Here is a 113451-nt window from a genome sequence, read left to right as displayed (position 1 = left end):
GACAGCGCCCTGGCCGCCCGTCCGGCGGCGAAGGCGTAGCCGCTGTCGGACACGGCGGCGCAGATCATGGCGGTGACGCCCATGATCGCGATCTGCGCCGCATGGTTGCCGGACGGGTCGATGAACTGCGGCAGGAAGGCGCCGAAGAAGATCAGCATCTTGGGGTTGCTGAGCGCTACCAGCAGGCCCTGGAGGAAGAAGCCGCCATGCGGCGCCCTCGCGGTGCCGTCGGCGCTCAGCCGGCCCTTCTGGCGAAATAGCTGAACCCCGATCCAGATCAGATAGGCGGCGCCGAGCAGCCGCACCCATTCGAACCAGTGGCCCATGCCTTCGATCAGCGATGTCAGGCCGACGCCGACGATGGCGATGGCGATGCCAAGCCCCACCTGCGTGCCGGCGACATTGGCAAGCCCGGCCCGCGTGCCGTGGCGGATGGAATTGGCCACGATCAGTGTCACCGTGGGGCCGGGGACGAGGATGATGACGATGCAGGCGACGAGGAAGGCGCTGTAGACCGAAAGCGACATGTTCAACCTTTCAGGCAAGCCGATGCCCCGAGAGAGTGCATGGCCGGGGCGCGTGTGCAAGCCCCGGCACGGAGACACCGGCGCCTATTTCAGGGCCGCGGCCACCTCGGTTGCCAGCGGGATGGCCGGCTGCGCGCCCGGCTTGAGGCAGGCCAGCGAGGCGGCGGCGGCGGCGCGCTCCAGTGCCTCGCGCAGCGGCAGGCCGGCGCCGAGGCCGGCGGCGAAATAGCCGCAGAAGGTGTCGCCGGCGCCGACCGTGTCGACGGGCACGATCTTCAGCGCCGGCACGGACAGCATCTCGTCGGGCGTGGCGGCAAGCACGCCGTCGCCGCCCAGCGTGACCACGATGGCGCGGCCGGTCTTGCGCGCATAGGCGCGCATGCGCGCCGCGCGGTCGTCTCCGGCAAGCGCCAGCGCCTCGCAATAGAGGTCGAACTCGGTCTCGTTGGCGACGGCGAAGTCGGCCTTGCCGAGATGGCCCGCCGTCTCGGCGAAGAAGGGAGCGGTGTTGAGCACGGTCATGGCGCCGGCGGCGGCCGCCGCGTCGAGCGCGGCTTGCACGGTGGCGAGCGGGATCTCCTGCTGGAGCAGCACGACGTCGCCTTTTTTCGGCGCGGCCCGGGAAAGATCGCCCGGCAGCACCGAATCATTGGCGCCCGGGGCCAGCGCGATCATGTTCTCGCCGGCCTCGTCCACCAGGATGGCGGCCGTGCCGGTGGCGCTTTGCGCCTCGCGCACGCCGGACAGGTTGACACCGCCCTGGCGCAGCAGCGCCAGCGCCTCGGCGGCAAAGCTGTCCTTGCCGACGGCCCCGATCATGCGCACCGCCGCACCTGCCCGGGCGGCGGCAAGCGCCTGGTTGGCGCCCTTGCCGCCGGGCGCGGTGGCAAAACCGGTGCCGCGCACGGTCTCGCCGGGCCCCGGCAGGCGGCCCACTGTGGTGATCATGTCGAGATTGATCGAACCGACAACGACAATCATGAACGAAAAAGCCTCCTGGAGAACTCCGGAAGGCTTAGACCATTTCGATGCCGGTTGGGAATATGCCCGGCTTTGCGTCCAGTAACCTTACCCGGACACCTGGCCGGCTTCCCAGCCGAGAATGGCGCGCTTGCGCGTCAACCCCCAGTGATAGCCCGTCAGCGCGCCGGTGGAGCCGATGGCGCGGTGGCACGGCACCACGAAGGACACCGGGTTGGCGCCCACCGCCGCGCCCACCGCGCGGGCGGCCTTGGGCGCGCCGATGCTGGTTGCGATCGAGGAATAGGTGCAGGCGCGGCCCATGGGGATGCGCAGCAGCGCTTCCCACACCCTGACCTGGAAGTCGGTGCCGATGAGCACCACGCGCAGCGGCTGGTCCGCCCTCCAGCGGGCGGGATCGAAGATGCGTGCCGCATAGGACGCCGTGGCGGCCATGTCCTCGACATAGGTCGCGTTCGGCCAGCGGCCGGACATGTCGGCGAAGGCCTCGCGCTCGCTGCCGGCGTCGTTGAAGGACAGGCCGGCCAGCCCCCGGTCGGTGACCATGACCAGCGCCACGCCGAAGGGCGAGATGTGGAAGCCGTAGCGGATGGTGAGCCCCGCGCCGCGGTTCTTGTAGTCGCCCGGCGACATCGCCTCGTGGGTGATGAAGAGATCGTGCAGCCGGCCGGGGCCGGACATTCCCACTTCCAGCGAGGCTTCCAGCAGCGGCATGCCGGAATCCAGCAGCCGGCGCGCGTGGTCCAGCGTCACCGCCTGCAGGAAGGCCTTGGGCGACAGGCCGGCCCAGCGGGTGAACAGCTTCTGGAGGCCGGTCGGGGTCTCGCCGACAGCCTGCGCCAGTTCCTCAAGCGAGGGCTGGTCGCGGTAGTCGAGGCTGATCTTCTCGATGGCGCGGCGCACGATCTCGTAGTCGCCTCCGTCGGGCGTGATGTCTTTCTCGAGGGTGGCGGTCGGTTTCAGCGGCATGGGCGCATTGATAGGCATGAGAGCGTTCATGGCAATGTCTCCTTGGCGCCGAATATCGGCTGTCCACGGCGGCATAACCACCCGAAACCTGCCTTGATGCGGAGAGACGGCCCCCGGCCCGTGAATTCAGCGCGCCCTTGCCCGCGCCAGGGCGCGCGTGAAGGCGGAAGCGAAGCTTTCGCGGTCGTCTGGGTTCAAAAAGGAGCCGATCGGCACCGTCTCGCCCTGGGCTTCCACGGCCATGCGGGTGATGCCGATCTCGGCATGGCGCGCCACCGAAAACCGCGCCCAGAACGGGTTGAAGTGATGGCTTTCTGACTTGCCCGATGGCGCGACCTTCAAGATGTCGAGCGCGGTGCGCGACACCGAAACCTCCTCATGGGCGCGGGCTGCGCGGTAGTTGAGGCGGAAGGCGACATAGAGCCCGATCACGTCCAGCCCGAAGAAGCCGAACACCGGCCAGGCCCCGCGCGAGAGCATGACCACGCCGGTGACGGCCCAGCCGAACAGCAGCGCGCCCATCAGGATGGCAAAGCCGGTGCGGCCGAGCGAGCGGTGCGGGGTCAGCAACGCCCGGAAGAACGGCTCGTCTGCGGCAAAGGTGACGTTTGTATCGCTCATGGAAGGCCATTATAGGACGGATATGGCCGCGCCCAAGACCAAAGATCGACCGTCACCCGAAAATGATCGCCCTGCCGCCCGCAGCAAGACGGCCAGCACTGCGGCACGCGGGCGTGCCCGTGCGCCGAAATCCGCCTACAGCGCCGCCGAAGTGGCGGAAATCTTCCGGCGCTTCTCGGTGCAGCGGCCGGAGCCGAAAGGCGAACTGGAACATGTCAACGCTTTCACGCTGCTGGTTGCGGTGGTGTTGTCGGCACAGGCGACCGACGCGGGCGTGAACAAGGCGACGCGGCCTCTGTTCAAGGTCGCGGACACGCCGCAACGGATGCTGGCGCTGGGCGAGGCGAGGCTGGGCGAATACATCCGCACCATCGGCCTGTGGCGCAACAAGGCCAAGAATGTGATCGCGCTCTGCGAGGCGCTGATCCGCGACCACGCGGGCGAGGTCCCCGACAGCCGCGAGGAACTGATCAAATTGCCGGGCGTGGGCAGGAAGACCGCCAATGTCGTGCTCAACATGGCCTTCGGCCAGCACACAATGGCCGTGGACACCCACATATTCCGCATCGCCAACCGCATCGGGCTGGCGCCCGGCAAGACGCCGGAGGCGGTGGAGCGCGCCCTGGTGCGCATCATCCCGGACGAATATATGCGCCATGCGCATCACTGGCTGATCCTGCACGGGCGCTATGTCTGCAAGGCGCGCAAGCCAGATTGCCCGGCCTGCGTCATCGCCGACATCTGCAAGTGGCCGGACAAGACGACGGACGTTCCCGCGCCGCTCCGGGAAATCGCGCCCCTGGGGCCGGTCGAACAACCCGCCTGAGCGCTTCCTCCTACAATCCATAGCCGCGGGCCATCGCCGCAGCGAAGGTCGGGATGAGGAAAAAGAGCGCAGCCTGGGCCCTGACATAGGCGCGGACCGTCGCCAGCTCGCCCTGCGGCACCTGGAAGGCGGGGTCGGCGGCGGCACTGCGGCGCCAGGCCAGGAAGCGCATCGTCGGCACGATCGAAAGCAGCCCGACCGCCGCGAAGGCCGCCATCTTGGCCCAGAACACCCAGTTGTAGACGTAGAACTCCCAGCCCTTCAGGCCGTAGACGACGCGGGCCGCGCCGACGATGATGACGAGCAGGGCGATGAGGCCGTAGTGGCGGTCGATGCCGGCCAGGCGCCGGAGCGTCCGGGCCGACATGCCCTCGCGCACCAGCACGAATTCGGCGGCGATGATGCCGGCCAGCGAGAACGCCAGAAGATGGTGAAGGATGGCGAGCACAAGGTCCGTCGTTTCCATTTTTCCCTCCCGGTCGATTTCGGCTTGGCGCCGGCCGGCTTGCCGGTGCCGAGATTAACATTGCGGAAGGAAAATCCCAGCCCGTGTTCCATTGGGCGGCGATCGGTGCGAATTTGCGGCCGCCGGGGAACGGCATTGAGCGCCGGCGACTGGAAAACGCAGGATGATTTGCCATGGCAGAACGGGTTCACGCCGCGCCGATCCTGGAAACCGCGCGCGCCATATTGCGGCCGCACCGGCTTGAGGATTTCGATGCCTATGCCGCCATGTGGACGGAACCTGGCGTCTTCCGCTTCGTCGGCGGCATGGCGCGCTCGCGGGAAGAAAGCTGGCAGCGGCTGCTGCGCCATTTCGGTCTCTGGTCGATGCTGGGCTTCGGTTTCTGGGCAATCCAGGACAGGGAAAGCGGCCGCTTCATCGGCGAGGCCGGCTTCCACGAACTGAAGCGCGAGATCGTTCCCTCCATCGAAGGAACGCCGGAGGCGGGCTGGTCGCTGGTACCGGAATTCCAGGGCCGCGGGCTCGGCACGGAAGTCGTCAGCCGCGTGCTGGCCTGGGCAGACGCGACATTCGAAGGCACGCGGACAGTCTGCCTCATCGATCCCGACAATGCCGGCTCGCTCGGCGTGGCGCGAAAAGTCGGCTATCGCGAGATCGTGCGCACCGAATATCGCGGCAGCCCGATACTAATGCTGGAGCGGCACGCGATCTCAGGGTGAGGCCCGGTTCGGATCGCTTCGGTCGCGGCGGCCGTCAGCCCGCCTTGCGCCGCAACTGGTGCGCGATCGCGTCCCACCCCGCGTCAGGCACAGCCTCGGCGCAGGCGGATACGGGGGTGGCGGCGTCGAAGGGCTGCGGCCTGCCCACGGCGTAGCCCTGGGCATGGTCGATGCCGATCGCCGCCAGCGCCGTCATGATCTCCTCGCTTTCCACGAACTCGGCGATGGTGCGCTTGCCCGTCACCTTGCCGATATGGTGGATCATCTCGACCATAGCGCGGTCGATACGGTCCTCCAGCATGTCCTTGACGAAGCCGCCGTCGATCTTGAGGTAGTCCACCGGCAACTGCTTGAGATAGGCGAAGGACGACATGCCGGACCCGAAGTCGTCGAGGGCGAAGCGGCAGCCCAGCCGTTTCAGCGTGGTGATGAAGCCGATCGCCTTGGCCAGGTCGGCGATGGCGCTGGTCTCGGTGACCTCGAAGCAGATCATGGAAGGCGGCACACCGTGCTCCTCGAACTGCTCGCAAAGGAATTCCAGGAAGGTGTCGTCGCCGAAGGTGGCGCCCGAGAGGTTGATGGCGCAGGTGGCGATCGGCGTCGCTTCCGGATCCGCCAGCCGCCTTGCGAGAATGGCGAAGACCGTGCGGATCACCCACCGGTCGATCGTCGGCATCAACCCGTAGCGCTCTGCCGCCGGAATGAAGCTGCCGGGCGCGACGAGGCCGGCGGCCTCGTCCATCAGGCGCAGCAGGATCTCGATATGCGCGCCGGCTTCGGCCGCCTCGGCGGTCAGCGGGCGGATCTCCTGGGCATGCAGGCGGAAGCGGTTCTGCTCCAGGGCGGCATGGATGCGCTGCACCCAGGCCATCTCGCCGAAGCGCTCGCGCACGGCCTGGTCGCTCTCGCAGTGGAACTGGACCCGGTTGCGGCCCTTGTCCTTGGCCATGTAGCAGGCGACGTCGGCTGAACGCAGCGTTTCCTGCAGCGTCATGCCGGGCTGGTTGACGAGAACCATGCCGATGCTGACGCTGATGTTGAAGGGCTGGCCGAGCCAGGTGAAGTGCAGGCCGAGCACCGTCTGGCGCAGCCGCTCGGCGATTTCGGCGGCCTGTACCGCATCGCAATCCGGCAGCAGCACGCCGAATTCGTCGCCGCCGAGCCGCGCCAGCAGATCGCCGGGCCGCAACTCCCTCTGCAGCAGGACGGACATCTGCCGCAGCAACTGGTCGCCGGCCGCGTGACCCCAGGTGTCGTTGACCAGCTTGAACTGGTCGAGGTCGAGATACATCAGCGCATGGCCGGCCTTGCTTGAAGCCAGTTGGGCGATCGCCTTCTCCAGCCGGTGCTCGAACTCGCGGCGGTTGGCCAGGCCCGTCAGCGCGTCATGCGAGGCCTGCCAGGACAGCCGGTCGATATAATCCTGCTCGCGGGTCATGTCGTGCAGCGCCAGAACCATGCCGGCGATCCGCTCCGAGACCAGCAGCGGCGCGAGCGTCAGCGCGACGGGGATGGCTTTTCCGTCGGCGCGGATCAGCAGCCTGGGGCGGGGCGGGGAAGGATGGATATCGCCGGCCACAAGGCGCTCCATCGCAAGCTTCTCCTGCGTGCCCGTCTCCTTGTCCATCAGGTGCAGAAGTTCGGATGCCTTCATGGTCCGCGCGACCGCCAGCGAGGTGTCGAGCAGGCGCTCGGCGGCGGCGTTCATGTAGTCTATCCGGCCGTCCGGACCGGTGCTGACGACGGCCTGGCCGATGGAGGCCAGGGTGACCTGCGCCCGCTTGCGCTCGGCGTTGAGCGCGTTCTGGAAGGCCTGGCGCTGGCGCAGGAGCTTGCGGGTGCGCAACACGGCAACCAGGATCAGCAGGGCCGCGACTAGGAGGTTGGCGACCATGAGCGCGCTGGTGATGGCGCGGGAACCTTCGCCGAGGCTTTCGGAAAAGGCCCTGGAGAGCGGGGCGATCTCCCGGTCCAGGCGGTGGATCTCGGCCTTCCACGCCCGGCGCTGGAGCGGCGAGGCGGGTCCCTCCCGAAAGCGGGCCTCCATCGTCCTTCCCCGCTCTTCCAACTGGAGCAATATGCGGTCGGCCGCAGCCCAGTGGCCGATGGCGTCCTTCAGGTAGCTGACATGCCCGAAACGCCGGAACAGCCAGATCAGGCCGGCCACGTCGTCGGGGTGGTTCGCGCCCTGGATCAGGCCGGAACGCGCGGCCTCGGCGTCAAATTGCGGCTTTTCCAGCGCCAGCCGCGCCTTGCGGTCGCCGAGCGGCGTGGCCAGCGCGTGCCGGTATCTGGCAAGCGAGGTGGGGTCGCCGGTGTCGGCATAGAGGGTGAGGAAATTGACGGCGTTCTTCTGGCCTTTCGACCATTGGCTCTCGCCGGCGACGTAGGCGCGCACCGAAGAAAGGGTGTAGAGGCTCATGGAGGCGATGAGCGCCTGGACGAGCACGACGGCGACGAAAGGCCATACCAGGCGCGGAAGCCCCGGCCCGTTGCCTGCCGCCAGGCGGTTCATCTCGCTTGCGTCGAAGCCGGCAACTTCGCGCCCCCTGCCTGTGCGCGCGCCCGCCATTGCCTGGCCAGCCGCGCCGCCCCTCTTTGCCGCCCGTTTTCAGGCGACATCAAGCCGGATAACATCTTTCCCTTAACGGCAGCTAAACCGCTTGCGGGAAGTTAAATCTTTCCGCTGTTCCCGGGGGGAAATGATCTTCGGGTCAAACTGTAAATTCCCGGCGGGCAAGCTTCCATTCTACTTGCCGGTTGCTTGGGCTCCATCCGGGTCAGCTTGCCGTTTCGGCTCCTGTTCACCTGCGGGCGCCTTGAGCGACTTCACCAGCGTCGCCAGTTCCGGCTCGTCGATGAGCAGGGCCGCATCGGCGGCGGACAGCCAGGCGCGCCGGCGGCGCCTCTTCTCCTGCCAGTTGGCCAGTTCCTCGGTGACGGCAAGCAGATAGACCGTCACGTCGACGCGCACGAAATGGCTTTGCAGCCGCTTCCAGTACGAATAGCTGCCGGCCGGGGGCTTCAGGGCAGTGCCGACCACGCCGGCTTCCTCCAGCGCCTCGACGGTCGCCGCCTTGCGGCCGCTCTTTCCCTTCATCGGCCAGCCCTTGGGCACGATGAAGCGCTGCGTCTGGCGCGAGGTGACGAGCATCACCTCCACCGCGCCGCCCTCGGCCACGCGGAACGGAACGGCCGCCACCTGGCGGATCCGCTCGCCCTTCTTCGCCTTGCGGATGGCTTTCTTCTTCTCTGCGGCCATATCCTTGTTCCGTCTGCTGCCGCCATGCGCCACACATTCGACGCCGGCGGCGGAATCACCCGCATAGAAGATAGGCGGCTAAGTAAACGGAAGAAAGGCCGCTGTCAGCGGCAGGCGGTTCCGCCGTAGCTGTTGCCGAAGACCTGCACCTGGCAGTTCGGCTTCATGACCGGAACCTGCTCGCGCAACGGACGCGAGGGCGTCGCCTGCCGGTCGAGTTCGCGGATGATCTGCTGGTTCTGCTGATATTGCTGGCGCTGGATCCGGTCCTGCAGCATCTGCATCTCGTTCTGCTGCATGACCGCGCCCGGCACCATGACGGTTCCCGCCGCGCCGGCCGGTCCCGCCAATGCAGGCAGGACGGCAAGCGACGCGCACACGCCGATGATCAATCTTGACTGCCGTGCCATCGCCTCGGGCCTCCAAACCCTTGTCTAAATATAGGGTGCGCGGCCGCAATGTTCCACCGGGAACGACGGCTTCGGCGGTCTCACCGAAACGAAAAGGGCCGCCCGAAGGCGGCCCGATCATTGCCAGTCTGGCTTCGCTATCAGTCTGGAGCCTTGCCGGTTTCGACCGCCGTGGCGATGGCGTTGAACTTGTTGTTCAGCGCATTGCCGAGCGCGCCGGCTCCGACCATGATGGCGAGCGCGATCAGCGCCGCGATCAGGCCGTACTCGATAGCGGTTGCGCCCGACTCGTCTTTGTAGAAGCGAGAAATAAGCTTGCTCATCGTGATGTTCCTTGTGGCCCAGTTGTGATTTCGACGACGGTTTCTTGCCGAACCGTGGCTCATCTTGCGAGAGGCGCATTTCGGTTGCGTTAAGCTGGATGGTAAACGAAGCGTAGCCGCGCCGTTTGCTTAACAAATGCCGAATGTCACTTGCCGGAACACTTTGGGAGGGCGGGCGACGGAAGCCGCCGTCCGTGGCGCGCCCTCAGTCGAGGGCGCGGTCGAGGTGGACGTAGCCGCCATCCACGAACAGCCATTGGCCGGTGGTGTGGCCGGCGCGCGCCGACAGCAGGAAGACCACCGTGTCGGCGATTTCCTCTGCCTTCGTCATGCGCTTGCCGAGCGGGATGGCGTCGGTGATCTCGGCCAGCCGCGCCTCGGGGTCGTCGAAGGTCTGCAGCCACTTGCGGTAGAGCGGCGTCATCACCTCGGCCGGGATGACGGCGTTGACGCGGATGCCGTCCTCGCGCAGGGCGGCCGCCCATTCGCGGGTCAGCGAGAGCTGCGCGCCCTTGGCGGCGCAGTAGCCGCTGGTGTGGCCCTGGCCGGTCAGCGCCGTCTTGGAGGAGATGTTGACGATCGATCCCCTGGAAGACCTCAGCCACGGCAGGCAATGATGGGCCATGGTGTAGTAGTGGATGAGGTTGCGCTCGAGCGAACCGCGGAACGCGTCGGGGCCGGCCTCCAGCCCGATGCTGTCGTTGATGCCGGCATTGTTGACCAGCCCGTCGATCCGGCCGAAAGCGGCGGCCGTTTCCGCCACCGCGCGGGCGCAAGCCGCGTCGTCGGACAGTTCGACCTGCATGAAGCGGGCCGTGGGCGCCAGGCCGAGAAGCTGCTTTTCGAACTCCGCATCCAGCGAACTGCGGCCGAAGACGACCGGGATGGCGCCTTCGGCGGCAAGCGCCAGCGAGATGGCGCCGCCGATGCCGGCGCCGCCGCCGGTCACGATGACGACCTTGTCCTTCAGTCCGAGATCCAAGCGCGTTTCCTCCTCAGGCGCCGAAGCGATAGGCTTCGAAAGTTGCAGGCTTCATCTCGATGGAGAAGCCGGGAGCCGTGGGCGGCATGTAGGCCGCATTGCGGATCACGCAGGGCTCCCTGAAATGCTCGTGCAGGTGGTCGACATATTCCACCACCCTGCCTTCGCGGGTGCCGGCAACGCAGACATAGTCGATCATCGCCAGGTGCTGCACATATTCGCACAGGCCGACGCCGCCCGCATGCGGACACACGGGCAGGTCGTATTTTGCCGCCATCAAGAGCACGGCCAGGATCTCGTTGACGCCGCCGAGACGGCAGGCGTCGATCTGAACCACGTCGATGGCGCCGCGCATGATGAACTGCTTGAACAGGATGCGGTTCTGGCACATCTCGCCGGTCGCGACCTTCACGGGCGCCACGCCCTCGCGGATCTTGCGGTGGCCCTCGACGTCGTCGGGCGAGGTCGGCTCCTCGATGAACCACGGCCTGGCAAAGGCAAGCGCCCCCACCCAGTCGATGGCCTGGTCCACCTCCCATACCTGGTTGGCGTCGATCATCAGCTTGCGGTCGGGCCCCAGCACCTCGCGCGCGATGCGCAGCCGGCGGATGTCGTCGGCGCGATCGTGCCCGACCTTCATCTTGACGTGGCTGAAGCCGGCCTCGACCGCCTCGCGGCACAGCCGTCTCAATTTCTCGTCGTCGTAGCCCAGCCAGCCGGCCGAGGTGGTGTAGCAGGGGTAGCCCTCGCGCTCCAGCGTGGCGATGCGTTCGGCCTTGCCGGGCGCCTTGGCGCGCAGCATGGCAAGCGCCTCGTCGGGCGTGATGCAGTCGGTGATGTAGCGGAAGTCGACGCAGCGCACGAATTCCTCCGGCGTCATGTCGGCCACCAGCCGCCACACCGGCTTGCCCTCCAGCTTCGCCCGAAGGTCCCAGACCGCGTTGACCACCGCACCGGTGGCGAGATGGATGGCGCCCTTGTCGGGGCCGATCCAGCGCAACTGGCTGTCGGAGGTCACATGCCGCCAGAACGCGCCCATGTCGGCGGCCACGGCAGCCATGTCCAGCCCCACCACCAGATGGCGCATGGCCTCGATCGCCGCACAGCATATCTCGTTGCCGCGGCCGATGGTGAAGGTCAGGCCATGGCCTTCCATGCCGGGCGCATCCGTCTCCAGGATGACATAGGCGGCCGAATAGTCGGGGTCCGGGTTCATCGCGTCCGAGCCGTCGAGATGGCGCGAGGTCGGGAAGCGCAGGTCGAGCACCCGCATGCCGGTGATGCTGGTCATGGTCGGAAGGTCCGGTTTGGGCATGGTCGTGGTTCGCCGAAAACCGGAGGCGAGGGCTCGCCTCCGGCTTCCGCGCCGGTTCGGCGGTCAGTCGTAGAGGACGGCCGCGATTTCCGGGTCGTCGATGTTCGACTTGTCGTAGTAGTAGAAGCCGGTGTCGATGTTCTTCTCCACCTGCTCGCCCTTGGCCGCCTTCACGGCGGCCTCGACGGTCTTGTAGCCGATGCCGACCGGGTTCTGGGTGATGGCGCCGGCCATCAGTCCGTCGCGGATCGCCTGCTTCTGCTGCGCGCCGGAATCGTAGCCGACCACGACCACTTTCCGGTCCATCTCCTTGACGCCGTTGACCACGCCGATGGCCGAGCCCTCGTTGGAGCCGAAGATGCCCTTCAGGTCCGGATTGGCCTGCAGGATGGCCTTGGTGATCTCGGTCGACTTCAGATGGTCACCGTCGCCATATTCGATCGCCACGATCTCGATCTTCGGATGCTTCTCCTTGATCTCGTTGACGAAGCCGTCGCGGCGGTCGACGCCGGTGCGGCTGGTCTGGTCGTGCACGACGAGGGCGATCTTGCCTTCGTCGCCGATCAGTTCCGCCATCTTGTCGGCGGCCAGGGCGGCGGCGGCGAGGTTGTTGGTGGACGCCGTGGCGACCGGAATGTCGCTGTCGACGCCGGAGTCGAAGGCCACCACCGGAATGTTGGCGTCCTTGGCCTGCTGCAGCAGCGGGATCGCCGCCTGGCTGTCGAGCGCGGCGAAGCCGATCGCCGCCGGCTTCTTGGCAAGGGCGGCGGCCAGCATGTCGATCTGGCGGTCCACCTGGGTCTCCGAATCCGGTCCCTCGAAGGTGACGGTAACGCCAAGGTCGGCGGCGGCCTTGTCGGCGCCGGCCTTCACGGCCTGCCAGAACTGGTGCTGGAAGCCCTTCGAGATCAGCGGGATGTACATCTTGTCCTGGGCCATGGCCAGGCTGCTGGAGCCGAGCAGGGCGGCGGCGCCGAGAGCGCCCAGAACCATGCGTCGCGTAAACATCTCAATCCTCCACAATGTTGGGTCGTACTGTTCGTTGGTTGTGTCGCGGGGCGCGGAGCCGCCCTCTTCGTGTTGGCGCGGCACGGGCGCCGCGCAGGCAGGTCCTCAAAGCCGTCGCCGCCGCAAGATGTCGGTGTAGACGGCCAGGATGATGATGGAGCCGGTCACCACGGTCTGCCATTCCTGCGCCACCGAAAGGATGCGCAGGCCGTTGGCCAGCACGCTCATGATGAGCGCGCCGATCAGCGTGCCGATGATGGTGCCGCGGCCGCCGCTGAGCGACGTGCCGCCGATCACCACCGCCGCGATGGCGTCGAGTTCGTAACCCTGGCCCAGTGCCGGTTGCGCCGAGTTCAGCCGCGAGGCGATGAGCAGCCCGGCGATGCCGCAGATGCCGCCGGCCAGCGCGTAGACGCCGATCTTCCAGCGGTCGGTGTTGACGCCCGAAAGCCTGACCGCCTCCTCGTTGGAGCCGAGGGCGAAGGTGAAGCGGCCGAGGATGGTGCGTTCCAGGATGAAGGAGGCGGCCAGCGCCACCAGGAACAGGATCAGCACCCCGTTGGGGATAGGCAGCGCCGGGATCACCGCGCCGATGAGCGAGCCCTGCGATATCTGGGTGAAGCCCGGGGTGGCGTTGAAATAGATCGGCTTGGTGCCGGAAATCACCAGCGACAGGCCCTTCAGGATCAGCATCATGCCCAGCGTGGCGATGAAGGGCGGGATCTTGAGCTTGGCCACGAAGGTGCCGGACAGCGTGCCGCTGGCCGCGCCCGCCAGGATGGCCGCCGCGACGCCGAAGGGCAGCGGCAGGCCCAGATAGGTCAGCACAACGCCGGTGCAGACGGCGCAGAAGGTCATCAGCGTGCCTACCGAAAGGTCGATGCCGCCGGTGATGATGACGAGGGTGGAGGCGACCGCCAGCACGCCGTTGACCGAGGTGGCCTGCAGGATGCTGATGATGTTGCTGGTCTGGAGGAAATTGGGCGAGGCCAGGCTGAAGACGACGATCAGCACGATCAGGCTGGCGAAGGCCAGCAGCCGATGATGCGCGCCGGAAAGGCGCCCTGCCGGCGCGGTCGGATTGGCCGTGGTGACGGTGCTCATGCGGTCGCTCCCCCTGCTTGCGGCTGTGGGCCGCCGCCGATCGGCGCCGGGCCTCTTTGCGTGGCCAGTTGCATGATCTCCTCCTGCGAGGCGCCGGCGGGCAGGATGCCGGTGAGCCGGCCCTCGCACATGACCGCGATGCGGTGGCTCAGCCGCAATATCTCCGGCAGTTCGGAGGAGATGACGATGACGGCGCGGCCCTGCGCGGCCAGCGCGTTGAGAAGGTTGTAGATCTCGCTCTTGGCGCCGACGTCGATGCCGCGCGTCGGCTCGTCGAAGATCAGCACTTCGCAGTCGCGCAGCAGCCATTTGGCGATGACCACCTTCTGCTGGTTGCCGCCGGAAAGCAGGCGCACCTCCTGCTGGTCGGACGGCGTCTTGATGGCGAGCTGGCGGATATAGCCGGCGGCCGCCTCGTGCATTGCGCTTTCCCGCAGCAGCCCGCCGGGACCGGTGAAGCGCGAGAGGCTGGCCAGCACGACATTGTTGCGCACGTCCATGCCGGTGGCGAGGCCGAAATGCTTGCGGTCCTCCGACAGGTAGCCGATGCCGGCGCGCACGGCGTCCTCCGGCTTGCGGATGACGACCTTGCGGCCGTGGACGAAAATCTCGCCCGCGTCGAGCCGGTCGGCGCCGAATATGGCGCGCGCCACCTCGGTGCGGCCTGCGCCCATCAGGCCGGCGAAGCCGAGGATCTCGCCCTTGCGCAGGTCGAAGCCGACGTCGCGGATCTCGTTGCCGCGCCGCAGGCCGGAGACCTTCAGAACCACTTCCGATGCGGAATGGTCGGGCACGGCGGAGCGCTCGTCCGAGACCGTGCGCCCCACCATCATGGAGATGATTTTCTCCACCGGCGTGGAGGCGGCCGGAACCGTGCCGACATACTCGCCGTCGCGCATCACCGTCACCCGGTCGGCGATGCGCTTCAGCTCGTCCATCTTGTGGGAGATGTAGACGATGCCGACGCCCTCTGCCTTGAGGTCGCGGATGATCGTGAACAGCTCGTTGATCTCGGCGTCGTTCAGGGCGGCCGTCGGCTCGTCCATGATGAGCACGCGAGACCGGTGCGAGAGCGCCTTGGCGATCTCCACCATCTGCTGGCGCGCCACGGTGAGCCTCGACACCTCGGTGCGCGGGTCGAGCTTCAGGTTCATGGTGGCGAAGATGTCGGCGGCCTGGGCGTTCAGCTTCGCCTCGTCGAGCACGCCGAAGCCCTTGCGCGGCTCGCGCCCGATGAAGATGTTCTGCGCCGCCGTCAGGTGCGGCATCAGGTTCAGTTCCTGGTGGATGATGCCGATGCCCAGTTCCTGCGCCCGCCGGGGCGAGGAAATCTCGACCGGCTTGCCGTCGAGCAGGATCTCACCCTCGTCGCGCTCGTAGATGCCGGAGAGGATCTTCATCAGCGTCGACTTGCCGGCGCCGTTCTCGCCCATCAGGGCATGCACTTCGCCGGCCTGCAATTCGAAACGCGCATCGTTCAGCGCCCGAACGCCGGGGAACGACTTGCCGATGCCGGTCATGGACACGAGCGCCGGCATGGCCGCTAGCCCTCGCCGCGGCAGGGGCCATGCCATGGCCCGTGCGCCATGGCGGGGGCGGTCATATGGTCACCCCGCCATCCACCAGTTGCACCTGGCCGGTGACGAAGCGCGACTCATCCGACAGGAGATAGATCACCAGCGGCGTGATGTCGTCGACGGTCGCCAGCCGGCCGGCCGGCTGGCGGGCGATGAAGTCCTTCTCGGCCTGCACCGGGTCGGCGGCGGCGGCGATGCGGCCGCGCAGCGAGGGCGTGTCCACGGTGCCGGGGCAGAGCGCGTTGCAGCGCAGGCCGCGCCGCACATAGTCGGCCGCGACGCCCTTGGTCAGGCCGATGACGGCCGCCTTGGTGGCGCCGTAGGCCAACCGGTTGGGGAAGCCTTTGATCGACGAGGCCATCGAGGCCATGTTGAGGATGGACGCGGTGCCGGTTGCGTCCGCCCGCTCCAGCATGCCGGGCAGGAAGGCGCGGATGGTCCGGTACATGCTCTTGACGTTGAGGTCGAAGCTGAAATCCCAATCGGCTTCGGAGCAGTCCATGATGGTGCCGTTGTGCACGAAACCGGCGCAGTTGAAGAGCCCGTCGAGCGGGGCTTGCCTGCCGGCGAAACCGGCGACGGCAGCGCTGTCGCGCACGTCGAGCGCATGCACCTCGATGCGCGGGTTCTGGGCAGCCAGGGACGCCAGCGCCTCGGCGTTGATGTCGGTGGCGATCACATGAGCGCCTTCGGCGGCACAGGCCAGCGCGCTGGCGCGCCCGATGCCCTGGCCGGCGGCGGAAATGAAGATGCGCTTGGCGTTCAGTCGCATGGTGCCTCCTCCAAGCACATGGCTCATGCTCACTCGTGTCCATATACAAACATTTTGTTCATGTGTAAACTGATCGTGTCGAAGGCTCCAGGATTTCGGCAGGGGGACGGGAAGCAATGGCTGGCCGGAAAGCGAAGCTTGCATCCGAGGCGGACGGAACCGGCACGGACAGGGCCGGAACGGAGCGGGACGACCGCTACCGCGCCCCGGCGCTCGACAAGGGGCTGGACATAATCGAGCTGCTCTCCGCCCAGCCGGGCGGCCTGACCCGAGCCGAGATCGCCAAGGCCATGGAGCGCAGGCCGAGCGAGGTCTACCGCATGCTGGAGCGCCTGGTGGCGCGCGACTACGTCACCCGCTCGCGCGAGGGCGACCGCTATGCGCTTTCCATGAAGCTGTTCGTGCTGGCGCACCGCCATCCGCCGGTGCGGCGCCTGGTGCAGCGCGCTCTGCCGTTGATGGACGCCTTTGCCCAGCAGGCCGGACAATCCTGCCATCTCGTGGTTCCCGACCGGGACGCCGCCACCGTGGTCGCGCATGCCAGTTCGCCCGGCAACTGGGAATTCGGCATCCGGGTCGGCGCGCATATCGATCTTCTGACCACGGGCTCCGGCCAGACGCTACTTGCCTTCCAGGGCGAGAACGCCAGGGCCGACACGCTGGCCCGCTGGACGGGCAGCGGCGAATCGAAGGCCTACGAGCGGCTGGGGCCGGTGCTGGAAGGCTACCGCGCGGCGGGCCACCGAATCGGCCCGAGCCAGCAGATCCGTGGCGTCGACGACATCACGGTGCCCATCCTGTCGCCGGACGGGCATGCCGTCGCGGTGCTGACCTGCGCCTATATAGAGCGGCTGGACGACGAGCAGATCGACATCCAGCAGGCGCTGGCGCTGCTTCAGGGCATTGCGGGCAAGCTGTCGCTGTCGTAGGGGCGCCTGCTTCGGCGGCGCCTCGTTCCCGTAGCTCTATTTGGTGCCGTACATGCGGTCGCCGGCATCGCCGAGGCCGGGCAGGATATAGCCCTTCTCGTTCAATTGCCGGTCGATGGACGCGGTGTAGACGGGCACGTCCGGATGGGCCGCGGTGAAGCGCTCTATTCCCTCGGGCGCGGCCAGCAGGCACAGGAAGCGGATGTTGGTGGCGCCGCGCGCCTTCAGCTTGTCGATCGCGGCGATGGCCGAGTTGGCGGTGGCCAGCATCGGGTCGACCACGATGACGAGCCGGTCGGCGAGGTCGCTCGGCGCCTTGAAGAAATATTCGATCGCTTCCAGCGTGTCGTGGTCGCGGTAGAGGCCGATATGGGCGACGCGCGCTGCCGGCACCAGATCCAGCAGGCCTTCCAGCAGGCCGTTGCCGGCGCGCAGCACCGAAGCGAAGACCAGTTTCTTGCCCTCCAGGATCGGCGCGTCCATGTTTTCCATGGGCGTCTCGATCCGGGTCGTGGTCAGTTCGAGGTTGCGGGTCACCTCATAGCCCAGCAACAGCGAAATCTCCCGCAGCAGCCGCCGGAAGCCGGCCGTGGACGTGTCCTTGTTGCGCATGATGGTCAGCTTGTGCTGGACAAGCGGGTGGTCGACGACGGTCACGCCCTGCATTGTGCTCTCCCGCAAGGAAAAGGGTGAATGGTGAATAGTGAATAGCGAATGGTTTGGCGAGTCATTGTCCAAGGCGCGCCGCACAGTCCACAGTTGACGGGCCGCTGCGCGGTCCGGCCACCCGCCATTCGAATTTTGCGTTCACCGGCCCTTGGCATCCAGCCGCGCCAGCAGCGCTGCCTTGGTTCGGCGGTCCACGAAGGCGGCCTCGATCGCGGTGCGGGTGACGGCGGCGAGCGCCTTTTCGCTCAGGCCGAAATGCTGTGCGGCCATGTCGTATTCATGCTTCAGCGACGTGCCGAAATAGGGCGGATCGTCGGAGTTCAGCGTAACCTTGCAGCCTGCCGCCTTCAGCGCCGCGAACGGATGGCCGGCGAAGTCGGGAAAGAGGCCGAGCGCGATGTTGGAGCCGGGGCAGCATTCCAGCACCACGCCGCGGTCGGCGATTCGGCGCACGAGGTCGGGGTTCTCGATGGCGCGCACGCCGTGTCCTATGCGGGCTGGGCGGATGTGGTCGAGCGCGGCCGCCACGCTTTCCCAGCCGGCCAATTCGCCGGCATGCACGGTGATGCCCAGCCCGGCCTCGCGCGCGATCTCGAAGGCGCGCACATAGTCTTCGATGTCGCCGAAGCGTTCCTCACCGGCCATGCCGAAGCCGCTGACCAGCGGGTGGCCGCATCTGGCCGCGAAGCGCGCGGCCTGCTCGACCGCCCCGACGCCCAGATGGCGCACGCCGGTGACGATCATGCGGCCTTCGATGCCGGTCTTGGCCATGGCCCGCGAGATGCCGTGGCCCAGCGCCTCCGCATAGGCCTGGGGCGACAGGCCCGCCTTGGCGGCGTGATCGGGCGAGACGAAGATCTCGGAATAGATGGCGCCGTCGCGGGCCAGGCTGGTGAGATAGTGCTCCGCCAGCAGCGCATAGTCGTCTTCCGAGCGGAACAGGCCGGCCGCGAAGTCGTAGGCGGCGAGGAAGGAGGTGAAATCGTGCCAGAGGAAGGCGCCGCCGCGGATGAAGGGGGAGGGGTCTTCGCCGTATTTGCGCGCCTGGCGCTCGACAAGCTCGGGCGAAGCCGCCCCTTCGATGTGGCAGTGCAGTTCCGCTTTCGATGGCATCAGTTTTCCCGTCCGCGCGGCCGAACACCGCGCCTTAAACAATAGCGTCCGTCCCCTCGATCGGCTATGGTCGCGCCGATTTTGTGACGGATTGCGATTATGCCGATCGGAAGAACCACTGCCGCGGGCGGCATGGAAACCTCCTATGGATTCAGGCAGGTGGATGCGGGCGACAAGCAGCCGCTGGTCAACGAGGTGTTCCACAAGGTCGCCAACCGCTACGACCTCATGAACGACCTGATGTCGGCCGGCATGCACCGCGTCTGGAAGGATGCCATGGTGGCCTGGCTGAACCCGCCGAAGCGGCCGGGCTGGCGCTCGCTGGACGTGGCCGGCGGCACCGGCGACGTCGCCTTCCGCATCGTGGCGGCCAGCCACGGCAACGCCCATGTCACCGTGCTCGACATCAACGGCTCGATGCTGGCGGTGGGGCGCGAGCGGGCGGAAAAGCAGAAGCTTGCCGACAATGTCGATTTCGTCGAGGCCAATGCGGAGGAACTGCCCCTCGCCGACGCCAGCTTCGATGCCTATACGGTCGCCTTCGGCATCCGCAACGTGCCGCGCATCGACGTGGCCTTGTCGGAGGCATACCGCGTGCTGCGGCCCGGCGGCCGCTTCCTGTGCCTGGAATTTTCCGAGGTGGACCTGCCGTTCCTCGACAAGGCCTACGAGGCCTGGTCGTTCAATGCCATTCCCAGGATCGGCAGGGCGGTGACCGGCGACGGCGAGCCCTATTCCTATCTGGTCGAATCCATCCGCAAGTTCCCCAACCAGCGCAACTTTGCCGCCATGATCGCGCGCGCCGGCTTCGAGCGGGTCTCGTTCCGCAACTATTCGGGTGGCATTGCCGCGGCCCATTCGGGCTGGAAGCTTTGAGGCGAGCGCGTTCATGAGCACGGCGGGGGCGGCGTTCCGGCTCGTCAGGGCCGGCTGGGTGCTGGTGCGCGAAGGCGTGGTGGCGGCCTTTCCGGGCGACCAGCTTTCGGGCATGCCCAAGTTCGGCTGGCGCATGGCCCGGCTTCTGGCGCGCCGGCGTGCATTGCGGCACGGGCGCAGCGACCGGCTGGCGCACGCGGTGGCACGGCTGGGTCCTTCCTATGTGAAGCTCGGCCAGTTCCTGGCGACGCGGCCCGACGTGGTGGGCAACGACATCGCCGTCGACCTGGCCATGCTGCAGGACAAGATGCAGACCTTCCCGAAGGTCGAGGCGGTGGCGGCGATCGAAGCCTCGCTCGGCCGGCCGGTGGGCGAGCTCTATGCCGAGTTCGGCGAGGCGGTGGCGGCTGCCTCCATCGCGCAGGTGCATCCCGCCGAGGTGGAACAAGCCGACGGCCCGCGCAAGGTGGCGGTCAAGGTCATCCGCCCCGGCGTGCGGCGTCGTTTCCAGCACGACCTCGAAAGCTATTTTCTCGCCGCGCGGCTGCAGGAAAAATATGTCCCGTCCGCGCGCCGCCTGCGCCCGGTGGAGGTGACCGAGACCCTGGCGCAGACCACGAAGATCGAGATGGACCTGCGCCTGGAAGGCGCGGCCCTTTCCGAACTCGGCGAGAACACCAGGGAGGACCCCGGCTTCCGCGTCCCGGCCGTCGACTGGGAACGAACCGGCCGCGACGTGCTCACCATGGAGTGGGTCGACGGCATCAAGATGAACGACATCGCGGCGCTGGAGGCGGCCGGCCAGGACCTCAAGACGATCGCCGTCAACCTGATCCAGTCGTTCCTGCGGCATACGCTGCGCGACGGCTTCTTCCACGCCGACATGCATCCCGGCAATTTGTTCGTGGAAGCCGACGGCACCATCGTGGCCGTCGATCTCGGCATTGCCGGGCGGCTCGGCCGCAAGGAACGCCGCTTCCTGGCCGAGATCCTTTACGGTTTCATCACGCGCGACTATCTGCGCGTGGCCGAAGTGCATTTCGAAGCCGGCTACGTGCCGCGCAAGCACGACGTCGCCGCCTTCGCACAGGCGATCCGCGCCATCGGCGAGCCGATCCACGGCCAGCCGGCCGAAACCATTTCCATGGCCCGCCTGCTCACGCTCCTGTTCGAGGTGACGGAGCTGTTCGACATGCAGACCCGGCCCGAGCTGATCCTGCTGCAGAAGACCATGGTGGTGGTGGAAGGGGTGGCGCGCACGCTCGACCCCGGCTTCAACATGTGGAAGACCTCCGAGCCGGTGGTGGGCGACTGGATCCGTGCCAATCTCGGCCCGCGCGGCATGCTGGCCGACATGCGCGACGGCATGGGGGCGCTCGCCTCCTTCGCCCGCCAGCTTCCCGACCTTGCGCTGCGCGCCGAGCATCTGGCGCGCGAGATTGACCTGATGGTGGAAAACGGACTGCGTTTCGAGCAGGATACCGCCGAGGCGATCGGCAAGGCCGAGGCGCACTATTCCCGCCTGGGGCGCTGGGCGCTGGCCGTCATCGCGGTGGCGCTGGTCTATATCGCCTGGAAGCTGGTGTAGCCGCGGAAATTGACTGCATTGCAGTCAATGCATACATTGCAGTCATTGCTCATGGGAGCTTGTCATGGCTACGCTTACGATCCGCAATGTCGAAGACGAAGTGAGGCAGCAGCTTAAGATCAATGCTGCCCGAAACGGCGTATCGTTGGAAGAGGAATTGCGCGCCATCGTCAGGCGTGCGGCAAGGCAGCCGCGGAAACAGCCGCAATACGATAATCTCTATGATGCCATCCGCGATCTGGTCGAGCCTTACGGGGGATTTGAACTCGACATTCCGCCGCGAGGCCTTCCTAGCCGCGATCCGCCGTTCAGGGATTGGGAATGATCGTCGTCGACACCAATGTGGTGTCGGAGGCGATCAAGCCCGTTGTCGATATTCACGTGGCGGCTTGGTTGCGGCGACAACCTATCGATCAACTCTACATCACGGCAATCACGAAAGCCGAACTTTTGTATGGTCTTGCCCTCATGCCGGACGGTTCGCGCAAGGAATCCCTGGCGCGAGCGGTTCAGGTTTTCCTGGCGGAACGGGTCGTTAATCCGATCCTGGGCTTCATGGACGAGGACGCGCTGTCCTATGCAAGAATATCGGCGCGTTGACGCAAAATCGGAAGGCCCATAAAGGAACTCGACGGCCAGATCGCTGCAATCGCCGTTTCGCACGGCTTTGCCGTGGCCACGCGCAACGTCGCCGATTTCGAGCATTGCGGGATCGAGATCGTCAATCCCTGGGCAGGTGCGGCATGACCCTTTCCAACAAACGCATCCTGCTCATCATCGGCGGCGGTATCGCCGCCTACAAGTCGCTCGACCTGATCCGCCGGCTGCGCGAGCGCGGGGCGGCGGTGCGCTGCATCATGACGGAAGCGGCCCAGCATTTCGTCACGCCGCTTGCAGTGGGCGCGCTCAGCGCGGACCATGTCTTCACCGAGCTGTTCGACCGGCAGGACGAGCAGGATGTCGGCCATATCCGGCTGGCGCGCGGGGCCGACCTGATCGTGGTGGCGCCCGCCACCGCCGACCTGATGGCCAAGCTTGCCAACGGCCTTGCCGGCGACCTCGCCTCGGCGGTGCTGCTCGCCACCGACAGGCAGGTGCTGATGGCGCCGGCGATGAACCCCAGAATGTGGGCGCATCCGGCCACGCGCCGCAATCACGCCATGCTGAAGAAGGACGCGGTTCGTTTCGTCGGTCCGATGCGAGGCGAAATGGCCGAAAGCGGCGAGGCGGGCGAAGGCCGCATGGCCGAGCCGCTGGAGATCGTCGCCGCGGCAGAGGCGCTGCTGGACGACCGGCCGAAGCCGCTTTCGGGCAGGAAGATCATCGTCACCTCCGGTCCCACGCACGAGCCGATCGACCCGGTGCGCTATATCGCCAACCGCTCTTCAGGCAAGCAGGGCCATGCGATCGCCGCCGCGCTGGCGCGGCTTGGCGCCGACGTGCGGCTGGTGTCGGGACCGGTTTCGATCGCCGATCCGGCGGGGGTGACCGCCACGCATGTCGAAAGCGCCAGGCAGATGCGCGATGCCGTGGAGGCTCTGCTGCCGGCGGATGCGGCGGTGTTCGTGGCCGCCGTCGCCGACTGGCGCACGGCCGATGCGGCCGGCGAGAAGATCAAGAAGGTGGCGGGCGAGGGGCCTCCAGCGCTGCAGATGGTGGAAAACCCGGACATTCTGGCCGGCGTCGGCCATCATGCCGGGCGGCCGCTTCTGGTGATCGGCTTCGCCGCCGAGACGCAGGATCTTTTGAAGAACGCCAGGGCCAAGCTGGAGAAGAAGGGCGCCGACCTCATCGTGGCCAACGACGTGTCGCATGGCAGCGGCATCGGCGGAGCGGCCGGCGTGATGGGCGGCGACCGCAACCGGGTGCGCCTCGTCTCGCGCGCGGGCGTCGAGGAATGGCCGGAGATGACCAAGGACGAGGTGGCGGAGCGGCTGGCCGCGCTGGTCGCCGACCGGTTGAGGACGATCGGCGCCTGACGGCGTTCGCGGGCGACCGGCGGAGCAGGCCCGCCGGCGCCGCAGAGGCCTTATTTCAGCGCGTGCATCAGTTCGAGCGACTGCACCGCGACCGCGATGTTCAGGCCGGTCTGGCCCTGAACGCTCAGCGGCTGCAACGCATAGGAGCGGTCGAAGCCGCCCAGCATCAGGTTGGCGCCGCCGCCGGTGGCGATGCTCGCCTCCGCGTTCACCCCGTAATATTTGCCGGCAAGCCGGCCGGGCTCGTAGTCGCGGGAGGCGGCCAGCACTGCCCAGACGAGCTGGCCTTGGTTGGTCGTGCCCAGGTCGACGCCCAGCTTGGAGATCACGCCGGTGTAAAGCTCGGGATGCGCGCCGTTGGAGGGGCGGTAGACGCAGCTCACGCCCTTGTTGGAGGTGACCACATAGGCCTGCCCGCCGTCGATGGTGCAGTCGAGCACGCCCAGTTCGAGCCGTGCCGCGTGTGCGGGCAGGGCGAGGGTCACGGTGGCGAGGGCAGTGGCAGCGGCGAGGTTCTTGAACATGGGAACGATCCTTTGCATTTTCTGGCCGTTCAACGGCGCAGCTAGCCCAAGCGTTCCCAAAAATCGTGGCGCGACAGGGGCGGAAAGGCGGCAAACGCAACCTTTGCGGGTCCCGGTCAGCCGAATGGCTTAAGCCACGGCGCGAAGGCCGTTTCCGGCCGGACGCAGCCACATGCTCCGCGAGACTATGGCGGCGGCAGACGACGGAGCGGCGTGGAAACCGGGCTTTCCCGTCGGGCGAGCGGGCTGCCGTCAGCCCACGCGGGCAAGGCCGTCCTTTGCCGGCTGATAGCTCGGGTTGAGGCGCACGGCCTCGCGGTAGGATTTCGCGGCCTTAGCCTTGTCGCCGCGCCGCTCGTAGATCAGCGCCTGGTTGGCCCACGCCTCGGCATTCTTGGGGTCGAGCTTGATGGCCATGTTGAAGTCGGCGAAGGCATTGTCCTCCTGGTTCAGCGCCAGGTAGGAGAGGCCGCGGCCGCTATAGGGTTCCGAAGCGTCGGGGGCCAGCGAGATGGCGGTCGAGAAATCCTCGATGGCGAATTTGTGCTGGCCCTGGCTCTGATAGATCAGGCCGCGATTGTGATAGGCGCGGGCATCGGTGGTGTCGAGCTGGATGGCCTTCTGGAAGTCGTTGAAGGCTTCCTGGACCCGGCCGGCCTTGCGGTAGAGATTGCCGCGGCCGATATAGGCGGCGTCATAGCTCTGATTGAGCTGGATGGCGCGGTTGTAGTCGGCAAGCGCCTTGGCCTGGTCGCCGAGGAAGCGGTAGATGAGCGCGCGGTTGGAATAGGCCTGGTAGAAATCCGGCTTGAGCTGGATGGCGGTGTCGAAGTCCTTCAGCGCCTGCTGGTATTTGCCGCCGCGGCCGTAGGCCGAGCCGCGCACATTGTAGGCTTCCGGATCGCGCGGGTTGCGATCGACGACCGACGAAAGCGAGGAAATGTTCTCGCTGGAGCCTTGCGCCGGATCGATGGCGGTCAGTTCGCCGCTGGGGCCGGTCTGGCAGCCGGCGAGGGCAAGCGCTGTCATGAAGGCCGGCATCAGGAGGAAGGTCCGCAAAACGGTTCTGCGCTCGCCGGTCAAGACATCCATCTTCGTACTCGTCCTCGCTTTGCCCGCGACGCCGGATCCCTCAAACCGGCTCGCATCCCTCTCACGCCGCCGGCCTCGGCCGAGCAGCCGGCATCAAAATAAAAAGGTGGCGGCGATTCCACATCGCGCCACCTCGGATATCCTTCGAAAAGGACAGAAAATTGGCAATATCAGCGCGGTGCGCGTGCGGCGCCGGCGGCAGCCGGCCGCGGAGAGCCGGGGATCAGGCCCTCGCGCTGGGCGCGCTTGCGGGCAAGCTTGCGGGCGCGGCGCACGGCCTCGGCCTTCTCGCGAGCCTTCTTCTCGGAAGGCTTCTCGTAGTGACCACGCATCTTCATTTCACGGAAGATGCCTTCGCGCTGCATCTTCTTCTTGAGCGCGCGAAGCGCCTGATCAACATTGTTGTCGCGGACGAGTACCTGCACGGGCAATCCTGTCTTACGGTTGAAGTCACCAGGCGTGTGGCCACAGCCACAACCTTCCGCGACGTGCTCCCATCGCGAATTTCGGCGGCTGATAGCAGAATCAGGCAGGCTTGTCGAGCGGAATCGGCGGACTGTTCCGCGATTTGCCGGGCAGCTTGCGGAGCCGGAAAACGCCGCGCCGCGGCGCGCGCCGGCTGCGGCGCAGGGGCGCTATTCGGCGGCGTCGCGGGCCTCGCCCGCATCGTCGGGGGCTTCGGGGTCGCCCGGCGCGGTCTCGCAGCCGAGGTCGGGGAAGGCCAGGATGCGCTGGCCGTGGAAGTCGGTGCGCACCACCAGCAGCCCCTGCTCCTCGAAATAGCTCAGCAGCCGGCGCGCGCGGCGGGACGAATGGCTGCCATAGGTGCGGGCGAGCGTGGCGTCGGAAGGGCAGGGGGCGCCGGCGATCGCCGCCTGCGCAACCACCAGGAACACGCCTTGCACGTCGTCGGGCAGCTTTTCCGACAGGGAAAGCGCCTGCGGCCATGCTTCGCCCTTGGCGACCGTTGGATCGACGCCGGCGCGCGCCACCGCCAGCTTGCGGCGGAAGGCGGGGAGCGCCAGCGGCTCGCCCGGCACCCGGCGTATGCGGCAGCGCACCAGGAAATCCTGGTAGAGCACGGCATCGGTGCGGAAGGCGGCATCGGCATCTTCCAGTATGTCGCGCATCACCGTTTCGATGCCGGCCTCGCGCTCGGCCTCGTCGATGATGGCGAAGGAAGGCTGCTCAGGCGATTCCGGCGCCGGCTGCGGCCGCGAAAGCTGCGCGATCAGGTCGGCGGTGGGAATGGGCTGCGGCGGCGCCCGGCGCACGGGTGCCCTGGCTTCCTCGGGGCCGGGCGTGAAGATGAGGTCGCGGGCGTCCTCTGTGGCCTCGGGCAGCGGCATCAGCTTCGGGCTGACCGATCGCGCCGACGTCTCGACCGGGCCGATGGCTACCGGCAGCGGCCGGCGCGACATGGCGGGGCCCAGCGCCACGAAACGGCCGCGCGCCAGATCGCGGAACATCTCGGCCTGGCGCCGGTCCATGCCGAGCAGGTCGGCGGCGCGCGCCATGTCGATGTCGAGGAAGGTGCGGCCCATGAGGAAGTTCGAGGCCTCGGCCGCCACGTTCTTGGCCAGCTTTGCCAGCCGTTGCGTGGCGATGACGCCGGCGAGCCCGCGCTTGCGGCCGCGGCACATCAGGTTGGTCATGGCGCCGAGCGAAAGCTTGCGCGCCTCGTCCGAGACCTCGCCGGCCGCCGCGGGGGCAAAGAGCTGGGCTTCGTCCACAACCACCAGCACCGGATACCAATAGTCGCGCTCGGCGTCGAACATGCCGCCGAGGAAGGCGGCCGCGGCCCGCATCTGCTGGTCGACGTCGAGGCCTTCCAGGTTGAGCACGACGGAGACGCGGTGCTGGCGGATGCGGCCGGCGATGCGCGTCAGTTCCGCCTCGGTGCGCTGGGCATCGACCACGACATGGCCGAACTTGTCGGCCAGTGTGACGAAATCGCCTTCCGGGTCGATCACGCATTGCTGCACCCATGGCGCGCTCTGCTCCAGCAGGCGGCGCAAAAGGTGCGACTTTCCCGAGCCCGAATTGCCCTGTACGAGCAATCGGGTCGCCAGCAATTCCTCCAGATCGAGCATGGCCGGCTTCCCCGCGGAAACCGTGCCCATGTCAATGTCCACCTTCATCGCATTCCCTCGCGGAGCCCTCTCCTATCACCGCGCCGCCGGGATTCGAACCGCGTCAAGCCGATACCCACAGGCCGGATGCCGCAAGCAGGCCTGTCCACAGCGGCGCTCGCCGTCGCAAACAGCGCATGGGTGACAGGGCGCTTTCGGTAGTGATACATCTCGCCGGTCGGGTGGAGAGGCCCGGGGGTCAATCCGGAGAATTCGGGCGCGAGGCCAGAACGTGAAGAGATATTCGGTATTCGCCATAGCCCGCGAGGCCATGCGCGGCCACAAGGGCTGGGAGGAGCAATGGTCTTCGCCCGAGCCGAAGAAGGACTATGACGTCATCATCGTCGGCGCCGGCGGGCACGGGCTGGCCACGGCCTACTACCTGGCCAAGGAGCACGGCATCACCAATGTCGCGGTGATCGAGAAGGGCTGGCTCGGCGGCGGCAACACCGGCCGCAACACCACCATCATCCGCTCCAACTACCTCTACGACGAGTCGGCCGGCATCTATGACCACGCCGTGAAGCTGTGGGAGGGGCTTTCGCAGGAACTCAACTACAACGTCATGTATTCGGCCCGCGGCGTCATGATGCTGGCGCACAACGTGCACGACGTGCAGGGCTTCAAGCGCCATATCCATGCCAACCGGCTGAACGGCGTCGACAACGAATGGCTGACGCCGGAGCAGGCCAAGGAATTCTGCCCGCTGCTCAACATCTCCAAGGATGCGCGCTACCCGATAATGGGCGCGGCGCTGCAGCGCCGCGGCGGCACGGCCCGGCACGACGCGGTCGCCTGGGGCTATGCGCGGGGCGCTGCCGCCCGCGGCGTCCACATCATCCAGAACTGCGAGGTCACCGGCATCCGGCGCGCCGCGAACGGCACGGTGGCGGGCGTGGAGACCTCGAAGGGCTTCATCGGCGCCAGGAAGGTGGGCGTGGTCGCGGCGGGGCACACGTCGGTGCTGATGGACATGGCGGGCATACGCATGCCGCTGGAGAGCTATCCCCTGCAGGCGCTGGTGTCGGAGCCGGTCAAGCCGGTGTTCCCGTGCGTGGTCATGTCGAACACGGTGCATGCCTATATCTCCCAGTCCGACAAGGGCGAACTGGTCATCGGTGCCGGCACCGACCAGTACACCTCCTACTCGCAGACGGGCGGGCTCCATATCCTCAACCATACGCTCGACGCGATCTGCGAGATGTTCCCCATGTTTACGCGCATGAAGATGCTGCGCTCCTGGGGCGGCATCGTCGACGTCACGCCCGACCGCTCGCCGATCCTGGCCAAGACGCCGGTTCAGGGGCTCTACGTCAATTGCGGCTGGGGCACCGGCGGCTTCAAGGCCACGCCCGGCTCCGGCCACGTCTTTGCCCATACCATCGCGCGCGACGAGCCGCATGCCATCAATGCGCCCTTCACGCTGGAGCGCTTCCGCACCGGGCGGCTGATCGACGAGGCGGCCGCCGCCGCCGTGGCGCACTGAGAAAGGCGAGGGGGACGAAATGCTATTGATCCGCTGCCCCTATTGCGAGGAAGAGCGCCCGGAACTGGAATTCCGCAACGCCGGCGAGGCGCATGTCGTGCGCCCGGCCGATATCGCCTCGATCAGCGACGAGGAGTTCGAGGCCTTCTTCTTCATCCGCTCGAATCCCAAGGGCATCGCCTATGAGCGCTGGCGGCACGTGCATGGCTGCGCACGCTTCTTCAACGCGGTGCGCGACACCGTCAGCGACAAGTTCGTCATGACCTACAAGGCCGGCGAGAAAAAGCCGTCGAAACTGCCGGGAGCTGCGAAATGAGCGCCAGTTTCCGCGTATCCAAGGCAGGCCGGCTGAAGGACGCCAAGGCGGCCCGCTTCACCTTCGACGGGGTTTCCTATGCGGGCGTGGAGGGCGACACGCTGGCATCGGCGCTGCTGGCCAACGGCGTGCATCTGGTCGGCCGTTCCTTCAAGTACCACCGCCCGCGCGGCATCCTGTCGGCCGGGGCGGAGGAGCCGAACGCCCTGGTCCAGGTCGAGCGCGACGCGGCGCGCAAGACGCCCAATGTGCGCGCCACCGTGCAGGAACTCTATGACGGGCTGAAGGCCAGCTCGCAGAACCGCTGGCCCTCGCTGTCCTTCGACGTGGGCGCGGTCAACGATCTTTTCTCGTCCTTCTTTTCGGCCGGCTTCTACTACAAGACCTTCATGTGGCCGAAATCGGCCTGGAAAAGCCTCTACGAGCCGAATATCCGCGCCGCGGCCGGCCTCGGCGTGGCGCCGGACCTGCCCGACCCCGACCGCTACGCTTCGCGCTTTGCCCATTGCGAGGTGCTGGTGGTGGGCGCGGGCGCTGCCGGCCTTGCCGCGGCCCTTGCCGCTGCCGAGACCGGGGTGCGCGTCATCCTGGCCGACGAGCAGGCGCAGGCGGGCGGTGCCTTGCGCTTCGAGAACGGGGCGCGCATCGAGGGCCAGGACGGCTGGAGCTGGGCAGAGGCCGCCATCGCGCGGCTCAAGGCCATGGACAATGTGCGCGTGCTGACCCGCACCACCGCCTTCGGCTATTATGCGCAGAACTTCGTCGGACTGGTGGAGCGCGTCAGCGAGCATCTGGCCGCTCCCGGCGCGGACCTTCCGCGCGAGCGGCTGTGGCAGGTGCGGGCCAGGCGCGTGGTGCTGGCCACCGGCGCCATCGAGCGGCACATGGTGTTTGCCGACAACGACCGGCCGGGGGTGATGCTGGCCTCGGCGGCGCGCACCTACCTCAACCACTACGGCGTGGCGGTGGGCCGGCAGGTCGGCGTCTACACGGCCAATGATTCGGCCTATGCCGCCGCCATCGACCTGAAGAAGGCCGGCGTCGACATCGCCGCCATCGTCGACCTGCGCGACAACCCGGCCGGCGAACTGATCGACCAGGCGCGCGCCGCGGGCATCGAGATCCACGACGGGCGCGCGGTCGTGCGCGTCGGCGGCAAGCTCAGGGTGTCGTCGATGACGGTGCAGCCGAAGAACGGCGGCAGCGAGCGCACCATCCCCGTCGACGCGCTGCTGATGTCGGCCGGCTGGACGCCGTCGGTGCATCTGTTCTCGCAGTCGCGCGGCAAGGTCGCCTTCAACCCCGACACGCGCCGTTTCGTGCCGGGCGCCTATGCGCAGGAGTGCGTCTCGGTCGGCGCCTGCAACGGCACCGACGGGCTGGCAGCCAGCCTGGAGGAGGCCTTTGCAGCCGGCGCCAAGGCTGCGAAGGAAGCCGGCGGCAAGAGCGCCAGAACGCCCAAGCCCAAGGTGGAGGCGAGCGAGAACTGGTCGCGCGGCATGCTGGGCGCAGCCCCCGGCGCCGGGCCGGACGCCAAGGTCAAGGCCTTCGTGGACTTCCAGAACGACGTCACCGCCAAGGACATCCGCCAGGCGGTGCGCGAGGGCATGCGCTCCATCGAGCATGTCAAGCGCTTCACCACCAACGGCATGGCCACCGACCAGGGCAAGACCTCCAACCTGCACGGGCTTGCGATCGCGGCCGAGACGTTGGGCAAGCCGATGCCGGAGGTTGGGCTCACCACCTTTCGCCCCCCCTACACGCCGGTGACTTTCGGCGCCATCGTCAACCTGTCGCGCGGGGCGCTGTTCGACCCGACCCGGCGCACCGCCACCCATGGCTGGGCCGAGCGGCACGGCGCCGTGTTCGAGGACGTCGGCCAGTGGAAGCGCGCCTGGTATTTCCCGCGCGGCGGGGAAGACATGCACGCCGCCGTCAACCGCGAATGCGTGACGGTGCGCGAAAGCGCGGGCCTGTTCGACGCCTCCACGCTGGGCAAGATCGAGGTGGTGGGGCCGGATGCGGCCAAGTTCATGGAACTGCTCTACACCAACCCGTGGGAGAAGCTGGAGGTCGGCCGCTGCCGCTACGGCATCATGCTGCGCGAGGACGGTTTCATCTACGACGACGGCGTGGTGGGCCGCCTTGCGGCCGACCGCTTCCACGTCACCACCACCACGGGCGGCGCGCCGCGCGTGCTCAATCACATGGAGGACTATCTCCAGACCGAGTTCCCGCATCTGCAGGTGTGGCTCACCTCCATCTCCGAGCAATGGGCGGTGATCGCCGTGCAGGGGCCGAATTCGCGCAAGATCATCGAGCCGCTGGTGGAAGGCATCGACATGTCGGATGCGGCCATGCCGCATATGTCGGTGCGCGAAGGCAGGATCTGCGGCGTGCCGGCCAGGCTGTTCCGCATGTCGTTCTCGGGCGAGCGCGGCTTCGAGGTCAACGTGCCGGCCGACTATGGCGAGGCGGTGTGGGAGGCGCTGTGGGCCGAAGGCCAGAAGCAGGGCGCCTGCGCCTACGGCACCGAGGCCATGCACGTGCTGCGCGCCGAGAAGGGTTACATCATCGTCGGCCAGGACACGGACGGCACGGTGACGCCGAACGATGCCGGGCTGGACTGGGCGGTCGGCAAGAAGAAGGCCGACTTCGTCGGCATCCGCGGCCTGAAGCGGCCGGACCTCGTGGCCAAGGGGCGCAAGCAGCTCGTCGGCCTGAAGACCAGGGACCCGAAGGTGGTGCTGGAGGAGGGCGCGCATCTTGTCGAGCATCCGGACCAGCCGATCCCGATGAAGATGATCGGGCACGTCACCTCGTCCTACTGGTCGCAGAATTGCGGCCGCTCGATCGCGCTCGCCTTGGTCAAGAACGGGCGCGAGCGTCTGGGCCAGACGCTCTACGTGCCCATGCCGGACGGGACGGTCGAGGTCGAGGTGACGGGAACCGTGTTCTTCGACGAGAAGGGGGAGCGTCTCAATGGCTGAGGCTGCAGCAAGTGTGTCCGCCGAGCGCCGGCCGGCGCTGGCCGGGCGCGAGGTTTCGGCCGCCGCCGCGCAGGTGGCGGTGCTGCCGCCGGCCGAGCGCGTGGTGCTGCGCGCGCCGGAAGCGTCGATGAATTCGCTGTCGCGGGCCCTCGGCCTGACCTTGCCCAAGGCACCCAAGACCTCGGCGGCCAAGGGCGGCCGCACGGCGCTGTGGCTCGGCCCGGACGAATGGCTGGTCATCGACGAGGCCGGCGGCGATCCGCTTGCCGACTGCGGCAAGGCCAGGGCCTTGCATTCGGCCGTCGGCGTGTCGCACCGCAACATCGCCATCGCGGTTTCCGGCCCGGCGGCCGAGGCCGTGCTCAATGCCGGCTGCCCTCAGGACCTTTCGCCGGCCGCCTTCCCGGCCGGGGCCTGCTCGCGCACGGTCCTGGGTAAGGCAGAGATCGTGCTCCTGCGCACGGCCGACGACGCCTTCCGGGTGGAGTGCTGGCGTTCGTTCTCGGACTATGTCCTTGCTTTGCTGTTGGAGGCGGCGCGCGACGCGGCGGTCTGACGCGGGAACCTTCTTGCGGCAGCGCCGTTGCGCTGCGAAGACCGAGGGAGACGTCTCATGGCCAGTCCGTCGAAACCCGCAGCCGGCGCGAAGCCGAAGAAATCCGCCGCCGTGCGCTCGCTGGAGCAGGAGCGCCGCGCCGAGGACATGCAGCAGGAACTGGAGGAGGGGCTGGAGGACACCTTTCCGGCCAGCGATCCCGTCTCCATCACCGGCACGAGCATTTCCGGCGCGCCGGGCAATCCCGGCCGGGCCAAAACCGTGGCCGGCCGGAAAAAAGGCCGGTAACGGCGGCCGCTCCGACTGCGGCGGAGCCATCACTGTGGCTGTGCTCAGAACGTGTTCGGCATGATCCAGGGATCGATGTCGATGCCGAGGCGCGGCTTTTTGCCGGTCGTGCCCGTTTCCTGAGCTGGACCTGCCTTGGCGGTCGAGCCTGTCGCCGCGCAGTCGAGCTTCACTGATTTATGCGTGCATGACGACGGCGCGGCCGGCGCATGGCCGTCCTTTGCCGCTTCCTTGGCCAGGGCGCCGCCCGAAAGAACGATCAGCACGGCAAGGGCAAGAACTGTCTTCTTCATGGTCGCCTCCATCGGCGTCGTGGATTTTTCCGTACGTGTACGGAATGTCGTCTATGTACGTTCGCGTGCCGCATGTCGCAAGCCCAAAAATCGTACATGTACAATTTCACAAAGGTCCGGTCGGCGACTTTGGTCCGTATCGCATCGGGAAAGTCGAACTGCCCGCACCTTGGGCTGCCGGCCGCATGGCGCCTGGCAGCGAGAGGCGCACTGCAGGCTTCAACAATGAATAAATTTTGACGCATCCGCCAGTTGCGCAGCCAACTGCGCGGGCTCATCCAAAAGGATGGGGAGGGTATGCCCGATAGTCGGCGCGGCGGGACGGTCTTGCGGGCGCGCCGCGTCAGCCGCCGTTCAACATCCGGGTGCCTGCGCCAGCGGCGGCACGTCGCCAGCGCCAAGAGAGGCGAGGCTGAACTCGCACATCCGCGCCACGAAGGCCTGCGGGTCGCCGAACGGATAGAAGGGGAACGTGATCAGCAGCGAGATGGTGCCGTGGCCCACCGCCCACAGCATGGTGGCGATGGCGCGCGGATCGCCCCGAAGCTTGCCGGTGGCCACGCACGCCTCCACGCGCGCGACCAGCACCTTCATGGCAGGATTGCCTTCGGTCATCTCCGCGAAGGTCTTGCCGGTCTGGGGCCTGACCTTTTCGGTCATGAAGACGATGCGGTATTCGTTGGGGTTGCCCAGCCCGAAGGCGGCATATTCCACCATCACCGCCTTCAGCGCCTCGAGGGGGTCGTCGGAGCGGTTCTCCTCGATGCGGCGCGCGAGCGTTTCGAACGCGTCCTGGGCAAGCGCCAGCAGGATGTCCTGCTTGTCGGCGAAATAGGAATAAACGGACATGGGCGCATAGCCGACGCGCTTGGCCAGCTTGCGGATGGTCAGGCCCTCATAGCCTTCCTCCTGCACCAGCTTGTGCGCGGCGGCGATCAGTTCGGACCGCATCGCAGCCTTCTGCTGCTCGCGGCGTGTCTGCGCGGTGAGCGGCAATCCCGGCCTGCCTTTCCTGCCCTGCTTCCTGTGCGAATATATACGCGGTACGGGCACCGGCAAGGGGAGGCCGCTGCCGGCGCACCGCGGAGACGTCTCTCAGGCGTCCTTCGTCTAGGGTTCGATGAAGGTCAGTGTCAGCCAGCGCGCGGTGAGCGCCGGCTTTGCCGAGCCTTCGATCTCGATGGTAACGTCGTGCATCATCTGCACCCAGCCCGAGGGGCGCGCCTTGACGTCGGCCAGCACGAAACGCGTGCGGATGCGCGAGCCGGTCTTCACCGGTGCCAGGAAGCGGACCTGGTCGAAGCCGTGATTGACGCCCATCTTGCTCTTTTCGAGCGGCGGCAGGGTCTCGAAAGCCATGGTCGACAAGAGCGACAGCGACAGGAAGCCGTGCGCGATGGTGCCGCCGAAGGGTGTTTCGCGCGCAGCCCGCTCGGGGTCGCAATGGATGAACTGATGGTCGTCCGTGGCGTCGGCGAACAGGTCGATCATGTGCTGCGTGACATCGCGCCAGGGCGAAACGCCGACCTCATGGCCGACGTTGGCAAGCAATGTCTCGAGGCTGATGGGCTGCATCCGGTTTCGTCCCCCGCGGTCCCGCACATCGACTGCCGCATTTCCGCTTTTCCCCGAGCCGCGAAAGCGCGCTATCCTTTTGTTTTTACGCAATTCCACACGGGAAACCGGTTTCCACTTTTCCTGGGATTGCTCTATTGGATCGCGCGGGCGCCGTCAAATCACTCGGCAGGCTCGACATTGGTATAGGCGGCTTCCTCCAGTTCGCGCTTGAGGCGCGCCTGCTCGTGGCTCTTGGGCGTGACGAAGCGGCCCAGCAGCAGATAGGCGACCGGCGTGAGGAACAGCGTGGAGACCGTGGCCAGCCCCAGCCCGCCCACGATCACCCAGCCCAGCGCGATGCGCGCTTCCGCGCCCGCGCCGCTGGCCAGAACCAGCGGCAGGCCGCCGAGCACGGTGCAGATCATGGTCATCAGCACCGGGCGCAGGCGGATGTTGGAGGCCTGCTCGATCGCCTGGCGCACGCCGAGCCCGCGGTCGCGCAACTGATTGGCGAACTCCACGATCAGGATGCCGTTCTTGGCCATGACGCCGACCAGCAGCACCAGGCCGATCTGCGAATAGGCGTTCAGGCTGGTGCCGGTGAGCAGCAGCGCGAAGATGGCGCAGGCAAGGCCGAGCGGCACCGTGGCCATGATGATGACGGCCGACACGAAGCTCTCGAACTGCGCGGCCAGAACCAGGAGGATGACGACCAGCGCGAAGCCGAAGATGGTGACCATGCCGCTGTTGGTCTCGCCCAGCGTCGCGGCCTCGGCCAGCGGCACCACGCGCGCGCCGGGCGGCAGCAGCGGCGCGGCGATCTCCTGCGCGCGGGTGAGTGCGTTGCCCAGCGCGAAGTCGCCGCGCAGGTTGGAGGTGATGGCGACCGAGGGCTGCCGCTGCTCGCGCGTCAGCGAAGGCGGCACGGCGCGCTCGGTCAGCGTCGCGATGGTTGACATCGGCACGTAGCGGCCGTCCTCCGTCTTGAGGAAGATGTTTTCCAGGTCGGTGGGGTCGTTGATCGGATTGGTGGTGGAGACCAGCTTCACCGCATAGCTGCGGTCGGCGATGTAGACGTCGCCCACCTTGTTGCCGTCCAGCATGGCCTGAAGCGTGTTGGCAAGGCCGCTGATGTCGATGCCGAGGTCGGAGGCGCGCTCGCGGTCGATGGCGACCGAAAGCTGCGGCTGGGTCGGGTCGACCGACAGGCGCGGCTGCACGAAGCGCGGGTCGTCGCGCATGGCGTCGATGATCTTGTCCGCCGCCTCGCCCAGCGCCTTGCGGTCGTTGCCGACGAGCGCGAATTGCAAGCCGTTGCCGGCGCCGCGGATGCCCAGGCTGTTGGGCTGGATGGGGAAGATGCGCAGGCTGGGGATGTCCTGGGCCAGGTCGGAGATCTGCGCCATGATCTCCTGCTGGCTGCGGCTGCGCTGTTCCCAGGGCGCCAGCGTGATCACCATGAAGCCGGTGTTGTAGGCGCCGTTGTTGCCGGCGCTCTCGAAGGTGCTCTCGATCTCGCCGGACTCGCGCAGCGGCTGGATGAGCTGCTCGATGCGGCGCATCTGGGATGCCGTATAGTCGAGGCTGACGCCCTGCGGCGCGTTGATGCGCAAGAGCACCACCGAGCGGTCTTCGGTCGGCGTCAGTTCCTGGCGGATGGTGGAAAACAGCGTGAATGCGGTGCCGGCGAAGAGCAGCGCCACCAGCACCACGATCCACGGCGCGTTGAGGCAGGCATGCAGGCAGCGCCGGTAGAGACCGCCGAGCGCGGCCCCGATGCGCCCGCCGATGCCGCCGCCTCCGCCCTCGTGATGGAGAGCCGCGCCCGACAGCATGCGCGAGGCCAGCATGGGGCACAGCGTCAGCGCCACCACGCAGGACAGCAGCACGGAGATGGCCAGCACGAAGCCGAATTCCCGGAACAGGCCGCCCGTCTGGCCGGGCAGGAAGGAGATCGGCACGAACACGGCGACCAGGGTGGCGGTGGTGGCCACAACGGCGAAGAACACCTCCTGTGCGCCCAGAACGGCGGCCGCGCGAGGGCCCATGCCCTCGTTGCGGCGGCGCACGATGTTCTCCAGCACCACGATGGCGTCGTCCACCACCAGGCCGGTGGCCAGCACCAGCGCCAGAAGGGTGAGGATGTTGATGGAGAAGCCGGCGAGCCAGATTGCGGCGATGGTGCCGATCATGGCCACCGGCATCGACAGTCCGGGGATGAGCGTGGCGCGCCAGTCGAGCAGGAAGACATAGATGACGATCAGCACGATCGACACGGCCAGGACCAGCGCGATCTCGACCTCGTGGACGGCGCCGTTGATGAAGGCGGCGTCATCGCTGGTGACCTTGATCGACATGCCCTTGGGCAGTTCCTGCTGGAGCTTGGCCACCGCCGCGCGCACGCCCTTGGAAATGTCGAGCGTGTTGGATTCGGCCGCGCGCACGATGCCGATGCCGATCCCGGTCTTGCCGTCGGACCGCAGCGTGGACTGGCCCACGTCCGGCCCCATGGTCACGCTGGCCACGTCGCGGATGCGCGTATTGCCGCCGACGACGATGTTCTCGAAGGCTTCCGGCGTGGTCACGTCGGCGGTGGTGCGCACGATCAGGTTCTGGTTGGAGGTGCTGATCGAGCCGGCCGGGGTGTCGAAGGCCACGGTGGAGAGCGCATTGCGCAGGTCGGCCACCGTGTAGCCGAGGCTGGCCAGCCGCGCCTGGTCGACGTCGATGCGGAAGATCTTCTCGCGGTCGCCATAGACCTGCACGTCGGCCACGCCCGGCACGGCCGCCAGCGTGTCCTCGATCTGGTCCTCCACAACGGTGGTCATGTCCTCCACCGGCATGGAATCGGAGGTCACCGCCAGGCGCATGACGGCGTCGGAATTGGCGTCGGCCTTGACGATGCGCGACGGGTCGGCCTCCTCGGGCATCTGCGCGGCCACACGGCCGACCGCGTCGCGCACGTCGGAGGCGGCGACGTTGAGGTTGACGCCGTCGTTGAACTCGATGGTGACGCGGCTGCGTCCGTAGGAAGATGTGGACGAGATCGACTTCACGCCCGAGACACGGGCGACCGCACCTTCGATGACGTCGGTCAGTTCGCGGTCCACCGTCTCGGCGGCGGCGCCTGTGAAATCGGTGCTGACCGTGATGACGGCGCGGTCCACGTCCGGCAATTCGCGGATTTCGACGCCGTAGAAGGCCGCCAGGCCCGCAACCGCAATCAGTGTGTTCAGCACGAAGGCCAGCACGGGCCGGCGGATGAACAGCGCGGTGAAGCCGGTGTCGCTGCCTTTGGAGGTATCCGTCATCGACCGGCCCCGGTCACGAGCCGGCCGGGGCGTCGACGGGCTGGGCCGCGCCGCGGGCGATCATCACGTCGCCGCCGTCGCGCACGGCCTGCACGCCCTCCGTCACCACCATGTCGCCGCTGGCGATCGGCGCGTCCACGAGCACGGTCTGGGTGTTGCGCTGGATGATGCGCACCGGCACGCGGCGGGCCTTGCCGTTGTCGACTGTCCATACGAAGGCGCCGTCGCTGCCCCATTGCACGGCCAGCGGACTGACGGCGGGATAGGTGTCGCCCGAGAACTTCATTCCGATCTGGAACGACATGCCGGCCCTGAGCGAATCGGCGGGGTTGGCGATGGTGGCCTGCACCCACAGCGTGCGGCTCTTGTCGTCGATGCGGTTGTCTATGGCCGTGACCGTGCCTTCGAAGACGTTCCTGGGATTGGCAAGCGGCGTGGCAGTCAGCGCCGAGCCGATCTGGACCGCGGCCGCAAAGCGTTCCGGCACCCAGAAGTCGACCAGGATCGAGGAGCGGTCGTCGATGGTGGCGATGGCGGTCTGGCTGGTGACGTAGTTGCCGGCCTCGATCGGCAGGATGCCGACGACGCCGGAGATGGGCGAGGTGACGGAGCGGCGGTCCAGCGCCAACTGCGCGTCGTGGACGGAAAGCTCGGCGTTGCGCAATTCCAGCTCGGCGTCGGTGAGCTGCACGGCGGTCGCCGTATTGGAGGAGCGCAGCGCGCGGATGCGCTCGACCTTGGCGCGCGCGTCGTCGCGCTGGGCCTTGGCGCGCTCCAGCGCGATCTCCTCGGTTTCGGAATCGAGCCTGGCGATGACCTGACCCGCTTCGATATGGGCGCCCGAGGTCACCTGGAACTCGAGCAGCCGGCCGGCGGCATAGGGGTTCACCGCCACGGTGGCGGCGGCACGGCCGGTGCCGATCGCCTGGAGGCGGTCGTTGATCGTGGCAGACGTCACGGGTGCCGCGACCACCATGGCCTGCACGGCGGCCGCATTCTGGCGGGGGGCGCCGTCGCCGGGCTCGGTCTTCGGCGTCGAGGCGACGGCCCAGTCCATGCCCCAGCGCGCGAGAATCTCAGGCGCGCCGGGGAAGAAGCTTGCCCAGGCGACGGCCGCGGCCAGGAGGATCACGGCGGCAACGAGAATTTGTTTCCAGGCGGCCATCGGCACTCCGGTCTGCAAAAAAATCCGCCCGCGGAATCTCCCTCCCCAGACAGACGACGCGACACCCCGACATGTGCGAAACGGCGTCTTACACCAGCCTATATGACAATTGTCAGACCTGTGCGCACATTAAATCTGCGTAAGGTTGGCGACAAGCGGCAGCGGCCGGCTTCCTTCCGGGCCGAAATGCGCCGTCGGACGGCCGCTTCCCGGCGCGGTCCGGCGGGTGCGCAAGGTCAGCGCAGGTTCTCCATCTCGCGGATGCGCGCCGCGCTTTCGGTTTCGAGCCGCAATGTCAGGGCGCCGATCAGCGTCTCGGCCACCACGAACAGCGCCGCCGAGGAATCCCAGGCCGAGGGCACGGCCGTGCGGCCGGCAATGACATGGCGGGCGAAGCGGGCGATCGGCGACAGCCATTGGTCGGTGAACAGCACGATCTGCACGCCGCGCTGGTGCGCCTTCTCGGAAAAGCGCAGGAGGCTCTCCTGATAGCGGCGGATGTCGAAGATCAGAAGCACGTCGCGCTTGCCCATGTCGATCAGCCGGTCGCGCCACATGCTTTCCTGCCCGGCAAGATGGTGGACGTTGGGCCGCACGATGGTCAGGTGGGCGGCCATGTAGCGGGCCAGCGGATCGGTGAAGCGCCCGCCCATGAGGAACATGTGGCCGCGCCGGTCGGCGAGCTTGTCGACGATTTCGGCGACCTGGCGCTCGGAGATGTGCCGGAAGGTCTCGCGCAGGTTCTCCAGCGTAGCCTCAAGCATGGGCGAGGCCGGGCCGCCCGCTCCCGAGGGCGGGTTGTAGGTGCGCGAGGCGGGCGACTGCAATTGCGCGGCCAGTTCGTCCTGCAGGGCGGACTGGAACTCGGGGTAGTTCTGGAAGCCGAGCCGCGACACGAACCGCAATATGGTGGGCGAGGACACGCCCGCCGCCTGCGCGAACTCGGCGACCGTCTTCAGCCCGACCACCGGATAGTGGGCGACCAGCGCCTGGGCGGCGCGGCGCTCGCCTGCCGGCATGCTTTCAATGCGTTCGGCGATCAACTCGGCAACGCTCGCGCCCATCGTCTTCCTCCCCCTGTCCGGCCGCCTGCGCGGCTTCTCAAAACCCATTTGACAAACCCCGGGAAAATGTATGAAATCATCCGCAGAAGCGCAACGAAACAAAAATCGTAACATACGATACGCGCTTCCCGGGGATGGGGGACCGATGGGGGAGATACGTCCGACAGGCCGCGCAGCCGCAGAGTCCGTCAGGGTGACGAACCCGGACGGAGCGGGCGCCTATGTGCTGACCTGCGACCACGCCTCGAACTTCCTGCCGCCGGAGTTCGGCACGCTCGGCCTGCCGGAGGCCGACCTGAGCCGCCATATCGCCTGGGATCCCGGCGCGCTGCCGGTGGCCCGCCGCATGGCCGAGATGCTCGACGCCGTGCTGGTCGAGACCTGCGTGTCGCGCCTCGTGCTCGACTGCAACCGCGCGCTCGACGCCCCCGGACTGATCCCGGCGGTGAGCGAGACCACCGCCATTCCCGGCAATGCCGGCCTTTCGGATGCCGAGCGCGCGGCGCGCGTCGCCCGTTGCTGGCAGCCGTTCCACGATGCGATCGACGCCGTGATCGAGGAGAGGCTGGCGCGCGGCCTGGAAAGCCGGCTGGTTTCCGTGCATTCTTTCACGCCCGTCTACAAGGGCGTGGACCGGCCCTGGCAGGTCGGCATCATCCATGACGAGGACGAAAGGCTGGCCGCGCCGCTGATCGCGGCGCTGGAGCGCCCCGGCGAGTTCGTGGTGGGGGCCAACGAACCCTACTCGCCCGCCGACGGGGTCTATTTCACGCTGGAAAAGCACGCCAGGGCGCGCGGCATGCCCTGCGCGATGATCGAGATCCGCAACGACGAGATCGCCAGCGACGCCGGACAGGCCGCCTGGGCGGCGCGGCTGGCGGTCGCGCTCGCCAGCATGGGGAAAATCGCGGAGCCGGCGCCCGGGCAGGGCCGTTTGCGGTAGGAGGAGGAAACTTGCCAAAGCCCATCCAGCTTTATGTTCGCTACGTCGAGGCTGTCGGCTACTGGATCGGCCGCTTCGCCATGTATCTCATCTTTCCGATGGGGGCGATCCTGCTCTACTCGACGGTGGCGCGCATCATCCTCGGCTATCCGGTGAACTGGGCACTGGAGATGACGCAGTTCATGCTGTCGGCCTATTACCTGCTCGGCGGCGCCTATTCCATGCAGATCAATGCGCATGTGCGCATGGACCTCTTCTACAGCAACATGAAGCCGAAAACGCGGGCGATCGTCGATTCGTTCACGATCCTGTTCGTCGTCTTCTATCTGGCCGTGCTGTTCTGGGGCGGCGTGTCCTCGACCAATTACTCCATCGTCTACAGCCAGAAGAACTATACGGCCTGGGCGCCGGTCCTGTGGCCGGTCAAGGTCGCCATGACCATCGGCATCTTCCTGATGCTTCTGCAGACCATTGCCCAGTTCTTCAAGGACGTCGCCGAAGCGCGTGGAAAGCCGATCGCATGAGCTCCGAATTCATCACCCTTTTCATGTTCGCCTCGATGCTGATCCTGATGGCCACCGGCCAGCGGGTCTACGGCGTCATCGGCGCGGTCGGCTCGGCGGCGGCATTGTGGCTGTGGGGAACGGGCTCGTTCGAACTGCCCTTCAACGCGGCCTTCCAGGTTCTCAACTGGTACCCGCTGATCACGGTGCCGTTCTTCGTGTTCATGGGCTACATGCTCTCGGAGTCCGGCATCGCCAACAACCTCTACCGCATGTTCCACGTCTGGTTCGGCAATGTGCGCGGCGGGCTGGCGCTCGGCACCATGGGGCTGATGATCGTCATCTCCATGTTCAACGGCCTGTCGGTCGCCGGCATGGCGATCGGCGCCACGGTGGCGCTGCCGGAATTGCTGCGGCGCGGCTACGACAAGGTGATGATCACCGGCGTCATCCAGGGCGGTTCCTCGCTCGGCATCATGGGGCCGCCCTCGGTCGTTCTCATCCTCTATGCGATGATCGCCCGGCAGCCGGTGCTGCAATTGTGGCTGGCCGGCGTCGGCCCGTTCTTCCTGATGGCGATCGTCTTCACGCTCTACATCTACATCCGCTGCCGCATCCAGCCGGAACTCGGCCCGGTCCTGCCGGAAGAAGAACGCGCCAGGATCACCACGCGCGAAAAATTCATCCTGCTGCGCGAGGGGCTTTTGCCGTTCGGCCTGTTCGCCGCCATCATGGGCCTGTTCTTCTCGGGCACCACCAGCCTGGTCGAAACCTCGATGGTGGGCGCGCTTCTGTCGCTGCTCGCGGCGTGGTTCTCGGGGAAGCTGGACCGCCACGTGCTCGAGGAGACGACGCGCAACACGCTGGCCGTTTCGGCGATGTTCCTGTGGATCATCCTCGGCGCCCTCTGCTTCAGCGCCGTCTATGACGGGCTGGGCGCCATCAAGGCGATCGAGGGCCTGCTGCTCAACACCTTCGATCTCAGCCCCTGGGGCGTGTTGTCGATGATGCTGCTTTCCTTCATCATCCTCGGCATGTTCCTGGACGACACCGCCATGCTGGTGATCGTCGCGCCGCTCTACATCCCTCTGGTCAAGCTGCTCGGCTTCGACCTGATCTGGTTCGGCATCCTCTATACGATCACCTGCCAGATCGCCTATATCGTGCCGCCCTTCGGCTACAACCTGTTCCTGATGCGGGCGATGGCGCCGCCGGAAATCACCATCGTCGACATCTACAAGTCGATCGTGCCGTTCTTCTTCCTGATGGTGTTCTGCATGATCATCATCATGGTGTTCCCCGATATCGCGATGTACCTGCCCGACCTTTACTCGGGCAAGAGATGATGACGTTCAGGTTCTTGGGAGGGTCAATGGAACATTGGATGGATAAAACCGCGAGCAGGGTCGGTTCGGACTGGACCCTGCCGGCTGCGATAACGGAACTGATCTAGTCACTTCAACGGGAGAGAGATGAAATGAGCGAAAAAAAACCGATCAGCAAACGAGACTTCCTGCGTAAATCCGTTCTTACTGGCGTGGGCGCCGTCGGCGCGACGACGCTCGCCGCGCCCTATGTGAAGGCGCAGGCGCCGATCAAGTGGCGGCTCCAGACCTATGCCGGCCCGGCGCTCGCCGACCATGTCTGCAAGCCGGGGGTGGAAGCCTTCAACAAGGCCGCGCACGGCGAAATGGTCATCGAGATGTACACCTCGGACCAGCTCGTGCCGCAGGGCGAACTGTTCCGCGCCGTCCAGTCCGGCACGCTGGATGCCGCGCAGAGCGACGACGACTCGGCCGCGGCCCCCGTCGACGTCAAGGTGTTCGGCGCCTATTTCCCGCTCGCCTCCCGCTATTCGCTCGACGTTCCTGCGCTTTGGCACTGGCACGGCCTCAAGGAAATCTGGGAGGAGGCCTACGCCGAAATCCCTGGCGTCACCTGGCTCTCCAGCGGCGCGTGGGACCCGTGCAATTTCGGCACGACCAAGCCGATCAAGTCGATCGACGACCTGAAGGGACTGCGCGTCTACACCTTCCCGACCGGCGGCCAGTTCCTGTCGCGTTTCGGCGTCGTGCCGGTGACGCTGCCCTACGAGGACGTCGAAGTGGCGTTGCAGACGGGCGAACTGGACGGCGTGTGCTGGTGCGGCATCACCGAAATGCACACGGTCGGCTGGGCCAACGCGCTGAAGTACTTCCTCACCAATCCGCTGTCGGGCGCCTGGGCCGGCTCCTATTTCGTCAATACCGACAAGTGGAAGGCGGTGCCGGAACACCTTCAGCAGCTCTTCATGATGTCGATCGACACCTCGCACTACTACCGCCAGCACTGGTACTGGGCGGGCGAGGCCAAGTACCGCAACGAGGGCAAGCTGGAACTGACCACGGTGCCGGCCGACCAGTGGAGGCAGGTGGAGGACGAGGCGACCAAGTTCTGGGACGAGATCGCCGGCCAGAGCCCGCGTTCGGCCAAGGTCGTCGAGATCATCAAGAAATACAATGAATCGATGGACAAGGCGGGCGCACCTTACCGCTACAGCTAACATCCATGACCTGGCAGCCCGGCCGCAGAGCGGCCGGGCTCACCCGTTGAAACAAGGAAGCGGCCGCAGTCGCGGCGGAGAAGAGAATGGCCGGAAAACTATCGTTCGATCAGTTGAAGAAGGCGGTCGCAGACGGCGGCATCGATACCGTGCTGGCCTGTGCGGTCGACATGCAGGGCCGGCTCATCGGCAAGCGCTTCCTGGCGCAGTTCTTCGTCGAATCCGCCTATGACGAGACCCATGGCTGCAACTACCTTTTGGCCGACGACATCGACATGGAGCCGGTGCCCGGCTATCGGGCGGCGAGCTGGTCCAAGGGCTATGGCGACTTCGTCATGAAGCCCGATCTTTCCACCATCCGCCCGGTGCCGTGGCTGGACAAGACCGCGCTGGTGCTGTGCGACGTGCTCGACCACCATGACCACGAGGACCTGCCGCACTCGCCGCGCGGCATCCTCCGGCGCCAGATCAAGCGGCTGCAGGAGCGCGGCTATCTCGCCTATTTCGCTTCCGAGCTGGAATTCTACCTGTTCTCCGAAACCTACGATTCTGCGCGCAGGAAGCGCTGGCACGAACTGGGCACGGCCTCGCCCTATATCGGCGACTACCTGATCGGCATCACCACCAAGGAAGAAGGCTATATGCGCCGCCTGCGCAACGACATGCAGGCGGCCGGCATCCCCGTCGAATGTTCCAAGGGCGAATGGGGGCCGGGGCAGGAGGAGATCAACGTGCGCTACGCCGAGGCGCTGGAGATGGCCGACCGCCACGTCTTCCTCAAGAACGGCGCCAAGGAGATCGCCGACATCGAGGGCAAGGCCGTCTGCTTCATGGCCAAGTACAATTACGGCCTGGCCGGCAGCTCCAGCCACGTCCACAACTCGCTGTGGAGCGCCGACGGCAAGACGCCGCTGTTCTTCGACCGCGAGGCGCCGTGGACGCTGTCGGAACTCGGCCGGCAATGGTCGGCGGGGCAGCTCAAATACGCCAAGGAATACACCTATTTCCTGGCGCCCTACGTCAATTCCTACAAGCGCTTCCAGTCCGGCACCTTCGCGCCCACCAAGATCATGTGGAGCGAGGACAACCGCACCGCCGGCTTCCGCCTGTGCGGGGAGGGCACCAAGGGCATCCGCATGGAATGCCGCATCGGCGGGGCCGACCTGAACCCCTATCTGGCTTTCGCGGCGCTGATCGCGGCCGGGCTTGCGGGCATCGACGAGAGGCTGGAACTGGAACAGCCCTTCGCCGGAGACGCCTACCAGGCGGCGGAACTGGCCGAAATCCCCAAGACGCTCCGCGACGCCACCGAGACGCTGGCCGAATCGCGGATGCTGAAGGAAGCGCTCGGCGAGGACGTGATCGAGCACTATTTGCATACGGCGCGCTGGGAACAGATGGAATATGACCGCCGCATCACCGACTGGGAACTGCACCGGGGCTTCGAGCGGTATTGAGTTCGGCGCCGGCTTCCGCAGCGGAGGCGGCGCAGCAAGGAAGATATGACAATGACTGAGATCGTGAAACTCAAATCCCCCATCGACGGCTCGATCTATGCCGAGCGCGCCGTCGCCGACGACAAGGCGGTCGCCGCCGCGGTCGAGCGCGCGCGCGCCGCGCAGGTCGATTGGGCGAAGACTTCCATCGCCGAGCGCGGAAAATACATGCTGGCCATGCTGGAAGCGCTGGTGGCCATGAGCGACGAGATCGTGCCCGAGATCGCCTGGCAGATGGGCCGGCCGGTGCGCTACGGCGGCGAGTTCGGCGGCGTGAAGGAGCGCGTCTCCTACATGGTCGAGATCGCCGAGCAGGCGCTCAAGCCGGTGCCGGCCTCCAATCCCAAGGACGGCTTCCGCCGCTATGTGAAGAAGGACCCGCTCGGCGTGGTGATGGTGATCGCGCCGTGGAACTATCCGTACCTCACCGCCGTCAACACCATCGTGCCGGCGCTGATGGCCGGCTCCGCCGTCATCCTCAAGCATGCCGCCCAGACGCTGCTGGTGGGCGAGCGCTTCGCGCAGGCCTTCGACAAGGCCGGCCTGCCCAGGGGCGTGTTCCAGAACATCGTGCTCAACCACGCCCAGACGGAGAAGCTGCTCGGCTCGGGCAAGATCGACCATGTCAACTTCACCGGCTCGGTCGCCGGCGGCAGGGCCATCGAGAAGGCGGCGGCGGGCACCTTCATGACGCTGGGGCTGGAGCTCGGCGGCAAGGACCCGGCCTATGTGCTGCCGGATGCGAAGCTCGACCACGCCGTCGCCAATCTGGTCGACGGCGCCTTCTTCAACTCCGGCCAGTGTTGCTGCGGCATCGAGCGCGTCTACGTGCACGAAAAGGTCTATGACCAGTTCGTCGAGGGCTTCATCGCCGAGACGAAGAATTATGTGGTGGGCAATCCGCTGGAACAGGCCACCACCATGGGGCCGATGGCGCAGGCGCGCTTCGCCGACCTGATCCGCGAGCAGAAGGCGGAGGCGCTGCGCAAGGGTGCCACCGCCCACGTCAACATGAAGGTGGACGGGGACGTGCCCGGCTCGCCCTACCTGGCGCCGGAGGTGCTGACCAATGTCGACCACCAGATGAGCGTGATGCGCGAGGAGAGCTTCGGCCCCATCGTCGGCATCATGAAGGTGCGCAACGACGAGGAGGCGGTCGCGCTGATGAACGACAGCCCCTACGGGCTCACCGCCTCGATCTGGACCAGCGACACCGAGCATGCCGTGGCCATAGGCGACCGCGTCGAGACCGGCACGGTGTTCATGAACCGGTGCGACTATCTCGACCCCGCGCTGGTGTGGACCGGCGTGAAGGACACCGGCAAGGGCGCGGCGCTCTCCGCCATCGGCTACGACAATCTGACAAGGCCGAAGAGCTATCATCTCAGAGAAGCTATCTGAGACCTGGAAACTAGGGATGAGGACCGCACCCCCTCATCCGGCCCTTCGGGCCACCTTCTCCCCGACGGGGAGAAGAGACTGGCGGCAGCGCCAGCGCCCTCCTCTCCCCGGCGGGGAGAGGGTGGTTTGCGTCAGCAAACCGGGTGAGGGGGCGTGCATATATCAATCGGGACCTCGCACCTCATGACCAAGCTCGTCTCCAAATGGAATTACCCCACCACCGTGCGCTTCGGCGCGGGGCGCATCAAGGAACTGCCGGAGGTGCTGGAGGCGACCGGCATCAAGCGGCCGCTCTTCGTCACCGACCCGGGGCTGGCCAAGCTGCCGGTGGTGGCCTCGACGCTGAAGATCCTCGACGCGGCCAAGGTGCCCTACGGCGTCTTTTCCGACGTCAAGCCGAACCCGGTGGAATCCAATCTCACCGCCGGCATCGAGGTGTTCAAGAAGGGCAAGCATGACGGCGTCATCGCCTTCGGCGGCGGCTCGGCGCTGGACCTGGGCAAGCTGATCGCCTTCCAGGCCGGCCAGAGCCGCCCGGTATGGGAATTCGAGGACATAGGCGACTGGTGGACGCGCGCGGACGCTTCACAGATCGTGCCCATCATCGCCGTGCCGACCACGGCCGGCACCGGCTCGGAGGTCGGCCGCGCCGGCGTCATCACCCACGAGGCCAGCCACACCAAGAAGGTCATCTTCCATCCGAAGATGCTGCCGCAGATCGTCATCGCCGATCCCGAGCTGACCGTCGGCATGCCGCCCTTCATCACCGCCGGAACCGGCATGGACGCGCTGGCGCACTGCCTGGAGGCCTATTGCGCGCCGGGCTACCACCCGATGGCGGACGGCATCGCGGTGGAGGGCGTGAGGCTGGTGTTCGAAAACCTGCCCAAGGCCTATGCCAACGGCAAGGACCTTGTCGCGCGCGCCCACATGATGAGCGCGGCGGCCATGGGCGCCACCGCCTTCCAGAAGGGGCTTGGCGCCATCCATTCGCTGTCGCACCCCATCGGCGCGCTCTACGACACCCATCACGGCATGACGAACGCCGTGTTCATGCCCTATGTGCTGGCCTTCAACCGCGATGCGGTCGAGGACAAGATCGTGCGCCTGGCCGCCTATTGCGGCATCAGGGGCGGCTTCGACGGCTTCGCCAAGGCGATCCTGAAGCTGCGCAAGGAACTGAAGGTGCCACACACCCTGCCGGGCCTCATCAAGGGGCTGGAGATGGACAAGAAGCGCGCCGGCCTGATCGCCGACATGGCGGTGGTGGATCCGACCGCCGGCGGCAATCCGGTCAAGCTTACCAAGAAGGCGGCGCAAGCCCTGCTCCAGAACGCCATGGAAGGGGCTCTTTGAGCCGTTCGAAAAGCGAGGAGAAACAAAAACGAAAGTTCATGTGCCTCAAGTGAAATTTTGCGCGTGAAACCGAATGCGGACGATTGCCACTTTGCCGGAAACGTAGTTTAGTTTCCGCCAGCGGGACGGAGGTCGGGAGGCACGCGTTCGTTTCACATGATTGTCACTGAGCATCGGTAACCGCATCGCAGGCGCCGGGAGGCGTCAGTACAACGGAGAGACACATGTTCAATTTTGCGGGGAAGATCCTGTCCCTTACCGCCGTGGCGCTGCTGACCACCACGGCCATCGGCTCGGCTCAGTCGATGGACGAGCTGGTCGCCGCGGCGAAGAAGGAGGGACAGCTCACCACCATCGCGCTGCCGCACGACTGGTGCGGCTATGGCGATCTGATCGAGGGCTTCAAGAAGAAGTATCCGGAGATTTCCGTCAACGAGCTCAACCCCGACGCCGGGTCGAGCGACGAGGTCGAGGCGATCAAGGCCAACAAGGACAACAAGGGCCCGCAGGCGCCCGACGTGGTCGACGTGGGCCTCTCCTACGGCCCGCAGATGAAGGCCGACGGTCTGATCCAGCCCTACAAGGTCTCCACCTGGGATTCGATCCCCGACAGCGCCAAGGATGCCGACGGCTACTGGTACGGCGACTATTACGGCGTGCTGGCCTTCCAGGTGAACAAGGACCTGGTGTCCAACCCGCCGCAGGACTGGTCGGACCTCCTGAAGGACGAATACAAGAACGCCGTGTCCCTGGCGGGTGATCCGCGCGCGTCGGCGCAGGCGATTATGAGCGTCTATGCCGCGGGCCTGGCCAATGGCGGCGAGGCGGGCGGCGAGGCTGCGGCCAAGGCCGGCCTCGACTTCTTCAAGGACCTCAACGCCAAGGGCAACTTCGTGCCGGTCATCGGCAAGACGGCGACCCTGGCGCAGGGCCAGACGCCGATCCTGATCTGGTGGGACTACAATGCCCTCTCCAGCCGCGACACGCTGAAGGACAACCCGCCCGTCGACGTGATCGTGCCGAAGTCGGGCGTGGTCGCCGGCGTCTACATCCAGGCGATCAGCGCCTATGCCCCGCATCCGAACGCGGCCAAGCTGTGGATGGAATATCTCTATTCCGACGAGGGGCAGCTCGGCTGGCTGAAGGGCTACTGCCACCCGATCCGCTTCAACGACCTCGCCAAGAACGGCAAGGTTCCGCAGGAACTGCTCGACAAGATGCCGCCGGCCGACGCCTATGCCAAGGCGGTGTTCCCGACGCTTGACGAACAGGCGGCCTCGAAGGACGTCATCACCAAGCAGTGGGACAGCGTCGTCGGCGCCAACGTTCAGTAAGGAACGCGACGGCCGGGCCGCCCCGCGCGGCCCGGCCGTCTCTCGGAATACGAAAATATGACCGACGCCATCGCCTCCGAACCCGCCGCGGTCCGGCAGTCCCTGCCGCCGGCAGCGGCCAGCAGGACCAGGCTGCCGCTGCATTGGCTGGGCGTGGCGCCCTTCTTCCTCTTCGCCCTGATGTTCCTGATCCTGCCGACGCTCTATCTGGTGCTCGGCGCCTTCCAGAACCCGCAGGGGCAGTTCACCTTCGCCAATATCGTGGCGCTGTTCCAGCCGTCGATCATCGCCGCCTACTGGATCTCGATCCGCATCAGCCTGGCCTCGGCCATCATCGGTGCGCTGGCGGGGCTGGCCATCGCGGTGGCCGTGGTGCGCGGCGGCCTGCCGGGCTGGGTGCGCTCGACCACCATGACCTTTTCGGGCGTGGCCTCGAATTTCGCCGGCGTGCCTCTGGCCTTCGCCTTCCTGGCCACGCTCGGCCGGCTCGGCCTCGTCACCATCCTGCTGCGCGACTGGTTCGGCATCAACATCTATGCGCTGGGCTTCAACATCCTGTCCTTCTCGGGCTTGACGCTGACCTATCTGTTCTTCCAGATCCCGCTCATGGTGGTCATCATCGCGCCCGCCATAGACGGGCTGAAGCGCGAATGGGCCGAGGCCGCCGCCACGCTGGGGGCCACCCAGTTCCAGTATTGGCGCATGGTGGCCATCCCCGTGCTGTGGCCGAGTTTCCTCGGAACCGTCGTGCTGCTCTTCGCCAACGCCTTCGGCGCCATCGCCACGGCCTATGCGCTGACCGGCTCCTCGCTCAACATCGTGCCGATCCTGCTCTACGCGCAGATTCGGGGCGACGTGCTGCAGGACCCGCATCTGGGCTATGCGCTGGCCTTCGGCATGATCTTCATCACCGGCGTGGCCAATGTGCTCTACATCTGGTTCCGGACGCGCAGCGAGCGGTGGCTGAAATGAAGAGCAGCCGCATCTGGGCCTGGGTCACCTTCGTTCTCGGCGCCGCCTATTTCTTCCTGCCGCTGATCGGCACCGTGGAGTTTTCGCTGCGCATGCGGCGCGGCGAATATTCGCTCGACGCCTACCGGGTGGTGCTGGGCGACCCGCGCTTCCAGGAAACCTTCCTCTATTCGACGGTGGTGGCCGTCTTCACCATCCTGATCGGCGTGGTGCTGGTGGTGCCGACGGCCTACTGGATCAGGCTGCGCCTGCCGCGCATCCGGCCAGTAGTGGAGTTCATCACGCTGCTGCCGCTCATCATCCCGGCCATCGTCATCGTGTTCGGCTATATCCGCATGTACGGCTCGTCCTCGCCGTTGCCGTTCCTGGCCACCAACCGCGGCGCCGACGTGCTCCTGATGATCGGCTATGCCACTCTGGCGCTGCCCTACATGTACCGCGCCGTCGACACCGGCCTGCGCACCATCGACGTGCGCACGCTGACCGAGGCCGCCCAGGTGCACGGCGCCGGCTGGACCACCATCATCGCCCGCATTATCCTGCCCAACGTGCTGATCGCGGTGCTGTCGGGCGCGTTCCTGACCTTTGCCATCGTCATCGGCGAGTTCACCATCGCCAGCCTGCTCAACCGCCCGGCCTTCGGCCCCTACCTGCAGAACATCGGCGCCAACCGGGCCTACGAGCCGGCGGCGCTTGCGGTGATCGCCTTCGCCATCACCTGGGGCTGCATGTCGGTGATCCAGGTGCTGTCGCGCTTCGCGCCGAAATCGGCCAACAATCCGAACTGATCCGAAAGGGCCCGATGTCCGAAACCTTCCTCAGCATCCAGGGTGTCCGCAAGGCGTTCGGCGCAACCACCGTCGTCAAGGACTTCAACCTCGATGTCGCGCGCGGCGAGTTCGTCTCCTTCCTCGGCCCGTCCGGCTGCGGCAAGACGACGATGCTGCGCATGGTGGCCGGCTTCGAGGAGCCGACGGCCGGACGCATCCTCATCGGCGGCAAGGACGTCACCAACCTCAAGCCCAACCAGCGCAACATCGGCATGGTGTTCCAGGCCTATGCGCTGTTTCCCAACCTGACGGTGGCGCAGAACATCGGCTTCGGCCTCAAGGTGGCGGGGGCGGCCAAGTCCGAGATCGACCAGCGCGTCAAGGAGATGCTGGCCATCATCAAGCTGGAGGAATACGGCGCCCGCTACCCCTACCAGCTTTCCGGCGGCCAGCAGCAGCGCGTGGCGCTGGCGCGGGCGCTGGCGCCCCGGCCCAAGCTGCTCCTGCTCGACGAGCCGCTGTCGGCGCTCGACGCCAAGGTGCGCCTTTCGCTGCGCGAGGAAATCCGCAGCATCCAGAAGAAGCTCGACATCACCACCATCTTCGTCACCCATGACCAGGAAGAAGCGCTGTCGATGTCGGATCGCATCGTGGTCATGTATGACGGCAGGGCCGAGCAGGCGGGCACGCCTTTCGAGATCTACAACCAGCCGGCGACGCGGTTCGTCGCCAACTTCGTCGGCACGCTGAACGTGCTGGACGCCACTGTCGTCGACCCGGCGGCGGGAACCGTGCGCGTCAACGACAACGACATCCCGCTGAAGACGGGAATGCTGAACGGGGCCAAGGCCGGCGACGTGCTGTCGCTCGCGCTTCGCCCGGAGGCGATCGCGCTCGGCGCGCGGCAGGGCAATGACAGCCGGCTTTCCGGCGAGATCGCCGACGTGCATTTCCTCGGCTCGGTGATCCGGGTGCGCGTCGGCCTCGGCAAGGGCCTGGTCTCGCTCGACACGTTCAACAATTCCGCCACGCCGCCGCCCAGGGTGGGCGACAAGGCGCAGATCAGCTTCTCTTCGGGCGACGTGCTGGTGCTGCGCTGATTTTCCTGCGAGCCAGGGCCGCGGCCATGCCCATTTTGCGCCTGCCCTGATCCGGTGCGCTGCCGGGAAGGCAGGGGCTTTTGGCGACATCGCCTGGCCCAGCCGCAAGGGCCGTGCTGCACATTGCATCGATCTGCATGAGAGGTTACTGCCTGCCCGGAAATTGAGCCGGATAAGCAGTGAAGCCGATCCTCTCCGACCTTCTGCGCGATTTCAGCATCGAGGACGACCGCGCCCCTGCGCCGCGGGGGCGCGACGGTCGCCTTGCCGGCCGGGCCATGTGCAAGGCAGGCCGCCCATGAGCGCACTCGTCTTCCTCGCCGTGCTTTCGGCGGCCGCCATGCATGCGAGCTGGAACGCGCTGGTGAAGGTGCATCTCGATCGTTTCCTGTCGGTGACGCAACTGACGCTCGGCATGGCGGCCATGGCGCTGGCGGCGGCGCCCTTCGTGGAGTTTCCCAAAGCCGAGGTGTGGCCGTGGATCGCCGCCTCGGTGTGCTTTCACATGGGCTACAAGCTGTGCCTGATCGGCGCCTACAAGGCGGGCGATCTTGCCCAGACCTATCCGCTGGCGCGCGGAACCGCGCCGCTGCTGGCGGCGCTGGGCGGCATCTTCGTCGTTTCGGAAGTGCCGGGTCCGTTCGCCATACTCGGCATCCTGCTGCTTTCGGCGGGCACGCTGGTCATGTCGTTCCGTGGCGGGAGACATCTGGAAAAGCTCAACCGGCATGCGGTGGGCTTTGCCCTGGCGACCTCGCTGTTCATCGCCAGCTACACGCTCTCCGACGGCAGCGGTGCGCGGCTGGCGGCTTCGGCGTCCAGCTATGCGGTGTGGCTGTTCATCTGCGACGGGGTCTGGTCGCTCGTCCTGTGCCTGGCAGTGCGGGGCACTTCCTGCCTGCGGCCGATGGCGCGCGACTGGAAGTCGGGGCTGGTCACCGGCGTGCTCAGCGGCGGCGCCTACTGGATCGTCATGTGGGCCATGACCAAGGCGCCGATCGCCTCGGTGGCGTCGCTGCGCGAGACGTCGATCCTGTTCGCCATGATGATCTCGGTCTTCGCCCTCGGCGAGAAGATGACGGGATGGCGCGGGGCCGCGGCATTGTCCATCGTGGCGGGCGTGGTGGCGCTGCGCATGGCGTGAGGCGGGCCCGGCGGTCCGCCGCTTGCGGTTTTCTCAGGCCGCGCCGATGCGCAGCAGGTCGTGGAAATGCACCACGCCCACCGGCATGCCGCCCTCCATCACCACCAGCGCGCTGATATTGTGCTTGTTGAGCAGCGCGATCGCGGCGCCGGCGAACATCTGCGGCTCGATCGTCTTCGGCGCGCGGGTCATCACCTCGTCCACGGTCGTCTCGGCGAGGTTGCGGTGCATGTTGCGGGCGAGGTCGCCGTCGGTGATGATGCCGGCCAGGCGCCCGTCCCCGTCTATCACGAATACGCAGCCCACCTTCTTCTGGGCCAGCGTCATGACTGCCTCGGGCATCCTGGTGCTGAGCCGCGCCAGCGGAATCTGGTCGCCGGTGCGCATGATCTCCGAAACGCGCGTCAGGTTGGCGCCGAGCTGGCCGCCCGGGTGGAAGGTGCGGAAATGCTCCGGCGTGAAGCCGCGGGCTTCCAGCAGCGCGATCGCCAGCGCATCGCCCGTCACCAGTTGCAGCAGCGTGGACGTGGTCGGCGCAAGCCCGTGCGGGCAGGCCTCCGCCGCGCGCGGCAGCAGCAGCACCACATCGGCCGCGCGTGCCAGCGCCGAGGACTTGCCAGCGGTGATGGCGACCAACGGGATGGAGAAGCGGCGCGAATAGGCGATGATGCCCTTCAGCTCCGGCGTCTCGCCCGACCACGACAGGGCAATGATGGCGTCGTCGGCGGCGATCATGCCGAGGTCGCCGTGGTTGGCCTCGACAGGATGCACGAAGAAGGCCGGCGTGCCGGTGGAAGCCAGTGTGGCCGCGACCTTGGAGCCGATATGGCCGCTCTTGCCGACGCCGGTGACGATGACGCGGCCGGTGATCGACGAGACGATGCCGACCGCCTCGGCGAAGGGCGCGGCCAGCCCGTCCTGCAGGGCGGCCGCCAGCGCCTCGATGCCGGCCTGCTCGGTGGCCACGGTGCGGAGCGCGGATTCGATCGCCGCCTGCGGATCGGGCTGTGCGTTCTTCAAGGGTCGTGTCTGCATGAAGCATGCGATTAGCGCTTCGGATGCGGCCTGTCCAACTCAATCGCCGCCGCGCCGCTTCCGGGCTTCCCCTCAACCCTGTGTTAACCATCGCCGTTTACGGTTCGGTAAAACTTGGGCGCATGCCGGCAGACAGTGGTGACGATGTCGCGGGGACCTCAGAAGAGCCGAACGGGAAAGGCTGCCCGCGTGCTGTCGCTGGCGGCAGCGGCGCTTGCCTTCCCGCATGCGGGCATCGTTCCGGCCGCAGCGCAGGACACCCAACTGCGCGGCTTCATTTCCGATCCGGCGGTTCAAAACGCACAGACGTCCCCGCCGCCAGCCTACACGCCCGTCAGCCCGGGCGCCGTGGCCGACGCCGCGCAGGCGGATGACGGCACATCCGATTCGCCTGTCCCGGCGCCCCCCAGCGCGCGCAGGACGACCGGCGCGCAGGCTCGGGCGGCGGCGTCGGCAGGGCCTGCCGCGGATGCCGACGAGCCCGAACAGGGAAATCTCCGGACGACGACGGTGGATGCGGCCGAACCGGAGAATTCCGTCGCCCGCGCGGAGCGCACGGGCGCCATCGAGCGGCGGGAGAGGCGTGAGGAGGACAATGCCTTCGAGGCGGTCGGCGTCAGGATGGGCTCCTTCCTCCTGCGGCCGTCGATCGAGCAGGGGGTCAAGGCCACTTCGAACGCGGATTCCAGCGTCGGCGGCAGGCCGGCGGTGCTTTCGGAAACCACGCTGCGCTTCGACGCCGCGTCCGACTGGGAGGGCAATTCGGCCAACGTCAATGGCTACGGCATCTTCCGCAAGACGCTTTCGGGGCAGGAGGTGCAGGACGTCCAGGGCCGCGTCGAAGGAACGCTGGACCTCGACCTCGGCCATGACTGGCGCGCGCTGGCCCGGCTCGGCTACGAGGCTGCGCCCGAGACCGCCGATTCACCGGTCGTCATCGAAGGCACGCTTTCGCAGCCGCTTCGGCAGAGCTTCGACGGCGGGCTCGGCATCCGCAAGGACATCGGCAAGGTGCGCCTCGGGCTGGCGGGTGCCGCCACGCGCGACATCTACGGCGATGCCGACCTTTCCTCCGGCGGCGTGCTTTCGCAGAAGGACCGCGATTCCACGCTCTATACGGTGGCGCTGCGGGGCGGCTACGAGATTTCTCCGGTTCTGACGCCGTTTGCCGAGCTGGAGATCGGCCGCCGTGTCTTCGACCACCGCGCCGACGCAAACGGCTACGAGCGCTCGTCGAACCGGATCGGCGGGCGCGGCGGCCTTGCTCTCGACCTCGGCGAGAAGCTGGGCGGCGAGGTTTCGGCGGGCTGGATTCGCGAGAGCTTCGACGACGACCGCCTGGCGCCGATCTCGGCAGCGACGGTGGCGGCCGACCTGAGATGGTCGCCCGAGCGCGGCACGGTCATCGGCCTGCGCGGAGACACCACGCTGGAGGACACCACCAGCGCCGGCCAGAGCGGGTCCATACTCTATGCCGCACGCCTCTCGGCGGAACGCCGCGTCCGTGCGGACCTGACCGCCAATGCCGAGTTCGGCGCAGGCTGGCGCGACTATCTGGGCTCCGGCGGCCACGACCTCATCTACAGCGCCGAGGCGGGGCTGACCTGGTGGCTCAACCGCTATGCCGGCATCACCGGCCGCGCCCGCCACGAAGCGGTCACCAGCAACCTGCCCGACCGCGACAGCCGCACGAACAGCGTCTATCTCGGCCTAATCCTGCAGCGCTGAATCCATTCAGCGCGGATGAGCGACTACGCTATCCGGCGGCCACCTTGCGCCGGGCCGGCTCCACTTCGGCCAGAAGGGTGCGGATGGAACAGGCCATGCTTTCGTTCATGTCGCTGCGCGACAGGGCGAACGCTACATTGGCCTCGATGAAACCCTCCGGCGAGCCGCAGTCGAATGTGCGGCCGCGGTAGTGATAGCCGTAGAAGGATTGCTGCCTTTCCAGCTTCAGCATGGCGTCGGTGAGCTGGATCTCGTTGCCGGCGCCGCGCTCCTGGCTTTCCAATATGGCGAATATCTCCGGCTGGAGGATGTAGCGGCCGTTGATGTAGAGGTTGGAGGGCGCCGTTCCGGGCTTCGGCTTCTCCACCATTCCGGTGATGCGGAAGCCGGTGGAGGCGTCTTCGCCGCGCCCGACAATGCCGTATTTGTGCGTTTCGGAGGGGTCGCACTCCTCGACGGCGATGATGCTGCCGCCGGTTTCGTTGTAGAGCGCCACCATGTCCTTCATGCAGCCCTGATCGGGCAGGGTGATCATGTCGGGCAGCAGGAGCGCGAAGGGCTCGTCGCCGACCAGTTCGCGCGCGCACCACACCGCATGGCCGAGGCCGAGCGGTACCTGCTGGCGGGTGAAGCTGGTCTGGCCCGGCTGCGGCTGAAGGCGGTGGAGGCGGTCGAGCTGGTCGTCCTTGCCGCGCTCGGCAAGCGTGTGGTTCAGCTCGAACTGGATATCGAAATGGTCCTCGATGACCGCCTTGTTGCGGCCGGTCACGAAAATGAAATGCTCTATCCCGGCCTCGCGCGCCTCATCCACGACATATTGGATGACCGGCCTGTCGACGACGGTCAGCATCTCCTTCGGGATCGCCTTGGTGGCGGGAAGGAAACGCGTACCGAGGCCGGCGACCGGAAAGACTGCCTTGCGTACTTTTCTCATGGACCGATTATCCGTGTGGTTGGCTGCTTCCGCAATGCCCGTTTAACGGGACATTTTCACGCCGGAATTGAGGATTAATGAACAGCCGAAATGTGGCTTTCGGTTAATAAGGGTTGAAGTTGTTTTTCGTTCCCGACATGGACCATGGTAAACCAAATCCTAACCCGGTTCCGGCGATAATTGATCTTCCTGCGACCAAGAAGGAGGACAACGTGCCCGCTCGCACCACCGCAAGGCGTATAGCCCGCTTCGCCGCCGCAACCGCCCTTTCGCTCGCGCTGATCCTGCCCGCAGGTTCCGCCTTCGCCGATGCCGGCTTCCGGAACTGGATCGCCTCCTTCCGGGCGACCGCCGAGCAGGCGGGCGTTTCGCGCGCCGTCTACGACCGCGCCTTCCGCGGCATCACCGACATAGATCCCGAAGTGCTGCAGAAGGCCCGCTACCAGCCCGAATTCACCGCGCCCGCCTGGGACTATTTCGACAACCGCGTGCACGACGAGGCGGTCGCCAACGGCCGCGCCATGGCGCGGCAGTGGAAGCCGTGGCTCGACCGCATCGAGCAGCGCTTCGGCGTCGACCGCTACACGCTGCTGGCGATCTGGTCGATGGAATCGAACTATGGCGAGACGCTGAAGCGCACCGACATCATGCGCAACGTGATCCGCTCGCTGGCCACGCTCGCCTATGGCGACCCGCAGCGGGCCAAGTTCGCCCGCACGCAACTCATCGCCGCGCTCAAGATCCTGCAGAGCGGCGACATCGATGAAAGCCATCTCAGCGGCTCGTGGGCCGGAGCCATGGGCCACACCCAGTTCATCCCGACCAGCTACCAGAGCTATGCGGTTGACATGGACGGCAACGGCAGGCGCGACATCTGGAACTCGGTGCCCGACGCGCTGGCCACCGCCGCCAACCTGCTGCGCAAGAACGGCTGGCAGAGCGGGCGCACCTGGGGCTACGAGGTGGCGCTGCCGCAGGGCCGAAAGTTCCCGGCCGGCACGATGTCGATCGCCAAGTGGCAGGCGCTGGGTGTGGCGCGCGCCAACGGCAAGCCCTTCAAGAACGCCAGCGAGAGCGCCGAGCTGAAGCTGCCCGGCGGCCGCGAGGGCCCGGCCTTCCTGGTCATCAAGAACTTCTCGGTCATCAAGCGCTACAACAACGCCGACAAATATGCCTTCGCCGTAGGCCTGCTGGCCGACGAGATCGCCGGATATGGCGGGCTGGTCCGCGACTGGAACAGGCCCTTCACCAAGCTGACCTTCGTGGAAAGGCAGGAGCTTCAGCAGAGGCTGGCCGCGCGGGGCTACTACGGCGGAAAGTTCGATGGCAAGATCGGCGAGGTTTCCAAGGCGGCCATCATGAGCTTCCAGGCACAGGCGGGCATTGCCCAGGACGGGCATCCGAGCATGGAAGTGCTCAAATGGCTGAGGAAATAGCCGTCAGGGCTCTGGGGTAGGAGGCTCCATTTGGCTGAGGCACCGCGTTTTCGCAGAGTGGCGCTGCGGGTGCCGCTGCTGCTGGCTGCCTTTGCCATGGCAACCGCGCTCGCCATGGCGGCCCTGCATTCGCCCGCAGCCGCCCAGGAGCAGGGCTGGTCGCTGCGCAACCTTTTGTTCCCGCGCAGGAGCGAGCGGGTTTATCCGCCGGCGCCGGAGATCACGCCGCCTCAGCCCAGGAAAAAGGCAAGGACGGCACCGGCCCAGCCGGCCGAGCCGCCGCGCCCGCCGGTGGCGGAGAAGGCGCCGGACGCGCGCACCGTGCTGGTCGTCGGCGATTTCATGGCCAGCGGCCTGGCGGAGGGACTGGACGAGATGTTCGCGGACAATCCCGGCATCCGCGTGGTCGATCGCAGCAAAGGCTCTTCGGGCTTCGTGCGCGACGATTTCTACGACTGGCCGAAGGAGATCGGTCCGCTGCTGGAGAGCGAGAAGCCGGCTGCGGTTCTGATCATGATGGGATCCAACGATCGCCAGCAGATGCGCGTCGGCGACCAGCGCGAGCCGCCCCGCTCCGACGTCTGGACCATGGCCTACGAGTCCCGCACCAAGGTGTTCGGCAAGGCGGTCGCCGCCGCCAAGGTGCCGTTCCTGTGGGTGGGCGTACCGGCCTTCAAGGCAAGCCGCATGACGGCCGACATGCTGGCCTTCAACGACATCTACAAGGCAGCGGCCGAAGGCAGCGGCGGCGATTTCGTCGACATCTGGGACGGTTTCGTGGACGAGAACGGCGCCTTCGTGTCGACCGGGCCGGACGTGAGCGGCCAGCCCGTGCGCCTGCGCGCCGACGACGGCATCAACCTGACGCGGGCCGGCAAGCGCAAGGTGGCGTTCTACGCGGAAAAGCCGCTGCTCAAGCTGCTGGGCCTGGCAAGCCCCACCGGCGTGCCGGCCGCACCCTTGCCCGCCGCGCCCTCTGCCGAAACGCCGGAAGGGGCGGCCGCGCCGGCGGTGGTGGACCGCACGCAACCCATGCTGCTGGACGACCCGGCGCTGGACGGCGGCACTGAGCTTCTCGGCGCGGCTCCGGAAACCGCACCGGGCGCGGCCACGCCCGCCGAAAGGCTGCTGGTGCAGGGCATCGCGCCACAGGTCGCGCCCGGGCGTGCCGACGATTTTTCCTGGCCGCCGAAGACCGGATCGGAGAAGCCGGCCGCCAGCACGGCCGGCGTGGCGGCGCAGTAGCGGCCAATCTCGGCGCGGAGACACATGGAACGCCGGTCCTTGTGCTGGCGAATACCCCCACCCCTAGGCTGAATCGACATTCAGCACCAGAAGGCGATTGCAGCGAGATATAGGGTTGCGAGGTAGTTGAGGGGCAATCGATCGTATCGGGTTGCGATGCGGCGCAGTTGCTTGAGCTTGCCGATGGTTCGCTCGACGCGGTTGCGCAGTTTGTACTTGCTGGGATCGAAGGCCCTCTTGCGGGGCATGCATGTGCGCCGGGGAATGATGGGCCGGGCGCCGCTGGCCGCGATATGATCGAGGATGGCGTGGGCATCGTATGCCTTGTCGGCGACGACGTGATCGGCGGGCAGGCCCGTCAGCAAGGGGATGGCCAGCCTGGCGTCGCTGGTGTTGCCGCTTGTCAGGATGAAACGCACGGGGCGGCCGAACGTATCGACCGCGATATGCCATTTGGACGTCAGCCCTCCGCGGGAGCGCCCCAGAGCCTGGTCGCGGAGCCCCCTTTTTGACCCGTTGCCGCCTGGGCGTGGGCACGCACGATCGATGAGTCGATCATCAGATATTCGTTGTCCCGGTCGCGGGCGAGCAGGCTGAAGATACGCTCCCACACGCCGGCGCGCGCCCAGCGGGTGAAGCGCTTGTGCACCGTCTTGTATTTGCCATAGCGCTCGGGCAGGTCCGACCAGCGCGCACCTGATCGCAAAACCCACAAAACACCGTTCACAAACAACCGGTTGTCGCCCGCTGTCCGACCCGGATCGGATACTTTGCCCGGCAGCATCGGCTCGATCCGATGCCACTGCGTCTCGCTCAACTCGTACCGCTTGATCCCCATGACGCCTCCGCAAATCGCGGAAACTCATGAATCAGACATCAACCCAATTGGGAACCCTGAATGTCGATACGGCCTAACCCCTCCCCACAAGGGGGAGGGGGACGATTCCGTCGAGGCCTCAACCGAAATTCGTCGATGTTCGATGTCGGATAGAGCTGCTGCGAAGTTCCCCTCCCCCTTGTGGGGAGGGGACAGGGGTGGGGGTAGAGCCATATCCGGATAGGCTGCAAACTCAGCGCGGCAGCACGCTCGTGCCCATCAGCGCCTCGTCGATGGCGCGCGCCGCCTGCCTGCCCTCGCGGATCGCCCATACCACCAGCGACTGACCGCGTCGCGCGTCGCCGGCGGCGAACAGTTTTTCGGCGCTGGTGCGGTAGTCGCGGTCGTCGGCCGAGACGTTGCGCGAGCGGCGGGTATCGGTCGCCATCCGCATCCTGCCCTCCAGTTCCGACACCACGCCGGTGGCGAGCGGGCCGGCGAAGCCGATGGCGATGAAGGCCAGGTCCGCGCGGATGACGAATTCGGTGCCCGGGACCGGCTTGCGCTTCTCGTCCACCTCGCAGCACTTCACGCCGGTGAGCTGGCCTTCCTCGCCGATGAACTCCAGCGTCGCCACCTGGAATTCGCGCTCCGCGCCCTCGGCCTGGCTGGAGGAGGTGCGCATCTTGGTCGCCCAGTAGGGCCACACCGAAAGCTTGTCCTCCTTTTCGGGCGGCTGCGGGCGGATGTCGAGCTGGGTGACGCGCACCGCGCCCTGCCGGAAGGCGGTGCCGACGCAGTCGGAGGCGGTGTCGCCGCCGCCCACCACCACCACATGCTGGCCGCCCGCCAGGATCGGCCTGGACGGCCAGGCGACCGACTGGATGCCCTCGCCGCCGACGCGCCGGTTCTGCTGCACCAGATAGGGCATGGCGTCGTGCACCCCGTCGAGATCGTCGCCGGGAATGCCGGCGGCACGCGGCGTTTCCGAGCCGCCGCAGTAGAGCACCGCGTCATAGTCGGCCAGCAACTCGGTCGCGGGCTTGTCGACGCCGACATTGACGCCGCAGAAGAAGGTCACGCCCTCGCCCTGCATCTGCTCGATGCGGCGGTCGATATAGTGCTTCTCCATCTTGAAGTCGGGGATGCCGTAGCGCATCAGCCCGCCGGGGCGGCTCTCGCGCTCGTAGACATGCACGTCGTGGCCGGCGCGGCCGAGCTGCTGGGCGGCGGCCATGCCGGCCGGCCCGGAGCCGATGATCGCCACGCGCCTGCCCGTCTTGCTCTGCGGCGGATAGGGGCGCACATAGCCGGTCTCGTAGGCCTTGTCGGCGAGCGCCTGCTCCACCGTCTTGATGGCGACGGGAATGTCCTCCAAGTTCAGCGTGCACGCTTCCTCGCAAGGCGCCGGGCAGATGCGGCCGGTGAATTCGGGGAAGTTGTTGGTGGAGTGCAGGTTGCGGATGGCTGTGTCCCAGTCGCCCTGGTAGACGAGGTCGTTCCAGTCGGGGATCTGGTTGTGCACCGGGCAGCCGGTCGGCCCGTGGCAATAGGGCACGCCGCAATCCATGCAGCGCGCCGCTTGCTTCTCCACCTCCGTATCCGACATCGGCAGCGTGAACTCGCGGAAATGCCGGATGCGATCGGCGGCCGGCTGGTACTTGTGGACCTGCCGGTCGATCTCGAGAAAACCTGTCACCTTGCCCATGTCAAACTCTCGTTCGTAGCCCGGCGCGCTCGCACCGCCGGTTCGCTAAATCGGTGAGACGCCGCGCCCGGCGCGGCATCCGCGAAAGCCGTTGCTATTCCGCCGCCATGCCCATGCGCAGGCGCTCCATCTCCTGCAGCGCACGGCGGTATTCGACGGGCATCACCTTGCGGAATTTCGGCCGGTAGCCGACCCAGTTGTCGAGGATCGTCCTGGCCCTGGTCGAGCCGGTGTAATGCGCGTGGTTGGAGATGAGCTGGTAGAGGCGCTCCTCGTCGTGGCTGGTCATGTCGCCCGACACGTTGACGCGGCCCTTGTGGTCGATGTCGCCGCCGTGATGCAGCAGCTTCTCCATCAGGTCGTCCTCTTCGGGCACCGGCTCTAATTCTACCATGGCCATGTTGCAGCGGTTGGCGAAATCCCCTTCCTCGTCCAGCACATAGGCGACGCCGCCCGACATGCCGGCGGCGAAGTTGCGCCCGGTGCTGCCGATCACGACGACCACGCCGCCGGTCATGTATTCGCAGCCATGGTCGCCCACGCCCTCGACCACGGCGACCGCGCCCGAGTTGCGCACGGCGAAGCGCTCGCCGGCGACGCCGCGGAAGTAGCACTCGCCTTCGATGGCGCCGTAGAGCACTGTGTTGCCGACAATGATGGATTCTTCCGCCACGATCCTGGCTTCCTCCGGCGGGCGGATGACGATGCGGCCGCCCGACAGCCCCTTGGCGACATAGTCGTTGCCGGCCCCGACCAGCTCGAAAGAGACGCCGCGCGTCAGGAAGGCGCCGAAGGACTGGCCGGCGGTGCCGGTCAGCTTCACCGTAATGGTGTCCTCGCGCAGCCCCTTATGCCTGAAGCGCTTGGCGACCTCGCCCGAAAGCATGGCGCCCACCGAGCGGTCGACATTGCGGATACCGGCCTCGATCGTCACCGGCTGGCGTGCTTCCAGCGCCGGCCTGGCCTCTTCGATCAGCCGGCGGTCCAGCACGTCGTCGATCGGATGCTTCTGCCGCTCGGTCCAGTGGGTCTGGGCCGAGGGCGCGTTGGGCTTGTGGAACATGCGGCTGAAATCCAGCCCGCGTGCCTTCCAATGGTCGATGACCGCCCGCTTCTCCAGGAGATCGGTGTCGCCGACGATCTCGTCGAGATGGGTGAAGCCCATTTCGGCCAGAAGCTCGCGCACCTCTTCGGCTACGTAAAAGAAGAAGTTGATGACGTGCTCGGGCGTGCCCTTGAAACGCTTGCGCAGCACAGGGTCCTGCGTGGCCACGCCCACCGGGCAGGTGTTGAGATGGCACTTGCGCATCATGATGCAGCCGGCCGCGATCAGCGGCGCGGTGGCGAAGCCGAACTCGTCGGCGCCCAAAAGCGCACCGACGACGACATCGCGGCCGGTGCGCAGGCCGCCGTCCACCTGCAAGGCCACTCTGGAGCGCAGGCCGTTCAGCACAAGCGTCTGGTGCGTCTCGGCAAGGCCCATTTCCCAGGGCGAGCCGGCGTGCTTGAGCGAGGTCAGCGGCGAGGCGCCGGTGCCGCCGTCATAGCCGGAGATGGTGATGTGGTCGGCGCGCGCCTTGGCCACGCCCGCCGCCACCGTGCCGACGCCAACCTCCGAGACCAGCTTGACCGACACGTCGCCGGCCGGATTGACGTTCTTCAGGTCGTAGATGAGCTGGGCGAGGTCCTCGATGGAATAGATGTCGTGGTGCGGCGGCGGCGAAATGAGGCCGACGCCCGGCGTCGAATGGCGGGTCTTGGCTATGGTGGCGTCCACCTTGTGGCCGGGAAGCTGGCCGCCCTCGCCGGGCTTGGCGCCCTGCGCGATCTTGATCTGCATCATGTCTGAATTGACGAGATATTCCGCCGTGACGCCGAAGCGGCCGGAGGCAACCTGCTTGATGGCCGAGCGTTCCGGGTTCGGCCGGCCGTCCGGCAGCGGGAAGTAGCGGTCCGGCTCCTCGCCGCCCTCGCCGGTGTTGGACTTGCCGCCGATGGCGTTCATGGCGCGCGCCAGCGTGGTGTGCGCCTCCCTGGAGATCGAGCCGAAGGACATCGCCCCGGTGGAGAACCGCTTGACGATCTCGGAGGCCGGCATGACCTTTTCCAGCGGCACCTTCTCTCGGTCGGTTTCCCCGGCGGTCCTGATCTTGAACAGGCCGCGTATGGTCTGCGCCCGCGCCGTCTCGTCGTCTATCTCGCGCGAATAGTCCTTGAAGGTCTCCCAGGAGCCCTGGCGCACCGCATGCTGGAGCTTCGCCACCGCGTCGGGCGACCACATATGCGCCTCGCCGCGCATGCGGAACATGTATTCGCCGCCGACCTCCAGCGCATTGCGCAGTACCGGGTCGTCCCCGAAGGCCTCGGTGTGGCGCCGTACCGTCTCGGCCGCGATCTCCTCCAGCCCCACGCCCTCGATGAGGGTGGCGGTGCCGGTGAAGTACTTGTCCACGAAGTCCGACTTCAGGCCCACCGCATCGAAGATCTGCGCGCCGCAATAGGACTGGTAGGTGGAGATGCCCATCTTGGACATGACCTTCAATATGCCCTTGCCGATGGACTTGATGTAGCGGGTCACCACCTCGCGCTCGTCGACCTCGGGCGGGAAGGCGCCGCGCCGATGCATGTCGACCAGCGTGTCGAAGGCGAGATACGGGTTGATCGCCTCCGCCCCGTAGCCGGCAAGGCAGCAGAAATGGTGGATTTCGCGCGGCTCGCCCGATTCCACCACCAGCCCGACCGAGGTGCGAAGACCCTTGCGGATCAGGTGGTGGTGCACGGCCGCCGTGGCAAGCAGGGTGGGGATGTCGATGCGGTCCGGTCCTACCTGACGGTCGGAAAGCACGATGATGTTGTAGCCGCCGGCCACCGCGGCCTCCGCGCGCTCGCACAGCCGCTCGATAGCCGCCGGCATGCCGGCGGCGCCCTCGTTGGCGGCATAGGTGATGTCGATGGTCTTGGTGTCGAAGCGGTCCTCGGTGTGGCCGATGGAGCGGATCTTCTCCAGGTCGGCATTGGTCAGGATCGGCTGGCGCACTTCCAGCCGCTTGCGGCGCGACGTGCCGACAAGGTCGAAGATGTTGGGCCGCGGCCCGATGAAGGAGACCAGGCTCATCACCAGTTCCTCGCGGATCGGGTCGACGGGCGGGTTGGTCACCTGGGCGAAGTTCTGCTTGAAATAGGTGTAGAGGATGCGGGTCTGGTCGGACATGGCCGAGATCGGCGTGTCGGTGCCCATGGAGCCCACCGCCTCCTGACCGGTGACGGCCATCGGCGCCATCAACAGCTTCAGGTCCTCCTGCGTGTAGCCGAAGGCTTGCTGGCGGTCGAGCAGGGAGACGTCGCGGCGCAGCGCGCGCGGCTCCACCGGGGCGAGGTCTTCCAGGATGAGCTGGGTGTTGGCCAGCCACTTCTTGTAGGGGTGCCGGTGGGCGATTTCCGACTTGATCTCCTCGTCGGAGACGATGCGTCCCTTTTCCAGGTCGATCAGCAGCATCTTGCCGGGCTGCAGGCGCCACTTCTTCACGATGCGCTTTTCCTCCACCGGCAGCACGCCGGCTTCGGAAGCCAGGATCACGCGGTCGTCGTCGGTGACGATGTAGCGGGCGGGGCGAAGCCCGTTGCGGTCCAGCGTGGCGCCGATGCGGCGGCCGTCGGTGAAGGCCACCGCCGCCGGGCCGTCCCACGGCTCCATCAGCGCCGCGTGGTATTCGTAGAAGGCGCGGCGGTCGTCGTCCATCAGCCGGTTGCCGGCCCAGGCTTCCGGGATCAGCATCATCATGGCATGCGGCAGCGAATAGCCGCCCTGCCACAGGAACTCGAGCGCGTTGTCGAAGCAGGCCGTGTCGGACTGGCCTTCGTAGGAGATCGGCCACAGCTTGGAGATGTCGTTGCCGAACAGCTCCGAATCGACCGAGGCCTGGCGGGCAGCCATCCAGTTGACGTTGCCGCGCAGCGTGTTGATCTCGCCGTTGTGCGCAACCATGCGGTAGGGGTGCGCCAGCTTCCACGACGGGAAGGTGTTGGTGGAAAAGCGCTGATGGACGAGGATCAGCGCCGTCTCGAAGCGCGGGTCCCTGAGGTCACGATAATAGGCGCCGACCTGGTAGGCCAGGAACATGCCCTTGTAGACGATGGTGCGCGCCGACATCGACACGCAGTAGGCGCCGACGTCGCGGTTGTCGTTTTCGGCATAGATGCGGCCCGAAATGACCTTGCGCAGGATATAGAGTCGGCGCTCATAGTCGTCGTCATCGGCTATCTCCGCCGGGCGCCCGAAGAACACCTGCCGGTGAAACGGCTCGGACGCGGCGATGTCCGGAACCTTCGACAGCGAGGAACTGTCCACCGGCACGTCGCGGAAGCCGAGCACCGGGATGCCTTCCGATTGGGCCGACTCGCGGATCACGGCCTCGATATGCGCGCGCTGGGCGGCATCCTGCGGCATGAACCAGTGGCCGGCCGCGTAGTGGCCCGGCTGCGGCAGCTCGATGCCTTGCGCGGCCATTTCCTCGCGGAAGAAGCGATCGGGAATCTGCACCAGCACCCCGGCGCCGTCGCCCATCAGCGGGTCGGCGCCCACGGCGCCGCGATGGGTCAGGTTCTCCAGCATGAAGAGCCCGTCCTCGACGATGGCGTGGGACTTCGCGCCCTTCATGTTGGCGATGAAGCCGACGCCGCAGGCATCGTGCTCGTTGCGCGGATCGTAGAGGCCCTGCGGGGGCGGCAAACCGCCTTCCTGTCGCGGTCCATGGCGGGCGACGGCGGTCGCTTTGCTCTGCGCGGCCGGCATGAAATCCGTCGTCACAGATGGCGTCGCGTGCCTCATCGTGCTGTTCTCCATTGTGCGCCTGCGGCGCCCGCTTCAGGGAGAACCCGGGGGCCTCCCCCTCAAAATCCGCGCTGCGTGCCGCATATGATCTGGCTTCGCGCCGGACGTGATCGGTGACTGGCCGTCGGCCAGGCGTATCGGCGCCTCATGACGGCAGGCGGCCATGCGGCGCATGATACGCCGATCCGCCCTGCATCATATCGATAAATGAGACAGCATTGCTGTCCTAATTAATGGCAGAATTTAAAATCGCACACAAGACCGATTTCAAAATTTTCTGACGCTGGCGCGATATAAAATTTCCAGGCGCCGCCAAGTATCGCAATTTTTGGCAAAAATCTTTGCAGGCGGGGCCTTTCCGCCTTGCCCCTGGCTTCAACGATTTTGCTGTCCGGCCCTTGCGGCGGCGGCCGGAAACCGGCCATGGTCCGCCCGCATCGCAACGACGGAAAAGCACATGTTCTTCGCCTCCGACAACTGGGCCGGCGCCCATCCCGCCATCGCAGCCGGCCTTTCGGCCAATGCCCAGGGCTACAGCGCGGCCTATGGCGAAGGAGATCTGGACAAGGCGGTCTACCGGCAGTTCAGCGAGATCTTCGAGCGCGAGGTGGCGATCTTCTTCGTCGCCACCGGCACGGCCGCAAATTCTCTGTCGCTGGCCGCCTGCAACAAGCCGGGCGGCATCGCCTTCTGCCACCGCGAATCGCATGTGGTCGAGGACGAGTGCGGTGCGCCGGAATATTTCACCGGCGGCTCGCGCCTGCATGCGGTTGACGGCGCCCTGGGCAGGATCGAGCCGAGGAACCTGGCGCGCGCGCTGGACCGTTTCGTTCCCGAATTCGTCCATGCCGGCCGGCCGATGGCCGTCTCCATCACCCAGTCCACGGAGGTGGGCACGGTCTACGGGCTGGACGACATCGCCGAAATTTCCGCCATCGCCAAACGCCACGGCCTGCCGCTGCACATGGACGGTGCGCGCTTCGCCAACGCGCTGGTGGCGCTGGAGGTCACGCCGGCCGAAATGACCTGGAAAAGGGGCGTGGACCTGCTTTCCTTCGGCGGCACCAAGAACGGCTGCTGGTGCGCGGAGGCGGTCGTGCTGTTCGACCCCGGCCAGGCCCGCGAGATGGGCTTCCTGCGCAAGCGGGCTGCCCAGCTCTTCTCCAAGTCGCGCTTCGTGGCGGCGCAGTTCGACGCCTATTTCCGCGACGGACTGTGGCTGCAAACGGCGCGCCACGCCAATGCCATGGCCGCCCGGCTGGCGGCGGCGATCGAGGATTCGTCCTCGGCGCGGCTCGCATGGCTGCCGCAGGCCAACGAGGTCTTCGCGGTGATGCCCAAGGCGCAGGCCGAGCGGCTGCAGGCACAGGGCGCGGCCTTCTACGACTGGCACGCCCCGCACGGCTTCGATGGCCATGCCGGCAAGGACGAGGGGCTCTACCGCTTCGTCACCAGTTTCGCCACGACGGCCGAGGAAGTCGACCGCTTCGGCTCGCTGCTCGCAAAATAGCAAAAAAGCGGCGCCTTTCGGCGCCGCTCTCGTCTCGGGAGGAGACTGGATCGGCTTTAGTGGGTGGCCTGGCCTTCGATCTGCTTGGCCTTGGCGGGTGCCGCGGTGATCTCGATCTTGCGCGGCTTCAACTCCTCGGGGATGTTGCGCTTGAGGTCGATGTGCAGCAGGCCGTTTTTCAGAATGGCGCCCACCACGTCCACATGGTCGGCTAGCTGGAAGCGGCGTTCGAACGCGCGGGAGGCAATGCCGCGATAAAGCAGCTCGGAGCCTTCGCCCTCACCCTCTTCCTTGCGCACGCCCTTGACGGTCAGCACGTTGCGGTGCGCCTCGATCGAGATCTCCTCGTCGGAAAAGCCGGCCACCGCCATGGTGATGCGGTAGGAATCTTCGGCTGTGCGCTCGATATTGTAGGGCGGATATGTCTGGCCGCTGTCGGGCTGGCCGAGCGAATCCAGCATCGTGAAGAGCCGGTCGAAACCGACGGTCGAACGGTAGAGAGGGGAAAAATCAACGTGACGCATGAGGTGTTCTCCTGCTGAGCAACATGTTTGCGTTTGGCCCTGGCAAGACCCGGAAGGCGACTTGAACGGACCAGCGGTCCCTTGATCGGCGACCGCAAAGCTCATTTGGGTGGCCGGACGAGGGGTTTCAAGCCCAGGTTTCTTTTCGCGCTTTTCCGGCCGCTTCCTTCCTGAACGGCAGATGAACCGTGCCTTCGGCTTCCATTCAGGCCGGATGGGCTACAAGCAGCATCGACAACCAGTACGGCGGCGCCGAAGACGGGCCGCCACGAGGCCGAACCGGGTGTTAACGTCCCTTCCTCCCGGATCGACAGGGGCCGGAAGCGCGCGAACGCGGCTTCCGGCCCCGCTCGCATCGGTGCCGGCTTCATGACCGGCGGCTTTGCTTTTGCCGGATTTGCTTCTATCACCGTGACGGCGCCCCGCTGTCCGGGGCATGTGAGCGAGCCGAGGCGCCGAATGGCGGACGTCCTGTACGAAATCCCGGGAAATCCCGTGCCCGAGCAGGCCGTCGGCGGCCGTTTCGTGGCGCAGGACGGCAAAAGCATCCGCTTCGCCCGCTTTGCCGCCACCGCCCGCCCGCTCAAGGGCACCGTCGTCATCCTTACCGGCCGCAACGAGTGCATCGAGAAATATTTCGAGACGGTGGGCGATCTCCAGAAGCGCGGATTCGGCTGCGCCATCATGGATTGGCGCGGGCAGGGCGGCTCGGACCGCCTGCTGCGCAACCGCGAGCGCGGCTATGTGAAGCGCTTCGACGACTATGTGCGGGACCTGGGGCAGTTCTTCGAGGAAGTCGTGCTGCCGGACTGCCGCGGGCCCTACTACGTGCTGGCCCATTCCACCGGCGCCACGGTGGCGCTCCTGGCGATGCCTGCCCTGGTCAACCGGGTGCGGCGCATGGTGCTTCTGGCGCCGTTCCTGGCATTGCCCGGCCAGCGCATGTCGATGCGCATGGTGCGCCGCATCACCACGCTCCTCACCCTGCTCGGCCTCGGCCGCCTCTATGCAGCCTGGGGGCCGCGGCCGAAGCAGGCGGCGCCCTTCGAGGGCAACGCCCTGACCAGCGATCCCGGGCGCTACGGGCGCTATGTGCGGTTCTGCGAGGCCCGGCCGGAACTGGCGCTGGGCGGGCCCACCATCCGCTGGCTGCGGGCTGCGGCGATCGCGGCCGGGACCGTGAGCACGCCGGAATTCATGGCCCGCAACATGGTTCCTTCCCTGATCGTGGCGGCAGGGGCTGACAAGGTCGTGTCCACGCGCGCGATCGAGGCCTATGCTAGGCATTTGCGGCTGGCGTCGCTCCTGACCATCGATGGCGCCCGCCACGAGTTGCTCCAGGAAGCCGACTTCTACCGCGAGCAGTTGCTGGCGGCCTTCGATGCCTTCGTGCCCGGCACCGAAGACGGCGCGACCGAGCCGCTGCACGCCACCACGGAGCCGCCGGCGCCGCAGGCGGGCTGAACCGGCGCCGCAGGTCCGGACAGACTATCCGCGCAGCGCTTCCATGGCCGCTGCGTGCAGTTCGGGCGTGGCGGCCGCCAGAATGTCGCCGCCGTTTTCGGGCGCGCCGCCGGAAAAGGTGGTGATGACCCCGCCCGCCTTCTCGATGATCGGGATGAGCGCCACGATATCGTAGGGCTTGAGGTCCGAATCGACGACGATATCGACGCCGCCGGCCGCCAGCATGGCGAAGGCATAGCAATCGATGCCGTAGCGAGCCAGCCGCACCTTCGCCTCGAAGCGGTCGTAAATGCCGCGCGACTCGCCCTTGAACAGAGCGGGCGTGGTGGTGAACAGCGTGGCCTCGTCGAGGCGGGCGGTGGCGCGCGTGCGCAACCGTTTCGCGCCGCCCGGCCCCTCGTAATGCGCGCCCGAGGCGTTGGCATAGAAGAGTTCGCCGGTGAAGGGCTGCGACATCATGCCGGCAACCGCATCTCCGTCCACGGTCAGGCCCACCAGCGTGCCCCAGGTGGGCACCCCGGAGATGAAGGCGCGCGTGCCGTCGATCGGGTCGATCACCCAGACCTGGCTGCTGGCAAGGTTCTCGCTGCCGAACTCCTCGCCCAATATGCCGTGCCCGGGAAACTCCGTCGCAATCAGGGCGCGGATGGCGCGTTCCGATTCCCTGTCGGCTTCGGTGACCGGGTCGAACTCGCCCGGAATCTTGTTGGTCACGGCGCCTTCGACGCGGAAGCGCGGCAGCGTCTCGGCGGCGGCGGCACGCGCGATGCGCCGCATGAAATCCACTGAAATGTCCAAGGGGCAGTCTCCCGAAATCGTCTGCGCGGGCAAGCGTCTCCGCTCAATAGCAAACCGGCACCGCAAATGCCATGACCCCGCCATGGGCGCGGCCGGCATCTTGCCGCTCCTACTCCGCCGCCAGCGGCAGGTCGAGGAAGCAATGGTCGGGCATGGCCATCAGGTCGGCGGCGAAACGCGCCATGTCGTCGGCCAGGGCGTCGAAGCCGGCCGTCTTGCGCAAGGTGCGCTCGTCCATGTAGAGCCCGCGGTTGACCTCGATCTGCAGCGCGTGCAACTGGCGGGCCGGCCGGCCGTAATGCTCGGTGATGAAGCCGCCCGCATAGGGCTTGTTGTGGGCGACCCGGTAGCCCATGCCCGATAGCAGGGCGATGGCCGTCCTCGTCAGCGCTCCCGAGGCCGAGGTGCCGAATCGGTCGCCCACGATGAAGTCCGGCCGCAAGCCCGCGTCTCCCACGCGAATGCTTGCCGGCATGGAATGGCAGTCGATCAGCACGGCGAAGCCGAAGGCGGCGTGGGTTGCCATCAGCAGCCGCTTCAGCGTCTCGTGGTAGGGCTTGTAGATGGTCTCGACGCGCGACAGCGCCTCGGCCAGCGGCAGCCGGCCCGCATAGATGTCGAGGCCTTCGCCCACCACCCTGGGTACGGTGCCGAGCCCGCCGGCGACACGCGCCGAGCGGATGTTGCAATAGGGTGGCAGCGGCTCGCTGAACATGCGCGGGTCCAGTTCCCACGGCTCGCGGTTCACGTCGAGATAGGCGCGCGGGAAATTGGCCGCCAGCATCGGCGCGCCGAGCGCCACCGCGGCACCGAAAAGCTCGTCGACATAGCAGTCCTCCGAGCGCCGGATGGCGTTGGCGTCCAGCCTGGTCATGGCCAGGAAGCGCTCGGGATAGGTGCGGCCGCTGTGGGGGGAGTTGAACACGAAGGGAACGCGCTGCTGGGCGCAGGGCCTGATCTCGAAGGGCGCGACATGCCCGAAGTCACTGGCTGCCATCATCGACCTGAACGCACCCGCTGCACCTGTCCATGGCCGGACCCTGCCATCGCGCCTGCCGCATGTCCAGCATTTCGGCGCCCCTCAGGCCCGTGCGCGGGGCCGGGGCGGCGCTTCATTCACTTGATGTTTACCGTCGCTCTTTCATATAGATGGATGGTTAACGGGGTTGCCGCGCGGCAATGCCGGTAAACGCATTCGGACGGGAAAATATGGCACGTATCCTTCTGGCGGAAGACGACGACGACATGCGCCGCTTCCTGGTCAAGGCGCTCGAGCGCGCCGGCTACCAGGTCAGCGACTTCGACAATGGCGCCAGCGCCTACGAGCGCCTGCGCGAGGAGCCGTTTTCGCTGCTTCTGACCGACATCGTCATGCCAGAGATGGATGGCATCGAACTCGCCCGCCGGGCGACCGAGATCGACCCGGACCTGAAGGTCATGTTCATAACCGGCTTCGCCGCCGTCGCGCTCAACCCCGATTCGAAGGCGCCGCGCGACGCCAAGGTGCTGTCCAAGCCCTTCCACCTGCGCGACCTCGTCAACGAGGTCGAGAAGATGCTGCACGCCGCATAGGCGTGGCGGCCTCGGCGAAAGGCCAAAGCGGGGGCATGCAAAAAGCTCCGTTCTTTCGCGTTTGCCGCTATTGACGCGCCGGAGCAAAAGTGGTGTATGCGCGGCGTCGGATGGGCGTGTAGCTCAGCGGGAGAGCACTACGTTGACATCGTAGGGGTCACAGGTTCAATCCCTGTCACGCCCACCATCCAAACAACTGATTTTTATGCCATTTTTTGCTCTGCGGCAGAATCTGCCAAGCCTAGCTTTGTTAGGCTAGCAACCATCCGACAGGCCGCTGACCGCAGATTGAGCGATTCTCGGGGCATTTCTCGTCGACCCCTGACCGCGGCTATTTCGGCCTTGGTATGCCATTTGCCGATGCGATTTGCGCGGAGCGGTCGATGGCGGTGGACGAAGACGGGCTGGACTGGGCGCTGGCGATGATCGAACCGGCGCTGGTGCTCGGCGATCGCGGCTTCCTCTTGGAAATGCGGACGCGGCTGGCGGCCGAGGGCGTGGCGGCGGCGGTGCTGGATCGGGATTCCGCCGCCATCTATGACTGGCTGCTGCACGCCATGCAGCATCAGGGCATTTCCGATGCCGCGGCGGAAGCTTTTGTCCACACCAACGCTCCCGTCGGCTGGGCTGGGATTTCCGACACGCTTCCTGTTGACGGTCGTCCCGCCTGTCCGAAGCTGAAGAGCTATTGGCATTTCGACGGCTGCGGCTATCGCAAGACGGCCCGCACATGCGCCGAACCTGCCCTGCTGGAGGCCTGCCCGCTGCCACGGCAGCCCTTGCGCAACGGACGGCTGAGCCAAGGCGCCTACAGCCTGTTGCTGTTCATCCGCGACGTCTGCGGCGGCGACATCGTCGGCTGGATCGATGCGCGGCTGAAACAGGCAGACCACCGGTTGGCGGATCCTCAGCATCGAGCTGCGGCCATGCGCTACGCCGTCCTGGAGCCGATGCGCAACATTTACGGCGTCTCGGACAAGGTGCTGGCAATGGCGCTGTCGACATTGCTGATGGGAGCCGCCAACGGCCGCGAGCGCTGGCTGACCACCGGCATCGGCATGATCGTCATCGATACGCTGGTGCACAATTTTCTTCATCGCACCGGCATCCTGCTGCGGTTGAAGGCAGACCATCCCTATGGCCCCGGCTGTTACGGAGCGGGCGGCTGCGCCGACATCGTCGCGGCGTTGGCGGACAGGATCGATGTGCGGCGGTTCAATCCGGGCTTCCCGGCCTGCTTTGCGCGTTTCGTCCAGCATACGCTTTGGCGCTTCTGCGCCCAAGGCCAGTTCGACATCTGCAATGGCAACCGCATCGACGATCGCCAATCCTGCCGCAGCACCTGCTGTCCGGCGGCAGGCCTGTGCCGCCGCGTTGCCCTGCATGACACCTCCGGGCAGCGCCGAACCGCCGAGGCTTTGATGTCGATCAAGGCATTGCCGGGTCAAAGGCGGTATGCGGAGGAAAAATTGAGGTGCTTTCCATGGTCAGAGTGACTGATCTCACCCCGAATTTCCGGCATGTCCGCCTGCTTCGGGCACGCGACAAGGCCCATCCGGCAGGCGAGCCCAACGAAGGCTACGACCTGCTCGTTCCGCTGGACGAGAATGGGTCTCTCCATCTCGACGACTGGAAGACCCATCGCGCCTTCTGCCGGGTCAGGCGCTTTGCGCGCGGCGGCGAGGAGCGGGTGGGCCGGCTGGAGCGCACCTCCGACGGGCAATGGTATTTCGACTATGAAGAGGGCGAAGACGACGACGAAATCGGCTTCCGGCTCGGGGAGGAACAATTCACGGCCGGCGAATATGTCTCCGTCTGGCACGACGATGTGATGCGCACCTACCAGGTCCAGCGGGTCGAAAGGCCCTGATCGATCCGCCTGCCCCTCGGCAGGCGGCCCCGAGGCGGTGACGTGCGGCGAGGATGAGCCGCGCAACCACGATGAAAGTCACGAGGAAGGTGGCATGTACAAGCACATATTGATCGCGGTCGACGGGTCCGACCTTGCCGAAAGGGGCGCTCGTCACGGGTTGGCGCTGGCCAAGCAGTTCGCAGCCGAGGCCATTGTCCTGACGGTGACCGAGCCGCTGAGCCCGGTGGCCATGGAGGCGGCGATTGCCGGCGGCATGCGCGACCCGCTGGTGATGTACGACATGCAGATGGACGAGCATGTCCGCAAGATCGACGGTCCCGTATCTGCCCATGCCAGGGAGCTCGGCGTGGCCATAGACCTGGTTCGCGAAACCGACGATTCCCCCGCCGATGCCATCCTGCGCGTGGCTGAGATGCGGGGCTGCGACCTCATCGTCATGGCTTCCCATGGGCGCCGCGGGCTGGACAGGCTGCTTTTGGGCAGCCAGACTGCCGATGTGCTGGCACGCACGACCATTCCGGTTCTGGTCGTGCGATGACCGGGGCGTGAGCGGCCCCTGGGTGCAAGGACGCCATCGTGACGATACGCAATCTCGAGCACGCCGTTCATCCCAGGTCCATCGCCGTCTTCGGGGCGTCGCCGCGCGCGGGAACGGTCGGCGGAATCCTCATCCGCAACATCGTCGAAGGCGGCTTCGGAGGGGAGGTCTGGCCGGTCAACCCGAAGCATGGCGAGATCGGCGGCCGGCGATGCTATGGCCGTGCGCAGGACCTTCCGGGCGCCCCGGACCTTGCCGTCATCGCCACGCCGCCGCACACCGTTCCCGGCATAGTCGCCGATCTCGGCGCCAGGGGATGCCGCGCCGCCGTGGTCGTCACCGCCGGCCTGACGCGCGAAAGCGGCCTGCGGCAGGCGATGCTCGATGCGGCCAAGCCGCATCTCTTCCGCATCATCGGCCCCAATACAGTGGGGCTGATGCTCCCGCCGCTCAAGCTGAATGCAAGCTTTGCGCATATGGCGGCGAAGCCCGGCAACATCGCCCTGCTTTCGCAGTCGGGCGCCATAGCCACCTCGCTGGTCGACTGGGCGGCGGACAACGATGTCGGCTTCTCGCACATCGTGTCGCTGGGCGACATGGCCGATGTGGACGTGGCCGACTGGCTGGACCTGCTGGCGGGCGACGCCGGCACGCGGGCCATCGTCATGTATCTGGAATCGGTCACCAACCCGCGCAAGTTCATGTCGGCGGCGCGGGCGGCCGCGCGCATCAAGCCCGTGGTCGCGGTCAAGGCAGGCCGCCACGAGCTGGCCGCCAGGGCGGCCGCCACCCATACAGGCGCGCTCTCCGGCTCGGACCGCGTGGTCGACGCAGCGCTTTCGCGCGCCGGCATATTGCGGGTCGAGGGGCTTGCCGAGCTGTTCGATTCCGCCGAGATCATGTCGCGCTTTTCCCCGCTGGAGCGCGCGCGCGTCGGCATCGTCACCAATGGCGGCGGGGCAGGGGTGCTCGCGGTCGACGAGCTTGCCGGCACCACCGCATCGCTCGCCGAGCTGTCTCCGTCCACGATCGAAAGGCTGGATGCCGGCTTGCCGCCCACCTGGTCGCGGGCAAATCCGGTCGACATCATCGGCGATGCGCCGGCCGGGCGCTACCGGTCTGCCGTCGAGATCGTTGCCGCAGACCCCGGCGTGGATGCCGTCATGGTGTTCAACTGCCCCACGGGGCTGGCCTCCCCGGCCGACAGCGCGACCGCCGTGGCGGCCCTGGCCACCGACGGCCGGATCGGAGTCAAGCCGGTTCTGACATGCTGGCTGGGCGAGCATATGGCGCGCACGGCGCGGCGCCTCCTTCAGAATGCCGGCCTTGCCAGCTTCGAGACGCCGGCCGACGCGGTGCGCGCCATATCCTATCTCGCCAACTGGTCGCGGGCGCAGAAGGCGCTGGGGCGCGTGCCATCGAGCCGCAGCGAGGACGTCGCCGCCGACCGCGAGACCGTGCGGCGCATCTTCCGCGCGGCCGCAGCCGAAGGCAGGCGGATGCTGACCGAGCCGGAGGCCAAGGCGGCGGTAGCGGCCTATGGCATTCCCGTTCCCGAAACCGTGATTGCGCGATCGCCGGCGCAGGCGAGGCAGGCCGCGGCAAGGCTGCTCGGCAAGTGGCCCGCCGTCGTCGTCAAGCTGCTTTCCAAGGCCATCACCCACAAGTCCGACATTGGCGGCGTGGTGCTCGGCATCGAAACCGCGGAGCGGGCCGGGGAGGCCGCCAGCGCCATCGAGGGCCGGGTGCGCGAGCGTGCCCCCGATGCCGACATAGAAGGCTATGCGGTGCAGCCCATGGTGGTGCGCAAGCATGCGCATGAGCTGATCCTCGGCATGAGCCGCGATCCGATCTTCGGCCCGGCGATCCTGTTCGGCGCGGGGGGCACCGCCGTCGAGGTCGTGAACGACACGGCGGTGGCGCTGCCGCCGCTCGACGACGTGCTGGCCGGCGACCTGATCGAACGCACGCGCATCGGGCGGCTTCTGGCCGGCTTCCGCGACCGGCCCGCCGCCGACCGCGAGGCGATCGCCGCCGCGCTCAACGGCCTGTCGCAGATGGTGGTCGATTTCCCCTGCATCGCAGCCGTGGACATCAATCCGCTGCTTGCCGATGCGGACGGCATCGTGGCGCTCGATGCGCGCATCGAGATCGATCCGGAAGCGGTCGAGCAGGCTGGCCCGAACCCGGCGCTGGTGATCCGGCCCTATCCGGCGGAATGGGAAAGGGACGTCGCGGTCGGCGCCGCGCAATACCGGATAAGGCCGATCAAGCCAGCCGATATCGGGCTCTATCCCGATTTCCTGGCGAAGGTCGCGCCCGACGACATAAGGCTGAGGTTCCTTGCCCCCCGCAAGAAGTTCCCCGACGAGATGTTGAAGCGGCTTACCCAGCTTGATTATGACCGCGACATGGCCTTCGTGGTGCTGGAAGCCGGCGGCGCGCTTGCCGGCGTGGCCCGTCTGTCGTGCGATCCGGACAGGTCGCGGGGCGAATACGCGCTGCTGGTGCGCACCGACCTGCAAGGCCAGGGCCTGGGATGGGCGCTGCTCCAGCAGATCATCGACTATGCGAAGGCCGAGGGGATCGGGCGCATCGAGGGCATGGTGCTGAGCGAAAACGAAGCCATGCTGCGCATGTGCGGAGAATTTGGTTTCGCGATAACGCACCAGCCGGACCAGCCGAGCCTTGCGCTGGTCGCGCTCGATCTCGGCTGAGGCGGCCGGGAATGTCCGGCCGCCTCTGTCAGCAGGACATGAAGCGGTGGAGGCCGGTTTCGTCCAGCAGCGAACGGGTGACGCCGCCGAAGGCCCATTGACGCAGGCGGCTGTGGCCATAGGCGCCGGTCACGACGAGATCGGCGCCGCTGGACGAGATGAATTCAGCCAGCTTCCGGCTTTCGGCGGAACTCTCGATCATCTCCGATCCTGCCTGTATGCCGTGGCGGGACAGGAACGCGGCCACGTCGGCAACGCCTTCGCGAATCCATGGCCCGACCTCTTCCGCGACGGTGACGATCGTCACCTGCTCGGCGCAGGCCAGCAGCGGCACGGCGTCGGCCACGGCGCGGCGGGCTTCGCGCGTATCCTTCCAGCCGATGACGGCTTTCTTCACCGGCACATGATCGGCGCCCTTGGCGACGACGAGCATGGGCCGGCCGGCCTGCAGCACGACGCTGCCCGGATCGGCGCTGCGGTACAGATCGCCGCTGTCGGCCCCCTCCGCGGCGCCCATGACGACGAGGTCCGCCGTCCGGGCGGCCTCGGTCAGGCCGCGCGTGGGGTTGTCGAGAACGTCGCGCCATTCGGTTTCGGCGGAACTTCCGGCCGATTTCGCGAAGGAGGCACGCACATCCTTGAACCTGCTTTCGATGTCGTTGCGCATCTGCTGCCAGGCTTCGCCGGCAAGCGCAGCGCCATCCGGCATGATGATGGGCATGGGGGCATCGGCCACGCAAAGGCCGATCAGCCTGGCCTGCAGGCGGGCGGCCAGATCGCTGGCCGCCTTGACGATCGGCGCGACAGGGCCGTCTATGTCGATATTCACGAGGACGGATTTGTAGCTCATCTGATGCTCTCCGGTCCGATATGGCAAACGCATGCAGAATAGGCGCTCTTGCGCTACGCCGCCTTGATCGGTGTCAATGCGGGGCCGCAGCGACACCTTCATCATGCCGGGCATGATGAGGACGAGGCCGGGCAGCGTCGGAGAAGGACCATGACCAGGGACGATTGGAGCCGCGATCTCACCACCCGCACAGGGCTGGTGCTTCATGTCAGGCCTGCCATGCCGAAGGATGCTGTGGCCCTGGCCCGCTTCTTCACCAACGTGAGCCCGGAGGACCTGCGCTTCCGCTTCCTGGGCGGGGTGAGGGAGGTGAGCCATGAGCGCATCGCGGCCATGACGCAGGTCGACCATGAGCGGACCGAGAATTTCCTGGCCTTCGCCGAAGACGGCAAGACGATCGTCGCCACCGCGATGCTGGCCTGCGACGACGCGCTGGAGAAGGGTGAGGTCGCGATCTCGGTCCATGCCGACTACAAGCACAAGGGTGTGGCCTGGGAGCTTTTGCGGCACGTTGCCCGGTTCGCGAAGGCCAGGGGCGTGAAGGTCCTGGAATCGCTGGAGAGCCGCGAAAGCCACGAGGCCATCGAACTGGAGCGGGAGCAGGGTTTTGTGGCCACCGCCAGCCCCGACGACCCGACCCTGATCCTCGTGCGCAAGGAGCTTTGAGGCACGACCCGGCGCGCTGGCCATCAATGCCAGTATCCGGGCCAGCACTTGGCGGGCATGCACCGCGCTGTCGAAGCCGCTACCGCACCACCACCACGGGGACCGCGGCGTTGGCCAGCACTTCCGCCGTTTGGCTGCCGAGGACGACCCGGCTCATGCCGCTGCGGCCGTGAGAGGCCATCACGATGGCGTCGCAGCCGCACTCGCGGGCCGTGTCGAGGATGGCGGGCGCGGCTCGACGGTCGGGAATGTGGATCGTCTCGATCCGGAGCCCCAATTGCGCGGCGACGACGCTGACCGACGCCAGGACGGACTGCGCAGCGCGGCCTTGGGCTTCCTCATAGGCGGCCATCTCGGCCTCGTTCGGTGTCCACAGCGCGGAGGAATAGGCGAACTGGCCGCCGGGCGCCTCCGTCACCGTCACCGCCGTGACCCGGGCGCCGTGCTGCTTTGCCAGTGCCAGACCATGCGCAACGCCGGCCTGCGCCAGTTCGGAGCCGTCGGTGGGAATGAGGATATGCGTGTACATGCCTTTGCCGCCCATTGCCGCGAATTCGTCGGCCACCCGCGAAACCACCCCGCGGCCTGATCACGCTTTGATCAGGGCCGCCTCGATAGCCTCGACGTCGTCGCCGGTCAGATCCTTGGCAAGGTCGCCGATCAGCCTGGCCTTCACCGCATCGTGGAAATGCCGGCGCATCTCGCCCAGCGTGCGCGGGTCGGCGATGACGAACAGCGAGGAGATGGCTCCATCCAGGGCCTGCCGGTTCAGGTAGGCGGCCGCTGCGCCGGCGAAATTGTCCTCCTCCAGCCGCGATGCGTCGGGATTGGCGGCCGTGCTGCGATGACGTCCGCCGGAGCCCTGATTGGCCGGCTGGATGACGCCGGCAGCTTCCGGCACCAACTGGATGCGAGGCTCCATGCCCTTGTTGCGGAACATGCGCAACTTCTCACCATCGACGACGGCGACGGTGGTGTCATTCGGCAAGATCATTTTCTCGTCCTGAGGGCTCGTGGTTCTTTTATTCCTTTCCAATTATCGGCCGGGCCGGCCTGCGCGACATTGATCTTCGTCAAGGAACCGGCTGCGGGCGGGGTTCGCAGAACGCCTCGTGCAACGCCTCCACGACGTTCCGGACCTCGGCCCGCGCGATGCGGTAGAATACGGCCGTGCCCTCGCGGCGCGCCTCGACGAGCCCGTCAGACCGCAGCCGCATGAGCTGCTGGGACATCGGCACCTGCTCGATGCCGAGCATCTGGCGCAGTTCGGCGACGGATTTTTCGCCGTCCACCAGCGCGCAGAGCACGAGCAGGCGTTGCGGATGGGAGAGGCTTCTCATCAGCTCGGCGGCCGCCTCCGCAGCCGGTATCATTTCTTCTACATTCATACTATTGAATTTATAATCTTTGAATGTTAGATGCAAGGTCGAAGGGCGGGCCTGTGACCCGCGCCACCTTAGGCCCGCGACATCCCGTTTGGAAGTTGGGCCGCGGCGGCCGGCATCGGAAAGCTCGGGAACATCATACGTCCCCTGCATGGGGCATTCGTGAAGAGCCGGCGGAAGGGCCGCCGGCTGAACCAAGGAGAGAAGCAAATGACCCTCGATCGCGCCGTTTTGAGGTTTGCCGGATTCATGGTGCTGGCTTCGCTGGCACTCGGCTATTTCGTGTCGCCCTGGTGGTATCTTCTGACCGCCTTTGCCGGCCTCAACATGGTCCAGGCCTCGTTCACCGGCTTCTGCCCGGCCGCCCTGCTGTTCAAGCGGCTCGGCTGCAAATCCGGCGTGGCGTTCAAGTAGCGCCGCCAGCATGTCGCGACCGATGATCCGTTCCTGGAACCTGTTGCTCGCCGCCTTTGCGGTGCTCGCCGCGCCCTCTCTTTCGCAGGCCGGCGAATTCGTCGTCCATGCGACCACAGTCGCCGAGATGAAGGCCGTCTTCGGCCAGGTCGAGAGCCGCATCGTGGTTCCGGCCCGCGCCCGCATCGGCGGTTCGGTGCGGCAGATCATGATCGGCGAAGGCGACCAGGTGAAGGAAGGGCAGGCGGTGGCGCTGGTCGTCGACGACAAGCTGGCCCTTCAGCTCGACGCCGCCGATGCAAGGATCGAGGCGCTCGGCTCGCAGCTCGAGAACGCCCGGCTGGAATTCGAGCGGGCTCAGCAGCTCCAGGCGTCGGGCACGGGCACGCAAAGCCGGCTGGACCTGGCGCGCACCCAGCTCGAAGTCGCCACCAAGCAGGTTGCCGCGGCGGAAGCCGACAAGGCGGTGATCGAGCAGAGCGCGCGCGAGGGCGAGGTGCTGGCGCCTTCGGACGGCCGGGTGCTGACCGTCTCGGTGACGCCTGGCTCGGTGGTGATGGCGGGCGAGCCGATCGCCCGCGTGGCGCCAGGGCCCTACCATCTGCGCCTGTCGCTGCCGGAGCGCCATGCGGCCGAGATCGTGCAGGGCGCGGAAGTCCTCGTCGGCGGGCGAGGGCTCGCGCCCTCCGCCGGCATGGAAGCCGCGCGGCCGGGCCGCATCGTCAAGGTCTATCCCGAGATCGCCGACGGGCGCGTCGTCGCCGATGTCGACGTGGCCGGCATCGGCGACTATTTCGTCAACGAACGCACGCTGGTGTCCATTCCAGTCGGCCGGCGCAGCGTGCTGGCCGTGCCGCCGGAAGCGGTTCGCACGGTGCACGGCGTCGACTATGTGCGCGTAGCACCGACCGCAGGGAAAGCGCCCAATGGGAAAACGCCCAATGGAGGGATCGACGTCGCCGTGATCCTCGGCGAGACCTTCGAGGATGGCGGCGCTGTTCGCGTCGAGGTGCTTTCTGGCCTTGTCGAGGGCGACCGCGTGGTGCTGCCATGAGGCTGGGCATCGCCGGCGGCCTCACCCGCGCCTTCATCGCCTCGCCGCTCACGCCGCTTTTTCTGCTGGCGGCGCTGGCGCTCGGCCTGATCGCGCTGGTCGCCCTGCCGCGCGAGGAGGAGCCGCAGATCTCGGTGCCGATGGTCGACATCCGCGTCGAGGCGAACGGGCTGAAGGCGGAAGACGCCGTCAAGCTCGTGACCGAGCCGCTGGAAACCATCGTCAAGAGCATCGACGGCGTCGAGCACGTCTATTCGCAGACCGAGGACGACGGGGCGATGGTGACGGCGCGCTTCAAGGTCGGCACCGGCTCGGACGCCGCCATCCTAAGGGTTCATGAGAAGATCCGCGCCAATATGGACCGTATCCCGGTCGGCGTTCCAGAGCCGCTGATCGTCGGCCGCGGCATAGACGACGTGGCGATCGCGGTGGTCACGCTGAGACCGGTGCCGGCCGCCGCCTCCCGCTGGAGCGCCAACGACCTGACCCGGCTGGCGCGCGAATTGCAGGTGGAAGTGGCCAAGCTGCCCGACATCGGGCTCACCTACCTGGCCGGCGAGCAGCCCGAGGAATTCCGCGTCGAGCCGGACCCGGAGAAACTCGCGCTCTCCGGCATCACGCTCCAGCAGCTTGCCGCCAAGATCGAAGGCGCCAACCGCTCCTTCCGCATCGGCACGGTGCGCGAGGAGGGCGGCCAGCGCGCCATCGTCGCCGGCCAGACCCTGCAGGCGCTGCCCGAGATCGGCAATCTGCTTTTGACCGCGCGCGACGGCCGCCCCGTCTATGTCCGCGACGTGGCCAAGGTGGTGCTGGCCACCGCACCGGCCGAGAACCGGGTCACCGACATACGCAAAGTGCCGGAAGGAGGACAGGACGGGCTGGCGCGCGTGCCGGCCGTCTCGCTCGCCATCGCCAAGCGCCCCGGCACCAACGCCGTCGCCATCGCCGACGAGATCATGCGCCGCATCGACGAGGTACGCGGCCGCATCTTCCCGCAGGACGTGGAAATGACGGTCACGCGCAACTATGGCGAGACCGCCAACGAGAAGGCCAACGAGCTGCTGTTCCATCTCGGCCTGGCCACGGTTTCCATCGTGGTTCTGGTCGCTGTCGCCATCGGCTGGCGCGAGGCGCTGGTCGTGGCCGTCGTCATCCCCACCACGATCCTGCTCACGCTGTTTTCGGCATGGATCATGGGCTACACGCTGAATCGCGTCAGCCTGTTCGCGCTGATCTTCTCCATCGGCATACTGGTGGACGACGCCATCGTCGTCATCGAGAACATCGCCCGCCATTGGGCCATGAAAGACGGCCGGCCGCGCGTGCAGGCGGCCATCGACGCGGTGGCCGAGGTCGGCAACCCCACCATCGTCGCCACGCTGACGGTGGTGGCCGCACTTCTGCCCATGCTGTTCGTGTCGGGCATGATGGGCCCCTATATGAGCCCGATCCCGGCAAACGCTTCCGCCGCCATGCTGTTCTCCTTCTTCGTGGCGGTGATGCTGACGCCTTGGCTGATGCTGAAGGTCGGCGGCGCGGGCCATGGCGCGCAGGATGCTGCACCCGGAGGCCTGCTCGGCCGCCTTTACGTGGCAGTCGCCCGGCCTGTGCTGAAGACGCGCGCCCGCTCCTGGGCGTTCCTTCTGGTCGTGGGCATCGCCACGCTGGCATCGCTCGGCCTCATCTACACCAGGCACGTCACGGTGAAGTTGCTTCCCTTCGACAACAAGTCCGACCTGCAGGTGGTGCTGGACCTGCCCAAGGGTTCGTCGGTCGAGGATACCGACCGCACCTTGCAGGCGGCTGTCGAGGCGCTGGCCCCGATCCCGGAGGTCGCCTCCTTCCAGACCTATGCGGGTACGGCTGCGCCTTTCGACTTCAACGGGCTGGTGCGGCATTATTACCTGCGCGCCAATCCCGAGCAGGGCCAGGTGGCGGTGAACCTCGCGCCCAAGGGCGAGCGCCGGCGCGCCAGCCACGCCATCGCGCTCGACATGCGCACGCGCCTGAAGAGCCTTTCCCTGCCCGCAGGCGCCGTGCTGAAGGTGGTGGAGCCGCCGCCCGGGCCGCCGGTGATGGGCACGCTGCTGGCGGAGATCTACGGCCCCGATCCCGAAACAAGACGCGCGGTGGCGGCCAAGGTGCGCGAGGCCTTCGAAAGCGTGCCCTTCATCGCCGACGTGGACGACAGCTACCACAACCGGCCGCAGCGCCTGCGCGTGGCCATCGACCAGGACAATCTGGAATATTACCGGGTCGAGCAGTCGGACGTCTACGACACGCTGCGCTATCTCTATTCGGGCGCCACCGTCGGCTATTCGCATCGCGGCGGCGGCCGCCGGCCGATCCCCATCCGCATCGCGCTGGACAAGGGGGCGGCGACCGTCTCCGAGCGCGCGCTGGCCACGCCGGTGCCCGCCAACGCCCTGCTCGGCGGGCGCGGCGTGGTCGAGCTCGGCGATGTGGTGGAGGTGCGGCGCGAGCCGGCCTCATGGCCGATCTTCCGGCACAATGGCCGTGCCGCCGAGATGGTGCTGGCCGAACTTGCCGGCGCCTATGAAGCGCCGGTCTACGGCATGCTCGCCGTGCGCGACGCCATCGACAAGGCCGACTGGGGCGGGTTGCCCAAGCCGGCGATCGCCCTGCACGGCCAGCCGGACGACGAGAGCCATCCGACGCTTCTATGGGACGGCGAATGGGAGGTGACCTGGGTAACCTTCCGCGACATGGGCGCGGCCTTCATGGTGGCGATCCTCGGCATCTACATATTAGTGGTGGCGCAGTTCGGCTCCTTCAAGCTGCCGCTGGTCATCCTGACGCCCATACCGCTCACCTTCATCGGCATCCTGCTGGGACACTGGCTGTTCGGCGCGTCCTTCACGGCCACCTCGATGATCGGGTTCATCGCGCTCGCCGGCATCATCGTGCGCAACTCGATCCTGCTGTCGGACTTCATCCGCCATGCCCGCACGCCGGGGCGGCCGCTGCTGGACGTCCTGCTCGAGGCCGGCGCTATTCGCTTCAAGCCGATCCTGCTCACGGCGCTGGCCGCCATGATCGGCGCGGCGGTGATTCTGACCGACCCGATCTTCCAGGGCCTGGCCATTTCGCTGCTGTTCGGCCTGATCTCGTCCACGGCGCTCACCGTGCTCGTCATCCCGGCCATCTATGTCGTGCTGCGCGGCGGCTCGAAAGCGGGCGCAGCGGCCAATGAAACCTCCCGCGATGCGTCGCGGCAGGAGGGGCCCGGCACGTCTTCCGCGTGAGCGGGGGAAACCGGACTAAGCGTCCCCTCGCCAGCGCCAGTCGCGCACCATGGGCATGTCGGTGCCGTTGGCGACGATATATTGCCTGTGCTCGATCAGGCGGTCACGGATCGCCTGCTTGACGTAGACGCCGGCCGCGCCGAGCTTGGGCACGCGGTCGATTACGTCGCCGACGAGATGGAAGCGGTCGAGGTCGTTGCGCACCACCATGTCGAAGGGCGTCGTGGTCGAGCCCTCCTCCTTGAAGCCGCGCACATGGATGTTGTCGTGGTTGGTGCGCTTGTAGGCCAGGCGGTGGATCAGCCAGGGATAGCCGTGATAGGCGAAGATCACCGGCTTGTCCTTCGTGAACAGTGCGTCGAAATCGGCGTCGGAAAGCCCGTGCGGATGCTCGGTCTTGGGCTGCAGCGTCATCAGGTCCACGACGTTGACGACGCGCACTTTCAGCTCCGGCATCTCCTGCTGCATCAGGTCGACGGCCGCCAGCGTCTCCAGCGTCGGCACGTCGCCGCAGCAGGCCATCACCACGTCGGGCTCGCCGCCTTTGTCGTTGCTCGCCCATTCCCAGATGCCGATGCCGGCGGTGCAGTGCTTGATGGCCTGGTCCATGTCGAGCCATTGCGGCTGGGGTTGCTTGCCGGCGACGATGACGTTGACGCGGTTCCAGCTGCGCAGGCAATGGTCGGTGACATAGAGCAGGGTGTTGGCGTCCGGCGGGAAGTAGACGCGCACGATGTCGGCCTTCTTGTTCACCACATGGTCGACGAAGCCGGGGTCCTGATGGCTGAAGCCGTTGTGGTCCTGCCGCCAGACATGTGATGTCAGCAGATAGTTGAGGGAGGCGATCGGCCGCCGCCATGCCACCTCCTTCGAGGTCTTCAGCCATTTCGCGTGCTGGTTGAACATGGAATCCACGATGTGGATGAAGGCTTCGTAGCAGGAGAAGAAGCCGTGCCTCCCCGTCAGCAGATAGCCTTCCAGCCAGCCCTGGCAGGTGTGCTCGGACAGGATTTCCATGACCCGGCCATCGGGTGCGAGATGGTCGTCATAGGAGAAGGTCTCGGCGTTCCAGGCGCGATTCGTGGCCTCGAACAAATCCTGCAGCCGGTTGGAGGCGGTTTCGTCGGGACCGAAGACACGGAAGTTGCGGCTTTGGGCGTTGCGCCGCATCACGTCGCGCAGGAAGGCGCCGGCAATCCTGGTGGATTCGGCATCCGCGCCGCCGGGCGCGGTCACGGCCACCGCATAGTCCCTGAAATCGGGCAGGCTGAGCGGGCGCATCAGCGCCCCGCCATTGGCATGGGGGTTGGCGCTCATGCGCCGGTTGCCTTGCGGGGCGAGCGCGGCGATCTCCGGCTGCAGGCGGCCGGTCCCGTCGAACAGCTCCTGGGGGCGGTAACTCAGCAGCCAGTCCTCCAGCAGGGCCAGATGCTCGGGCTTTTCCATGGTGAAGGGGACCTGGTGGGAGCGCCAGAACCCCTCGGCCTTTAGCCCGTCAACCGTCTTCGGCCCGGTCCACCCCTTGGGCGCGCGCAATACGATCATCGGCCAGACCGGGCGCTCCGTGTCGCCGTTCTCGCGCGCTTTCCTCTGGATGGAGCGGATGCCGGCAAAGGCTTCGTCCAGCGCGGCGGCCATCTTGGCGTGCATGTCGTGCGGCTCATCGCCTTCCACCATGATCGGGCGGTAGCCGTAGCCGGTCAGCAGCGCCTCCAATTCGGCCGGCGCGATGCGGGCCAGCACGGTCGGATTGGCGATCTTGTAGCCGTTGAGATGCAGGATCGGCAGCACCGCCCCGTCAAGCGCCGGGTTAAGGAACTTGTTGCCGTGCCAGGAGGTGGCGAGAGGCCCTGTCTCGGCCTCGCCGTCGCCCACCACGCAAGCGGCGATCAGGTCGGGATTGTCGAACACCGCGCCGAAGGCATGGGCGAGTGAATAGCCCAGTTCGCCGCCTTCATGGATCGAGCCAGGCGTTTCCGGAGCGGCATGGCTGGGAATGCCGCCGGGAAAGGAGAACTGCCGGAACAGGCGGCACATGCCGTCCTCGTCCTGGGATATGTCGGGATAGAGTTCGCTATAGGTGCCTTCCAGCCAGGTGTTGGCCACCACGCCCGGCGCGCCGTGGCCCGGCCCGGCAATGTAAAGCACGTTCGCATCCAGCTTCCTGATGATGCGGTTCAAATGCACGTAGATGAAATTGAGGCCGGGCGTTGTGCCCCAGTGGCCGAGCAGGCGCGGCTTCACATGCTCCTTGCGCAGACGCTCTCGCAGCAGCGGGTTGGCAAGCAGGTAGACCTGTCCGACCGACAGGTAGTTGGCGGCCCGCCACCAGGCATCCATCAGCTTGGCTTCCCCGGCGGAAAGCGCTTCGTGCTTGCTCGTAGAGGCGGGCTTCTTGTCCGTATCCATCGGAAGTCTCCGTTGAAGGGCCGCAGGCATGCCGCTATCTCAGGCAGGGGAAGATAGATCGGCAGTCCGGGAAGTCATCCCGCAGCAAGCACTTCCTGATATGATGTCTCGCGCAGCGGGGCCTTGATCCCGGTCAAGACGCCGCTCGCAGCAAAGCAATGGCCGGAGCAAGGGAATGGCCGAAGCGATCCTGACGCTCAATGCCGGCTCTTCCAGCCTCAAGGTCGGGCTTTTCCGGCGCGTCGGCGCGGACCGGCTCGATCTTGCCGTGCGGGCCGAGGTGGCGGAACCGGCCACGGCACCGCGTTTCTCGGCTCGCGATGCAGGCGGGGCCTTGCTGGAAAAGCTGGACTGGCCGCAGGCGGCGAACGATTTTCGCGTGATTGCGCAAAAGGTGGTCGGCTGGGCAAGCCGTCACCTCGCAGGGGACAGGCTTCTGGCCGTCGGCCACCGGATCGTGCATGGCGGATCCGCCTACATCGCGCCGAAGCTGCTGACGCAAGATCTGATCGAGGCGCTTGACCGCCTGGCGCCGCTGGCGCCGCTGCACCTGCCGCAAAATCTGGTGCCGGTGCGCGCGATCGCGGCGGCGTATCCGGATATGGCGCAGGTGGCGTGTTTCGATACCGCCTTCCATCACACCATGCCGCCCGTCGCCGCGCGTTTCGCCCTGCCGCGGAACTACGAGGCCGAGGGCGTGCGGCGATACGGTTTCCACGGCCTCTCCTACGAATATATCGCCGGGCGGCTGAAGGATGTCTCGCCGCGGCTGGCGCGGGGCAGGACGGTCGTCGCCCATCTGGGCAACGGCGCCAGCCTGTGTGCGCTGCGCGCCGGCATCAGCATCGACACCACAATGGGGTTCAGCGTGCTGGACGGGCTGGTGATGGGGACGCGGCCGGGTACGCTCGACGCCGGCGTGCTGCTCTACCTGCAGCAGCACCACGGCATGAGCGCGAGCGAGATCGAAGATTTGCTCTACCGGCATTCCGGCCTGCTCGGCGTGTCCGGCGGCATCGCCAGCGACATGCGCACGCTTCTGGCAAGCCCCGAGCCGACGGCGCGGGAGGCGGTGGAGCTGTTCGTCTATCGCCTCGTTCGCGAGGCCGGGGCGCTTGCCGGTTCCCTTGGCGGGGTGGACGGGCTCGTTTTCACGGGCGGGATCGGAGAACATTCGGCGCCGATCCGGGCGGCGGTCGCCGAACGGCTTGCCTGGCTCGGGCTGGAGATGGATGCGAAGGCCAATGCGCGCGGCGAAGCCCTGTTGAGCACGCCTGACAGCAGCCTGGAGCTTCACATCATCCCGACCGACGAGGAGATCATGATCGCCCGCCATACGCTGAAGCTGGCGGCGGGGCGATGACGGCTCAGGCGGCGTTCGTCCTTGCCCGGCCGCGCCCGCCATGCCGCAATATGCGTGGCCCGTGCGCAAGGCGGCGATCTTCCCTCGAAAAGAACCAGCGCTTGGTCGCCTCCGATGCAGCCAGATAGGCGAGCGTGATGACCAGCAGGCCGGCCATCACCGGCGCGGGCAGCGGCACGAAGCCGAACCAGTTGGCTCCGGGCAGATAGGGGATCACCACCGCCAGGACCGCGACGGCAAGCGTCAGCCAGGCCAGCAGCGTGCCCGGCCGGCTCCGCCAGAACGCCTTGCGGGTGCGGATGACGAGGACGATGGCCAGTTGCGTCAGCAGCGATTCCACGAACCATCCGGTGCGGAACGTATCTGCACTCGCATGCATCACCAGCAGCAGCAGGCCGAAGGTCAGGAAGTCGAAGCACGAACTCACCAGCCCGAAATAGATCATGAAGCGGCGGATCGAGCCGATGTTCCAGCGCCGCGGCGCTTCGATCTGCTCCGCATCGACGCGGTCTCGCGCGATCGCCAGCGAGGGCAGGGAGGAAAGCAGGTTGTTGAGCAGGATCTGCTGGGCCAGCATCGGCAGGAAGGGCAAGGCAAGCGAGGCGAAGGCCATCGAGAACATATTGCCGAAATTGGCGCTGGTGGTGATGGAGATATATTTCATCGTGTTGGCGAAGGTCCGCCGGCCGTCGTCCACGCCGCGCAACAGCACGCCGAGGTCCTGCTTAAGCAGGATCATGTCCGCGGCCTCGCGGGCCACGTTGACGGCGCCGTCAACCGATATGCCGATGTCGGCCTCGTGCAGGGCAGGCGCGTCGTTGATGCCGTCGCCCAGATAGCCGACGACATGGCCGCGCCGGCGCAGGGCCTGGATGATGCGTTCCTTCTGGTTCGGATCGATCTCCACGAAGAGGTCCGTCCGCTGCACGCGTCCGAACAGTGCCTCCTTGGTCATGCCGGCCAGTTCCTCGCCGGTGAGGATGTTGCGATGGCCGAGGCCGATCGTTTCGGCCAGATGCGCCGCCACGTAGCGGTTGTCACCGGTGATGACCTTGACGGCGATGCCGCGTCCGCGCAGTGCGTCGAGCGTTTCCGCCATGCCCGCCTTCGGCGGATCGAGGAACAGCAGGAAACCGGCGAAGCCGAGATCGGCCTCGTCCTGCCGGCCATAGGATTTCGTACCGTCGAAGCGCCGGACCGCCAGGCCCAGCACGCGATAGCCCTGGCCGCTCCAGCCGCGTACCCTGTCGTCGATCCGCGCCCTGCAGCTATCGTCCAGCGGCCTGGCCGTCACCCCGTCGAGGATCGAGGAGCATGCTTCGAGCACGTTGCTCACGGCGCCCTTGCAGATCATCAGGTCCTCGGCGGCGCCGCTTCGACGCGCGACGACGGACAGGCGCTTGCGCACGAAATCGTAGGGAATCTCGTCCGCCTTTTCCCACTCGGCGAGCGGGTCGGCCTCGGTCTTCGCGGAGCCGATGGCTTCGTCCAGCGGGTTGGCCATGCCCGACTGCAGCGTGGCGTTGAGGATGGCCCAGAAACGGACGTCCGCCGAATCCCCGCCGTCCATGTCCTTGCAGGCGTCGAGCCGGACGATGCCCTCGGTCAGGGTTCCGGTCTTGTCCGTGCACAGAAGGTCCATGCTGCCGAGATTCTCGATGGCATCGAGCCGGCGCACGATGACGCCGCGGGCCGCCATGGCGCGGGCGCCGCGGGCCAGCGTCACGGAGATGATGGCGGGTAGCAGCTCCGGCGTGAGCCCGACCGCCAGGGCCAGCGAAAACAGCAGCGAGTCGATCAGCGGCCGGTGAAGCATCAGGTTCGCCGCGAACACCAGGATGACGATGACCAGCATGATCTCGGTCATCAGGTAGCCGAAGCGGCGGATGCCCCTCGCGAATTCTGTTTCCGGCGCGCCGCGTGCGATGGTGGCCGCGATGGCGGCATATTCCGTGTGCTCACCCGTGCGGACCACCAGAAAGGTCGCCGTGCCGCTGCGCACCGAGGTGCCGGTGTAGACGGCATTGTTGCGCTGGCCGATCTGGGCTTGCGCCGGCGACAGGCCTGGGGATTTGACCACAGGGTAGGTCTCGCCGGTGAGCGTCGCCTCGCTGACATTGAAGTCGCGCGCCTCCAGCAGCACCCCGTCGGCGGGAACGAGATTGCCGGCCGAGAGCCTGACCACGTCGCCCACAACGATCGTCTCGGCCGGCACGGATGCCTCGACGCCGTCGCGCAGCAGCGTGGCCCTGCGCGAGATGCGCGCGGTCAGGGCCTGCATGGCCTTCGAGGCGCCGTATTCCTGCGTGAAGCTGAGGAAACAGCTCGCCAGGATGATGACCGCGATGATCGCGGCCTCGCTGCCCTCTCCGACGAAGGCGGATACGATGGCGGCGAAGACCAGCACCAGCACCAGCGAACTGCGGAACTGCCTTATGAACGTGCCGAGCGCGGTTGCGCCGCCCCTTTTGCCGATGCTGTTCGGACCGTTGCGCTTAAGCCGTGCGGCCGCCTCTGCCGACGAGAGGCCGGCCGGCCGCGAGGCAAGCGCGGCGAACAACTCCTCGACCGGCCTCGCCCAATATGCGGCGGCGCCATTCGTGCTCGCTTCCGAAGTTTTCGGCAGCATGCGCGTCTCCCGGGGGCGGACGTTGCGAAGCTAGCACGGGCGTATAGGCATGCATACGATCGTCGTGCATGCAGGAAGCCGGGCGGCGTGGAGGGGCGAGATGGCCGGCTTATGGCGCCAGGCACCCGCCACAGAGCTTGTTGCCGTCGGGATCGCGAAGATATGCGAGGAACAGGCGGCGCGTTCCCTCGCGCACGCCGGGCGGGTTCTCGATCGACTTGCCGCCATTGGCAATGCCGGCATCATGCCATGCCTTGACCATTTCGGGACTGTCCATCTTGAGGCCGATAGTGCCGCCGTTCGCATGCGTTGCGTCGTTGCCGTCGATCGGTCTGGTGATCAGAAAGCGCGCCCCATCCTTTGAGTAGACCAGGCGTCCCTTGGCATCGATGGTTCCTGCCGCCGCGCCCATCGCGGCGAATGTCGCGTCATAGAACTTGCGCGACCGATCGAGATCATTGCTGCCGACGACGACGTGGGTGAACATTTCCGCCCTCCAATGGTTATGCCTCAGAAAACCAAAAGCCACCGGCGACTGCAAGCCGTCCGATGTGCAAACTCCTGTGACGAGGGCGATCGCCGTCGACCTGCGGCGAGACGGGGAGTTGCAACGGGTTCGAGGCAGTCGGCGGACGCGTTGGAATGCGGTCCCCACGTCTGTTGCGAAACCGCCGGCAGCGGGCTCACTCTACCGGCTCGACCGGCTCAACGGTCAGTTCCAGATCGGTTTCGCTTGCCCCGGTCACGCGCACGCGCGCGCCCACCGGCAGGTCAGGGCCCGATACGCGCCACAGCGTGTCGCCGAGCTGGATGCGCCCGCGCCCCTCGCGGATCGGTTCCGAAAGGGTGGCGGTGCGGCCGATCATCTGCTCGCCGCGCCGGTTGAGCAGCGGCTGGTCGGTTTCGCCGTTCCTGCTGCGCACGATTCGGGTGCCGACATAGGCAGAGGCCAGCGAAAGCGCCAAAAAGGCCACCACCTGGACCTGCCATGTCCAGAAGCCGGAGCCCCACAATTGCAGCGACAGCGTGCCGATCAGCAGCGCGGCGACGCCGATCCACAGCATGAACACGCCGGGGACAATGATCTCCAGCACCAGCAGGATCAGGCCGAGGACCATCCAGTTCCACGGGCCGAGTTCGTAAAAGAGGCTCCCGATCATGGTTGCGGTCCTGCCGGCGGGATCAGTTCTCGCCCGGCCGCACCAGCGGCGGACGGGCGGCCGTGCGCTGCGGCTGCGAAGGCGCTTCGCCCTTGAACACCTCGCGGGCGATCTCGCCGATGCCGCTCAGCGTGCCGATCAGTGAAGAGGCTTCCATCGGCATCAGCACCACCTTGGAATTGCCGGCCGAGCCGATCTTGGCCAGCGCCTCGGTGTATTTCTGCGCCACGAAATAGTTGATTGCCTGCACGTCGCCCTTGGCGATCGCCTCGGAGACCACCTGGGTGGCGCGCGCTTCGGCCTCGGCCGAACGTTCGCGCGCTTCCGCGTCGCGGAAGGCGGCCTCGCGGCGGCCCTCCGCCTCCAGGATCTGGGCCTGCTTCAGGCCTTCGGCGGCCAGGATCTGCGCGCGCTTGTCGCGCTCGGCCATCATCTGCCGGGCCATGGATTCGACCAGGTTGGCGGGTGGCGTGATGTCCTTGATCTCCACGCGCGTGACCTTGATGCCCCATGGATGGGCGGCCTCGTCGACGACGCGCAGCAGCCGCTCGTTGATGGCGTCGCGGTTGGACAGAAGCTCGTCCAGGTCCATGGAGCCCATCACGGTGCGGATATTGGTCATGGTCAGGTTCAGGATCGCGCTTTGCAGACCGGCGACCTGATAGGCCGCCTGCGGGGCGCTCAGCACCTGGAAGAAGGCCACGCCGTCGACGGCGACGATGGCGTTGTCGCGGGTGATGATCTCCTGCGTGGGAACGTCGAGCACCTGCTCCATCATGTTCATCTTGGCGCCGATGCGGTCGATGAACGGAACGATCAGGTTCAGGCCGGGCGTCAGCGTCTTGATGTAGCGGCCGAAGCGCTCCACCGTGTAGTTGTAGCCCTGCGGAATGGTCTTGATGCCGGTGAACAGCACCAGCAGCACCAAAACCACCAGCACCGGAATGACCACGTCGAAGCCGCCGAACATCTTGTTCTCCCCGCGCATCTCCAGCCGGGCGTGTGCCCGGCGCTGCCTGCACCAACACTTAAGGGGGATTTGGCGGGCTTACAATCCAGCGCGCGGGCCAAAGATCGGGGCGGGGAGGGGCAGCGGAACCGGAGTAGCGGCCGCCCGCCTCAGGCCCAGCCCGACAGCTCGCGCCGCACCAGCGCCTCGATCACTGCCATGCCTTCCGGGCTGTCGTTGAGGCAGGGAATGTGGGTGAAGTTCGTGCCGCCGGCCTGGTGGAATATCTCGGCCGCCTCGCCGGCGATTTCCTCCAGCGTCTCCAGGCAATCGACCACGAACCCGGGATTGAAGGCGGCGATGGATTTCACTCCCTCGCGCGCCAGCTTCTCCACCGTCTTGTCGGTATAGGGCTGGAGCCATTCTTCCGGGCCGAAGCGCGACTGGTAGGTGACGATCAGCTTCTTGTCGTCCCAGCCCAGGTGCTCGCGCAGCAGGCGCGTCGTCTCCTCGCACTGGGCGGGATAGGGGTCGCCGCGCTGCACATAGCTTTGCGGAATGCCGTGATAGGAGGCCAGCACCACCTCCGGCTCGAAATCGAGGCCGGCGAGATGGGTCTCGATCGAGCGGGCGAGGGCGTCGATATAGACGGGCTCGTCGTAGTAGGGCGGCACGATGCGTGCGGTGGGCATGGCGCGCAGCTTCGACAGCGCCTCGAAGAATTTGTCGTTCACCGTCGCCGTCGTCGTGGCCGAATATTGCGGGTAGAGCGGGAACATGACGATGCGCTCGCAGCCCTTGGCCAGCATGCCGGACAGCACGCTCTCGATCGACGGGTTGCCGTAGCGCATCGCCCACTCGACATGCACGCCGTTCGCCTCCAGCGTGCGGGCGAGCTTTTCGCCCTGCGCGCGCGTGAAGGTGCGCAGGGGCGATTCGTTCTGCGCGCGGTTCCAGATCTTGTCGTAGAGAGCGCCAGACTTCTTCGGGCGGGTGCTCAGCACGATGCCGTAGAGGATCGGATACCAGACCGCGCGCGGCCATTCGATGACGCGGCGGTCGGAAAGGAATTCGGCCAGGTAGCGGCGCATGGGCCAGTAGTCCGTGCCGTCCGGCGTGCCGAGATTGACAAGCAGGACGCCGACCTTGCCCGGTTTGGCCGCCAGCACGCCGGCCGGCCACTGGCCGGCCACGGCGGTTCGATCGGAGGTTTTGGAAGGCGTCATGTCAGCTCGGTCTCCAGGAATGGCGCGAACCTAGGGTCAGGACGCGCGATGTTGCAATGCCGCGTCTGGCCGCACCCTGAAAACAGGCGCCGAGCGACTGCGCCCTTCCCCTGCGAAGGAAGGGCGCCGCGCAGCTATTTCGCCGCCGGAATGGTCAAGGTGGCGCCGATGGGAAGGCGCCGCGGCTCATGGCCCGGGTTGGCCTCGGCGATGGTGCGCCACTTGGTGCCGTCGCCATAGGCCTTGACGGCAAGGTCCCAATAGGTGTCGCCCCTGACCACCAGATGCGTGCTTCCTGCCGGCGCCGGCTGCGCGGGAGTTGCTTCAACCGGTTGGGCGGGTGCGGTCTCTGCCGGGGCCGTCTGTGCCGGTTCGGCCGGAGTCGGGCTCTCAGGCGCTATCGCCGGCGGCGTGTTGGCGATGTCGCCGGAACCGGCGGGCAGGTCGGGCATGGCTGGCTGTGAAGCTGCCGGCGCCGCCTCGGCCGGCTTTGCCGGTTCGGCGGGGGCAGCCTCGGCCGGCTGGGCGGCGGCGATCTCGGTGATGCGGCCTTCCAGCCCGGGCGTGTAGGGGCTGTGGGCGCCCAGATAGTCGGCCACCGTCTGCTCCAGTCCGGGGCCGTAGTCGTAGGCGTTCCTGGCCTTGTCGGCGAAGACCTTGTAGCCATCGCCGCCCTGGCGGACATAGTTGTTGGCCGCCACGAGATAGTCCTTTTGCGGGTCGAGCGGCACCCAGTTGCCGTTCTCCATCACCTCGACCGACTTGATGCGGCTTTGGACGGGCTGGGACCCGTCGAAGGCGTATTTCAGGCCGGCGACCTGGAGGAAACGGCCGGCGCCCTGGTCGAGCTGGCTCACCCCGTTCTCCAGAGCCTCGCGCAGGTCCTGGCCGGAAATCTGGAAGGTGGCGATGGTGTTCTGGAAGGGCAGCACCGTCAGCACCTCGCCCATCGTCACCGGGCCGGCGTCGATGGAGGCGCGCAAATTGCCGCCATTGGACAGAACGATGCCGACGCCCTGGCCTTTCACGCGCTCCAGCACCGCGTCGGAGACGAGGTTGCCCATGGCGCATTCGCGCACGCGGCAGTTCTCGCGGCTGCCGTCGACGGCTTCGGTGGTTTCGCCCACCTTCTGGGCCTTCAGTTCCTCGATCGGCGCGGCAAGCTCCTTGATGCGGGCGAGCACGCCCGGGTCGGGCTCGATCGACTTGTCGAGATGGATGGGGTCGCCGACGGCTTCCTTGACCACGCCGTCGTCGTCGAACACCACCTTGAACTCGCCGAGATATTTCGAATAGGAGGCGGCCTGGGTGACCGGCACCTTGTAGCCGTCGGGGTTGTCGATCATCGTCGGATAAGGCCCTTCGGCCTTGGGGTCGGTGTTCGACAGAAGCGAATGGGTATGTCCGCCCACCACCACGTCGACGCCGGGGATCCTCGCGATCGCCTCCTTGTCGCGCGGATAGCCGACATGGGTGAGAGCGATGATCTTGTCGACGCCCTCGGCCTTCAGCTTCTCCACCTCGGCGGTGATCGTCCTGACGTCGTCTTCGATGGTGATGTTGGGGCCGGGCGCGGCGATCTCGGGCGTGTCGGTGGTGACGGCGCCGACGATGCCGATCTTCTGGCCGCCCACCTCCAGCACCACGGAGGGCTTGATGCGATCGCCGACCTTGGCGGCCGCGCTCGCCTTCACGTTGGCCGACAGCACCGGGAACCGGATGACGTCGAGGAAGGGCGCCAGCGCGTCCTCGCCGTCGTCGAACTCGTGGTTGCCCACGGTCATGGCGTCGAAGCCCATCTGGTTCAGGAATTCGGCCTCGGCCTTGCCCTTGTAGGTGTTGTAGAACAGCGAGCCCTGGAAGTTGTCGCCGCCGTTGAGCAGCAGCACGTTCTGGCCTTCCAGCTTCTTGCGTTCCTGGGCGATGGCCGTGACCAGACGGGCCGCGCCGCCGATGCACTCGCCCTTGGTCTCCTCTTCGGCCGAGCAGGTCGATTCGTAGGCGTTGTTCGATTCGATGCGGCTGTGCCAGTCGTTAATATGGAGGATGTGGAGCGTGTAGTCGGCAAAGGCGGCGCCGGCCGAAAGGCCGAGCGCTGCAGCCGACAGAACGCTAACGGCGGCGAACTTCTTCATCGTGCTTTCCCCCGTGGATATTCGGACGCATGGCTGTTCGGGAAGGCGGCCGCCGCTGCCGGCATGCGGCCGAATTCCTCTCCCGGGCCATGTTCACACCCGGCCCGGGCCCTTGCAAGCAGATTTGCCCGATGAGGCGGGCCGGGCGGCGGCTAGCCGCGCCGCGTCAGCACGAAGTTCTGTCCGGTGGACGAGGTGCAGTTGAGCTGGCTGGTGGAAACCAGGAGGCAGTTGAAGGCGATCGGCGACTGCCGGATCAGCGACGTGCCGTGGATTTCCACCGAGGTCGAGCCCGTCATGGTGTAGCTGCCGTCGGCGAGCTTCTGGCCGGTGTCGGTGGCGACGGTCTGGAAACGCCCCCCCGAAATCGTGGAAAGGCCGGTGCCCTGCGCGTCGATCCAGGAGCCTTCGACGCCTCTGGGCGCCGCGGCGATCGGCGGCTCCGCCGGGCCGGAGGTGGTGCAGCCGGCAAGGGCTGCGGCCGCTGCCGCCGCAAGGCCGGCCGAAAGCATTCTGCGCGCAAAGTTCATGGCGAAAGGTCCTCTCCTCGGTCCGCACATTTTCCATCACCCGATTTCCGGGCGATTGCAAGGTATCGGGGCCGGTGGGACTGTCCGCTATCGCACCAATATGTTGCGGAACTGCCACGGGTCCGCGGCGTCGATGTCTTCCGGGAACAGGCCGGGCCGGCCCTCGAGCGGCGTCCAGTCCGTGTAGTGACCCCTCACCGGCCCGAGATAGGGCATCTGCACCTCAAGGCAACGGCGATAGTCCATCTCGTCGGCCTCGACGATGCCGGCCTGCGGGTTCTCCAGCGCCCAGACCATGCCGGCCAGCACCGCGGAGGTCACCTGAAGGCCGGTGGCGTTCTGGTAGGGGGCAAGCTCGCGCGCTTCTTCCAGCGAAAGCTGCGAGCCATACCAATAGGCGTTCTTCTCATGGCCGTAGAGCAGCACGCCCAGTTCGTCGATGCCGTCGACCAGTTCGTCCTCGTCGAGCACGTGCTGGATCGGCTGTGCCTTGCCGGCGGCGCCGAACATCTCGTGCAGCGACAGCACGGCGTCGTTGCAGGGGTGATAGGCATAGTTGCAGGTGGGGCGGTAGAACACCGTGCCGTCCGCATCGCGCACGGTGAAGAAATCGGCGATCGAGATCGCTTCGTTGTGGGTGACGAGGAAGCCGTATTGCGCGCCGGGTGTCGGGCACCAGCTACGCACGCGGGTGTTGGCGCCGGGTTGTTCCAGGTAGATGCCGGCCCGGCAGCCCTCGTCGTGCCCTCTGGCATTGGCAGGCGTCCATGTCTCGTGCGTGCCCCAGCCCAGCTCGGCCGGCTGCAGGCCCTCGGCCACGAAACCCTCGACCGACCAGGTGTTCCAGAACACGTTGAGCGGCTTGGGCTTCCTGGCGCGCTGGGTGTCGCGCTCGGCGATGTGAAGGCCCTTCACGCCGGCCCTGCGCATCAGCCGCGCCCAGCCCTCGCGATCATGCTGCGCCGGCTCCTCGAAGGCGAGGCCGAGGTCGCCCGCCAGGTTCACCAGCGCCTTCTTGACCAGCCACGAGACCATGCCCGGATTGGCGCCGCAGGTGGAAACGGCCGTCGTGCCGCCGGGCACGCGGCGCTTTTCGGCCAGGAGGCTTTCGCGCAGGGCATAGTTGGTGCGCGAGGCGTTGTCGGCATCGGCGTCGAAATAGAAGCCCAGCCACGGCTCGATCACGGTGTCGACATAGAGCACGCCGAGTTCGCGGCAGAGCCGCATCAGGTCCACCGAGCCGGTGTCCACCGAAAGGTTGACGCAGAAGCCCTGGCCGTCGCCCTTCGTCAAAAGCGGCGTGAGCAGCTCACGGTAATTTTCGGTGGTCACCGCCTTCTGCACGAAGGCGATGCCGCGCTCGTCGAGCAGGCTGCGGTTCTCGTCGCTCGGGTCGATCACCACCATGCGCGACCTGTCGAACTTGAAATGGCGCTCGATGAGCGGCAGCGCCCCGCGTCCGATCGAGCCGAATCCGATCATCACCAGGGGGCCGGTGATCTCACCGTGAACAGGCCATTGCTCGTTCGCCATATGTCGCCTTCTCCGTGGTTCCTGCGCCTTTGCCGATAGTGGCGCGCAAAAATCACAGATCAGTGTCGTGCGCCAGAAAAAAGCGCGGGCGCTCTCAGGCCCTGGCCGCCATGTGCTCCAGCGCGGCGACCAGCCGGTCGCGGTCGGCGGTCAGGCCCTTGTAGTCGAGCTGGGCCTCGTCGAGAGCCAGAAGCTGGGCGGCGAAGGCGGGGGCCAGCGCCGTGCGGTCGGGATGCCGGGCAAGCACCTTGAGCGGATCGAGATGGATGCGGATGGTGAACAGGATGTCGCCCGAGGCCGGCAGCTTGCGCAGGGTCTGCCGCTCCACCCGCAGGAAGGCGTGCGCGTCCACGTCGCTGTCGGCGAAGCGGGAGGGGCGCGTGGCCGCACGCGTGTCGCGCTCCTGGCCGGACAGCGGATGATAGAGCGCGTCGCCCGCCTGAACCGACCAGTTGAAGCGCTGCACAGGTTGCTCGACGGCGAGATTGTCGAACATGCGCGCAATCAGCAGGTCCGGGCGCGTACCGGGGCCGAAGCCCGGCACCGGGCGATGGATTTCCTGCAGCGGGCGGCCGAACTTCTCCGTCAGCGACCAGGAGGAGGGAAAGCACAGCGCTCCCGCATCGAGCCGCCAGCCGTCCTCGTGCCGGCGCATCAGGATCAGGTCTTCCTGCACCAGCAGGGAGGCCCTGGCCAGCGGCGCCGCGAAGGCCGGCATGTCTTGCGCGCCGATCACCGCCACGCCCGCGCCGGTGCTGCGATGAGTGGCGGGGTGATGCGCGGCAAGATGCGCCTCGATCAGGTCCAGCACCTCGCGCTGGGCTTCGCGCGTCTGCGGCCTTTCCACGAAGACCTTGTCCGGCGTCTCGCGATAGAGCCGGCGCTTTTCAGCGAGGTGGTCGAGAAGGAGCCCGTCCACCTCGATCCAGTCGGCCAGGTCGAGCGGCTTCAACCCGATGGCGAAGAGTTTCGAGGAGCCGTCATAGGGGGTGTGGGCGGGGAGGGTGCTCAAGCAAGGGCCGTATGTTCTTCTTCATAGCCTGGATAGCGCGGCCCCCAAGGGCGGGCAATGTCCACGTCACGCCAGCCTTGCCGGAATCAGCCCGCGCAGCGAATTGCCGACGAACACGGCCTCGGCGGATTTCAGCTCGTCGAGACCGAATACGGCCTCGCGGGCGCGGCCCTCCTCCAGCATCTCGGCGCGCAGCACGCCGGCCAGAAGGCCGCAATCGAGCCGCGGCGTGGCCAGCACGCCGTCGCCGAAATCGGCGAACAGGGTGGTTATGGTGCCTTCGCACAGCTCCCCGCGCTCGTTGGCCAGCAGCACCTCGTCCGCCTCGGCCGAACCGTATTCGGCGCGCGCCTGCACATAGGCGTCGCGCCGGCCGGTCTTGTGGCGCAGCAGCGGGTCGGCCGACGAAAGCCGCGCGCGCCGCGCCAGCCGCAGCGTCCAGACCCTGTCCGGCGGCAGCGGCTCGTGCGGGTGGGCGGTGACCTCGACATGGGCGCCCTTCGACAGGAGCAGGCGCACGCGCAGCGGGGCCTGGCTGTCGCCGGCCGCTTCCGCCAGGGCCGGAACGATCCGGCCCGGGTCGCAGGGCAGGCCCAGCGCCTGCGCGGAAGCGCAAAGCCGCGCCACATGCCGGTCCAGCCGCACGAAGCCTTCGCCCGGCTGCCAGCGCAGGGTCTCGATCAGGTCGAGGCCGGGGCCGTCCCCGTGGCGAAGCGCGCTTTCAGCAGACACTCCCTGTATTCCTCCTCGGCGGTTGAATCGAACACCACGCCGCCGCCAACATTGTAGACCGCTTCCGCCTCGGGGAAGAGCGAAATAGTACGGATCGCAACCGAAAAGCGCATCGTGCCGCTGGGCGCGATCCAGCCGATGGCGCCGCAATAGACGTCGCGCGGGGTGCCTTCCAGCTCGCGCAGGATCTCCATGGCGCGGATCTTCGGCGCGCCGGTGATGGAGCCGCAGGGAAAAAGGGCGGCAAAGATACGGCGTATGGAAAGGCCGGGCAGCAGCTTCGCCCGCACCCGGCTGACCATCTGGTGCACGGTGGGGTAGGTCTCGACGCGGAACAGTTCCGGCACGTCGAGCGAGCCGACCTCGCTGACGAGCGAGATGTCGTTGCGCAGCAGGTCGACGATCATGCGGTTCTCGGCCTGGTTCTTCGCATCGGTGCGCAGGAATTCCCTGAGCCGTTCGTCTTCCTCCCGCGTTGCGCCGCGCGGGGCGGTGCCCTTCATCGGATGGGTCTCGATCCAGCCTTCGGCGTCGACCTGGAAGAACAGTTCCGGCGAGCGCGACAGCACCACGGGCCCGCCCAGCGCCGCCAGCGCGCCGTAGCGCACCGGCTGGCGGGCGGTCAGCGCATCGAAGACAGCCAGCGGATCGCCCGACCATCGGGCGCGCACGGGGAAGGTCAGGTTGCCCTGATAGCAGTCGCCCTCGCGCAGGTGACGGTGCAGGCGCGCAAAGCGCCTTTCATAATCCCCGAAGGACCATGTGGCGCGCGCGTCGAAGATCGGGCCGTTGGTGGCGGCCGGCGCGGGGCGCGGCAGGGCGCGGTCGGCCGGCGCGTCGAACACGCCGAGGCACACCAGCGGCGCGCGCCGGCCTTCGGGCAGCAGCGGCGCCAGCTTCGGCTCCAGCAGGTAGCCGGCCTCGTAGGAGAAATAGCCGGCCAGCCATTTCCCGGCGGCATGGGCGGCTTGCGCGGCTTCCAGCGCCGGCTCGAAGGTTTTTTCGTCCTGCGCGACGATGATGGCGGACGGCTGCTCGAACAGGGCCTCGCGCCCGGCGAGGTCGTCTCGGAAAAGGATGAAGCGCGAACCAGGCGAGGACATGTCCGTTCGTCTTTCAGTCAAGAACGACCCCCCTCACCCGCAGGCGGATGAGGGGGCGATGTCCGCACCGTCGCGGAAATCAATCCAGCGCTTCCAGCTCGTCGATCAGGTTGCCGATGACGCCGAGGCCGATCTGCCAGAAGGCGGGGTCGGAGGCGTCGAGGCCGAATGGCTTCAAAAGCTCGGAATGGTGCTTGGTGCCGCCGGCGCGCAGCATCTCGAAATACTTGTCCTGGAAGCCGCGCTCGGCGTTCTGGTAGACGGCGTAGAGCGAGTTCACGAGGCAGTCGCCGAAGGCGTAGGCATAGACGTAGAAGGGCGAATGGATGAAGTGGGGGATGTAGGTCCAGAAGGTCTCGTAGCCCTCGCGCAGCCGGATCGCGGGGCCGAGGCTTTCGGCCTGCACCTCCAGCCAGAACCTGCCGAGCTGGTCGGAGGTCAACTCGCCGTTCCTGCGCTCGGTATGCACCCTGCGCTCGAACTCGTAGAAGGCGATCTGGCGCACCACCGTGTTGATCATGTCCTCGACCTTCTGGGCCAGCATGGCCTTGCGCTCGCGCTTGTCGGAGGTGCCGTCGAGCAGCGAGCGGAAGGTCAGCATCTCGCCGAATACCGAGGCGGTCTCGGCCAGCGTGAGCGGCGTGGCCGCCATCAGCGCGCCCTGGCCGCCGGCCAGCACCTGATGCACGCCGTGGCCAAGCTCATGCGCCAGCGTCATCACGTCGCGCGGCTTGCCCATGTAGTTCAGCAGCACATAGGGGTGCACGGAAGGCACGGTCGGATGCGCGAAGGCGCCGGGCGACTTGCCGGGGCGCACGGGCGCGTCGATCCAGTTGTGGTCGAAGAAGGTGCGCGCGATGTCGGCCATCTGCGGCGAGAAGCGGTTGTAGGCCGAAAGCACCGTGTGCCGGGCCTCGTCCCAGGGGATGATCGCGTGCGGGGTTTCGGGCAGGGGGGCGTTGCGGTCCCAATGGTTCATCGCCTCCATGCCGAGCCAGCGCGCCTTCATGGCGTAGTAGCGGTGCGACAGGCGCGGATAGGCCTCGCGCACGGCGGCGGCCAGCGCATCCACCACCTCGCGCTCCACGCGGTTGGCGAGGTGCCGGGAATCGGCGATGTCCTTGAAGCCGCGCCAGCGATCGGAAATCTCCTTGTCCTTGGCCAGCGTGTTGGTGATGAGCGTGAAGGTGCGCAGGTTTTCCGCAAAGGTTGCGGCCAACGCCCCCGCTGCTTTGCGCCGCACCTCGCCGTCGGCGTCCTGCAGCCGGTTGAGGGCCGGCTCCAGCGTCAGCTCCTCGCCGTCCACGGTGAAGCGCAGGTCCGTCATGGTCTCGTCGAACAGGCGGTTCCAGGCGCCGCGGCCGGTGACCGACTTTTCGTGGAAGAGCTGCTCGATACGGTCTTCGAGCTGGTAGGGCTTGTCCTTCCTCAGGTCGAGCACCCAGGGCCGGTAATGGCCGAAGGCCGCATCGGCGGCCAGCGCGTTCTCCAGCACGGCGTCGTCGATCTGGTTCAGCTCCAGCGCGAAGAACAGAAGATGGGCGCTGGCGTCGGTCATCTTCTCCTGCACGTCGCCATAGAGCTTGGCCCGCTTCGGATCGGACGTGTCGCCGGCATAGACAAGGCCGGCATAGGAGACGATGCGGCCGATCAGTTCCTCCAGGACCTCGTAGGCCTGCAGCGCCTCGCCCAGCCCGCCTTCTGCGCCGCGCGCGGCCTCCGCGGCCAGCGTGCCCTTCCAGCGGCTCTCGAAGGCGGCCGCCTCCGTCGCGGCCCTGGCCAGGTCGCGCTTCAATTCGGGCGCATCCATGCCCGTGTAGAGGTCGGCCAGGTTCCATTCCGGCAGAGACCCAAGCGTGGGCACAGCCTCCGCCGCCGCCTTGCCCGAATGTGCCGACGCGCGCCGGCCGGAAATCTCTTGCATGCCGCATCCTTCCCGATGAGGTGGAGGAAAAGCCGGTCAAATCGTAAGCAATTCGTTCACCGGCTTTTTTGAAGGCTTATTTAGAACCCTGTATCAGGATGATCCATAGGCAAGATCGGGCGGGCGGGGAGATTTCCAGAACCTCATGGCGGGCGCCATCCTCATAATCGACGACGATCCGGTGCAGCGCCGGCTGCTGGAGGCGGCGGTGACGAAGTTCGGCCATGCCGCGCTGGTGACGGACGGCGGCGAGGCCGGGCTTGCGGCCATGGACGGGCCGGGCGCGCGCGACATCTCGGTCGTCATTCTCGACCTTGCCATGCCCGGCCTCGACGGCATCGGGGTGCTGAAGGCGATGCGCGCGCGCGATATCCGCATCCCCGTCATCGTGCAGACCGCGCAAGGCGGCATAGAGACCGTGGTGTCGGCCATGCGCCACGGCGCCTTCGACTTCGTGGTCAAGCCGGCGTCGCCGGAGCGCCTTCAGGCGGCGATTTCCGCCGCGCTCAAGGTCGAGGCGGTGGAAGGCGAGATGAAGCGCTCGGCGCGGCGGCCGGGCAAGGTGCTGACCTTCAAGGACCTTTCCACCCGCAGTCCGGCCATGGAACGCGTCATCCGCCTCGGCCAGAAGGCGGCGGCCTCCAACATTCCGATCCTCATCGAGGGCGAATCGGGCGTCGGCAAGGAGATGGTGGCGCGCGCCATCCAGGGCTGCGGCGAGCGGCGGGCAAAACCCTTCGTGACGGTCAATTGCGGCGCCATTCCCGACAATCTGGTGGAATCGATCCTGTTCGGCCACGAGAAGGGCTCGTTCACCGGCGCCACGGAAAAGCATACCGGCAAGTTCGTGGAAGCGCATTCCGGCACGCTGTTCCTCGACGAGATCGGCGACCTGCCGCTCGACGTGCAGGTCAAGCTCCTGCGCGCCGTGCAGGAGGGCGAGGTCGATCCGGTGGGCGGGCGCGCTGCCGTGCGGGTCGACATCCGGCTGATCTCGGCCACGCATCGCGACCTGCTGCAACTCGTGAAGGACGGCGCCTTCCGCGAGGACCTGTTCTACCGGCTCAACGTCTATCCGATCTTCGTGCCGCCGTTGCGCGAGCGCAGGGTCGACATTCCCGGTCTGGTCGCTCAGTTCATGGAGCGGATGGCGCCGGACGATCCGCGCCGGCGGCTCAAGGGCATCTCGGACGCCGCGCTCGCCATGCTGTGCGCCTATGACTGGCCGGGCAATATCAGGCAGCTCGAAAATGCCGTGTTCCGCGCTTCGGTGCTGGCCGAGGGCGACGTGCTGACCGTGGAGGAGTTTCCGCAGATCCGGGCGCAGGTGGAGGGCACGGTCGACCTGACGCGGGTCGCGCCCGAACAGCCGGCCATCGCGCTCGACGTTCCGGCAGCGGCCGCAGGCAACGAGCCTGCCGCCCCGCCGGCGCGTGCGCGCAAAGGTTTCGGCATGCTGGAGGCGCTGGACGAACGCGGCAATGTGCGCTCGCTGGCCGCCGTCGAACTGGAGATGATCAAGCTTGCCATCGACCACTATAACGGCCAGATGAGCGAGGTGGCCAGGCGCCTCGGCATCGGTCGTTCCACGCTGTATCGGAAGCTCAAGGAATACGGGATAGACCCCGAATCCGGCCGCCTCGACCGCCTCGCTTCCTGAACGCCGCGCAAGCCTGGCGACAGCTCCAGGGCCTAAACCAACGGTTTACCAAGAGCCGGAGCTGCGCTTTTTGGCCGGGATATTGCCATGCTCTGACCGCATTTCGGCTTCAATAAGTGTGGATTAACCATTAGGATCGATATTCGGAGGCGACTTCAACCGCATCCGTGGTGTCAAATCCGGGGACAAAACGGCAGCCTGCAAGGGCGTTTTGATTTGAACGGTATCGAGCGAGTCACGAACTGGCGTCATCTGTCCAGGATCGTCAGGCCGACATGGCTGGCGATGGTCGGCGCTGCACTTTTGGCCGGCGCCGGAGCTGCCAGCGCGGAAGTCCGCTCGCTCAAGCTCTACCACCTGCACACCCACGAGAAGGCCGAGATCGTCTATAAGCGCAACGGCCGCTATGTGCCGGAAGGGCTGAAGAAGATCGACTACATCCTGCGCGACTGGCGCCTCAACGAGCCGGTCAGGATCGACCCGCGCCTGCTCGACCTGGTGTGGGAAGCCTATCGCGAGAGCGGTTCCTCCGCCTATATCCAGGTCATTTGCGGCTACCGCGCGCCGGCCACCAATTCCATGTTGCGCAGCCGCTCGAAAGGCGTGGCCCAGAAAAGCCAGCACATGCTGGGCAAGGCGATGGACTTCTTCATCCCCGGCGTGCCGCTGAAGAAGCTGCGCGACATCGGCCTCAGGATGCAGGGCGGCGGCGTGGGCTACTATCCGACCTCCGGCTCGCCCTTCGTGCATATGGACGTCGGCAACGTGCGCCACTGGCCCGGCATCAGCCGGCAGGAGCTGGCCCAGGTGTTCCCGAACGGCAAGACGCTGCACGTGCCCTCCGACGGCAAGCCGCTGCCCGGCTACGAGCAGGCGCTGGCCGCCTATAAGGGGCGCAAGGCGAACGGCACGCCCAACATCGAGCTGGCCAGCGTGGCCGGCCCCAGCAAGCGCAAGTCCGGCGGGCTGCTGGCGGCGTTCTTCGGCGGCGGCGGCGCGGACGAGGCCGACGACGTCGCCGACGTGGCAAGCGCCGCACCCGCCCCGCAGAAGCCGGCCAGGCCGGCCGCGCAGGCGAACGACACGCTGCCGGGCATCGCCATCGTGGCGCCGGAGAAGGCGCAGCGCGCCGAGATAGAGATCGCGTCGGAAGAGCCGTCGCCGCCCGCAACGCAAGACAAGACGCCGGAGACGATCATTGCCGCCCTGCCGGCGCGCTCGGTGCCGGTTCCGGCCTTTGCACCGCGCCCGAAGGTCGATGTCGGCGCTGCCGGGCCTGAAAGCGTCCCCTTCGGCATGGCCGACGCTTCACCGGCCGCCGACCGGCCCGTGACCGTGGCATCCGCCGCCCCGGCGCCCGCGAGCGTCCCCTTCGGCATGGCCGATGCGGCGGCCGATACGGCCGCGCAGATCGCGGCGGTCAGCATACCCTTGCCCACATGGCGCCCCGAGCATTCGACGCCGCCCGACCTGGCCCCGAAGGGGCAGGCGGAGGCGAAGAGCCAGGAGCATCTGCTGCTGGCCCTGGCGGACGCCGCCGTCGACCGTCCGTCGGACGGCCATGCGCTTGCCATGCTGCCTTCGCCGCGGCCGGACGCCGCTCCCGAGCGGGCCATGGTGGTGGCCGCCGTGGCGCGTGCCGACGAGGTGAAGGCCATGCTCGACAAGGTTTCGCAAGAGGAGCGCCAGCTCGCGAAACTGTCTTCGGAACCCATGGTGACGGCGTCCAAGCCGGCCGCGCCCTCGGCAGCGCCGCGATCGCAGGTGCCGCGCTCGGCCTTCGACGATCCTTTCGGCGTGGATGCGGCTTCGCCGCGTCTGGCGCTTGCCGGCCGGCCCGCCGGGTCCGATCCCGCCGCTGTGCTCGGCGGTGTGAAGACCACGCGCAAGGAGGCCCGCGCCAGCGCCCGCGACGCCCGGCCGGAGCGCAAGGCGACCGTGGTGGCCGCCGAGCCGAAGACCGCGCGCTGGGCTCTGCGGGCGGGCGACGAGGTGGTGCGCGTGGCGGATGCCGATACGGCGCCGCGCTTGGCCTACAACCTCGTGCGCACGGCGCCGAGCGAGGTCTACACAGTCGGCTTCCAGAATGGCGACGAGACGGTCGACGCGCACCGCTTCACCGGAACGGCGGTCAAGTTCATCACCGTCGCCCGGTTCCAGCCGAAATAAAGCGTAGTCAAAAGGCAGGTTGCGGAAGAAGGCCGCGCCGGGCTGGTCCCGGGGCGGCTTTTTCATTGCCGAAGAGAGTTCAGCGGCGAAGGCCGCTCGCCTGCCGCGCCAGCGCCTCGATCTCGTCCCAGCGGCCCGCGCTCACCATGTCGTCCGGCGCGACCCATGAGCCGCCGACGCAGACCACGTTCGGCAGGCCGAGATAGTCGGCCGCGTTGCCGGCGCTGACGCCGCCGGTGGGGCAGAAGCGGATGCCGGCGAAGGGCGAGGCCAGCGCCTTGAGGAAGGCCGCGCCGCCGGCCTGCTCGGACGGGAAGAACTTCAGGAAATCGATGCCGGCCTCGCGCGCGGCCATGATCTCGCCGGGCGTGATCGCGCCGGGCAGCAGCGGCACGGGGCTGCCGGCGGCGGCTGCCGCCAGTTCGCGGGTGAGGCCGGGGCTGACGATGAAGCGCGAGCCGGCCGCTTGCGCCTGCTCGAACTGGCCCGCGTCAAGAATGGTGCCGGCCCCGACGATCGCCTCCTCCACCTCACCCGCCACGCGGCGGATGGCCTCGAGCGCCGCGCCGGTGCGCAGCGTGATCTCGATGGCGCGCAGGCCGCCGCGGGCGAGGGCGCGCGCCAGCGGCACGGCGGCCGCCGCGTCGGCGATCTTCAGCACCGGGATCACCGGCTGGCCGTCGAGAAGGGCGAGGAGTCTTTCGGTCTTGCTGGACATGGTCTTGCCTTACGGTATGGGCCTTGCGGAATGGACCTTGCGGAATGGACCTTGCGGAATGGACCTTGCGGAACGGCCTTGCGGTTTCAACCGATTTAGCGCGCATCTAGCAGATGGCCACTTCCAAGTCCACGCAAAGGCGCTTCTAAAGGCCTCGGCGCAGCAGGCGAAAAAGCCAGGCGACGACAAGCCGAGCCCATCCTGTGCCCCCGCTTCCCGCCGCCAGCGCCTGCCGCAATGCCGTATATGTCCTCGGCCCGGCGACGCCGTCTGCGGCAAGTCCGTTCCGCGACTGGAACGTCTTCAGCGCCGCCGCCGTGGCCGGCCCGAAGATGCCGTCCGCGGCGGTCGGATAGCCGAGCGCCGTGAGGTTGCGCTGCAGCGCGCGCACCGCCTCGCCGCGCTCACCCTCAAGCAGCAGCGGCTCGGGCAGCGTGTCCGTTGCCGCTTTGGCTCCCGTGCCGGCATGACGGCGGTAGGCCGCCGCGATCTTGCGGTCGTAGCCGCTTTTCGCATAGGCGGGGCCGTTGTAGCCGCGTGCGAAGGCGGGCCAGTCCTGCCGGCGCAGCGCATCCTTCAACCCCGCCTTTTCGATGTAGCGCAGCATCAGGGCGAACTGGCCGGCGGCGCCGGAACGCGCCTCGGCCACCAGGGCCTCGACATCGGCATAGCCCAGCCACGCCCAATGTGCGCCCATGACCTGGCCGAGGCCCCAGGACGTGGATTCGCAGGCGGCCTTTGCGTCGATCTTCATGGCCTGCCGCAGCATGCGCCAGCGTGCGGCCTGGGTGCCGGGATTGGCAACGGCGCCGGCGACGGGCGCGGACAGGCCCGCCGCGCGAGCCATGGCGCGCTTGTCCGCATCGAGCCGGCGGTCGAAATAATGAGCCTCGAAGCGGATGAGCGGCTCCTGCCTTCCGTCGACGAGCGCAAATGCCCGGCCGGCGCTTTCCACCTCCGCGATGGCCAGCAGCGAGGCCGGCTCCAGCCCGGCTCGCCGGGCGGCGGCGACGGCTTCTTCGATGACATTCCGGCTGAACATGGCGGCGCGTTCTCCCTTTTTCGAGGCGCCATTGTGGTGTCTTGCAAACGGGTGTGAATAAATTCCTATATGCTTGCCGCGATGGTCGATGGCGCATGTCGGGGGAGTGCGGCCGTCTTGAATCCCCATGCCCGAAGCGGTACGGGCTTGCCGATGACTTCGTCCTCGCCCTCGCAACCCTTCCGCGTCGCCGCGCTTTACCGCTTCTGCCGTCTCGACGCGTTCGCGGCGCTGAAGCCCGAACTCGCCGCGTTCTGCTGCGCGCGCGGCATCAAGGGCACGCTCGTCCTGGCGCGGGAGGGCATCAACGGCACGGTCTCCGGCAAAGGGGAGGCGATCGCCGAACTCGTCGCCCATCTGGAAGCGACCCCCGAACTGGCCGGGCTGGAGGTCAAGTATAGCGACGCCGCCGAAATGCCCTTCCACCGCATGAAGGTGCGGCTGAAGCGCGAGATCGTCACCATGGGCGTGGACGGCATCGATCCTGTCCGCAGCGCCGGCACCTATGTCGCGCCGGCGGACTGGAATGCGCTGATATCGGACCCGGAAACCATCGTCGTCGACACGCGCAACGACTACGAGGTGTCGCTCGGCACCTTCCGCGGCGCGGTCGATCCCCGCACGAAAAGCTTCCGCGAGTTTCCGGCCTGGGTCGAGGCGCACAGGCAGGAGCTGGAAGGGCGCAAGGTCGCCATGTTCTGCACGGGCGGCATACGCTGCGAGAAGGCCACGGCCTATGTGCGCTCGCTGGGCATCGAGGAGGTGTTCCACCTCAAGGGCGGCATTCTGAAATATCTGGAGGAGGTGCCGCAGGCGCAGACCCTGTGGGACGGGGAGTGCTTCGTGTTCGACGAGCGCGTGTCCGTTTCGCATGGGCTGGAGGAGGGCGAGGCGGAACTGTGCCGTGCCTGCCGGCGGCCGCTGACGCCTGCCGACCGGCGCGCGCCCCAATATGCCGCCGGCATCGCCTGCGCCTATTGCCACGATGCGCGCTCCGAGGCCGACCGCGTCCGCTATGCCGAGCGCCAGCGGCAGGTCGAACTGGCGGGCAAGCGCGGCACGGGGCCGCATATCGGCGGCTGAGCCGGCCTGTGCGGCAAAAATGCGCCGCCTTCATTGCGGTGGCCGCCTGCGGTTCCTACCTCTTGCCGATCCGAAACCGCCCGCGCCTGCGAACGGGCCCAAGCTGGAGGCATTGATGCTCGATCCCAAGAAGCTGCTGGACGACCTGCTCGGCTCGAAGATTCCCGGCACCGAGACCACCGTGCGCGAGAAGGCGGGGCAGGCCGCGCAGATGGCCAGGGACAATCCGCTGGCAGCGGGAGCGCTGGCGGCCGTCCTGCTCGGCACCGGGCCCGGGCGGAAAGTGACGGGCGCGGCCGTGAGGCTGGGCGGTCTCGCCGCCATCGGCGGGCTCGCCTACAAGGCCTACCAGAACTACAAGAACGGCCAGCAGCCGGCCGATGCGCCGGCTCCGGCCGAACCCGAGCTTCTGCCGCCGCCCGCCGGCACCGATTTCCACCCTTCCCAGGCGCCGCAGGGCGAGCACGAATTCGCGCTGATGCTGGTCAGGGCGATGATCGCCGCTGCCCGGGCCGATGGCCGTATCGACGACGAGGAGCGCAGGAAGATCGGCGAGAGGCTGGCCGCTTCCGGTATGAATTCCGAGGCGGAAGAGTTTCTGAAGGCCGAGCTTGCTGCGCCGCTGGACCTGGACGCGCTGGTGGCGTCTGCCCGCACCGAGGCGCAGAAGGTGGAACTCTATACCGCCTCGCGACTGGCGATCGAGCCTGACACACGCGCCGAGCGCGGCTATCTCGACCTGCTTGCCGGGCGGCTGGGCCTGCCGGACGAACTGGTCAACCACATCGAGGCGACGGTTTCCGCGGCCAAGACCACGCCCGCAAGCGATGCGACCGGAACAGCTCCCAACCCGCGCTGGTAGTCGACGGGAGGAGTTCGTTTCGAAGGCGGAAGTCGGAGCAGGTTCCCGGAAGGGCCAGGCGGCACACCGCCGCGACGACCTTCCGGGTCTTTGCTGCTCGCGTCCGCTCCACCGCCAATGGTCCTCGCCGATGCGCTGGTACTGATGCGAATGCCGACTGCAGATTAACCATCTTGCTTGCCCGATCTTGAATATTCTCCGATTCTTGCCAGTGTTCCAGGTGCTGGAATGGGGAGGGGACATGTTCAGGAGAGTGTTCGCCACGTTGGTTGTGGTTCTGCTTGCGCCATCAGCCCAAGCGGACGACAAATGCAAAAACGCCACGACGACGGAAGAAATATCCGAATGCACTGGCGGCGACCTCAAGAAACTCGATGCGGAACTGAACGAGACCTACCGCAGAATCGAACGCCGCCTTGCCGACAACCATGGTGCAAAGGCTGCGTTGATCTCGGCAGAGCGAGCGTGGGTGACCTTCCGCGATGCGGAATGCAAATTTGCCGCATCCGGCGTGGAGGGCGGCTCGGTCTATGCCTCCATCGTCCTGGGATGCACCGCCGATCTGACGGCCCGGCGCGTCGCCGATCTGAGAAGCTATCTCAACTGCGAGGAAGGTGACCTGGCCTGTCCGGTTCCGGCCACCGATTGAAGGCGTGTTTTGCTCGCGGTGCCCTGTTAACCTTTCGTTAACCCAGCAAGCGCATCATTTTCATCAGTCGGATCGGTTTTCCTCCTCCCAAGCCGGTTCAGATTAGAGGGCGGTCGCCAATGGCCGCCCTTTTTGTGTGCCTGCCGATCGGTGCCCGTCATTCCTGCTTGTCATGGGCGGCGGCATCTGCGATCCCGGTAGGCGGTTCGACAGGAGGAACGCCATGTCCGGGACAGAAGCCGCCGGTGCAAAGTGCGCCATCGTGACGGGTGCCGGAAGCGGCATCGGCAAGGCCGTGGCCACCGCGCTCTTGAGAAACGGCTGGAACACGGTGTTCTGCGGCCGGCGCAAGCCCCTGCTGGAGGAGGCGATCGCGGAAGCGGGACGCACGCAGGCGCGGGCGCTGGCCGTTTCCTGCGACATCACCAGGCCGGAAGAGGTGGACGCGCTGTTCGCCGCCGCGGTGCAGGCCTTCGGCCGTGTCGACCTGCTCTTCAACAATGCCGGCACCGCCTATAAATCGGCGCCGATCGACGAGATACCGGTCGAGGTGTGGAACGACGTGGTCGGGGTCAACCTGACGGGTTCGTTCCTGTGCGCCCGGGCCGCTTTCGGCATCATGCGGCGGCAGAAGCCCATGGGCGGGCGCATCATCAACAACGGCTCGGTTTCCGCCTATGCGCCGCGGCCGGGCTCCGTGCCCTACACGGCCACCAAGCATGCCATTACGGGGCTCACCAAGACGCTGGCGCTGGACGGCCGGCCCTACGATATCGCCTGCGGCCAGATCGACATCGGCAACGCGCTGACCGACATGGCCGCGCCGATGACGGTGGGGGTGCCGCAG

At 66.9% G+C, this 113451-nt stretch carries 99 protein-coding genes, 1 tRNA gene and 1 pseudogene (2 of these 101 running past the window's edge); 47 read left to right on the top strand and 54 right to left on the bottom strand.

Going from position 1 to position 113451, the window contains the following annotated elements; translation table 11 throughout:
• The 4 genes from ACTDI4_RS19525 to ACTDI4_RS19510 all read right to left on the bottom strand — a co-directional run.
• A protein-coding gene (locus tag ACTDI4_RS19525; protein ID WP_442842727.1) for a LysE family translocator crosses the window boundary here: on the bottom strand, positions 1–527 show its 5' portion. The gene continues 88 nt to the left of window position 1, outside the view; the window shows 527 of its 615 coding nt (coding positions 1–527); its start codon is at positions 525–527; its stop codon lies off the left edge, out of view.
• 84 nt (positions 528–611) lie between these two features.
• Positions 612–1508 (bottom strand): ribokinase, encoded by an 897-nt coding sequence (locus ACTDI4_RS19520; protein ID WP_442842726.1) that lies wholly within the window; start codon positions 1506–1508, stop codon positions 612–614.
• An 87-nt stretch (positions 1509–1595) separates the two neighbouring features.
• Positions 1596–2507 carry a methylated-DNA--[protein]-cysteine S-methyltransferase gene (locus ACTDI4_RS19515; RefSeq protein WP_442842725.1) on the bottom strand — a complete coding sequence of 304 codons (912 nt, stop codon included), beginning with the start codon at positions 2505–2507 and terminating at the stop codon, positions 1596–1598.
• A gap of 96 nt (positions 2508–2603) precedes the next feature.
• Positions 2604–3098 carry a DUF2244 domain-containing protein gene (locus tag ACTDI4_RS19510; RefSeq protein WP_442842724.1) on the bottom strand — a complete coding sequence of 165 codons (495 nt, stop codon included), beginning with the start codon at positions 3096–3098 and terminating at the stop codon, positions 2604–2606.
• Between the two features lie 22 nt (positions 3099–3120).
• Here ACTDI4_RS19510 and nth point away from each other — a divergent pair, with 22 nt between their 5' ends.
• On the top strand, positions 3121–3924 hold the full coding sequence (gene nth, locus ACTDI4_RS19505; RefSeq protein ID WP_442842723.1) for an endonuclease III: 804 nt from the start codon (positions 3121–3123) through the stop codon (positions 3922–3924).
• 10 nt (positions 3925–3934) lie between these two features.
• Here nth and ACTDI4_RS19500 read toward each other — a convergent pair whose 3' ends face one another.
• Positions 3935–4390: a DUF2214 family protein gene (locus ACTDI4_RS19500; protein ID WP_442842722.1), complete on the bottom strand. Its 456-nt coding sequence runs from the start codon at positions 4388–4390 to the stop codon at positions 3935–3937.
• A 173-nt stretch (positions 4391–4563) separates the two neighbouring features.
• Between ACTDI4_RS19500 and ACTDI4_RS19495 the strand changes: the two genes are divergently transcribed.
• Positions 4564–5109, top strand: coding sequence for a GNAT family N-acetyltransferase (locus ACTDI4_RS19495; protein ID WP_442842721.1), 546 nt, complete (start codon positions 4564–4566; stop codon positions 5107–5109).
• 34 nt (positions 5110–5143) lie between these two features.
• On the opposite strand, the gene ACTDI4_RS19490 is transcribed toward ACTDI4_RS19495, so the two are convergent.
• The 10 genes from ACTDI4_RS19490 to ACTDI4_RS19445 all read right to left on the bottom strand — a co-directional run bounded on the left by ACTDI4_RS19490 (position 5144) and on the right by ACTDI4_RS19445 (position 15862).
• On the bottom strand, positions 5144–7681 hold the full coding sequence (locus ACTDI4_RS19490; RefSeq protein ID WP_442842720.1) for an EAL domain-containing protein: 2538 nt from the start codon (positions 7679–7681) through the stop codon (positions 5144–5146).
• Positions 7682–7858: 177 nt separating this feature from the next.
• Positions 7859–8371, bottom strand: a complete 513-nt coding sequence (locus ACTDI4_RS19485) for an NUDIX hydrolase (protein ID WP_442842719.1) — start codon at positions 8369–8371, stop codon at positions 7859–7861.
• Between the two features lie 104 nt (positions 8372–8475).
• A complete protein-coding gene (locus ACTDI4_RS19480) occupies positions 8476–8781 on the bottom strand; it encodes a hypothetical protein (RefSeq protein WP_442842718.1) in 306 nt (101 codons plus the stop codon).
• 140 nt (positions 8782–8921) lie between these two features.
• Positions 8922–9104, bottom strand: coding sequence for a Flp family type IVb pilin (locus ACTDI4_RS19475; RefSeq protein ID WP_442842717.1), 183 nt, complete (start codon positions 9102–9104; stop codon positions 8922–8924).
• A gap of 205 nt (positions 9105–9309) precedes the next feature.
• A complete protein-coding gene (locus ACTDI4_RS19470) occupies positions 9310–10086 on the bottom strand; it encodes an SDR family oxidoreductase (protein WP_442842716.1) in 777 nt (258 codons plus the stop codon).
• A 13-nt stretch (positions 10087–10099) separates the two neighbouring features.
• Entirely contained in the window at positions 10100–11377 is a 1278-nt protein-coding gene (locus tag ACTDI4_RS19465) for an L-fuconate dehydratase (protein WP_442842715.1), read from the bottom strand.
• 87 nt (positions 11378–11464) lie between these two features.
• Positions 11465–12409 carry an ABC transporter substrate-binding protein gene (locus ACTDI4_RS19460; protein WP_442842714.1) on the bottom strand — a complete coding sequence of 315 codons (945 nt, stop codon included), beginning with the start codon at positions 12407–12409 and terminating at the stop codon, positions 11465–11467.
• A 105-nt stretch (positions 12410–12514) separates the two neighbouring features.
• A complete protein-coding gene (locus tag ACTDI4_RS19455; protein WP_442842713.1) occupies positions 12515–13513 on the bottom strand; it encodes an ABC transporter permease in 999 nt (332 codons plus the stop codon).
• Positions 13510–15051: a sugar ABC transporter ATP-binding protein gene (locus ACTDI4_RS19450; RefSeq protein ID WP_442842712.1), complete on the bottom strand. Its 1542-nt coding sequence runs from the start codon at positions 15049–15051 to the stop codon at positions 13510–13512. The genes ACTDI4_RS19455 and ACTDI4_RS19450 overlap by 4 nt, the downstream gene beginning before the upstream one ends.
• 61 nt (positions 15052–15112) lie before the next feature.
• Positions 15113–15862, bottom strand: a complete 750-nt coding sequence (locus ACTDI4_RS19445; protein WP_442842711.1) for an SDR family oxidoreductase — start codon at positions 15860–15862, stop codon at positions 15113–15115.
• Between the two features lie 116 nt (positions 15863–15978).
• Here ACTDI4_RS19445 and ACTDI4_RS19440 point away from each other — a divergent pair, with 116 nt between their 5' ends.
• Positions 15979–16791: an IclR family transcriptional regulator gene (locus tag ACTDI4_RS19440; protein ID WP_442842710.1), complete on the top strand. Its 813-nt coding sequence runs from the start codon at positions 15979–15981 to the stop codon at positions 16789–16791.
• A 36-nt stretch (positions 16792–16827) separates the two neighbouring features.
• Here the strand turns inward: ACTDI4_RS19440 and upp are convergent, their stop codons facing one another.
• Together upp and ACTDI4_RS19430 are read right to left on the bottom strand one after the other, a co-directional pair.
• Positions 16828–17457, bottom strand: a complete 630-nt coding sequence (gene upp, locus ACTDI4_RS19435; protein WP_442842709.1) for a uracil phosphoribosyltransferase — start codon at positions 17455–17457, stop codon at positions 16828–16830.
• A gap of 141 nt (positions 17458–17598) precedes the next feature.
• Positions 17599–18573 (bottom strand): adenosine deaminase, encoded by a 975-nt coding sequence (locus ACTDI4_RS19430; RefSeq protein ID WP_442842708.1) that lies wholly within the window; start codon positions 18571–18573, stop codon positions 17599–17601.
• A 99-nt stretch (positions 18574–18672) separates the two neighbouring features.
• On the opposite strand from ACTDI4_RS19430, the gene ubiE reads away from it, so the two are divergent.
• The 5 genes from ubiE (at position 18673) to coaBC (ending at position 23016) form a co-directional block, all read left to right on the top strand.
• The gene (gene ubiE / locus ACTDI4_RS19425; protein ID WP_442842707.1) at positions 18673–19449 is read left to right on the top strand and encodes a bifunctional demethylmenaquinone methyltransferase/2-methoxy-6-polyprenyl-1,4-benzoquinol methylase UbiE; all 777 of its coding nucleotides are present in this window, start codon (positions 18673–18675) and stop codon (positions 19447–19449) included.
• A 13-nt stretch (positions 19450–19462) separates the two neighbouring features.
• Positions 19463–21037 (top strand): 2-polyprenylphenol 6-hydroxylase, encoded by a 1575-nt coding sequence (gene ubiB, locus ACTDI4_RS19420; RefSeq protein ID WP_442842706.1) that lies wholly within the window; start codon positions 19463–19465, stop codon positions 21035–21037.
• 64 nt (positions 21038–21101) lie between these two features.
• Complete coding sequence (locus tag ACTDI4_RS19415; protein WP_442842705.1) at positions 21102–21362, top strand: FitA-like ribbon-helix-helix domain-containing protein; 261 nt, start codon at positions 21102–21104, stop codon at positions 21360–21362.
• Positions 21359–21637 carry a PIN domain-containing protein gene (locus tag ACTDI4_RS19410; RefSeq protein ID WP_442842704.1) on the top strand — a complete coding sequence of 93 codons (279 nt, stop codon included), beginning with the start codon at positions 21359–21361 and terminating at the stop codon, positions 21635–21637. The genes ACTDI4_RS19415 and ACTDI4_RS19410 overlap by 4 nt, the downstream gene beginning before the upstream one ends.
• A gap of 143 nt (positions 21638–21780) precedes the next feature.
• Complete coding sequence (gene coaBC / locus ACTDI4_RS19405; RefSeq protein ID WP_442842703.1) at positions 21781–23016, top strand: bifunctional phosphopantothenoylcysteine decarboxylase/phosphopantothenate--cysteine ligase CoaBC; 1236 nt, start codon at positions 21781–21783, stop codon at positions 23014–23016.
• A gap of 50 nt (positions 23017–23066) precedes the next feature.
• Here coaBC and ACTDI4_RS19400 read toward each other — a convergent pair whose 3' ends face one another.
• The 4 genes from ACTDI4_RS19400 to ACTDI4_RS19385 form a co-directional block, all read right to left on the bottom strand.
• On the bottom strand, positions 23067–23540 hold the full coding sequence (locus ACTDI4_RS19400; protein ID WP_442842702.1) for a DUF992 domain-containing protein: 474 nt from the start codon (positions 23538–23540) through the stop codon (positions 23067–23069).
• Between the two features lie 252 nt (positions 23541–23792).
• The gene (locus tag ACTDI4_RS19395) at positions 23793–24632 is read right to left on the bottom strand and encodes a tetratricopeptide repeat protein (RefSeq protein WP_442842701.1); all 840 of its coding nucleotides are present in this window, start codon (positions 24630–24632) and stop codon (positions 23793–23795) included.
• A 170-nt stretch (positions 24633–24802) separates the two neighbouring features.
• A complete protein-coding gene (rpsU, locus tag ACTDI4_RS19390) occupies positions 24803–25057 on the bottom strand; it encodes a 30S ribosomal protein S21 (RefSeq protein ID WP_442842700.1) in 255 nt (84 codons plus the stop codon).
• A 210-nt stretch (positions 25058–25267) separates the two neighbouring features.
• Entirely contained in the window at positions 25268–26773 is a 1506-nt protein-coding gene (locus ACTDI4_RS19385; protein ID WP_442842699.1) for a helicase HerA domain-containing protein, read from the bottom strand.
• 223 nt (positions 26774–26996) lie between these two features.
• On the opposite strand from ACTDI4_RS19385, the gene ACTDI4_RS19380 reads away from it, so the two are divergent.
• From ACTDI4_RS19380 to ACTDI4_RS19360, 5 genes are read left to right on the top strand one after another with little or no spacing between them, the layout of a single operon-like run.
• Entirely contained in the window at positions 26997–28250 is a 1254-nt protein-coding gene (locus ACTDI4_RS19380) for a sarcosine oxidase subunit beta (RefSeq protein ID WP_442842698.1), read from the top strand.
• A 19-nt stretch (positions 28251–28269) separates the two neighbouring features.
• A complete protein-coding gene (locus ACTDI4_RS19375; RefSeq protein ID WP_442842697.1) occupies positions 28270–28566 on the top strand; it encodes a sarcosine oxidase subunit delta in 297 nt (98 codons plus the stop codon).
• Complete coding sequence (locus tag ACTDI4_RS19370) at positions 28563–31556, top strand: sarcosine oxidase subunit alpha (RefSeq protein ID WP_442842696.1); 2994 nt, start codon at positions 28563–28565, stop codon at positions 31554–31556. The genes ACTDI4_RS19375 and ACTDI4_RS19370 overlap by 4 nt, the downstream gene beginning before the upstream one ends.
• Entirely contained in the window at positions 31549–32112 is a 564-nt protein-coding gene (locus ACTDI4_RS19365) for a sarcosine oxidase subunit gamma (RefSeq protein WP_442842695.1), read from the top strand. Before ACTDI4_RS19370 ends, ACTDI4_RS19365 begins: the two co-directional genes overlap by 8 nt.
• A gap of 57 nt (positions 32113–32169) precedes the next feature.
• A complete protein-coding gene (locus tag ACTDI4_RS19360) occupies positions 32170–32400 on the top strand; it encodes a hypothetical protein (protein WP_442842694.1) in 231 nt (76 codons plus the stop codon).
• A gap of 44 nt (positions 32401–32444) precedes the next feature.
• On the opposite strand, the gene ACTDI4_RS19355 is transcribed toward ACTDI4_RS19360, so the two are convergent.
• From ACTDI4_RS19355 to ACTDI4_RS19330, 6 genes are all read right to left on the bottom strand, one after another.
• Positions 32445–32693, bottom strand: coding sequence for a DUF680 domain-containing protein (locus ACTDI4_RS19355; protein ID WP_442842693.1), 249 nt, complete (start codon positions 32691–32693; stop codon positions 32445–32447).
• A gap of 354 nt (positions 32694–33047) precedes the next feature.
• On the bottom strand, positions 33048–33689 hold the full coding sequence (locus ACTDI4_RS19350) for a TetR/AcrR family transcriptional regulator (protein WP_442842692.1): 642 nt from the start codon (positions 33687–33689) through the stop codon (positions 33048–33050).
• A 114-nt stretch (positions 33690–33803) separates the two neighbouring features.
• The gene (locus ACTDI4_RS19345; protein WP_442842691.1) at positions 33804–34268 is read right to left on the bottom strand and encodes a MaoC family dehydratase; all 465 of its coding nucleotides are present in this window, start codon (positions 34266–34268) and stop codon (positions 33804–33806) included.
• 161 nt (positions 34269–34429) lie between these two features.
• The gene (locus ACTDI4_RS19340) at positions 34430–37561 is read right to left on the bottom strand and encodes an efflux RND transporter permease subunit (protein ID WP_442842690.1); all 3132 of its coding nucleotides are present in this window, start codon (positions 37559–37561) and stop codon (positions 34430–34432) included.
• 13 nt (positions 37562–37574) lie between these two features.
• Positions 37575–38726 (bottom strand): efflux RND transporter periplasmic adaptor subunit, encoded by a 1152-nt coding sequence (locus tag ACTDI4_RS19335; protein WP_442842689.1) that lies wholly within the window; start codon positions 38724–38726, stop codon positions 37575–37577.
• 236 nt (positions 38727–38962) lie between these two features.
• Entirely contained in the window at positions 38963–39790 is an 828-nt protein-coding gene (locus ACTDI4_RS19330) for a MurR/RpiR family transcriptional regulator (RefSeq protein ID WP_442842688.1), read from the bottom strand.
• A 145-nt stretch (positions 39791–39935) separates the two neighbouring features.
• On the opposite strand from ACTDI4_RS19330, the gene ACTDI4_RS19325 reads away from it, so the two are divergent.
• From ACTDI4_RS19325 to ACTDI4_RS19270, 12 genes are all read left to right on the top strand, one after another.
• A complete protein-coding gene (locus ACTDI4_RS19325; RefSeq protein ID WP_442842687.1) occupies positions 39936–40733 on the top strand; it encodes an N-formylglutamate amidohydrolase in 798 nt (265 codons plus the stop codon).
• Between the two features lie 11 nt (positions 40734–40744).
• Positions 40745–41257, top strand: a complete 513-nt coding sequence (locus ACTDI4_RS19320; RefSeq protein ID WP_442842686.1) for a TRAP transporter small permease subunit — start codon at positions 40745–40747, stop codon at positions 41255–41257.
• Positions 41254–42582, top strand: coding sequence for a TRAP transporter large permease (locus ACTDI4_RS19315; protein ID WP_442842685.1), 1329 nt, complete (start codon positions 41254–41256; stop codon positions 42580–42582). The genes ACTDI4_RS19320 and ACTDI4_RS19315 overlap by 4 nt, the downstream gene beginning before the upstream one ends.
• Before the next feature lie 131 nt (positions 42583–42713).
• Positions 42714–43778, top strand: coding sequence for a TRAP transporter substrate-binding protein (locus ACTDI4_RS19310; RefSeq protein ID WP_442842684.1), 1065 nt, complete (start codon positions 42714–42716; stop codon positions 43776–43778).
• An 86-nt stretch (positions 43779–43864) separates the two neighbouring features.
• On the top strand, positions 43865–45235 hold the full coding sequence (locus ACTDI4_RS19305) for a glutamine synthetase family protein (protein ID WP_442842683.1): 1371 nt from the start codon (positions 43865–43867) through the stop codon (positions 45233–45235).
• Positions 45236–45286: 51 nt separating this feature from the next.
• Positions 45287–46675, top strand: coding sequence for an aldehyde dehydrogenase family protein (locus ACTDI4_RS19300; protein WP_442842682.1), 1389 nt, complete (start codon positions 45287–45289; stop codon positions 46673–46675).
• Positions 46676–46858: 183 nt separating this feature from the next.
• On the top strand, positions 46859–48031 hold the full coding sequence (locus ACTDI4_RS19295; protein ID WP_442842681.1) for an iron-containing alcohol dehydrogenase: 1173 nt from the start codon (positions 46859–46861) through the stop codon (positions 48029–48031).
• Positions 48032–48255: 224 nt separating this feature from the next.
• Entirely contained in the window at positions 48256–49365 is a 1110-nt protein-coding gene (locus ACTDI4_RS19290) for an ABC transporter substrate-binding protein (protein ID WP_442842680.1), read from the top strand.
• A gap of 180 nt (positions 49366–49545) precedes the next feature.
• Complete coding sequence (locus tag ACTDI4_RS19285; protein ID WP_442843408.1) at positions 49546–50337, top strand: ABC transporter permease; 792 nt, start codon at positions 49546–49548, stop codon at positions 50335–50337.
• A complete protein-coding gene (locus ACTDI4_RS19280; RefSeq protein ID WP_442842679.1) occupies positions 50334–51125 on the top strand; it encodes an ABC transporter permease in 792 nt (263 codons plus the stop codon). The genes ACTDI4_RS19285 and ACTDI4_RS19280 overlap by 4 nt, the downstream gene beginning before the upstream one ends.
• Positions 51126–51139: 14 nt before the next feature.
• Positions 51140–52207, top strand: a complete 1068-nt coding sequence (locus ACTDI4_RS19275; RefSeq protein WP_442842678.1) for an ABC transporter ATP-binding protein — start codon at positions 51140–51142, stop codon at positions 52205–52207.
• Positions 52208–52505: 298 nt separating this feature from the next.
• Positions 52506–53351 (top strand): EamA family transporter, encoded by an 846-nt coding sequence (locus ACTDI4_RS19270; RefSeq protein WP_442842677.1) that lies wholly within the window; start codon positions 52506–52508, stop codon positions 53349–53351.
• A gap of 33 nt (positions 53352–53384) precedes the next feature.
• Here ACTDI4_RS19270 and ACTDI4_RS19265 read toward each other — a convergent pair whose 3' ends face one another.
• Positions 53385–54386 (bottom strand): KpsF/GutQ family sugar-phosphate isomerase, encoded by a 1002-nt coding sequence (locus tag ACTDI4_RS19265; protein ID WP_442842676.1) that lies wholly within the window; start codon positions 54384–54386, stop codon positions 53385–53387.
• A 189-nt stretch (positions 54387–54575) separates the two neighbouring features.
• On the opposite strand from ACTDI4_RS19265, the gene ACTDI4_RS19260 reads away from it, so the two are divergent.
• Positions 54576–56114, top strand: a complete 1539-nt coding sequence (locus ACTDI4_RS19260) for an outer membrane beta-barrel protein (RefSeq protein ID WP_442842675.1) — start codon at positions 54576–54578, stop codon at positions 56112–56114.
• A gap of 28 nt (positions 56115–56142) precedes the next feature.
• On the opposite strand, the gene galU is transcribed toward ACTDI4_RS19260, so the two are convergent.
• Entirely contained in the window at positions 56143–57048 is a 906-nt protein-coding gene (galU, locus tag ACTDI4_RS19255) for a UTP--glucose-1-phosphate uridylyltransferase GalU (RefSeq protein WP_442842674.1), read from the bottom strand.
• 212 nt (positions 57049–57260) lie between these two features.
• Here galU and ACTDI4_RS19250 point away from each other — a divergent pair, with 212 nt between their 5' ends.
• The gene (locus ACTDI4_RS19250; RefSeq protein WP_442842673.1) at positions 57261–58484 is read left to right on the top strand and encodes a lytic murein transglycosylase; all 1224 of its coding nucleotides are present in this window, start codon (positions 57261–57263) and stop codon (positions 58482–58484) included.
• Positions 58485–58514: 30 nt separating this feature from the next.
• The gene (locus ACTDI4_RS19245; RefSeq protein ID WP_442842672.1) at positions 58515–59729 is read left to right on the top strand and encodes a DUF459 domain-containing protein; all 1215 of its coding nucleotides are present in this window, start codon (positions 58515–58517) and stop codon (positions 59727–59729) included.
• Between the two features lie 80 nt (positions 59730–59809).
• Here ACTDI4_RS19245 and ACTDI4_RS19240 read toward each other — a convergent pair.
• The 3 genes and pseudogenes from ACTDI4_RS19240 to gltB form a co-directional block, all read right to left on the bottom strand.
• Positions 59810–60513, bottom strand: a pseudogene (locus tag ACTDI4_RS19240) (IS5 family transposase).
• A 286-nt stretch (positions 60514–60799) separates the two neighbouring features.
• Positions 60800–62254, bottom strand: a complete 1455-nt coding sequence (locus ACTDI4_RS19235; protein WP_442842671.1) for a glutamate synthase subunit beta — start codon at positions 62252–62254, stop codon at positions 60800–60802.
• Positions 62255–62348: 94 nt separating this feature from the next.
• Positions 62349–67082 carry a glutamate synthase large subunit gene (gene gltB / locus ACTDI4_RS19230; RefSeq protein ID WP_442842670.1) on the bottom strand — a complete coding sequence of 1578 codons (4734 nt, stop codon included), beginning with the start codon at positions 67080–67082 and terminating at the stop codon, positions 62349–62351.
• Between the two features lie 460 nt (positions 67083–67542).
• On the opposite strand from gltB, the gene ACTDI4_RS19225 reads away from it, so the two are divergent.
• Positions 67543–68595: a threonine aldolase family protein gene (locus ACTDI4_RS19225; protein WP_442842669.1), complete on the top strand. Its 1053-nt coding sequence runs from the start codon at positions 67543–67545 to the stop codon at positions 68593–68595.
• Between the two features lie 56 nt (positions 68596–68651).
• Here the strand turns inward: ACTDI4_RS19225 and ACTDI4_RS19220 are convergent, their stop codons facing one another.
• Positions 68652–69119, bottom strand: coding sequence for an Hsp20 family protein (locus tag ACTDI4_RS19220; RefSeq protein ID WP_442842668.1), 468 nt, complete (start codon positions 69117–69119; stop codon positions 68652–68654).
• Positions 69120–69578: 459 nt separating this feature from the next.
• Here ACTDI4_RS19220 and ACTDI4_RS19215 point away from each other — a divergent pair, with 459 nt between their 5' ends.
• Entirely contained in the window at positions 69579–70583 is a 1005-nt protein-coding gene (locus tag ACTDI4_RS19215) for an alpha/beta fold hydrolase (protein ID WP_442842667.1), read from the top strand.
• A gap of 24 nt (positions 70584–70607) precedes the next feature.
• Here ACTDI4_RS19215 and hisN read toward each other — a convergent pair whose 3' ends face one another.
• On the bottom strand, positions 70608–71381 hold the full coding sequence (gene hisN / locus ACTDI4_RS19210) for a histidinol-phosphatase (protein WP_442842666.1): 774 nt from the start codon (positions 71379–71381) through the stop codon (positions 70608–70610).
• Between the two features lie 109 nt (positions 71382–71490).
• A complete protein-coding gene (locus tag ACTDI4_RS19205; RefSeq protein ID WP_442842665.1) occupies positions 71491–72381 on the bottom strand; it encodes an N-formylglutamate amidohydrolase in 891 nt (296 codons plus the stop codon).
• 209 nt (positions 72382–72590) lie between these two features.
• Between ACTDI4_RS19205 and cpdR the strand changes: the two genes are divergently transcribed.
• From cpdR to ACTDI4_RS19175, 6 genes are all read left to right on the top strand, one after another.
• Positions 72591–72953 carry a cell cycle two-component system response regulator CpdR gene (gene cpdR / locus ACTDI4_RS19200; protein ID WP_018429348.1) on the top strand — a complete coding sequence of 121 codons (363 nt, stop codon included), beginning with the start codon at positions 72591–72593 and terminating at the stop codon, positions 72951–72953.
• Positions 72954–73065: 112 nt separating this feature from the next.
• A tRNA-Val gene (locus ACTDI4_RS19195) sits at positions 73066–73140 on the top strand.
• A gap of 196 nt (positions 73141–73336) precedes the next feature.
• Positions 73337–74449, top strand: a complete 1113-nt coding sequence (locus ACTDI4_RS19190) for a hypothetical protein (protein ID WP_442842664.1) — start codon at positions 73337–73339, stop codon at positions 74447–74449.
• The gene (locus ACTDI4_RS19185; RefSeq protein ID WP_442842663.1) at positions 74437–74823 is read left to right on the top strand and encodes a hypothetical protein; all 387 of its coding nucleotides are present in this window, start codon (positions 74437–74439) and stop codon (positions 74821–74823) included. The genes ACTDI4_RS19190 and ACTDI4_RS19185 overlap by 13 nt, the downstream gene beginning before the upstream one ends.
• Positions 74824–74917: 94 nt before the next feature.
• The gene (locus tag ACTDI4_RS19180; protein WP_442842662.1) at positions 74918–75364 is read left to right on the top strand and encodes a universal stress protein; all 447 of its coding nucleotides are present in this window, start codon (positions 74918–74920) and stop codon (positions 75362–75364) included.
• Between the two features lie 38 nt (positions 75365–75402).
• Positions 75403–78081 carry a bifunctional acetate--CoA ligase family protein/GNAT family N-acetyltransferase gene (locus ACTDI4_RS19175; protein ID WP_442842661.1) on the top strand — a complete coding sequence of 893 codons (2679 nt, stop codon included), beginning with the start codon at positions 75403–75405 and terminating at the stop codon, positions 78079–78081.
• Positions 78082–78109: 28 nt separating this feature from the next.
• Here ACTDI4_RS19175 and ACTDI4_RS19170 read toward each other — a convergent pair whose 3' ends face one another.
• Positions 78110–78931 (bottom strand): universal stress protein, encoded by an 822-nt coding sequence (locus ACTDI4_RS19170; protein WP_442842660.1) that lies wholly within the window; start codon positions 78929–78931, stop codon positions 78110–78112.
• Positions 78932–79081: 150 nt separating this feature from the next.
• On the opposite strand from ACTDI4_RS19170, the gene ACTDI4_RS19165 reads away from it, so the two are divergent.
• Positions 79082–79597, top strand: coding sequence for a GNAT family N-acetyltransferase (locus tag ACTDI4_RS19165; RefSeq protein ID WP_442842659.1), 516 nt, complete (start codon positions 79082–79084; stop codon positions 79595–79597).
• A gap of 79 nt (positions 79598–79676) precedes the next feature.
• On the opposite strand, the gene ACTDI4_RS19160 is transcribed toward ACTDI4_RS19165, so the two are convergent.
• The 3 genes from ACTDI4_RS19160 to ACTDI4_RS19150 all read right to left on the bottom strand — a co-directional run bounded on the left by ACTDI4_RS19160 (position 79677) and on the right by ACTDI4_RS19150 (position 80937).
• On the bottom strand, positions 79677–80126 hold the full coding sequence (locus ACTDI4_RS19160) for a universal stress protein (RefSeq protein ID WP_442842658.1): 450 nt from the start codon (positions 80124–80126) through the stop codon (positions 79677–79679).
• Between the two features lie 60 nt (positions 80127–80186).
• Entirely contained in the window at positions 80187–80591 is a 405-nt protein-coding gene (locus ACTDI4_RS19155) for a host attachment family protein (protein WP_442842657.1), read from the bottom strand.
• Positions 80592–80670: 79 nt separating this feature from the next.
• Positions 80671–80937, bottom strand: a complete 267-nt coding sequence (locus ACTDI4_RS19150; RefSeq protein WP_442842656.1) for an ArsR/SmtB family transcription factor — start codon at positions 80935–80937, stop codon at positions 80671–80673.
• Between the two features lie 255 nt (positions 80938–81192).
• Between ACTDI4_RS19150 and ACTDI4_RS19145 the strand changes: the two genes are divergently transcribed.
• From ACTDI4_RS19145 to ACTDI4_RS19135, 3 genes are read left to right on the top strand one after another with little or no spacing between them, the layout of a single operon-like run.
• Entirely contained in the window at positions 81193–81396 is a 204-nt protein-coding gene (locus tag ACTDI4_RS19145) for a YgaP family membrane protein (RefSeq protein WP_442842655.1), read from the top strand.
• Between the two features lie 10 nt (positions 81397–81406).
• On the top strand, positions 81407–82450 hold the full coding sequence (locus ACTDI4_RS19140) for an efflux RND transporter periplasmic adaptor subunit (RefSeq protein WP_442842654.1): 1044 nt from the start codon (positions 81407–81409) through the stop codon (positions 82448–82450).
• Positions 82447–85716, top strand: coding sequence for an efflux RND transporter permease subunit (locus tag ACTDI4_RS19135; protein ID WP_442842653.1), 3270 nt, complete (start codon positions 82447–82449; stop codon positions 85714–85716). The genes ACTDI4_RS19140 and ACTDI4_RS19135 overlap by 4 nt, the downstream gene beginning before the upstream one ends.
• Positions 85717–85731: 15 nt before the next feature.
• On the opposite strand, the gene ACTDI4_RS19130 is transcribed toward ACTDI4_RS19135, so the two are convergent.
• On the bottom strand, positions 85732–88056 hold the full coding sequence (locus ACTDI4_RS19130; protein ID WP_442843407.1) for a phosphoketolase family protein: 2325 nt from the start codon (positions 88054–88056) through the stop codon (positions 85732–85734).
• Positions 88057–88300: 244 nt separating this feature from the next.
• On the opposite strand from ACTDI4_RS19130, the gene ACTDI4_RS19125 reads away from it, so the two are divergent.
• Complete coding sequence (locus ACTDI4_RS19125; protein ID WP_442842652.1) at positions 88301–89488, top strand: acetate/propionate family kinase; 1188 nt, start codon at positions 88301–88303, stop codon at positions 89486–89488.
• A 4-nt stretch (positions 89489–89492) separates the two neighbouring features.
• Here ACTDI4_RS19125 and mgtA read toward each other — a convergent pair whose 3' ends face one another.
• The 12 genes from mgtA to ACTDI4_RS19065 all read right to left on the bottom strand — a co-directional run bounded on the left by mgtA (position 89493) and on the right by ACTDI4_RS19065 (position 104421).
• Positions 89493–92117, bottom strand: coding sequence for a magnesium-translocating P-type ATPase (gene mgtA, locus ACTDI4_RS19120; protein WP_442842651.1), 2625 nt, complete (start codon positions 92115–92117; stop codon positions 89493–89495).
• A gap of 109 nt (positions 92118–92226) precedes the next feature.
• Positions 92227–92604 (bottom strand): VOC family protein, encoded by a 378-nt coding sequence (locus ACTDI4_RS19115; protein WP_442842650.1) that lies wholly within the window; start codon positions 92602–92604, stop codon positions 92227–92229.
• A gap of 196 nt (positions 92605–92800) precedes the next feature.
• Positions 92801–93277 (bottom strand): NfeD family protein, encoded by a 477-nt coding sequence (locus ACTDI4_RS19110; protein ID WP_442842649.1) that lies wholly within the window; start codon positions 93275–93277, stop codon positions 92801–92803.
• A gap of 22 nt (positions 93278–93299) precedes the next feature.
• Complete coding sequence (locus ACTDI4_RS19105) at positions 93300–94247, bottom strand: SPFH domain-containing protein (protein WP_442842648.1); 948 nt, start codon at positions 94245–94247, stop codon at positions 93300–93302.
• Positions 94248–94396: 149 nt separating this feature from the next.
• Positions 94397–95452 carry a ferrochelatase gene (gene hemH / locus ACTDI4_RS19100; protein ID WP_442842647.1) on the bottom strand — a complete coding sequence of 352 codons (1056 nt, stop codon included), beginning with the start codon at positions 95450–95452 and terminating at the stop codon, positions 94397–94399.
• Positions 95453–95586: 134 nt separating this feature from the next.
• On the bottom strand, positions 95587–97587 hold the full coding sequence (locus ACTDI4_RS19095) for a 5'-nucleotidase C-terminal domain-containing protein (RefSeq protein WP_442842646.1): 2001 nt from the start codon (positions 97585–97587) through the stop codon (positions 95587–95589).
• Positions 97588–97739: 152 nt separating this feature from the next.
• On the bottom strand, positions 97740–98117 hold the full coding sequence (locus tag ACTDI4_RS19090; RefSeq protein ID WP_442842645.1) for a hypothetical protein: 378 nt from the start codon (positions 98115–98117) through the stop codon (positions 97740–97742).
• 87 nt (positions 98118–98204) lie between these two features.
• Positions 98205–99650: a homospermidine synthase gene (locus tag ACTDI4_RS19085; protein ID WP_442842644.1), complete on the bottom strand. Its 1446-nt coding sequence runs from the start codon at positions 99648–99650 to the stop codon at positions 98205–98207.
• Between the two features lie 94 nt (positions 99651–99744).
• Positions 99745–100662, bottom strand: a complete 918-nt coding sequence (locus ACTDI4_RS19080; protein ID WP_442842643.1) for a heme-dependent oxidative N-demethylase family protein — start codon at positions 100660–100662, stop codon at positions 99745–99747.
• A gap of 66 nt (positions 100663–100728) precedes the next feature.
• Positions 100729–101394, bottom strand: a complete 666-nt coding sequence (locus ACTDI4_RS19075) for an aminotransferase class IV family protein (protein WP_442842642.1) — start codon at positions 101392–101394, stop codon at positions 100729–100731.
• A complete protein-coding gene (locus ACTDI4_RS19070; RefSeq protein ID WP_442842641.1) occupies positions 101343–102497 on the bottom strand; it encodes an aminodeoxychorismate synthase component I in 1155 nt (384 codons plus the stop codon). Before ACTDI4_RS19070 ends, ACTDI4_RS19075 begins: the two co-directional genes overlap by 52 nt.
• 79 nt (positions 102498–102576) lie before the next feature.
• Positions 102577–104421 (bottom strand): M3 family oligoendopeptidase, encoded by a 1845-nt coding sequence (locus tag ACTDI4_RS19065; protein WP_442842640.1) that lies wholly within the window; start codon positions 104419–104421, stop codon positions 102577–102579.
• Between the two features lie 145 nt (positions 104422–104566).
• Here ACTDI4_RS19065 and ACTDI4_RS19060 point away from each other — a divergent pair, with 145 nt between their 5' ends.
• On the top strand, positions 104567–106081 hold the full coding sequence (locus tag ACTDI4_RS19060; RefSeq protein ID WP_442842639.1) for a sigma-54-dependent transcriptional regulator: 1515 nt from the start codon (positions 104567–104569) through the stop codon (positions 106079–106081).
• Positions 106082–106366: 285 nt separating this feature from the next.
• Positions 106367–108250, top strand: coding sequence for a DUF882 domain-containing protein (locus tag ACTDI4_RS19055; protein WP_442843406.1), 1884 nt, complete (start codon positions 106367–106369; stop codon positions 108248–108250).
• Between the two features lie 79 nt (positions 108251–108329).
• Here ACTDI4_RS19055 and ACTDI4_RS19050 read toward each other — a convergent pair whose 3' ends face one another.
• Both ACTDI4_RS19050 and ACTDI4_RS19045 read right to left on the bottom strand, forming a co-directional pair.
• Positions 108330–108968, bottom strand: a complete 639-nt coding sequence (locus ACTDI4_RS19050; protein WP_442842638.1) for a 2-dehydro-3-deoxy-phosphogluconate aldolase — start codon at positions 108966–108968, stop codon at positions 108330–108332.
• Positions 108969–109113: 145 nt separating this feature from the next.
• Complete coding sequence (locus tag ACTDI4_RS19045) at positions 109114–110010, bottom strand: N-acetylmuramidase domain-containing protein (protein ID WP_442842637.1); 897 nt, start codon at positions 110008–110010, stop codon at positions 109114–109116.
• A 153-nt stretch (positions 110011–110163) separates the two neighbouring features.
• Here ACTDI4_RS19045 and trhO point away from each other — a divergent pair, with 153 nt between their 5' ends.
• From trhO to ACTDI4_RS19025, 4 genes are all read left to right on the top strand, one after another.
• Positions 110164–111093: an oxygen-dependent tRNA uridine(34) hydroxylase TrhO gene (gene trhO, locus ACTDI4_RS19040; RefSeq protein ID WP_442842636.1), complete on the top strand. Its 930-nt coding sequence runs from the start codon at positions 110164–110166 to the stop codon at positions 111091–111093.
• Between the two features lie 115 nt (positions 111094–111208).
• Entirely contained in the window at positions 111209–111955 is a 747-nt protein-coding gene (locus ACTDI4_RS19035; protein ID WP_442842635.1) for a tellurite resistance TerB family protein, read from the top strand.
• A gap of 241 nt (positions 111956–112196) precedes the next feature.
• A complete protein-coding gene (locus ACTDI4_RS19030) occupies positions 112197–112604 on the top strand; it encodes a lysozyme inhibitor LprI family protein (protein ID WP_442842634.1) in 408 nt (135 codons plus the stop codon).
• A gap of 223 nt (positions 112605–112827) precedes the next feature.
• Positions 112828–113451, top strand: the 5' portion of a protein-coding gene (locus ACTDI4_RS19025; RefSeq protein WP_442842633.1) for an SDR family oxidoreductase. 147 nt of this gene lie beyond the right edge of the window; only the first 624 of its 771 coding nucleotides appear in the window; its start codon is at positions 112828–112830; its stop codon lies beyond the right edge, outside the window.

Source organism: Mesorhizobium sp. PUT5, assembly GCF_052216645.1.
Lineage (GTDB): Bacteria > Pseudomonadota > Alphaproteobacteria > Rhizobiales > Rhizobiaceae > Mesorhizobium.
The sequence above is the reverse complement of the archived record's forward strand: the minus strand, read 5'-3'. Positions and strand labels throughout refer to the sequence as shown.

Bases quoted from the DNA above. Each gene is read 5' to 3' on its own strand.
- ACTDI4_RS19520 (WP_442842726.1), bottom strand. From the start codon at position 1,508: ATGATTGTCGTTGTCGGTTCGATCAATCTCGACATGATCACCACAGTG.
- ACTDI4_RS19515 (WP_442842725.1), bottom strand. From the start codon at position 2,507: ATGAACGCTCTCATGCCTATCAATGCGCCCATGCCGCTGAAACCGACC.
- ACTDI4_RS19510 (WP_442842724.1), bottom strand. From the start codon at position 3,098: ATGAGCGATACAAACGTCACCTTTGCCGCAGACGAGCCGTTCTTCCGG.
- nth (WP_442842723.1), top strand. From the start codon at position 3,121: ATGGCCGCGCCCAAGACCAAAGATCGACCGTCACCCGAAAATGATCGC.
- ACTDI4_RS19500 (WP_442842722.1), bottom strand. From the start codon at position 4,390: ATGGAAACGACGGACCTTGTGCTCGCCATCCTTCACCATCTTCTGGCG.
- ACTDI4_RS19495 (WP_442842721.1), top strand. From the start codon at position 4,564: ATGGCAGAACGGGTTCACGCCGCGCCGATCCTGGAAACCGCGCGCGCC.
- ACTDI4_RS19490 (WP_442842720.1), bottom strand. From the start codon at position 7,681: ATGGCGGGCGCGCGCACAGGCAGGGGGCGCGAAGTTGCCGGCTTCGAC.
- ACTDI4_RS19485 (WP_442842719.1), bottom strand. From the start codon at position 8,371: ATGGCCGCAGAGAAGAAGAAAGCCATCCGCAAGGCGAAGAAGGGCGAG.
- ACTDI4_RS19480 (WP_442842718.1), bottom strand. From the start codon at position 8,781: ATGGCACGGCAGTCAAGATTGATCATCGGCGTGTGCGCGTCGCTTGCC.
- ACTDI4_RS19475 (WP_442842717.1), bottom strand. From the start codon at position 9,104: ATGAGCAAGCTTATTTCTCGCTTCTACAAAGACGAGTCGGGCGCAACC.
- ACTDI4_RS19465 (WP_442842715.1), bottom strand. From the start codon at position 11,377: ATGACCAGCATCACCGGCATGCGGGTGCTCGACCTGCGCTTCCCGACC.
- ACTDI4_RS19460 (WP_442842714.1), bottom strand. From the start codon at position 12,409: ATGTTTACGCGACGCATGGTTCTGGGCGCTCTCGGCGCCGCCGCCCTG.
- ACTDI4_RS19455 (WP_442842713.1), bottom strand. From the start codon at position 13,513: ATGAGCACCGTCACCACGGCCAATCCGACCGCGCCGGCAGGGCGCCTT.
- ACTDI4_RS19450 (WP_442842712.1), bottom strand. From the start codon at position 15,051: ATGCCGGCGCTCGTGTCCATGACCGGCATCGGCAAGTCGTTCCCCGGC.
- ACTDI4_RS19445 (WP_442842711.1), bottom strand. From the start codon at position 15,862: ATGCGACTGAACGCCAAGCGCATCTTCATTTCCGCCGCCGGCCAGGGC.
- ACTDI4_RS19440 (WP_442842710.1), top strand. From the start codon at position 15,979: ATGGCTGGCCGGAAAGCGAAGCTTGCATCCGAGGCGGACGGAACCGGC.
- upp (WP_442842709.1), bottom strand. From the start codon at position 17,457: ATGCAGGGCGTGACCGTCGTCGACCACCCGCTTGTCCAGCACAAGCTG.
- ACTDI4_RS19430 (WP_442842708.1), bottom strand. From the start codon at position 18,573: ATGCCATCGAAAGCGGAACTGCACTGCCACATCGAAGGGGCGGCTTCG.
- ubiE (WP_442842707.1), top strand. From the start codon at position 18,673: ATGCCGATCGGAAGAACCACTGCCGCGGGCGGCATGGAAACCTCCTAT.
- ubiB (WP_442842706.1), top strand. From the start codon at position 19,463: ATGAGCACGGCGGGGGCGGCGTTCCGGCTCGTCAGGGCCGGCTGGGTG.
- ACTDI4_RS19415 (WP_442842705.1), top strand. From the start codon at position 21,102: ATGGCTACGCTTACGATCCGCAATGTCGAAGACGAAGTGAGGCAGCAG.
- ACTDI4_RS19410 (WP_442842704.1), top strand. From the start codon at position 21,359: ATGATCGTCGTCGACACCAATGTGGTGTCGGAGGCGATCAAGCCCGTT.
- coaBC (WP_442842703.1), top strand. From the start codon at position 21,781: ATGACCCTTTCCAACAAACGCATCCTGCTCATCATCGGCGGCGGTATC.
- ACTDI4_RS19400 (WP_442842702.1), bottom strand. From the start codon at position 23,540: ATGTTCAAGAACCTCGCCGCTGCCACTGCCCTCGCCACCGTGACCCTC.
- ACTDI4_RS19395 (WP_442842701.1), bottom strand. From the start codon at position 24,632: ATGGATGTCTTGACCGGCGAGCGCAGAACCGTTTTGCGGACCTTCCTC.
- ACTDI4_RS19385 (WP_442842699.1), bottom strand. From the start codon at position 26,773: ATGAAGGTGGACATTGACATGGGCACGGTTTCCGCGGGGAAGCCGGCC.
- ACTDI4_RS19375 (WP_442842697.1), top strand. From the start codon at position 28,270: ATGCTATTGATCCGCTGCCCCTATTGCGAGGAAGAGCGCCCGGAACTG.
- ACTDI4_RS19370 (WP_442842696.1), top strand. From the start codon at position 28,563: ATGAGCGCCAGTTTCCGCGTATCCAAGGCAGGCCGGCTGAAGGACGCC.
- ACTDI4_RS19365 (WP_442842695.1), top strand. From the start codon at position 31,549: ATGGCTGAGGCTGCAGCAAGTGTGTCCGCCGAGCGCCGGCCGGCGCTG.
- ACTDI4_RS19360 (WP_442842694.1), top strand. From the start codon at position 32,170: ATGGCCAGTCCGTCGAAACCCGCAGCCGGCGCGAAGCCGAAGAAATCC.
- ACTDI4_RS19355 (WP_442842693.1), bottom strand. From the start codon at position 32,693: ATGAAGAAGACAGTTCTTGCCCTTGCCGTGCTGATCGTTCTTTCGGGC.
- ACTDI4_RS19345 (WP_442842691.1), bottom strand. From the start codon at position 34,268: ATGCAGCCCATCAGCCTCGAGACATTGCTTGCCAACGTCGGCCATGAG.
- ACTDI4_RS19340 (WP_442842690.1), bottom strand. From the start codon at position 37,561: ATGACGGATACCTCCAAAGGCAGCGACACCGGCTTCACCGCGCTGTTC.
- ACTDI4_RS19335 (WP_442842689.1), bottom strand. From the start codon at position 38,726: ATGGCCGCCTGGAAACAAATTCTCGTTGCCGCCGTGATCCTCCTGGCC.
- ACTDI4_RS19330 (WP_442842688.1), bottom strand. From the start codon at position 39,790: ATGGGCGCGAGCGTTGCCGAGTTGATCGCCGAACGCATTGAAAGCATG.
- ACTDI4_RS19325 (WP_442842687.1), top strand. From the start codon at position 39,936: ATGGGGGAGATACGTCCGACAGGCCGCGCAGCCGCAGAGTCCGTCAGG.
- ACTDI4_RS19315 (WP_442842685.1), top strand. From the start codon at position 41,254: ATGAGCTCCGAATTCATCACCCTTTTCATGTTCGCCTCGATGCTGATC.
- ACTDI4_RS19310 (WP_442842684.1), top strand. From the start codon at position 42,714: ATGAGCGAAAAAAAACCGATCAGCAAACGAGACTTCCTGCGTAAATCC.
- ACTDI4_RS19305 (WP_442842683.1), top strand. From the start codon at position 43,865: ATGGCCGGAAAACTATCGTTCGATCAGTTGAAGAAGGCGGTCGCAGAC.
- ACTDI4_RS19300 (WP_442842682.1), top strand. From the start codon at position 45,287: ATGACTGAGATCGTGAAACTCAAATCCCCCATCGACGGCTCGATCTAT.
- ACTDI4_RS19295 (WP_442842681.1), top strand. From the start codon at position 46,859: ATGACCAAGCTCGTCTCCAAATGGAATTACCCCACCACCGTGCGCTTC.
- ACTDI4_RS19290 (WP_442842680.1), top strand. From the start codon at position 48,256: ATGTTCAATTTTGCGGGGAAGATCCTGTCCCTTACCGCCGTGGCGCTG.
- ACTDI4_RS19285 (WP_442843408.1), top strand. From the start codon at position 49,546: ATGTTCCTGATCCTGCCGACGCTCTATCTGGTGCTCGGCGCCTTCCAG.
- ACTDI4_RS19280 (WP_442842679.1), top strand. From the start codon at position 50,334: ATGAAGAGCAGCCGCATCTGGGCCTGGGTCACCTTCGTTCTCGGCGCC.
- ACTDI4_RS19275 (WP_442842678.1), top strand. From the start codon at position 51,140: ATGTCCGAAACCTTCCTCAGCATCCAGGGTGTCCGCAAGGCGTTCGGC.
- ACTDI4_RS19270 (WP_442842677.1), top strand. From the start codon at position 52,506: ATGAGCGCACTCGTCTTCCTCGCCGTGCTTTCGGCGGCCGCCATGCAT.
- ACTDI4_RS19265 (WP_442842676.1), bottom strand. From the start codon at position 54,386: ATGCAGACACGACCCTTGAAGAACGCACAGCCCGATCCGCAGGCGGCG.
- galU (WP_442842674.1), bottom strand. From the start codon at position 57,048: ATGAGAAAAGTACGCAAGGCAGTCTTTCCGGTCGCCGGCCTCGGTACG.
- ACTDI4_RS19235 (WP_442842671.1), bottom strand. From the start codon at position 62,254: ATGGGCAAGGTGACAGGTTTTCTCGAGATCGACCGGCAGGTCCACAAG.
- gltB (WP_442842670.1), bottom strand. From the start codon at position 67,082: ATGAGGCACGCGACGCCATCTGTGACGACGGATTTCATGCCGGCCGCG.
- ACTDI4_RS19225 (WP_442842669.1), top strand. From the start codon at position 67,543: ATGTTCTTCGCCTCCGACAACTGGGCCGGCGCCCATCCCGCCATCGCA.
- ACTDI4_RS19220 (WP_442842668.1), bottom strand. From the start codon at position 69,119: ATGCGTCACGTTGATTTTTCCCCTCTCTACCGTTCGACCGTCGGTTTC.
- ACTDI4_RS19215 (WP_442842667.1), top strand. From the start codon at position 69,579: ATGGCGGACGTCCTGTACGAAATCCCGGGAAATCCCGTGCCCGAGCAG.
- ACTDI4_RS19205 (WP_442842665.1), bottom strand. From the start codon at position 72,381: ATGATGGCAGCCAGTGACTTCGGGCATGTCGCGCCCTTCGAGATCAGG.
- cpdR (WP_018429348.1), top strand. From the start codon at position 72,591: ATGGCACGTATCCTTCTGGCGGAAGACGACGACGACATGCGCCGCTTC.
- ACTDI4_RS19190 (WP_442842664.1), top strand. From the start codon at position 73,337: ATGGCGGTGGACGAAGACGGGCTGGACTGGGCGCTGGCGATGATCGAA.
- ACTDI4_RS19185 (WP_442842663.1), top strand. From the start codon at position 74,437: ATGGTCAGAGTGACTGATCTCACCCCGAATTTCCGGCATGTCCGCCTG.
- ACTDI4_RS19180 (WP_442842662.1), top strand. From the start codon at position 74,918: ATGTACAAGCACATATTGATCGCGGTCGACGGGTCCGACCTTGCCGAA.
- ACTDI4_RS19170 (WP_442842660.1), bottom strand. From the start codon at position 78,931: ATGAGCTACAAATCCGTCCTCGTGAATATCGACATAGACGGCCCTGTC.
- ACTDI4_RS19165 (WP_442842659.1), top strand. From the start codon at position 79,082: ATGACCAGGGACGATTGGAGCCGCGATCTCACCACCCGCACAGGGCTG.
- ACTDI4_RS19160 (WP_442842658.1), bottom strand. From the start codon at position 80,126: ATGTACACGCATATCCTCATTCCCACCGACGGCTCCGAACTGGCGCAG.
- ACTDI4_RS19155 (WP_442842657.1), bottom strand. From the start codon at position 80,591: ATGATCTTGCCGAATGACACCACCGTCGCCGTCGTCGATGGTGAGAAG.
- ACTDI4_RS19150 (WP_442842656.1), bottom strand. From the start codon at position 80,937: ATGAGAAGCCTCTCCCATCCGCAACGCCTGCTCGTGCTCTGCGCGCTG.
- ACTDI4_RS19145 (WP_442842655.1), top strand. From the start codon at position 81,193: ATGACCCTCGATCGCGCCGTTTTGAGGTTTGCCGGATTCATGGTGCTG.
- ACTDI4_RS19140 (WP_442842654.1), top strand. From the start codon at position 81,407: ATGTCGCGACCGATGATCCGTTCCTGGAACCTGTTGCTCGCCGCCTTT.
- ACTDI4_RS19135 (WP_442842653.1), top strand. From the start codon at position 82,447: ATGAGGCTGGGCATCGCCGGCGGCCTCACCCGCGCCTTCATCGCCTCG.
- ACTDI4_RS19130 (WP_442843407.1), bottom strand. From the start codon at position 88,056: ATGGATGCCTGGTGGCGGGCCGCCAACTACCTGTCGGTCGGACAGGTC.
- ACTDI4_RS19125 (WP_442842652.1), top strand. From the start codon at position 88,301: ATGGCCGAAGCGATCCTGACGCTCAATGCCGGCTCTTCCAGCCTCAAG.
- mgtA (WP_442842651.1), bottom strand. From the start codon at position 92,117: ATGCTGCCGAAAACTTCGGAAGCGAGCACGAATGGCGCCGCCGCATAT.
- ACTDI4_RS19115 (WP_442842650.1), bottom strand. From the start codon at position 92,604: ATGTTCACCCACGTCGTCGTCGGCAGCAATGATCTCGATCGGTCGCGC.
- ACTDI4_RS19110 (WP_442842649.1), bottom strand. From the start codon at position 93,277: ATGATCGGGAGCCTCTTTTACGAACTCGGCCCGTGGAACTGGATGGTC.
- ACTDI4_RS19105 (WP_442842648.1), bottom strand. From the start codon at position 94,247: ATGTTCGGCGGCTTCGACGTGGTCATTCCGGTGCTGGTGGTTTTGGTG.
- hemH (WP_442842647.1), bottom strand. From the start codon at position 95,452: ATGACGCCTTCCAAAACCTCCGATCGAACCGCCGTGGCCGGCCAGTGG.
- ACTDI4_RS19095 (WP_442842646.1), bottom strand. From the start codon at position 97,587: ATGAAGAAGTTCGCCGCCGTTAGCGTTCTGTCGGCTGCAGCGCTCGGC.
- ACTDI4_RS19090 (WP_442842645.1), bottom strand. From the start codon at position 98,117: ATGAACTTTGCGCGCAGAATGCTTTCGGCCGGCCTTGCGGCGGCAGCG.
- ACTDI4_RS19085 (WP_442842644.1), bottom strand. From the start codon at position 99,650: ATGGCGAACGAGCAATGGCCTGTTCACGGTGAGATCACCGGCCCCCTG.
- ACTDI4_RS19070 (WP_442842641.1), bottom strand. From the start codon at position 102,497: ATGTCCTCGCCTGGTTCGCGCTTCATCCTTTTCCGAGACGACCTCGCC.
- ACTDI4_RS19065 (WP_442842640.1), bottom strand. From the start codon at position 104,421: ATGCAAGAGATTTCCGGCCGGCGCGCGTCGGCACATTCGGGCAAGGCG.
- ACTDI4_RS19060 (WP_442842639.1), top strand. From the start codon at position 104,567: ATGGCGGGCGCCATCCTCATAATCGACGACGATCCGGTGCAGCGCCGG.
- ACTDI4_RS19055 (WP_442843406.1), top strand. From the start codon at position 106,367: ATGGTCGGCGCTGCACTTTTGGCCGGCGCCGGAGCTGCCAGCGCGGAA.
- ACTDI4_RS19050 (WP_442842638.1), bottom strand. From the start codon at position 108,968: ATGTCCAGCAAGACCGAAAGACTCCTCGCCCTTCTCGACGGCCAGCCG.
- ACTDI4_RS19045 (WP_442842637.1), bottom strand. From the start codon at position 110,010: ATGTTCAGCCGGAATGTCATCGAAGAAGCCGTCGCCGCCGCCCGGCGA.
- trhO (WP_442842636.1), top strand. From the start codon at position 110,164: ATGACTTCGTCCTCGCCCTCGCAACCCTTCCGCGTCGCCGCGCTTTAC.
- ACTDI4_RS19035 (WP_442842635.1), top strand. From the start codon at position 111,209: ATGCTCGATCCCAAGAAGCTGCTGGACGACCTGCTCGGCTCGAAGATT.
- ACTDI4_RS19030 (WP_442842634.1), top strand. From the start codon at position 112,197: ATGTTCAGGAGAGTGTTCGCCACGTTGGTTGTGGTTCTGCTTGCGCCA.